We start from the raw sequence: 113,481 nt of genomic DNA on the forward strand, positions 1-113,481 counted from the left end.
TCCCCGCCCTCGAAGCGGACCACGGCCTCCAGCCGGATCCGCTCCCGCGCGGCCCTCTCAGCGTCGGTCAAGCCGCCGCCCTGCGCGTACCTCATACCCCAGGGCTACCGGATCCACAGCCCCACCGTCAGGCGAACAGCCCCGACATCACCCAATCAAGTTCAGTAGCCGCTCCCCCTCCACGGCCCGACGCCCTGGCAGTCGAGAAGTCTCGGCTGCCAGGGCTTTCGCGTTCCCGGAACCGGGGGGGCGATTCACGTGAGTGCATGTACCGCCATGACCGATATGTACGGACGAACCAGAAACGGCCCACCGCAAACCCGCTGAGTGGCAAATATCGAATCACGCCAGACAATGGCCGGAACCCCGACGTTCGTTGAACCTTGCACTTACCGGATATAGGTTCGTACAAGTCGATCGAAAGGAACGACCATGATTTCGTTCCGCACCAAGGCCCTGGCCACCGGCGCAATGGCGGCGGCCCTCCTGCTGGGTTCCGCACCGCTCGCGTCGGCCGACGTGAGCCCGCGCGCTTCGTGCAGCTCCGGGCTCGGCTCCACCGGAAATGACGCCACCTTCTCCGGCTACTCGCAGTATTTCGTGGTCAACAGCAGCACCATCAACAACGTCTCGTACGGCCTCTCCACCACCAGCCAGGGGCAGTATTCCAACACCACCAACCACCAGTTCCAGGCGTATCTACTGGACGGCGGCAGCAACAAGGGCTGGTACGAGGTCAACAACAACGGCTACACCCTGGACGACATCTGGGGTCCGACGCTCGGCTCCGGCGTGCAGACCGCGCGCGGCGGCACCAAGCTCTCGGTCCAGGCCCGATTCCTAGGCACGTTCGCCTGCAAGGGCACCAGCTGGGCCTTCTGAATAACGGTCGAAAACCATCCGGGTGACCTCTCCGAATAATCGGTGGAACAGCCCGGAAATGCCGATTCATCGAGGTGGGGTGGCACCGGACGCCACCCCACCTCCCGCCTCTCGGGAGAATCCGCACATGCGCCGAACCGCGCGCCTGGCCGCCGCACTCGCCCTCGCCGCGCTCGCCGTCGGCTGCACCGGCCAGGGCGCGCCCGCCCCGGCCGAGCCCACCGGACCACGCCCGTATCTGGCCGACGCCGACCTCCACGGATACCTCACCTACGACCCCCGGACACAGGCCCTGACCGGCTACACTCGCGACGGGGCCCGGCAGTGGCGCCGGGAATCCATCGATCCCTACGAGGTGCACTGCGTGCGGACCTGCCCGGACGCCGTCGTCAGCCTCCGGCCGGCGGCCTCCCGACCGACCCCCGCCGGACCGGCCGACCCCGCCGGCGGCGTCCTGTGGATCCTCGGCGGCACGGCGACCAGCGACCCCGCCGGCGACGGCACGAAGATCCACTGGGCGGCGTCCCGCGACGACTGGATCGGTTCCACGGCCACCGCGCTCCTGCTCACGAATCGGGGAAAGCGTCAGGAGACGCCCCTGCGGAACTCCGCCTCGGCGGTGTTCCGGACCTCCCCCGACGGCACCTCCGCCATCGTCTCGACCATGACCGGGGAAACACCCGAGGGCACCTGGTCGGGACAGGCCGTCGATATCGGCGGCGACGGCCCGGCGCTCGGCCGAAGCATCCCCGGTATTCCCGGTCCGGTCGGCTGCTGGAGCAATGACGGAAAGCATCTGGTGACGCTCGGGAAGAAACCGTCGGTCGTGACTGTTGCCGACGGGAGCCTCCGGGCCGGCCTCACCACTGAATTCGCCAGTGAATGCTCCGCCGGTCCGTCCGGAATCGCCGTCGGCGAATACCGTCCGAGCCCCTCGGGAAACACCGGACAGGCCAGTCTGTTCGACGGGTCGTCGTTCCGTCCGGTGAGCACGTCGAAATACCTCTCCAATGCCTCGGGATTCAAGTCGACCGGCCCCTGCGTGTCGTTCGTCCAGAACGGCAGACTCGGCTTCATGAACCCGGGGGACGGCGCGCTGAAAACCACGGAAATCCTGGGCGTCGACACCTGGCCGGCCGGACCGGCCGCTCTCTACGCACTCCACCCGGACGGGCGGGCCGAGCTCGTCCCGGTCACGCCGGAGAACTGCCCGGCGGCCCACTGAGCGCGGCCCGCGACGGACGTCACGGATATCACACGATCCGGGCGGGGGCTTTCCCGGCCATTCTCCGGGTGGTAAAGTCGGCATTCCACCCGATTCTTCCCGCACGCCGAGGCCTCGTGTGATCATGCATGCACCAGCTCGACAGTTTCTGCTGATCGCCCACGGCAGCCGCGACCCCCGCCACGCCGCGACGGTGGCCGCACTGGTCGAGCAGGTCCGGGCCCTGCGCCCCGGGCTGGAGGTCGCCACCGCGTACCTGGACCACTGCGCGCCGCGGATCCCGCAGGTGGCCTCCCGGCTCCGCGCCGCCGTGGCCGTCCCGCTCCTGCTGAACCGGGCCTTCCACGCCAAGCACGACATCCCCGCCGCCCTGCGCGCCGCCGGCGCGGAACTGCCGGTCGCGGACGTCCTGGGGCCGGTGCGGCCGCTCGTCACGAACCCGGCACGAGCGGCCGCACCGCTGCCCGGCTCCTCGCCGCTGCTGCTCGCCGCGCTGGACCGCCGCCTCGCCGCGGCCGGGCTGGCCGTCGCCTCCCCCGCCGTGCGCGCCCGCACCGGCGTCGTGCTGGCCGCCGCGGGCTCCTCCGACCCGGCCGCCGACGCCGCCACCCGCGCGGTGGCCGCCGAGTGGCGCCGGACCCGCGGCTGGGCCGCCGTCGAGGTCGCGTACGCCTCCGCCACCGGCCCGCGCGTCCCCGACGCCGTCGCCGCCCTGCGCTCGGCGGGCGCCGACCGGGTGGCCGTCGCGCCCTATCTGCTCGCCCCCGGTCTGCTCCCCGACCGGATCGCGGACGCCACCGCCGAGGCGGAGGCGGACGTCCTCGCCGGTGTCCTCGGCGCGGCCCCCGAGATCGCCCGCCTCCTGCTGACCCGCTTCGACGCGGCGCCGCTCGCGACGGCGGAGAGGGCCCCTGCCCTCACCGCCTGAGCCTCGGCGCGGTCAGGTCATCAGGCGGGCGCGTGCCAGAGCTGGTTGGCCGTGCCGTTGAAGTCCCAGATCTGCACCAGTGCGCCGTTGGCGGTGTCGTAGCCGCGGACGTCCAGCGCGCGGCCGGACTGCGGGTTGACGATCGCGCCGTCGGCCCGGACCACCCACTTCTGCGAGCCGGTGCCGTTGCAGTCCCAGATCTGCAGCGGCGTGCCGTTTCCGGTGGCGCCGCCCGTGACGTCCAGGCACTTGCCGACGGCGCGGATGGTGCCGTCGGAGGCGATCTGCCAGCTCTGGTTGACGTTGCCGAGGCAGTCCCACATCTGGATCGGGGTGCCGTTGCTGCTGGAACCACCGCGCACGTCCAGGCACTTGTTAACGTAGCCGGTGATCTGACCGGTCGGCCCGGACAGGGGCGCGGGGCCGAACGTGATCCCCGCCTGCGAGATCGTCTCCATGTAGCCGCACCACGCGCGGCCGATGCCGTTGCCGGTCACCCACCCGTTGCTCGCGGGCGCGGTCACGGTGAAGAAGCCGTTGGCGTCAACGCCATAGCACACGGCACTGACCCGCCAGGTCTGCAGCGGGTTGATGCTCGTGCAGGTTCCGGTGGCGTCCCGCAGGTCCTCGGTGAAGGTGCAGCCCGCCGGAACGGCGGCCTGCACGCCGGCGGGCGCGGACGACGCGGGCGCCGCAGTCTCGGCGGCAGCGGCGGCCGGGGCGGTGGTGAGCGCGGCGGCTCCGGCGAGCAGGGCGGTGGCGAACAACGTGGTGGTACGGCGCATTTGGGATGTCCTTAGGGTGAGGGTGATCCGGTCGACGGGACTGCTGGGCGTCACGCGGGCGCGTGCCAGAGCTGGTTGGCCGCGCCGTTGCAGTCCCAGATGCCGAGCTGGTTGCCGTTGGTGGTGGAGAAGCCCAGGTCGTCCAGGCAGCGGCCGGACTGCGGGTTGAGGATCGAGCCGTCGGCCCGGACCTGCCACTTCTGCGCGCCGGTCCCGTTGCAGTCGTAGAGCTGCACCAGGGTGGCGTTGCCGGTGCGGCCGCCCTGGACGTCCATGCACTTGCCGAGGGCCCGGATGGTGCCGTCGACGCCGATCTTCCAGGTCTGGCCGGTGGTGCCGAGGCAGTCCCAGATCTGCACCGGGGTGCCGTTGGCGCGGTTGTTGCCGCGCACGTCCACGCACTTGTTCGCGTAGCCGCTGATCTGGCCGGTCGGGCCGGCCGGGACGGCGGGGCCGAGGGAGATCCACGCCTGCGACAGCATCGACATGGAGCCAAGGCAGCCGGCGGTGCCGGTGCCGTTGCCGGCCACCCACCCGCTGCTCAGGGCCCCGGACCAGGTCTGGCCGTTGGCGTCCCAGCCCGAGCAGAATCCGCCGACCATCCAGGTCTGGTTCGGGTCCATGCTCGTACAGGTGCCGGTGGCACCGTACGCGTTGTAGGTGATGGTGCAGCCCGCCGGATCGGCGGTCCGGGGGGCGACCGTGGTCCCGGCGGCGTCGGCGGCCGGGGCGGTCATGAGCGCGGCGGCGCCGGCGAGCACGGCGGTGGCGAACAGGGCGGCGGTACGACGCATGGGCAGGCTCCTGAGGGGTGAAGGTGGTGCTCCGGGCGGCCCGCCATGTGTCGGCCGTGTGATGACTGTGCGACGGTCGTGCGAGCCAGGTGCGAGCTTCTGGGGGGCCGCGGCGGCCGTCAACCACGCCGGTCGATATCCGCCAACCTCTGCCGCACTCGCTACGACCTGCGCCGATCCCTCATTCCGGCGCCCCGTGGCCCGCGCGGACCAGCCCCGCTCCCCCGTCCGCACCACGCGCGCCCGCCCCGATGAGACCGAAAACTCCCGGGCCGAACGCGCAGTCGCACACGCAGACGGCCCGGCGCCCCTCCGGCTTGTTACCGGGGCGTCGGGCCGTGCTGTGCGATGGGCGAGGAGCCGCCGGGGCGCACGGCGGTGGCCTACCTGGTCTCGGAGGTCCGCGCGGGCGAGCAGGCGCTGATCCACTCGGTGGTCGACGCCCCGGTGCGGCCGGAGTTGCGGCGCGAGCTACTGGAGCTGTCGGACCTGCCGGAGGAGGCGTCGAGGTCGGTGCTGGAGCGCTGGCATCGGCACGACGGCATCCGCCAGGTAGGCCGACGCGGTGGACAGCCCGTGGCCGCCGCCCAGCCTCTCGTCGGCGATCCTGAACATCTCGGTGAGTTGCCGGACGGTGGAAACCTCCTCGGCTCCGGCCCTGCGACCGCCCTTCCCGGTCCGCAGGGTGGCGGCGGCGGCCTGGTGGTCGTAGGTGAGCGGGAACCCGACGGTGGCGGTGGCGAAGCCGGGTTCGGCGCGTTCCGGCGAGCCCATGCGAACGGCCCGGCACCTCTGCGTCGAGAGGTGCCGGGCCGTTGTCGCTCGTGTCTCAGTCGGCCTTGCGGCGCTGGCGACCGGTGCCGTAGTTGCCGCCGGTCTTGGAGCCGGAGCCGGGCTGCGGGCGGCCGGAGGAGCGGCCGATGAAGCCCGCGGCCTGGCGGCTGCCGCCGCCCTGGCCGCCGCCGGCACCGCCGGCACCGCCGAGGCGCTGCTTCGGACGGGGGCGGCGCGGGTTGCCGTTCATGTCGACGTCGGTGGGCAGGCCGGAGCGCTTGCCCGGGCGCCGGCGGGGCGCGCCGGCCTTGACCTCGGCGGCCGGGGCGGCGGCCGGGGCCGGGACGACCACGGCGACGGGCACGCCGCTGGGGGTGCGGGCGCCGGTGATCCGGGTGAGCTCGGCGTCGCCCGGTCGGATCTTCGTCGTGGTCGGGCGGATGCCGGCCACCGTCATCAGCCGGCTGACCTCGCGCCGCTGGTCGGGCAGCACCAGGGTGACGACCGTGCCGGACTCGCCGGCGCGGGCGGTGCGGCCGCCGCGGTGCAGGTAGTCCTTGTGGTCGATCGGCGGATCCACGTTGACGACCAGGTCGAGGCCCTCGATGTGGATGCCGCGGGCGGCGACGTTGGTGGCGATCAGCGCGGTCACCAGGCCGTCGCGGAACTGGTCGAGGACCCGGTTGCGCTGGGGCTGGGACTTGCCGCCGTGCAGGGCCGCCGCCTTCACGCCGTTGGCCAGCAGCTGCTTGGCGAGGCGGTCGGCGCCGTGCTTGGTGTGCACGAACATGATCACGCGTCCGTCGCGGGAGGCGATGTGCGCGGTGGCGGAGGCCTTGTCGGCCGCCTCCAGCTGGAGCACGTGGTGGTCCATGGTGGTCACCGCGCCGGCCGACGGGTCGACCGAGTGGGTCACCGGGTCGGTCAGGAAGCGCTTGACCAGCCGGTCCACGTTGCGGTCCAGGGTGGCGGAGAACAGCATCCGCTGCCCGCCCTCGGCGACCTGCTCCAGCAGCTTGGTGACCTGCGGCAGGAAGCCCATGTCCGCCATCTGGTCGGCCTCGTCGAGGACGGTGATGGCCACGTCGTCCAGCCGGACGTCGCCGCGGTTGATCAGGTCGTCCAGCCGGCCCGGGGTGGCGACCAGGACCTCGGCGCCACGGCGGACGGCGTTGGCCTGCCGGGTGATCGACATACCGCCGACGACGGTGGTGATCCGCAGGTTGACGGCGGTGGCGTACGGGGTGAGCGCGTCGGTGACCTGCTGGGCCAGCTCACGGGTGGGCACCAGGACGAGGGCCAGCGGGTGCCGGGAGTCGGCGCGCTTGCCGGCCGTGCGGGCCAGCAGCGGCAGGCCGAAGGCGAGCGTCTTGCCGGAGCCGGTGCGGCCGCGGCCGAGCACGTCGCGGCCCGCGATGGAGTCCGGCAGGGTGGCGCCCTGGATCGGGAACGGCTCGAGAACGCCCTCGCGGGTCAACGCGCTGAGGATGCCCTTGGGCAGCTCCAGCTCGGCGAAGGTCGCCGCCGGGGGCCGGGGCGGGGTGCCCTGGACGACGGTGAAGTCGGCGGGCGCCTGGGCGGCGCGCGGGGCGCTGTTGCGGGGGGCACCGCCGCGGGAGGCGCGGGGGGCGCCGCCGTTGCGGGCGCCGCCACCGGTGCGGGGCTTGCGCGAGCGGTCGTTGGTGCGGTCGCCGTCACGGGGCGAGCGAGCAGGGGTGGTCACGGATTCTCCATCCGATGGTAGGCACAGCCCGGTCAGGGCTGGTCGGCCGTCGGGAAGGAGTTCGCCGCCCCGGCCGTTCGGCGGCATGCGCGAGGGCCCGCACCGTGCGGTACGGGCCCTCGCTACGCGAGATCGCGAGTCAGCTCGGAAGCTGGACTCAGATGACGCGGATGTTCTCGGCCTGCGGGCCCTTCTGGCCCTGCGTGACGTCGAACTCGACCTTCTGGCCCTCGACGAGCTCACGGAAGCCCTGAGCGCTGATGTTCGAGTAGTGGGCGAACACGTCAGCGCCGCCACCATCCTGCTCGATGAAGCCGAAGCCCTTTTCGCTGTTGAACCACTTCACGGTGCCGGTAGCCATAACCGTCTCCTCAAAAACTGGGGCATCAGAGCCCACACTTCGTGGACCCCAAGTAGCCGCGATCCCCATCCGGAGACTGAAACACCGGACAAAACAAATGCGCCTGTTGGTTGAACCAGCAGGCGCACACAAACGTTCATGGGAACCAAAACTGCAACTGAGTCGACTGTAGCACGGCGACACCCCGATTGACCGGGCGGTTTTTGCCCGGCACGTCACGTTTGCCGGCCCCGGAACGCGGGCACGCGGCGCCCGCCGAAGCGGACGCCGCGTGCCGTGCGGTGCAGCGGGGCGGTCAGCGCCGCCCGGCCGGCTCCGGCACGCCGTGCGACCCGGCCAGCGGGGCCGCGCCGGACTGGTGCTGGTCGTCGGCGCCGTGGCCGGGCCACCAGGCGGCACGGCCGATCAGCGCGGTGAGCGCCGGGGTGAAGAAGAGCGCCATCACGAAGGCCGCCAGGGCTATGCCGAAGGCCATCGCGAAGCCGAACTCCAGCATGAAGACGTTGCCCGCGAGCATGAAGGTCGCGAAGGACGCCGCCAGGATGAACCCGGCCGCCGCGACCGTCGGACCGCCGTGGCGCAGCGCCTCACGGGCCGCCTCACGCGGGTTGCGGCCCGCGCGGGCCTCCTCCCGCAGGCGGGCGATGATCAGGATGTTGTAGTCCGTACCGATCGCCACCACGAAGAGGTAGATGAGGATCGGCAGCATGAACATCAGACCGGTCTCGCTGCCGATCTTCTGGAAGATCAGCGTGGCGGCACCGAGGGTGGCCGTGAAGCCGAGGCCGACCGAGACCATCAGGTACCACGGGGCGACCACACTGCGCAGCTGCAGGCCGAGGATGAGCAGGATCAGCAGACCCGCGACCGGGAAGACCAGCTTGTAGTCGTGGGTCATCGCGAGGTTGATGTCCTTGTAGACGGCGGTCAGACCGCCGACCTTCGCCTCCGTGCCGGCCGGCGCCTGGCCGTGTGCGATCTCCCGCAGGTCGGTGAGCGAGTCGATCGCGGCGTTGCTGGACGGCTCGTTGTTGAGCAGGACGGTGAAGTCGGCGGTCACGCCGTCCTCACTGAGCTGGGGCTTCGCCGCGACCGGGGAGACCCCGGACACCGTGCTGAGCTTGGCCGCGAAGCTCTCGAACGCGGCCGGGTCGAGCTTGGTGCCCGCGGTGCTGGTCAGGTAGACGTGGCTCGGGTCGGCGGCGCCGGCCGAGAAGCCGTTCATCAGCTTGTCCTGGACGACCATCGACTCCTTGTCCTTGGGCATGGAGCTGCCCGCCAGGTCGAAGGTGCCGTTGTAGCCCAGGGCGCCGGCCGACAGCGCCACCAGCACACCGCCGGAGGCCAGGGCGACCAGGGCGGGGCGCTTCTCGACCATCCGGCCGAGCGCGGCGAACCGTGCGTTGCTCGGCTCGTCCTTCCACTTCTTGCCCGGCCAGAACACACCGCGGGCCGGGATGACCGCGAGCACGGCGGGGGCCAGGGTGAGCGAGGCGAACGCGGTGACGACCACCGCGATGGCCAGGGCGGGGCCGAGGGCCTTGAACATGCCGAGGCTGGAGAGGACCAGCACGGCGAAGGCGACGGTGACGGCGCCGGCCGCCGAGGCGATCGCCTCGCCGACCCGGCCGACGGCGTTGGCCACGGCCTCCTTGCGGTCGTCACCGGCCCGCAGCCGCTCGCGGTAGCGGAACGCCAGGAAGAGGAAGTAGTCGGTGCCGACACCGAGCACGACGACGATCAGGATCGCCGACAGCACCGGGGTGCTCTCCAGGTTGAACGCCTTGGTCGCGTACGCGATCACGCCGTTGGCCGTCGGCATGGCGACCATCAGCGAGATCAGGACCGGCAGGATGCCGGCCAGGATGCTGCGGAAGATGATCCCGACGATGAGCGCGACCAGGACGACCGTGGACATCGCGATCAGGGCGTCGGCCGAGCCGGAGGACTCCTTCTGGTCCAGCGCCTGGGCGGCGGCGCCACCGAGCTGGAACTTCAGGTCCGTCCCCGAGGCGAGCGACTTGCCCTCCTCCCGGAGGTGCTTGGCGGCCTCGCCGAAGTCCTCGGACTGCTGCTTCGCCTTGTCGATGGCGATCGGCGCGAGCGCGTACTTGGCGTCCTTGGACGTCGTCTGCTCGCTGACCGGGATGATCTTCTCGACGTCCGCGATCTTCTTGTCCGTAAGACCCTGGACGATCTTGGCCATGGCGGCCTTGTCGGCGTCGTTCATCGCGCCGCCGTCATTGCGCTCGAAGAGCGCCAGTGCGGAGGGCGTGAAGCTGGCCGGGAACGCCTTCTCCTGGAGCGCCGAGGCCTGGATGGACTCGTAGTGCTTGGGGAGGAAGGAAGCCTCGTCGGTCTGGGCGGTGATCGTCGGCGCACCGGCCACGATCGCGATCATCGCGACAACCCATGCCGCGATCACCCACCAGGCGCGACGGACGACGAAGTGTCCTAGTCGGTGGAACATGCTCGTGATGCCTCCTGGGCATGGTTCACCGCAGCCCTTGGGGGACGGGACGTCGGGCGACGGAGGACCGGCAGGGCATGGCGACGAGGCCCGCCCCTAGCCGGTCGGCAGGTAAGTGAGATGAGGACATCATCCTACGAGAACTTGCTTGCCGCCCGGCAAGCAACCCCCGTAAGCCAACCCCCTCGGGGACGCCGAACAGCCGCCCCGCATCATTTTCACCCGTCGACCGGCCCTCCCACCTCGTGCTCCGGGTGGAGACAGCTCCCCCTCAGGGTGGAGTTCGCACCCACCCGGAGGGAGGAGAAGTCAGGGTTCCCCCAGTAGGGATAACCCCACCCCCGGCCCCTGGCAGACCCCCGGGGCGACTCCCCCGCCAGCCGGATACCAGCCCAACAGCCGCTTCCCTACTGTCGATTGTGACGCCGGACACGCAGCCGGCGCCCGATTCGGCGGGCCGACTCTCCGGCCCCGCCCGCCGGCGACGACCGCCGCTCTCCCAGGGGGAACTCCGTGAAGACCGAACTCGGCATGGCCGCCGCGATGGGCGCCTGGAGCGCCCGGCACAGACGGACCGCCATCTTCGGATGGCTGCTGTTCGTCGTCCTCTCCGCGTTCCTCGGCGGACTGCACGGCAGCACGGAGGTCGCCGACTCCGAGGCGATGCCCGGCCAGGTCTCCCGCGCCGCGCGGATCCTCGACGAGGCCGGGCTCAAGGCCCCCGCGAGCGAGACCGTCCTGATCCAGAGTGCCACCGCGACCGCCGACGCCCCGGGCTTTCGCGCCGCCGTCGAGCAGGTGCTCGCCGGGGTGACCGGCACCGGCCGGGCCACCGACGTCCGCTCCCCGTACGACACCGGGGCGGTCTCTGCGGACCGGCACTCCGTCCTCGTCCAACTCGACGTCAAGGGCGGGCGCGAGGAGGCGGCGGAGAACGTCACGGCCGTCCTGGACGCCGTCGCAGCCGTCCAGCGGCAGCACCCGGACCTCACCGTGGCCGAGCTCGGCGACGCCAGCTCCGGCAAGTGGATCAACGAGCAGTTCTCCAACGACTTCACCCGCGCCGAGTGGACGGCCGTCCCGCTCGCGCTGGGCATCCTGCTGGTCGCCTTCGGCGCGCTGGTCGCCGCCGTGCTGCCGGTCGTCCTCGCCGTCACCGCCTTCGTCGCGGCCGGCGGACTGGTCGCGCTCAGCAGCGGCGTCCTGCACACCACCGACAGCGCGAGCTCGGTGATGCTGCTGGTCGGCCTGGCCGTCGGCGTCGACTACTGCCTCTTCTACCTGCGCCGCGAGCGCGAGGAGCGGGCCGCCGGACGGGATCTGGAGACGGCGTTGAAGGTCGCCGCCGCCACCAGCGGCCGGGCCGTCCTGGTCTCCGGTGTCACCGTGGTGGTCGCCATGGCCGGCATGTTCCTCACCGGCATCGCCGAGTTCGAGGCCATGGCCTACGCCACCATCCTGGTCGTCGTCACCGCGGTGCTCGGCTCGCTCACCGTGCTGCCCGCCCTGCTCTCCCTGCTGGGCGACCGCGTCCAGAAGGGCCGTGTCCCGCTGCTCGGCCGGCTGCGCCGCCCCGACGCCGCCGCCACCGGCGGCCGGTTCTGGAACGCCGTCCTCACCCCGGTGCTGCGCCGCCCGCTGGCCGCCACCCTGCTCGCCGCCACCGTACTGCTCGGCCTGGCCGCGCCACTGCTGACCATGCACACCGCCAACCTCACCTTCCGCCAGCAGCTGCCCGAGGGCAACGCGCTGGTCGCCGTCTCGCAGAAGATCGAGGCGGCGTTCCCCGGCAGCCCGGCCCCGGCCTCGGTGGTGATCAAGGCCGCCGACATCGACTCCCCGGCGATGACCGCCGCGATCGCCGACCTCCGGGCGAGGGCGCTGGCCGGCGGGCGGATGCACGGGCCGGTGAGCGTCACCGTGCACCCCGAACAGAACGTCGCCACCGTCGACATCCCGCTCAACGGCAGCGGCAACGACGCCACCAGCATCGCCGCGCTGAAGAGCCTGCGCGAGGAGCTGGTGCCGGCCACCGTGCTCACCGTGCCCGGCACCGACGCGCCGGTCACCGGACGGACGGCCGGGTCGCACGACTTCAACGAGAGGATGACCGGCTCGATGCCGCTGGTCTTCGGCTTCGTGGTCGCCTTCGCCTTCCTGCTGATGCTGACCACGTTCCGCTCGCTGGCCGTCGCCGCCACCGCCGTGGTGCTCAACCTGCTCTCGGTCGCCGCCGCGTACGGGGTGCTGACGCTGGTCTTCCAGCACGGCGTGGGCGCCTCGCTGCTGGGCACCGCCGGGGTCGGCGCGGTCGAGTCCTGGGTGCCGCTCTTCCTCTTCGTGATCCTCTTCGGTCTCTCGATGGACTACCACGTCTTCGTGGTCTCCCGGATCAAGGAGGGCCACGACCTGGGCCTGCCGACCCGGGACGCCGTCGCGCACGGCATCCGCTCCACCGCCGGGGTGGTCACCAGCGCGGCAGTGATCATGGTCGCGGTGTTCGCGGTCTTCGGCACCCTCTCCATGCAGGCGATGAAGCAGATGGGCGTCGGCCTCGCGGTCGCCGTGCTGATCGACGCGACACTGATCCGCGCGGTGCTGCTGCCCGCGGTGATGACCCTGCTCGACGAGCGCAACTGGTACCTGCCCAGCTGGCTGCGATGGCTGCCCGACCTCTCGCACGGCGGGAGCGTCCCGCCGGCCGGCGGGGTGGTCCGGGGTGGCGGAGCCGCCACCGCCCCGGCCGGGTCCGAGGCCCCCCGGCACCGCCGGATCGGCGTCTGACACCCCCGGCGCCCCGGGCGTCCGCCGGCCCTCCCCGGGCGTCCGCCCGCGCTTCCCCACCGGCCACCGGCCGCAGCCGGGCCCCGCATCACGCGGGGCCCGGCTCGCGTGCGTCATGATGATCACCGTCCTGGCGTCCCCGCGGAACGGAGCAGCCCCCATGATCCCCTTCGACGAGGGCCGCGCCCGGCTGCTGCTCACCCGGGCCTGCGCGTCCGCCGGTCTGTCCGACCCCGGCGGCGCCCGGCTGCTCGCCCTCGGCGAGAACGCCGTCTTCGACCTCGGTGACCCGGCCGTGGTGGCCAAGGTGGGCCGCGGCCCCGAGCTGTCCGACCGGGCCGGCCGGGAACTCGCCGTCGCCCACTGGCTGGCCGACCGGGGCATCCCGGTGGTCCGCCCGTACCGCGCCGTCCCGCCCGAGCCACAGGTCGTCGACGGACACCCCGTCACCTTCTGGCACCGGCTCGCGCCGGCCGAGCGGCCCGCCCGGCCGGCGGACCTCGCACCGCTGCTGCGCGCCCTGCACGGGCTGCCGCTGCCGCCCTTCCCGCTCGCCCGGCGCGACCTGCTCGCCCCCGTCGAACGCTGGCTGCTCTCCGCCGAGGGGCACGTCGACCCCGCCGACGTCGCCTTCCTCCGGGACCGCCGCAACGGCTTCGCCGCCGCACTGCCCGAGCTGCCCGCGCAGCTGCCGGCCGGCGTGATCCACGGCGACGCGCTGCCGCGCAACGTCCACATCGGGCCGGACGGGCCCGTGCTGCTCGACCTGGAGTACGCCTCGCACGATCTGCGCGAGCACGACCTGGTGGTGCTCGCGCTCAGCCACGACCGGTACGGCGTCCCGGCCGAGGAGTACCGGGCGTTCACCGAGGCGTACGGCTGGGACGTCCGGGAGTGGTCCGGCTTCGCGGTGCTGCGCGGGGCCCGCGAGACGGCGAGTGCCTCCTGGGTGGCGCAGCGGGTGCCGGGAAACCCGGCCGCGCTGGCGGAGTTCCGCCGGCGGGTCGACTCGCTGCGCGAGGGCGCCACCGAGGTCCGCTGGTACCCGTTCTGAGCCTGCCTCGGGTCTGCTCCGGGTAACTCCCGGCAGGGTCCGGCGCGCAACCGGGGACGGCCCGATCGGCGTCCTCCAGGACAGTCGCCCTGACCGAGGATCGGTACCCGCACCAGTACCTCAGGAGCCGCCGCCATGCCGGAGCACGCCCCCTCGCAGCGTCCCTCGCCCTCCACCACCCGGCACCGCCACCGGCTGCTCGCGGGCTGCGTCGCGGTGGTCGCCTCGCTGGCCCTGGCCGCCTGCGGCACCGCCAACGGCGCGCTGCGGCCCGAACCGAGCGCGACCGCGCCGGGCACCATCGGCCCGGTACCGTCCGCGCCGTCGTCCACGCCGTCCTCCGCACCGCCGTCCTCCGCACCGCCGTCCTCGTCCGCGGCTCCGTCGGGCAGCGCCCCCACCTCCGCCGGACCGAGCGGCACGCCGTCGAAGCCCGTCACCGCCGGACCGGCCACGACCGCGCCGAAGCCCGCGACCCCTCGGCCTTCCACGCCCAAGCCGCCGCCACCGTCCACCGCCCCGGCCACCCGGCCACCCACGGCGGCACCGGCACCGCCCGCTCCGCCCGCTCCGCCCGCGAGCGGCGTGTCCACCACGGTCGTCCGCTCCACCGCCTCCGGTGGGCGGACGGTGGCGCTCACCTTCGACGACGGGCCGGGCCCCGCCACCGGCGAGGTCCTGGACCTCCTCGCCCGGTACGGCGCCAAGGCGACGTTCTGCCAGATCGGCCGGCAGGCCGCCGCCGACCCCGCCGTGGTCAAGCGGATCCGGGCCGCCGGCCACCGGCTCTGCGACCACAGCGTGACCCACCCGCAGCCGTTCGCCTCGCTCCCGCACGACAAGGCCGCGTACGAGATCTCCGCCGCCCGGGACATGATCGTCCAGGCCGGCGGGCCGGGCACCGAGGTCCCCTGGTTCCGTGCCCCCGGCGGCGGCTTCACCGCCGACAACCAGCGCATCGCCGCCGACCACGGCCTGCGCCCGCTCGGCTGGTCGGTCGACCCGCGCGACTGGTCCCGACCGGGCGTCGCCTCGATCGTCTCCACCGTGCAGAGCCAACTCAGGCCCGGCGGCGTGATCCTGCTGCACGACGGGGGCGGTGACCGCAGCCAGACCGTCGCGGCGCTGAAACAGCTGCTCCCCTGGCTGGCCGCCCAGGGCTACCGGTTCGACTTCCCCGCACGCTGAACCCGGCCGGCGCCCACGTCGGTTCAGCCGGCCGTCCGCCGCACCGGCGCCGGTGCCCCGGCGGCCGCTCTCACCGGAGGAGGGCCGGCTCGGCCCCGCCCGGCCGAACGAGGTCGAGCGCCTCAAGTACGCCGGCCCGGCCGACACCCGGCGGCCCCTGCCCGGGTGTTCAGGCGCTCAGGTGCTCAGGCGCTCAGGTGCTCAGGCGCTGAGGTGCTCAGGTGTTCAGGCTTCAGGTGCTCAGCGCAGCGGCCAGCGCGGGTCGATGACGGCCTGCGGGTCCTTGGCGCGGCGGAGCCACGCCTCCAGGCTCTCCGCCCAGGCCCGGTGCCAGTCGACCTGGCGGGCGTGCAGCACGGCGAGCGGGACGTCACCCACCTCGGCGCGGTAGCGCTCGGCGAGGGCGACGGCGACCCGGACGGCGGCGAGGGCGTCACTGCCGGCCTCGTGGGCGTCGGTCAGCTCGACCCCGTACACCTCGCAGACCCGCTGCAGGGTGCGCGATCCCTTGCGGTACTTGTCGACGGCCCGGTCGATGACCAGGGCGTCGAGGACGGGCGCGACCGGACCGCCGAGGCGCTCGGCCAGGGGGGCGAGGCCGTGGCGGCGCAGCTCGGCGTCGAGCAGCGAGAGGTCGAAGGGGGCGTTGAACGCGACCACCGGCCGGCCGGCGGCGAGCCGCTCGCAGAGCGCGGCGGCTATCTCGTCCACCGCCTCCTTGGCCGGGCGGCCCTTGCTGCGGGCGAGGTCGTCGCCGATGCCGTGGATCGCCGCGGCCTCGGCGGGGATCGGGACACCGGGGTCGAGCAACCAGCCGGTGGCGCTCAGCCGGCGGGCTCCGACGGTGTCCACGAGGGCGGCCGTGACGATGCGGTCCACGGCCGGGTCGGTGCCCGTGGTCTCCAGGTCGAAGCCGACCAGTGGCTGCTGCCACCAGCTCATAGGGGTGTGTCCTTCCGTCCTGCTGGTCGAAACAGCCCCTATCATCACCCGCCCCACCGACAACGCCGCCGGTGGGGCGGGCGGGCACCGCGCTCAGGCGCTCGCGAGCAGGCTCCGGCCCAGCCAGTCGGCGGCGTCCCGCACGCCGGGGAGGACGTAGAAGTAGCCGCCCCCGGTGGGGCGCAGGAACCGGCCCAGTGGCTCGTCGGCAAGGCGGGTCTGGACGGCCTCGAACTGGCGGACCACGTCCTGCTGGTAGCAGCAGAAGGCCAGGCCGAGCTCGGGTTCGCCCTGCTCGTCGAGGCCCCGGTCGTAGGTGAAGGCGCGGCGCAGGATGCGCTCGGCGCGGGTGGCGTCGGTGCGTGGGTTGGCGAGCCGGATGTGGGAGTCGAGGGCGATCACGGCGCCGTCCGGGTCGTGGCCGTAGTCGGGGGTGTCGGTCTCGTTGGTGCGGCCGTGCGGGGCGCCGTCGGCCTTGCGACGGCCGATGATCCGCTCCTGCTGCTGGAGCGCGACCTCGTCCCAGGGGCCGACCAGGGTGCGGATGGCGCGGATCACCTGGTAGCTGCCGCCGACGGCCCAGGGCGGTTCTCCGCTGGTCTCGCCGACCCAGACCAGCTCGTCCATCTCGCGGGCCGACGCGGTGTCGGGGTTCTCGATGCCGTCCTTGAAGCCGAGCGGGTTGCGGGCGGCTCCGGTGGGGCGGGCGCGGTTCTGGAATCCGTCGAGCTGCCAGCGCGGGCGCAGCGCGCCCTTCGTGCTGCGCAGCAGGTCGCGCAGGGCGTGCTGGACGGTGTCGCGGCTGGTGGCGCAGATCTGCAGGGAGAGGTCGCCGTGGCACTCGGCGGGGCGCAGGGCGTCGCCGGGGAAGGCGCGCATGGCCGTCAGACGCTCGGGCCTGACGGCGGCGAGGCCGTAGCGCTCGTCGAACAGGGAGGCGCCGACGGCGACGGTGACGGTGAGGTCGTCGGTGGGCAGGGTGGGTCCGAGGGTGCCGCTGTCGGCGGGGGCGGCGGCGGGACCGAGGTCGGGCGGGGTCCCGCCGGCGGTGAGGAAGCGGATCCGGTCGGTGAGGGTGCGCAGCAGCGTCTCCAGCGCCTTGCGGTCGGGGGCCTGGACGGTGAGGGCGGCGAAGGTGCCGTAGCCGGGCGGCGGGTTGGTGATGCCGGCCTGGTGGACGCCGTGGAAGGGGATCTTGCCGGCGGCCGCGCGCGGGGCGGCGGCCGGGCCGGCCTGGGCGGGTCGGGCGGTGCCGAGGGCGAGAGCCCCGGCGGTGCCGGCGCCGAGGGCGGTGCGCACGAAGCTGCGGCGCGAGGCGGCGGCGGGTGCGCCCGGTCCGGTCGTGTACTGACTGGTCAACGGCGGGCCTTCCAGAGTCGTCGGGCGGGGAGGGGCCGGAGCGGAGCCGGACGGCGCCGGGGCGCGGGCGGGCATGCCGAGGGGAGCGTGGACGGCACCTTCGGCGGTGGGGAGATCCCGGTCAGCGACCCCGGACCGGTCCGCTGATCATGAAATCGACGCTAGCAAGGCCAACCCACCCCGCGCCCGCCCGGGCGCCCCGACTGACCGCCCATCGGCCGAATACCCGCCGGTCACCATCCGTCCGGCCTAGGGACCGACGGATCCGACGGATACGACGGATGCGACGTGCGCGGTCAGCCTCCGGGCCTCGGCCCACACCTCGGCGTCGATGTCGGCCTCCGACCGGTCGGTGCAGCCCAGGATGCCGTAGTCGTCATCGAGGAGGGCGAGCGGTTCGGCCGGTTCGAAGTCGTGACCGAAGCACCGGTGGGCGGCCCGGGCCAGCTCCCGGGGCGTCACCTCGCCGGCGAGCAGGCGCCCGGCCAGCGCCCTGAGGAACACCGCCTCCACGCCCTTGCTCCCCGGGGGACGGAAGGTCAGGCCCAGCTCGTCGAGCGCCGGCGGCAGCAGGTCCTCCACGGCGATGTCGGCCTCTCCGTAGGGGCAGGCCGCCAGGGTGGCCAGCGCCGGGCCGTCCAGACCGGCGACCAGCGCCTCGCAGGCCGCCTCCACCACGTCGCGGGCCCGCAGCTCACCGGCGCTCCAGAGCACCACCCGGCTCTGGAGGCGACCGACGGCGGCCGGGCGGAGCAGGCGGACGTCGATCGGGTCCTCGGACTCCGGTATGAAGCCGTGCCGCTCGTAGAGGCGGCGGGCCGGGCTGCCCTGGAGGACGTCGAGCCGGACGGGGTCGCCCACGGCGTCGGCCGCCGCCAGGACGCGGCGCAGCACGGCCGAGCCGAGCCCCCGGCCCTGGTGCTGCGGGGCGAGGTAGAAGTGCTCCAGCAGCCGGCCGCCCCGCTCGGCGGGGCGGACGGTGACGCTGCCGGCGAAGGCGCCGTCGACCAGCACGATGGACGTCCAGCGGGTGGAGAAGGAGTCGCGCAGCCGCCGGCGCACCCGGTGCTCGTCGTAGCGGCCGAGCCGTTCGAGGTCGGGACGCAGCACCACGGCGCGCAGCTCGGCCACGGGTTCGACGTCGGCGGCCTCGGCCGCGCGCATGGTCCAGGCGGGGGCGGTGTTCACCCGGGCAGTCTTCCAGCGGCCCGACCGGCCGGGCCAGTGCGTTTCCGGGAGACCGCCCCGACCGACCCCCGGCCCACCGAGCCCGGCACCCCGGCCCCGACGCTCCCACCCCGACACCCCGGCGTTCAGGAGACCGGCCGGGAGTCCCCCCAGATGCCCTCGAACTCCTCGCGGTAGACCTCCAGCAGCCCGGCGTCGGTGCCGCCCGGCTGCTGGCCCGCGCCGCCGCGCAGCACCAGGGCGGGCGACTCCATGCCGCGGGCCCGGCGCAGGTAGGGCTGGACGACGCCGAGGTCGCGGGTCTGCCGGCGGGGCCCGCCGGTCTGGCCGGCCGGGCGCGGGCCCTCGACCAGGTAGGCGGTGAAGCGCGGGGTCTCGTCGAAGACCCGGATCTCGAAGCCGCCCTGGTCGCGCAGCCTGGCCCGGACCCGGCGCACGTGCATGATGTTCATCTCGATCGAGCGGGCCAGTTCGCCGCGTCCGAGGCCCAGTTCGCGCTCGCGGCGGCGGACGGCGCTGCTCGCCGGGTTGAGGAAGAGCAGCCGGACCCGGCAGCCCTCGGCGGCGAGGCGGACCAGCCGCTTGCCGGTGTAGTTCTGGCACAGCATGCCGAGGCCGATGCCGAGCGCGTCCAGCCGCCGGGCGCCGTCCAGCAGGTCCTCCACCGGCAGGTCGCGCTGGAGCCGGACGCGGTCGGCGTGCACCGCGACCACGTCCGCGTACCGGCCGGCCACCAGGGATTCGACGACGTCGGCGGGGACGCCGCCGGTGCCGCCGTCCAGCAGGGCGAGCAGCCGGGCGGCGGCGCGTTCGGTCTGGGCGAGCACGGTCTGGGTGAGGACGCGGTTGCGGGAGACGACGTGCCGGGCGACCTCCAGCTCGTCCAGCGCCAGCTCGATCTCCCGGCGGTCGGCCAGGTACGGCTCGAAGCAGGGCCAGTGCTGGACCATCAGCTCGCGCAGCTGGGGCAGGGTGAGGAAGACCAGCGGGTCGTCGTCGGCCGGGTCGAGCAGGTAGCCCTTGCGGCGGCTGACCTCGCGGACGGCGCCGGCCCGGTGGGCCCATTCCTCGCCGGCCGGGCCGGCCGCGGCCGTCACCCAGTCCTCGCCGTGGGCGGGCGCGTAGATGGGGTAGAGCACCTCGTCGACGAGGGAGCGCAGCCGCTGCTCGACCAGGTTGAGCCAGACGTACGCCCGCCCGGCCAGCCGGACCCGCTGGTAGGCGTCCTCCCACTCGGCGCCGGACCACGCGAGGGCGGGTATCTCGACCGGGCCGCCCTGGGCGGGCACCACGGCCCGGCCGGTCAGGGTGGGGCGCATGACGACCGTCGGAGCCTCGCTGCGGGCGCCGCCCCGGTCGGGGCCGCCGGGCCCACCGCCACGGCCGCCGGCGGGGTACACCATGCGCCACCTCACCTGATTGCTGCCGGAGCCGGTGCGTCTGCCGGATCGCCTGGTCGGATCTTCGGTCGGGTTCTGTCGGTCGTTCTGCGGCCGCCGCCGCCACGGCTCCTGATGGGCCGCCACGACGCGGGGCGGCCGGACGATCAAGGGTACTGCCCGCCGCGAGGAGCCCGCAGCCGGTTGGCCGACGGGAGTGCTCGCGCACCGGCCGACCCGCGCGCCCCGGCGGCCCCGGGAGCACCCGCCGGACACCCGTTCGGGCGAACACGCGGCGAATGGCCCCGCTGTCGGGGACGGCGTCGGGGAGTATGCGGACTGTGCCGTGCGTCACGGTGCGCGACCGTCGCACATGCCCGGCCGCAAGGCCGGGAAGAGAGCGTCGGGGTCCGGGCTGATAGTCGGACTACCCGCCAGTTTCCCTTGTAGGCAAGGAAGTTGAGGACTCATGCAGGTCTGGCCAGGGAAGCCCTACCCCCTCGGTGCCACCTTCGACGGGGCCGGCACCAACTTCGCGGTGTTCTCCGAGAGCGCCGACCGGATCGAGCTCTGCCTGCTCGACGAGAACGGGTCGGAGACGGCCGTCGAGCTGCGCGAGACGGACGCCTTCGTCCGACACGCCTACCTTCCCGGCGTCCAGCCCGGCCAGCGGTACGGCTTCCGCGTCCACGGACCGTACAACCCGGGGCTCGGACAGCGGCACAACAGCGCCAAACTGCTGCTGGACCCGTACGCCAAGGCGATGAGCGGGAACATCGACTGGGACGAGTCGGTCTACGGCTACCACTTCGGCGCCCCCGAGCGCCGCAACGACCTGGACTCCGCCCCGCACACCATGCACTCGGTGGTCGTCAATCCGTACTTCGACTGGGGCACCGACCGGCCGCCGCGCACCGACTACCACCGCACGGTGGTCTACGAGGCCCATGTGAAGGGCCTCACCAGACTCCACCCGGGCATCCCCGAGGAGATCCGCGGCACCTACGCGGGCCTGGCCCACCCCGCGGTGATCGAGCACCTGGCCAAGCTCGGCGTCACCGCGATCGAGCTGATGCCGGTGCACCAGTTCGTCCGCGACCACCGGCTGCGCGACCTCGGCCTGTCCAACTACTGGGGCTACAACACCGTCGGGTTCTTCGCCCCGCACTCCTCCTACTCCTCCACCGGGGACCGGGGCCAGCAGGTGCAGGAGTTCAAGTCGATGGTGAAGGCGCTGCACGCGGCCGGCATCGAGGTGATCCTGGACGTCGTCTACAACCACACCGCCGAGGGCAACCACCTGGGCCCCACCCTCTCGCTGCGCGGCCTGGACAACGTCTCCTACTACCGGCTCGCCCAGGACCAGCGGTTCTACGAGGACACCACCGGCACCGGCAACAGCCTGCTGATGCGCAGCCCGCACGTGCTCCAACTGATCATGGACTCGCTGCGCTACTGGGTCACCGAGATGCACGTCGACGGCTTCCGCTTCGACCTCGCCGCCACGCTGGCCCGCCAGTTCCACGAGGTGGACCGGCTCTCCTCGTTCTTCGACCTCGTCCAGCAGGACCCGGTGGTCTCCCAGGCCAAGCTGATCGCCGAACCCTGGGACCTCGGCGAGGGCGGCTACCAGGTGGGCAACTTCCCGCCGCTGTGGACGGAGTGGAACGGCATGTACCGGGACACCGTGCGCGACCTGTGGCGCGGCGAGAACGCCACGCTCGCCGAGTTCGGCTCCCGGCTCACCGGCTCCTCCGACCTCTACCAGGACGACGGCCGCCGCCCGATCGCCTCGATCAACTTCGTCACCTGCCACGACGGCTTCACCCTGCGCGACCTGGTCTCCTACAACGACAAGCACAACGCGGCCAACGGCGAGGACAACCGGGACGGCGAGTCCTTCAACCGCTCCTGGAACTGCGGAGCCGAGGGCCCGACCACCGACCCGGCCATCGAGGAGCTGCGCGCCCGCCAGCAGCGCAACCTGATCGCCACCCTGATGCTCTCCCAGGGCGTGCCGATGCTCTCGCACGGCGACGAGCTCGGCCGCACCCAGCTGGGCAACAACAACGCCTACTGCCAGGACAACGAGCTCGCCTGGGTGCACTGGCCCGAGGGGGACGGGCCCGAGGCCCGGCTGCTGGAGTTCACCCAGGGCATGATCTGGCTCCGCCGCGACCACCCCGTCTTCCGCCGGCGCCGCTTCTTCCACGGCCGCCCGGTCTCCGGCCGCCCCGCCGCCAGCAGCCACGAGGACCTCACCGACATCGCCTGGTTCACCCCCGGCGGGGAGGAGATGACCAAGCGCAACTGGGGCGCCAGCTACGCCAAGTCGCTCACCGTCTTCCTCAACGGCTACGCCATCTCGGAGCCGGACCGGCGCGGTGGGCGGATCGTCGACGACTCCTTCCTGCTGATGTTCAACGCCCACTTCGAGCCGCTGGAGTTCACCGTCCCGGCCGACCACGGACAGGAGTGGCAGGTCGTGGTCGACACCGCCCAGCCCCGGCTGCCCGCCCCGGGCACCGGCGCCCGGGTCAAGGCCGGGGACGCCCTCTGGCTCACCGACCGCTCGCTGATGGTGCTCCAGCGGCCGGCCTAGGTGTTCGGTTCCGTCCTCCCCCCGGGGGGTCGGACGACGCCTTCGACGACCGGCCCTGACGCGCCGCGCCCGGCGCGTTCACCTGTTCGGATCAGCAACGGGTCTTGGCCGCGGGCTCGCACGGGTACTCATGGACACATGACCTACGCCGCCGAGCCCGCCCAGCCCCGCCCGGCCGCAGTACCGTCCGCCACCTACCGCCTCCAGCTCCAGCCCGGCTTCACCCTGCGTGACGCCACCGCCGCCGTGCCCTACCTGGCCGCCCTCGGCGTCTCGCACCTGCACCTCTCCCCGCTGCTGGAGGCCGCCCCCGGCTCCACCCACGGCTACGACACCGTCGACCACGGCCGGATCAGCGCCCAGCTCGGCGGCGAGCCGGCGCTGCGCGCGCTGGCCGCCGAGGCCCACCGGCACGACCTGCGGCTGATCGCCGACGTGGTGCCCAACCACATGGCCGTCCCCGTCCCCGAGCGGCTGAACCGGCCGCTCTGGCACGTCCTGCGGGACGGCCCCGACTCGCCGTACGCGCCCTGGTTCGACATCGACTGGGCCGCCCAGCCGGGACCATCGGACGCCCCCGGAAGCGGCCGGGTGCTGCTCCCGCTGCTCGGCGACCGGCTCGGCGCCGTCCTCGGCGACCTCGTCGTCGACGGCGAGGAGCTCCGCTACCACGACCACGCCCTCCCGCTGCGGCCCGGCACCGCCGGGCTCCCCCTGCCCGAGCTGCTCGCCCGGCAGTGGTACCGGCTCGCCTGGTGGCGGCTGGCCCGCACCGAGCTGAACTACCGGCGGTTCTTCACCGTCAACGAGCTGATCGCCGTCCGGGTCGAAGTCCCCGAGGTGTTCGGGGCGACCCACGGCGTGCTGCTGCGGCTGCACCGCGAGGGCGTCCTGGACGGCTTCCGGATCGACCACCCGGACGGCCTGGCCGACCCGCGCGGCTACCTGCGCCGGCTCGCCGACGCCACCGGCGGCGCCTACACGGTGGTGGAGAAGATCCTCACCGGGGAGGAGCGCCTCCCCGAGGACTGGCCGTGCGCCGGCACCACCGGGTACGACGCGCTGCTGCGCATCGACGGCGTGCTCACCGACCACGCCGGCGCCGGCCGGCTGGCGGGCGCCTACGAGCGCGCGGTCCACGGGGCCGGGCCCGGTGGCGCCGGCGAGCCGTGCGCCGACCCGCACCCGGCCGTCGCCGCCGCCCGGCGCGGGCGGGCCGAGATGACCGGTCCGCACGGCGAGCTGGCCGCCGAGGTCGAGCGGCTGGTCCGGCTCGCCGTACGGATCGGCGCCGCCGAGCCCGCGCACGCCGACCACGCGCCCTGGCAGCTGCGGGACGCCCTGCAACGACTGCTCACCGGCTACCCGGCCTACCGCCCGTACGTGCGGCCCGGCGAGCCCGCCCCGGCGGTCTCCGAGGAGCAGGTCCGCGCCGCGCTCGACGGCTCCGAGGACGCCACCGGGCAGTTGGTCGCCGACCTCGCCCTCGGCCGGCTCGGCAGCGGCCCCGACAAGGACGAGTTCTGCGTCCGCTTCGCGCAGACCGCCGCCGCCGTGGCCGCCAAGGGCGTCGAGGACACCGCCTTCTACCGGTGGAACGCGCTGCTCGCCCTGAACGAGGTCGGCGGCGAGCCGGCCCGGCCCGGGCTCGCACCCGCCGCGTTCCACGACTGGTGCCGGTACGTGGAGGCGCACTGGCCGGCCACCATGACCGTGCTCTCCACCCACGACACCAAGCGCAGCGCCGACGCCCGCGCCCGCCTCGCCGTGCTGGCCGAACAGCCGGACGGCTGGGCCGCCGAGGCCGCCGCCTGGTCCACCGCCGCCGGCCCCGGGGGCGACCCGAACAGCGACTGGCTGCTCTGGCAGACCCTGGTCGCGGCCTGGCCGATCACCCCGGAGCGGCTCGTCCCCGCCCTGCTCAAGGCCGCGCGCGAGGCCAAGCGGCAGACCTCCTGGACGGCCCCCGACGCCCGCTTCGAGCAGGCCCTCGCCGACCGCGCCCGGGCCGTCCACGGCAACCCGGGGCTGCTCCCCCGGATCGAGGGCTACGTGCACGCCCTGGCCCCGTACGCCCGGGCCAACACCCTCTCCGCCGCGCTGCTGCACCTGACGGTGCCCGGCGTGCCGGACCTCTACCAGGGCAGCGAGGAACCGCTGTACACCCTGGTCGACCCGGACAACCGGGGCGTGGTGGACCTCGGCGCGCTCGCCGTCCGGCTGACCGACTCGGCCACCCCGCGGGCGGGCGACCTCGCCCGGGAGAAGCTGCACCTGACCGCGACGGCGCTGCACCTGCGCCGTCGCCGGCCACCGGGCGCCTACCGGCCGCTGGCCGCCCGGGGCCGCGGCGCCGACCACCTGCTCGCCTTCGCGCGCGGGGACGACCTGATCACGGCGGTCACCAGGCTGCCGTACGGGCTCGCCCGGGCGGGCGGCTGGCAGGACACCGACCTGGACCTGCCGGCCGGCGGGGCCTGGACGGACGAGCTGACCGGGCGCCGGTTCGCCGCCGGCCCGGTGACGGTGGCGGAGCTGCTGGCGACGCTCCCGGTGGCGCTGCTGACCAGGGAGGGCGGGGCGTGACGACACACGAGGTCCGAACCTACGAGGTGTGGGCCCCGGCCGCCGCGACGCGGGTCGAGGTGGAGGTCGACGGCGCGCGGCACCCGCTGGCCCGGGACGGCCGGCGGGACGGCTGGTGGCACGGCGAGGCGCCGGCCGGGGACTACGCGTTCCGGCTGGACGGCGGCCGCCCGCTCCCGGATCCGCGCTCGCCCCGGCAGCCGCACGGACCGGACGGGCCCAGTCGGCCCGTCGACCACTCCGCGTTCCACTGGTCGCAGACCGGATGGCGCGGCCGCCCGCTGCCCGGCGCCATCCTGTACGAGCTGCACATCGGCACCTTCACCGCCGCCGGCACCTTCGAGGCCGCCGCCGAACACCTCGACCACCTGGTCGAGTTGGGCGTCGACTTCGTCGAGCTGCTGCCGGTCTGCCCGTTCCCGGGCCGGCACGGCTGGGGCTACGACGGAGTCTCGCTCTGGGCCGTGCACGAGCCCTACGGCGGCCCGGACGGGCTGAAGCGCTTCGTGGACGCCGCGCACCGCAAGGGGCTCGGCGTCGTCCTCGACGTGGTGCACAACCACCTGGGGCCGTCCGGCAACTACCTGCCCGCCTTCGGACCGTACTTCACCGACCGGCACCACACGCCGTGGGGCTCCGCGATCAACCTGGACGCCCCCGGCTCGGACGAGGTGCGCCGCTACCTGATCGGCAGCGCGCTGACCTGGCTGCGCGACTACCGGATCGACGGCCTGCGACTGGACGCCGTGCACGCCCTCGCGGACGACCGTGCCGTCCACTTCCTGGAGGAACTCTCCCGCGAGGTGGACAGGTTGGCGACCGCCACCAACCGGCCACTGTTCCTCGTCGCCGAGTCCGACCTCAACTCCCCCCGCACCACCACCCCGCGCGAGGCCGGCGGCCAGGGCCTCACCGCCCAGTGGAGCGACGACTTCCACCACGCGCTGCACACCGCGCTCACCGGCGAATCCCAGGGCTACTACGGCGACTTCGCCCGCGCACCGCTGGCCGCCGTGGCCAAGGCGCTCACCCGGGGCTTCTTCCACGACGGCAGCTGGTCGTCGTTCCGGGGCCGCAGCCACGGCCGCCCCTTCCCGCCCGCCCACGGCCACCGGCTGCTCGGCTACCTGCAGACCCACGACCAGATCGGCAACCGGGCCCTGGGCGACCGGCTCTCGCCCGGCCTCTCCCCCGGCCGACTCGCCTGCGGGGCGGCGCTGGTGCTGGCCTCGCCGTTCACCCCGATGCTGTTCATGGGTGAGGAGTGGGGCGCGACCACCCCCTGGCAGTACTTCACCGACCACACCGACCCGAACCTCGCCGAGGCCGTCCGCCAGGGCCGGCGGCGGGAGTTCGCCGAGCACGGCTGGCGGGCCGATGCGGTACCGGACCCGCAGGAACCGGCGACCGTGCTGCGCTCCGTCCTCGACTGGACCGAGCCGCGGCGCGCCCCGCACGCCGAACTGCTCGCCTGGTACCGGACGTTGATCCGACTGCGACGCACCCGCCCGGAGCTCACCGACCCGGACCTCGCGGCCGTCCGGGTCGAGTACGACGAGGCGGCCCGGTGGCTGGTGCTGCACCGGGGCGCCCACCGGGTGGCCGTCAACCTGGGCGACCGGGCCGCCGCACTACCGCTCGGGGCGTCGGGGCGGGAGGTGGTGGCGTCCTTCGGGGAGTGCTCGCTCGACGGTGCGGCGGTGCGGCTGGGGCCGGACTCCGTCGCGATCGTCGCGCTGTGACCTGCGGCAGGACCCGCCGGGCGGGTCACCGGAGGGCTGGGCATGGGAGGGCGGGGCACCGGAGGACTTGAGCGGGTCACCAGAGGAAGGTGCCGATCCGCTCCCGCAGCGCGGCCGCGTCCAGGCCGTAGGCGGTCAGGTGCTCCGCGATCGAGCCGTAGTGCCGGTGCTCCTCGCGCGGCACCCCGAGGGCGAGCACCCGGTGCGGCCGGTCCACCAGCGCCGCGTGCGCCTCGCCGGCGGACGTCCCGGCCAGGTAGGGCTCGACCAGCACCACGTCCGCGCGCCCGTGGACGGCCGCCCGGAGCCCGGCCGCGTCGAACGGCCGCACGGTGGCCGCGTACAGCACCGACACGTCCAGGCCCTCGGTGGCCGCCAGCACGGCGTCCAGCATCGGGCCGACCGCGAGCACCAGGCCCTTCGAACCCCGGCGCACGACGGTGAACCGGCCCGCCTCGACGGGCACCGCCGCCGTGTTCCGGTGCTCGGAGAGGCGCACGTACACGTTGCGGTCGCCGTCGGCCACCGCGTGCCGCAGCAGTTGCTCCGCCTCGTCCGGGTGGCCCGGCACATGGACCGTCCAGTCCGGCAGGGTGTCCAGCAGCGCGACGTCGCCCGGCGCCATGTGGGTACGGCCGCCGGCGGGCCAGTCGTAGGAGCCGGCGGCGCTCACCAGCACCGCGCCGACGCCCTGGTGCACGAGGTCCAACTTGACCTGCTCGAAGGGCCGTTCGATCAGGAAGCTGGCGAAGGTGTGGGCGATCGGCCGCATCCCGGCGAGCGCCAGACCGCCGGCCGCGCCGATCAGCAGCTGCTCGCGGATGCCCACGTTGACCACCCGGTCGGGGTGGCGCTCGGCCGCCGGGGCGAAGCCGGCGGCGCTGATGTCGGCCAGCACGACGGCCAGCCGGGGGTCGTCGTCGAGCAGCCGGGTGGTCACGTCGAGGAAGCGCTCGCGCATGGTGTCCATGGGTGGTGAAGTCCCTTACTGGTCGGAGGTCCTGGTGGTGGTCGGGGCGGGCACGGCGCTCAGTGCCCCTTGGGCTCCACCCGGGCGACCACCACCCGCGGGCGCCCCGGGTGCTCGGTGGTGAAGGCCGCGTACAGCGCCTCGTGATCGCGCCCGTCCACGGTCTCGGCCGACCAGCCCTCGGCGGCGAAGCGCGCCGCGATGCCGCCCCGCCACCCGTGCGTGGCCGAGGAGTTGTCGATGACGACGGCGTGCAGCCGGTCCAGCCCGTACGCGCCGGCGAAGGCCACCGCCTCGTGGTTCGAGCCCTCGTCGAACTCCGCGTCCCCGAGCAGGACCCAGACCGCCGGGTCGGTGAGCCCCTGGGCCCGCAGCCCGAGCGCGGAGCCGACCGCCAGCGGCAGGCCGTGTCCGAGCGAGCCGGAGCTGATCTCCACTCCGGGGACGAGCGTGCGGTCCGGGTGGTGGCCGAGCGGCGAGTCGTAGGCGCCGAAGCTCGGCAGGAGTTCCGGGTCGATGAAGCCCTTGGCCGCCAGCACCGCGTAGTACGCCATCGGGCCGTGGCCCTTGGAGAGCAGGAAGCGGTCGCGCTCCGGGGCGTCCGCGGTGCCCGGGGTGACGCGCAGGACGCGGTCGTACAGCACCCAGAGGACGTCCAGCGTGGAGGTGGCGGCGGGGCCGTGCTTCTCGGCGCCGGCCATCAGGCCCATCAGGCCCGTGAGCTCCCCGAAGGACGTGGCGGTGCGGGTGTTCGTCGTCATACCCACGATGCTGCAACTTGAAGTTGACTTGAAGTCAAGCAGCTACAGTGTGCGTCATGACCGCTCCCGCATCCGCCCGCGGCGAGGCCCCCGGCGCCGCCACCGACACCTCCGCCGGCGCCTCCACCGGCGCCTCCAGCGGACCGAGCCGGCACGACCTGCTCACCATCGGCCAGCTCTCCGAGCGCAGCGGCCTCGCCACCTCCGCGCTGCGCTACTACGAGAAGCTCGACCTGATCCACGCCACCCGCACCGCCGGCGGCCAGCGCCGCTACATCCGCGCCACGCTGCGCCGGGTCGCCTTCATCCGCGCCGCCCAGCGCGTCGGCCTCTCCCTCGACGAGGCCAAGGTCGCCCTGGACCGCCTCCCCGAGCACCGCGCCCCCACCGGCGCCGAGTGGGACGGCGTCGCCCTGTCCTGGCAGAGCCGGATCGACGAGCAGATCGCCGAGCTGGAGCGACTCAAGGCCAAGCTCACCGGCTGCATCGGCTGCGGCTGCCTCTCGCTCTCCCGCTGCGCCCTGTACAACGCCGCCGACCGCGCGGCCGCCGCCGGCCCCGGCGCCCGTTACCTGCTCACCCGCGACCCGGCCACCGGCCCCGAACCCGCCCCCGACGAACCGCGGACCGCCGGCCCCTGACCGCCGACCGTCCCGGGAGCGCCGCCGGGGCGGCACTCGGCGTGCGAGCAGGCGGTCGAGGTCGGCGCGGCACCGCGCCGCGGGCACCGGGCCCGGTGACGTCGAGCGCCGGCCAGCTGCGGCGGCCCACCGGCGCGCCGTGGTTCGTACGCGCCATCGCGTGCAATTGCGCACCATCGCAAGACTCTTGTGATCACAGAGGGAGGTGGCAGACTGTGACTCGACGTCAACCGAGAGGCAGCCATCAGAGTGGACAGTCCGACTGTGCTGCGGCGCAGGCTCGGCTCCGAGCTGCGACGACTGCGAGAGCGCACCGGGCTCCGGGCGAAGTCCGCCGCCGACACCCTGCAGTTCAGCGCGACGAAGATCTCGCGGATCGAGTCCGGTCAGACCACGCTGAAGGAGTCGGACGTTCGCGCCATGCTCGAACTGTACGGCGTCACGGACGAAGCGGAACTGCGCCAGTTCGTCTCGCTCACCCGCCGGAGCACTCAGCGAGGCTGGTGGCACGACTACGGGGACGCCCTCCCCGAGTGGTTCCAGACGTACGTCGGCATGGAAGCCGACGTCTCACGCATCCGTGCCTACGAGACCGAGTTGATCCCCGGCCTGCTGCAGACGCCGGACTACGCCCGCGCCATGTTCCAGATCTCGCCGTCGGAACAGGGGCAAGGAGAGATCGAACGTCGCGTCAAGCTCCGGATCCAGCGTCAAGAGGTCTTTCAACGCCCCGATCCACCGATCGTCCGGGCGGTTCTCAACGAGTCCGTCCTGCGCCGACCGGTCGGTGGGGCGGAGGTCATGGGCGCGCAGGTGCTGCACCTCATCGAGTTGGCGCAGAAGTCCGGCGTCACGGTTCAGGTGCTTCCGTTCAGCGCCGGCACACACCCCTCCATGAGCATGGCCTTCCACATCCTCTCCTTCGCCGACGCACCCGGCGACATCGTCTACGTCGAGGCCCTGACGAGCAGCCTGTACATGGAGAAGGAGTCGGACATCGCCCGCCATGAACTCGTGTTCGACCAGCTCGCGGCGACCGCGTTGAACGCTGAGGATTCCCTGTCCTGGATGCACAGGCTGGCTACCGAGGGGTACGGACATGACGAGTGACCTGACATGGCGCAAGAGCAGCTTCAGCGGCAGTGAGGGCGGGAACTGCGTCGAGGTCGCGGACGGCGTGCCCGACACGGTGCCGGTCCGGGACAGCAAGGATCCGCACGGCCCCTCCCTCGCCTTCACCGCCGACGCCTGGCGGTCCTTCGTCGCCGCCCTGCACACCGGCGAACTCCCGCACCACTCCTGACAGTCGGCGCGGGGCGGGTGCGGACGCCCGCTGTGATCTACTGCCGGTCATGCCGCTGCTGATGCTGGATCTCGACAACACCCTGATCGACCGCGACGCCGCCTTCCTGGCCTCCGCCCGGGCGTTCCTGGCCGAGCACCGCCTGCCCGCCGCAGACCTCGGCTGGATCGCGGAGCTCGACGCCGGCGGGTACACGCCGGACGACCGGATGGCCGCGGCCATCGCCGACCGGTACGGGAGTTCGGCGCCCACGAGCGCCGTCGACGCCCTGCTCCACAACGGCGGCGCCGATCTCGTGGTGCTGGCCGAATCCACCCGCCGGGCCCTGGCCCGGGCGCGGGCCGACGGGTGGACGTGCGTCATCGTCACCAACGGCGCCACCGTGCAGCAGGAGGCGAAGATCCGCCGCACCGGGCTCGACCGGATCGTCCAGGGCTGGGTGGTCTCCGAGGCCATCGGCCACAAGAAGCCCGGGCCGGAGATCTTCCGCGCCGCGGCCGAGGCGGTCGGGCACCCGCTGTCCGGCGCCTGGATGGTCGGCGACTCGGCGCACGCCGACATCGCGGGCGCGCACGCGCTCGGCCTGCGCAGCGTCTGGGTGTCGGCCGGCCGGCCGTGGGCACAGGACGCGTACCGGCCCACCCTGGTCGCCGAGGACGTCGCCACCGCGATCGGCCACGCCGTCGGCGGCGCGACCGCACAACGGTGACGGTCCGGAAAGCTTTACCTTCCGCTGAAGAACGCGACCCCCTGCCGCCCCCCGGAACGCCCCCTCGGAAGCCTCCGAAGGCACTGCCGCCGGGCGGACGCACCGGGGCGCGAGGGGTGGGTCCGGGGGCCGCACGACGGGGTGCGGACACCGCCCTCGCGGGCTTTCGACCCACCCCCGATCGACCCGTCAAGTAGCTTCTGACCAGCCACTTCCCCCTCCATGGCGACTAGAATTCAGGGGAGCGGACGGCACGGCGTCCGCCCGTGGAAGGGAAGCAATGCACCGCGACATCCGCACCACCGAAGACGTCCTGCGCATGCTGGACCAGCTCTTCCTCCCCGATGCCGACCGGTGGACGGAGCGCGCCTCCGACTGGTGGGACCAGTTCTACGCGGACCGTTCCTCGCAGCGCCCGTTCTTCGTCCCCAAGCCCGACGAGAACCTGGTCTCCTATCTGGACCGCGGACTGCTCGCCCCCGGCCGCGCCCTGGACCTCGGCGCCGGCCCCGGACGCAACGCCATCCACCTCGCCTCGCGCGGCTTCGAAGTGGACGCCGTCGACCTCTCCCCCACCGCCGTCGCGTGGGCCGAGGAGCGGGCCCGCGAGGCCGGAGTCGACGTCCGCTTCCACTGCGGCAACATCTTCGACGCCGAACTCCCGCTCCGGCAGTACGACGTGGTGTACGACTCCGGCTGCCTGCACCACCTCCCGCCGCACCGCCGGATCAGCTACCTCGCCCTCCTGGACCGCGTGTTGAAGCCCGGCGGGCACCTCGTCGTCAACGCCTTCGCGGCCGGTGCCATGGGCTCCGAACTCCCCGACGAGGAGCTCTACCGCAACGGCCGGCTTGACGGCGGCCTCGCCTACACGCCCGACGAACTACGGCATGTCTTCTCCGAGTTCACCGAGATCGAGATCCGCCCGATGGAGCCCCAGGGCCCCGACTCGCCACTCTTCGGCATACCGGTACTGCTGACCGCGCTGTTCCGGCGCCCGGCCCCGTAGGCGAGGCGCATCGAACGCCGGGCAGGTTCGGGGTGTCCGCTCCTCGCGAGGAGCACGCCGGGACCACCGCCCCCGCCGGTAGCGCCAGGCGCCCCGGTCCGGTCGATCCCGTGCATCCGGCACGGGATCGACCGGACCGCCCTACCGCCCAGGGCGCGGTGGTCGGGGCCTCACCCCCGCGCCGCTACCTCGCTACGTCGCGCCGCCGCTACGCCACGAAGGCGAGCGGCATCACGCGCCCACCGTCGGTCAGCAGCGTCGCCACCGCGCTCACCGCGCCGGTGGTGAGGTCGACCTTCAGGACGAGTACCCGGCTGCCCTGGTTCTCCGAGCCGTGCTGGACCGTGGTGTACGCCGCGTTGCCGGCACGGTCCACCACGAACGCCTCCTCCTGGACGGCGGGCCCCCACAGCTGCTCGGGAATCGTGGCGAGCGGCTTGAGCGCGATGCGCGGGTGGGCCGGGTCGGCGTTGTCCACCGTGGCGAGCGCGAGCTCCCGCCCGTCGGCACTGAGGACCTGGCGGTCACCCACCAGCGCCTTGGGGCTGATCGCTCCGCCGCTCACCTCCGCGACCGGGTTGGCGGCGAGCGTGGCCACCGGGCCGACGCGGACGGTCCGCTGCTCGTCCGCGGCGACGGTCAGCGAACCGTCGGCGTTGGCCACCGCCCGCTTCGCCACCTGCGCGGAGACCACCCGGCCGCCGAGGAAGGCGAGTGCCTCGGGGGCCCGTACACCGATCCCCTCCACCGGGTGCTCGCCGGTGCCGTCCGGGCGGACGGCCCGCAGGCGCCCGTCGGCCGCCGGACCGCTCGACTCGGACCAGTGCACGACCTCGCCGCTGACCGGGTCGACGACCGGCGCGCTCTGGCGGGCGCCCGCACCGGCCGCCGGCGGACCGGAGATGTCCTTGAGGTCGGTGGGGCCGCCCTGGCCGAGCACGGAGACGTGCGGCTCACCGGGGTGGGCCACGTCCTGGAACCCGTACTGCGCGGTGCCGACCATGCCGGCGAAGCCGGCGGTGAAGCCGGCCGGGGCCGCACAGCCGCGGAAGTTGGTCGGCGGCTTGGCGAGCCCGTTGTCGACGGCGAAGCTGCGCACCTTCGTCGCCGCGCCGTCCGCGCCGACGGCGACCAGGACGCAGCGCTCGTCCGGCGTGCCCGCGCGCGTGCTCACCGAGAGCACCAGTCCCTTGGCCTCGGTGGCGGCGGGCAGCGCGTCGAGGAGCACCTTCTCCGGGAACCGCACCCCGGTCGTCGGCGCCCCGGTGGCCGCCGTGGCACTGGCGGTGGCCTCCCCGGTGCCCCCGCCGGCGCTCTGGCACGCCGTCGACGCCAGCAGCGGCGCGGCGACCGCCGCCAGGACAGCCCTGCGCAAGGGCGTCATGCCCCCCACCTCCACCCGTTCGGTTTCGGGCCCAGGGTAGCCGGACCCGAAACCGGGGCACGCGGCGGCAGCCGCAGTCAGCCCAGTGGTGGTAGGGAGCGAGGGGCGCCGCAATGCGCTTGCTGACGGTGTCGGAGTCCCCCGGGGGCGTCGCCCTCCCTGGTCGTGGTGACGGCGATGGCGATCCGGTCGACCGGCAGGTAGGCCGGGACGGCGGCGTAGCCGGCGAAGGCTGGGTGCTGCACCACCCAGCCGTTCGCCACGGTGACGCCGAGCCCGAAGTGCCGCGCCTCACTGTTGAAGCCCGGCAGGCAGACGGTCTCCGGACAGGTCCGGGCGGGCCCGGGGTGCCCCGTCCGTCCGCCGCGACGGCCGTGCCGCTCCCGCGGGCCGGCCTCGGTCGCCGATGGCCTACGGTGGGCACCGAAGGAGTGAGACATGACCGATGATCAGATGATGAACTTGGCTTCGGCACAGGCGCATTCACAGCTGCGCGCCGCCGGGAAACCATTCGCCGACCGGGTCGGCGACCTGGTCCGGGCCTGGAAGGCCGACGGCCGCAACCCGGACCGGCTGGTGACCGGCAGACCGTTCTTCGCCCTGTACTGCTGGCACCTGCAGACCACCCGCGACGGCCGGGCACCCGATGCGGCCACCGCGGCGTACGTGGCGAGCGCCCACCGGGCGAATGGCGGGGAGTCCGGCTGGAACACCGTCCTGAGCGACCGGGCGCACTGCTCCTGCCACGGCGACCGCTGGCGGCTGGAGAACCTCTCGATCTGCCTCGGCTGCCTGGAGTACGTCTGCTACGAGTTCAACGGGCCGTGCTGCGCCGGCGCGCCGATCGTCGGCTGAACCGGGGCGTCGGCTGAACCGGGGCGCCCGGGGAGACCACCGACCGAGCACCCGACCGAGCACCCGACCGGGCGCCCCACCGGCCGTCAGCCGCCCAGCAGCCGGGCCAGCAGCGCCGCCGGACCCTCCGGCAGGCTGCCGTGCACCAGTTCCGTCCGGTGGACCAGCCGCGGCTCCCGGACCGGAACGGCGACCACGCCCGGCGCACCTTCCGCCACCGCCGCGGGCAGCACCGCCAGCCCGTGCCCTGCCGCGACCAGCGCGAGCAGCCCCCGCACGTCGGTGCCCAGATAACGGACGGCGGGCCGGAAGCCGTCGACGGCGGTGGCGGCACGCAGCCGGGCGGCGGAGGGCGCGAGGTCGGGGGCCTCCAGCCAGCGGGCGGCGGAGAGGTCCGCCAGCACCAGGCCCCGGTGGCCGGCCAGCGGGTGGCCGGTGGGGAGTGCGACGGCCACCGGCTGCTCGTCCACCGCGACCGTGCTCAGCGGGCCGACGTCGGGCAGCGGCAGCGGGTCGCTGGGGGCGGCGAGACCGTCGATCAGGGCGAGGTCCACCTCGCCGGTGGCGATCAGCGCGGGCAGGGCCTGCTGCGCCACCGCCCGGACCACGAGGTCGACCCGGGGGTGGGCCCGGCGCACGTCGCCCAGCGCGCGCCCGAGCGCCGCGCCGACCGCCAGCGGGGTGGCACCGACCGTCAGGCGGGCGCTGGGGGCGCCGGCCAGGCGGGCGACGTCCGCGCGCGCCGCGTCCAGCCGGACGAGCAGCGGCCCGGCGTGCTCCAGCAGCCGCACGCCGGCCTCGGTCGGGCCGACCGGGCGGCGGAGCAGCAGGCCGGTGCCGAGGTCCGCCTCCAGGGCCGCGATCTGCTGCGAGACGGCCGACTGGGTGTAGCCGAGGTCGCGGGCCGCTTCGGAGAAGGATCCGAGGCGGACCACGGTGACGAAGGTACGCAGCTGCTGCGGATCCACGAGTATCAGATCCTCTGATCGAAGGGTCAGAAATCATCGTTGGCGCTGATGCCCAACGCGGGGTCAGGATAGCCGCATGACCTACCCGACCCCGCGCATCGCCCTCGTCGGCGACCGCTCCCCCGCCGTCCGCTCGCACGCCCGCATCCCCGGCCTGCTCGACGCCCTCGCCACCCGCGACCAGCTCGTGCTGGACGCCTACTGGATCCCCACCGAGGACGCCGAGGCACCCGGCGCCCTCGACGGCTTCGACGCGATCTGGCTGCTCCCGGGCAGCCCCTACCGCAGCGAGGCGGGCGCCGTGGCCGCCGTCCGCACCGCCCGCGAGCGCGGCATCCCCTTCCTCGGCACCTGCGCCGGCTTCCAGCACGCGGTGCTGGAGTACGCCCGCAACGTCTGCGGGATCGGCGGCGCCGCGCACGGCGAGAGCCACCCGGCGGAGGACGACCTGGTCATCGTGCCGCTCAGCTGCTCACTGGTCGGGCACGAGGGTCAGGTGGAGATCACGCCGGGCTCGCTCGCCGAGCGCGTCCTCGGGACGACCCGCACGCTGGAGCGGTACCACTGCGCGTACGGGCTGAACTCCGCCTACCTGGACCGGCTGCGCGCGGGCGGGCTGCGGTTCAGCGGGGTGGACGACGACGGCGACCTCCGGGTGCTCGAACTCCCCGGGCACCCGTTCTTCCTCGCCTCGCTGTTCCAGCCCGAGCTGGCCGGCGACGGCACCCTCGCCCACCCCGTCCTCCGCGCCCTCGCCGCCGCCGCGGTCTCGCACGCGAACGCCCGGGACACCACCGCTGAAGGAGCACGCGCATGACCACCGAGATCGCCGGGGTGAGGATCCCCGACAGCAGCCTCGCCGCCGAGGCCACCGAGCTCGTCCGGGACACCTCCACCGAACTGCTCTACCACCACTCGCGCAGGGTCTACCTCTTCGGCGCCCTCCAGGGGCAGCGCCGCGGCCTCGCCTTCGACACCGAACTGCTCTACCTGGCCGCGATGTTCCACGACCTCGGCCTCGCCCCCGAACACCGGACCTCCGGGCGGCGGTTCGAGATCGACGGCGCCGAGGCCGCCGCCGCGTTCCTCCGCGCCCACCAGGTGCCGGAGCAGCGGATCCGCCTGGTCTGGGAGGCCATCGCCCTGCACACGACGCCCGGCATCCCGGAGCACCTGGAGCCGGAGATCGCCCTCACCACGGCCGGCGTGGAGCTGGACGTGCTCGGCATCGGCTACCACGACGTCACCGACGAGGCCCGGGACGCGGTGGCCGCCGCCCACCCCCGGCCGGGCTTCAAACGCGCCATCCTGCGCGCCTTCCACGAGGGCATCGCGCCCAAGCCGGAGAGCGCCTTCGGCAACGTCAAGGCGGACGTCCTGGCCAGGTTCGACCCGGAGTTCGAGCGGACCGACTTCGTCGACGTGATCGAGAACTCCGCCTGGCCGGAGTGACCGCCGCCCGACTCACATCGGGAGCGAGCGCAGCCGCACCGGCCCTTCGGGCCAGGCGGCATCCTCGTGCAGCGGCGTCCACATCGTCCGCAGCGGCATGACCACCACCCGCCCCTCGGGCTGCTCCACGTGCACGTCCCCGGCCAGCTCCCGGAAGCCGAGCCGCCGGTAGAGCGCGACCAGCGGCGGACGGCAGAACAGCAGCGCGTACCGCGGGCCCAGTGTCCGCGCGTGGTCCAGGGCCGCGCCGACCACCGTACGCGCCAGGCCCCGGCCCCGGGCATCGGCGGCGACGGCCACCCCGCCGACGCCCATCACCTCCAGGTCGACACCACCCACCGTGAACGGCAGCCGCCGGAGGCCGGTGTGGGCGAGCAGCCGGCCGTCCTCCCCGTGGACACCGAAGTGGATCTCCTTGGGCAGGAAGGTCAGCCCGGTGTGCGCGACACCGTACGGATCGGGGCCGTCGCCGAGGATCTCGGCCTGCTCGGCCCGGCCGTACTCGGCGAGGCGGACGACTGCGGGAGTCAGGTGATCAGCCATTGCCCCATGATCGCCGGTGCACGGGTGATCTGGCCAGATCAGGCCTGACGGGACTTCAGCTCGGCCCAGACCCCGTCGACCCGGGGGGCGAGCGCCTCCAGCGGGCCGCTGTTGTCGATCACGAGGTCCGCGACGGCCAGCCGGTCGGCCCGGGTGGCCTGGGCGGCCATCCGGGCCCGGGCCTCCTGCTCGGTCATCCCGCGCAGCCTGACCAGCCGGTCGATCCGCACCTCGTCCTCGGCGTCGACCACCAGCACCAGGTCGTACAGCGGGGCGAGACCGTTCTCCGCCAGCAGCGGGACATCGTGCACCACTACCGCGTCCGGGGCCGCGGCCGCCTCCAGCTCGGCGGAGCGGGCCCGGACCAGCGGGTGGACGATCGCGTTCAGCGCCCGCAGCCGCTCGGGGTCGGCGAAGACCACGGCACCGAGCGCGGGCCGGTCCAGCGAACCGTCCGGCCGCAGCACGCCCTCGCCGAACTCGGCCACCACGGCCTTGAGCCCTTCCGTACCGGGGGCGACCACCTCGCGGGCGATCACGTCCGAGTCCACGATCACGGCGCCGTGGGCGGCGAGCAGCCGCGACACCTCGCTCTTGCCCGCGCCGATGCCGCCCGTCAGTCCGATCTTCAGCATGGCGTCAGGCTACCGGCGCGGCCCGGTCGCGGTCAGCCCCGCCCTGCTCCGACCGGGCTCAGCCCAGGTCGAGGCTCTCGCCCTCGCCGAGGGTCCGCAGCTCGGCGCCCGTCCCCGGGCCACCGGGGCCGACCAGGCGGGTGTGCACCGCCAGGCCCGCCGGGCTGAGCACCGCGTCGTGGATCGGCAGCGCCTGTCGGGGGCCCGCCTCCCGGACGTAGTCGATCAGCTCGGACACCTTGGTCCACGGCGCGGCGATCGGCAGCAGCAGCGTCTCCACCACGTGCGGCGGCACGGTGAGGGCGTCACCGGGGTGGAAGAGCCGGCCGTCGAAGAGGAAGCCGATGTTCTTCACCAGCGGGATCTCCGGGTGGATCACCGCATGCCACTCGCCGTGCACGGAGACATCGATCCCGCCGATCTCGAAGGCGTCGCCCTCGCCGACCACCGCCACCCGCTGCGCGACGCCGTCCAGTTGCGCGGCGACCGCGGCGTTGGTCCAGACCCGCAGGGCCGGGTCGGCCGCCAGCGCGGCGCGCAGCCGGGCCTCCTCGAAGTGGTCGACGTGCTCGTGGGTGATCAGCACCGCGTCCGCGCCGGTGAAGGCGGCGGGGTCGGTGAACATCCCGGGGTCGACGACGACGGTGGTGTCGCCGTGCTCCAGGCGAACGCAGGCATGTCCGAACTTGGTGATTCGCATGGGGAAACAGTACAGCAAGACTGCGCAGTTCAGCTGTACACCATGACGATAGGCTTCTCCCATGACCAGCGACACCACCGACCCCAGTGACACCACCAACACCACCAACAACAGCGACACCACCGACACCGGCCCCGCACCGCACCCGGAGACCCTCGAACTCGCCGCCGACCTCCGCGCCGCCGTCGGCGACCTGGTCCGCGCGATCCGGCCCGGCGACACCCTCCCCCAGAACCAGGCCGGCGTCCTCGGCCTGCTGATCCGCGACGGGCGCGCCCTCACCGTCAGCGAACTGGCCACCCGCCAGCGCGTCCGCCACCAGTCGATGGCCCGCACCGTCGCCCTGCTCACCGAAGCCGGCCTGGTCACCCAGGAGCCGCATGCCACGGACGGCCGCAAACTGCTGATCACCCCCACCGAGGCCGGCCGCGCCGCCCTGGCCGAGCAGCGCGCCCGCCGCGAGGCCCGGATCGCCACAGCCATCGAGGCCCGCCTCACCCCCGAGGAACAGGAGACCCTCCGCCGCGCCGTCGCCCTGCTGCGCCGCCTGCCCTGAGGAACGCGGACCGGCCGGTCGAACAACCGCCCCGGACCGCACCGGACAACTCCACCGGCCCGGACCGATTCTGACGCCCTGCTAGGGTCCCGACCCGTGACGGACAGGGCGCAGAAACAGTACGAGGCCATGCGCGGCCACTTCCACCGGACCGCCGAGCAGCGCGGATTCACACTCGACCCCGCGCAGGAGCCGCCCGTCGAGCGGCTCAGCCGGCTCGCGGGCGAGCTGGCCCACCCGGCCTGGCGACCGCGGCGGCCACCGCGCCACCTCTACCTCTGGGGTCCGGTCGGCCGCGGCAAGAGCTGGCTGGTGGACACCTTCCTCGACGGCCTGCCCACCCCCCGCAAACGGCGGCTGCACTTCCACGACTTCTTCCGCCGGCTGCACGAGGGCGTCGCGCAGGAGTCGCCCGCCCACCGGGAGGGCTCGGCTGTGGACCGGGCCGTCGACGAGCTGCTCGGCGACTGCCGGCTCCTCGTCTTCGACGAGTTCCACGCCCACGACGCGGGTGACGCCATGCTGGTCGCCCGGCTCTTCACCACCCTGCTGAACCGCCGGATCACCCTGGTCACCACCTCCAACTACCCGCCCGCCGGGCTGATGCCCAACCCGCTCTACCACCACCTCTTCGAGCCGACGATCAGGCTGATCGAGGAGCGGATGGACGTCCTGGACGTCTCCGGGGCGGTGGACTTCCGGCGGCAGCCGCGATCGGACGACGCGCGACGGCGCTTCACCCTGGGGGCCCGGCTGGCCGCCGGGACGGAGGAGGCCGCGGGCCTCACCCCGCCCCGGCCCGAGGAGGCCGGCCCGGTGGCGGCGCACCACCGCGAGCTGCCGGCCCGGGCGGTCCGCGACGCTCTGGTCTGGTTCGGCTTCGACGAGCTCTGCGAGGGCCGCACCGCCGTACCGGACTACCTGGTGCTCGCCGAGCGATTCCCCACCCTCGTCCTGGACGGGGTGCCGCCGCTGGCCGACGCCTCCCCCGACGCCCGGCAGCGCTTCGCCAACCTGGTCGACGTCTGCTGCGACCGCGACACCCGCCTGGTGCTGATCGGGGCCGACCCGCTGGCCGGGCTGCCCGCCGACTCCGGTCTGCTGCGCGACCTCGACCGCACCGCCAGCCGGCTCGCCCTGCTCCGGCAGCCCGGCTGAGCCGGACCGGCGGCCACCGACCCGGCCGGTCGCAGCGGTCGAAGCCGCCGGGCCGGCCGGGGCCTCAGCCGCGCGCGCCCGCTCCGGCGCCCGCCAGGTCGTGCACCGGTGTCCGCTGCGCCGGCAGCACGGCCGGCTCGATGGTCGGAAGTTCGACGTGCTCGCTCAGGCCGAACCGGCGGTGCAGCCGGCGCAGCGGGGCCGGGGCCCACCAGTTGAACTCGCCGAAGAGGCTCATCGCGGCGGGGACGAGCAGACAGCGGACCAGGGTGGCGTCCACCGCCACGGCGACGGCCAGCGCGATGCCCATCTGCTTGACCATCAACATGTCCCCGAGCGCGAATCCGGCGAACACGATCACCATCAGCAGGGCCGCCGAGGTGATGATCTTCCCGCTGCGCTGGACGCCCAGTTCGACGGCGCGGGTACAGCTGTGCCCCTTGTCCCGCAGCTCCTTGATCCGGGCGAGCAGGAACACTTCGTAGTCCATCGACAGCCCGAACGCGAAGGCGAAGACCAGGACCGGTATGAACGTCTCCAGCCCGCCGGTGGAGCTGAAGCCGAGCAGGCCGCTGAACCAGCCGTCCTGGAAGACCAGGGTGAGCGCGCCCAGCGAGGCGCCCAGGGAGAGCAGGTTCATCAGCAGGGCCTTGACCGGCATCACCACCGAGCCGGTCATCAGGAAGAGCAGCACCAGCGTGCCGAGCGCCACCAGGCCGAGCGCGATCGGCCCCCGGGTGAGCAGTTCGTGCTGGAAGTCGACCACCGAGGCGGCCCCGCCGGTCACGTAGGTGGTGAGCCCGCCCCGGTCGGCGCGCAGTTCCTTGACCACCTGCTTGGCCTCGCCGCCCTGGGGGTCGCCGTGCACCAGCACGTCGATGGTGGAGAGCTCGTCGGTGACCGGCGTCACCGCCCGGACGCCGTCGACACCGGGCAGCTGGGCGACCACGCCGTCCGCGTACGCCTGGGCCGCCGGTGCGCCGCCCTCGACGACCACGGTGATCGGCGCCTGCGAGGCCTGCGGGAAGCGCTGGTCGACGGTCTCGGCCACCTGCCGGCCGGCCGAGGAGGCGGGCAGCACGGCGGCGCCGGAGGTGCGCATGTCGGCGTGCAGGAACGGTGCCCCGGCGGCCATCAGCAACGCGGTACAGGCGAGCGCGACGGGGACGGCGCGCTTGCGCACCCGGCGGACGGTGCGGCTGAAGAAGCCCTCGTCGGGAACGGGCGCGGCGGGCGCCTTGATCCGGCTCCCGGCGAAGCCGAGCAGCGCGGGGATCAGGGTCAGTGCGGCGGCGACCGCGATCACCACCACGCTCACCCCGGCGGCGGCGACCGCGCCGAGCACCGGGCTGGTGAAGACGAAGAGGCCGGAGAGCGCCACGGCGACGGTCAGTCCGGAGAAGGCGACGGTCCGGCCGGCGGTGGCGGCGGTCCGTTCGACGGCGGCGGCGATGTCCGCTCCGTGGCCGCGTTCCTCGCGGAAACGATTCACCATGAGCAGGGCGTAGTCGATCGAGAGGCCCAGCCCCAGCACGGTGGCGATCGGCAGCACGCTGGTGTCGATGTCCATGATCTTGCTGAACCCGAACATGGCCAGCAGCGCACCTCCCACCGAGGCGACCGCGCCGATCACCGGCAGGCTGGCGGCGGCCAGACCGCCGAAGACCAGCACCATGACGACCAGGGTGAGCGGCAGGGTGACGATCTCGCCGAACCGGGTGTCCTTCTCGGTCTGCTTCTTGACCTCCTGCTCCAGCACGAGGTCGCCGCCCACGGTGACATGGGCCCCGTCGGCCCGGATCCCGGCGAGGCGCTGGGTGACGGCGTCGGTCTGCGCACCGGTGCTGTCGTCGGCCATCCGGACCGAGACCAGGCCGGCGTTGCCGTCGGCGGAGCGCAGCGCGGCGCCCGCCGGGCCGGGGCCGTAGGCGTCGGTGACCGAGGAGACCCCGGGCAGTGCGGCGATCTCGGCGGTCGCGCGGGTGACGGCGTCCCGGACGCCCTGGTCGTCGACGGGCCTGCCGTCGACCACCGCGGCCACGGTGCCTCGGGCGGGATCGGCCGCGGTGACCACCGCGCCGCCGCGGTCGGCCTCGGAACTGGCCGAGGAGGCACCGGCCACGGATCCCTCGAAGACCCGGCCACCGATCAGGACCCCGACCACCAGGACGACGGCCCAGAGGCCGAGAACCCAGCGCCGGTACCGGAAGCAGAACCGGCCGAGGGCGGCGAGCCGCCCGTCGACCTTTCGGCCGCTGGACGTGGTGGCAGGGGGTGTCACTGCGGTGCTACGGCGCATGTGCGGGGGGTGCCTAGCGTGTGGGGCCGGGTGAGCGACCCGTCGGGCAACTCATCCCAAGGTAGGGCCTTGGTCCTGAATCACCCATAGCCGCCCGATGAGCCCCTTATCACAAAAATTCAGCGGATAAGGAATGAATAAGAGCCGGCCGGAGGCTCTGCGCGAATGCCCAGAACAGCGGATGCCCAAAACGATGAGCCCCACCCGGAGTACCGGGTGGGGCTCATCGATCAAGCGGCTATGCGCAGGGCACTAGCAAGGGGCGAGAGCTCAGCTCTGGCCGCCCGCCAGCTTCTCGCGCAGGGCAGCCAGGGCCTCGTCCGAAGCGAGAGCGCCGGAGCCCTCGTCGCTGCTGGAGGAGTACGAGCCACCGGCGGCGGCGGCAACCGCGTCGCCACCCTCGGCAGCGGCCTCGGCGTCGGCCTCGCGGCTCTTGATGACCTGGGCCTGGTGCTGCTCGAAGCGGGACTGCGCCTCGGCGTACTGGCGCTCCCACTCCTCACGCTGCTTCTCGAAGCCGGGCAGCCAGTCGTTCGCCTCGGGGTCGAAGCCCTCCGGGTAGATGTAGTTGCCCTGGTCGTCGTACGAAGCGGCCATGCCGTACAGGGTCGGGTCGAACTCGACCTCGGCCGGGTTGGCACCGAGGGCCTCGTTGGCCTGCTTCAGCGAGAGGCTGATGCGACGACGCTCGAGGTCGATGTCGATGACCTTGACGAAGATCTCGTCGCCGACCTGGACGACCTGCTCCGGGATCTCGACGTGGCGCTCGGCCAGCTCGGAGATGTGGACCAGACCCTCGATGCCCTCGTCCACGCGGACGAACGCACCGAACGGAACCAGCTTGGTGACCTTACCCGGAACGACCTGGCCGATCTGGTGGGTACGGGCGAACTGCTGCCACGGGTCCTCCTGGGTCGCCTTCAGCGACAGGGAGACGCGCTCGCGGTCCATGTCAACGTCGAGAACCTCGACGGTGACCTCCTGGCCGACCTCGACAACCTCGGACGGGTGGTCGATGTGCTTCCAGGACAGCTCGGAGACGTGGACCAGACCGTCGACGCCGCCGAGGTCCACGAACGCACCGAAGTTGACGATCGAGGAAACGACGCCGGAGCGCACCTGGCCCTTCTGCAGGGTGGTGAGGAAGGTCTGGCGGACCTCGCTCTGGGTCTGCTCCAGCCAGGCACGGCGGGACAGGACCACGTTGTTGCGGTTCTTGTCCAGCTCGATGATCTTGGCCTCGAGCTCCTTGCCCACGTAGGGCTGGAGGTCGCGGACGCGGCGCATCTCGACGAGCGAGGCCGGCAGGAAGCCACGGAGGCCGATGTCGAGGATGAGACCACCCTTGACGACCTCGATGACGGTACCGGTGACGATGCCGTCCTCTTCCTTGATCTTCTCGATCGTGCCCCAGGCACGCTCGTACTGAGCGCGCTTCTTGGACAGGATGAGACGACCCTCCTTGTCCTCCTTCTGGAGAACCAGGGCCTCGATGTTGTCCCCGACGGAGACGACCTCGTGCGGGTCGACGTCGTGCTTGATCGAGAGCTCACGGGACGGGATGACGCCCTCGGTCTTGTAACCGATGTCGAGGAGCACCTCGTCACGGTCGACCTTCACGATGACGCCCTCGACGATGTCGCCATCGTTGAAGTACTTGATGGTCTCGTCGATCGCGGCGAGGAACGCCTCAGCGTCGCCGATGTCGTTGACCGCGACCTGCGGGGTGGTGCTGAGGGAGGAGTCGGTGGGGCTCGTCATTAGGAAAAGGGCTCCGGTACGGACATGAAGTCGTAGGTAATGCCACGCGGAGGGCCCGTATCGCTCCCACCGAAAGCCGGACAGCCAAGAACACGGAGCACCTGGGAATCCCGCACAGCGAGAAATCCGGTGTCCGTCTTGCGACCGTGGGGTCTTCGACAGATGCGAGCGCGACCTGCTCCGTCCGAGGCGCGCAGGCCCGCAGCGCAACTTGTAGCATACGGGGACGGCCAGGCACGGTCAACGCCAAGGGCGTCAAGACGGTGGAGGCCGGTATGGATCAGGCCATATCCTCCGATTGCGCACCTCATGGTGGCGGCCGCAGGAAGCCCTTCCCCGGATGCCACCGCCTGGATCCGGGCCCTGACGGGCCGGGTCGCGGCAGCGGCGCTTCCGCAGACCACACCCTACGCGATGGGCTCTATCACCGTGGCCACCACCCCCCTGCCCGACCCGCATGATCTTGACGACGACGGCGACGACGCGCTAAGGCGCGAGGCCGAGGCCGACGAGAGCAGCCGGGCCAGCCGCCACTGGTGGGACCGCAACGCCGACGAGTACCAGGACGAGCACGGCGAGTTCCTCGGCGACGACCGCTTCACCTGGTGCCCGGAGGGCCTGGACGAGGCGGACGCCCGACTGCTCGGGGAGGTCGCCGGCCGCAGCGTCCTGGAGATCGGCGCCGGCGCCGCCCAGGGCTCGCGCTGGCTGGCCGCTCGGGGCGCCCGGCCGGTCGCCCTGGACATCTCCCACCGCCAGCTCCAGCACTCCCGGCGGATCGACCTGGCCCGCGGCGGCGCGCCCGTCCCGGTGGTCCAGGCCGACGCGGCGGTGCTGCCGTTCGCCGACGGCGCCTTCGACCTGGCCTGCTCGGCGTACGGGGCGGTGCCGTTCAGCGCCGACACCGCCGCACTCATGCGCGAGGTGCACCGGGTGCTGCGGCCCGGCGGGCGCTGGGTGTTCTCGGTGACCCACCCGATTCGCTGGGCGTTCCCCGACGAGCCCGGTGTCGAGGGGCTGACCGCCACCTCCTCGTACTTCGACCGCACCCCCTACGTCGAGCAGGACGAGCAGGGCCGGGCCACCTACGTCGAGCACCACCGCACCATCGGGGACCGGGTGCGCGAGCTGGTCGGCGCCGGGTTCCGGCTGCTGGACGTGGTCGAGCCGCAGTGGCCGGCCGGGCTCGACCAGGAGTGGGGCGGCTGGTCGCCACTGCGCGGGCGGCTGATCCCGGGCACGGCGATCTTCGTCTCCGAACGGGACTGAGCCGAGCGGCCGGGCCATCCGCCGGGCCGCCGCTGCGCCGACGCACCCGGCCCCCGGACGGGGCCGCCGTGATCGGGGAGACTGTGCGGGTGAACCCCGCCTGGCGCGAACTGCCCGTCCGTACCGCCCTGCCGGCCCTGCACCACGCGCTCGACGAGCGCGGGGTCGCCGTGCTGGCCGCCCCGCCCGGCACCGGCAAGACCACGCTGGTGCCGCTGGCCCTGGCCGGGCTGCTCACCGAGGACGGCGCACGCCCGGTCCGCCGGGTGCTGGTCGCCGAACCGCGCCGGCTGGCCGTGCGGGCGGCGGCCCGGCGGATGGCCTGGCTGCTCGGCTCGGCGGTGGGGGCCGAGGTCGGCCACACCGTGCGCGGCGAGCGCCGGGTCGGACCGCGGACGGTGGTCGAGGTGGTGACCACCGGTGTGCTGCTCCAGCGCCTCCAGCGTGACCAGGAACTGCCCGGCGTCGACGTGGTGGTGCTGGACGAGTGCCACGAACGGCACCTGGACGCCGACACCGCGCTCGCCTTCCTGCTGGACGTCCGGTCGGCGCTGCGGCCGGAGCTGCGGATCGTCTGCGCCTCGGCGACCTCCGACACGGCGGCCTGGGCGGAACTGCTCGGCGACGCGGACGGCCCGGCGCCCGTCGTCGAGGCGCACGGCGTCTCGCACCCGGTCGAGGTGGTGTGGGCGCCGCCGCCCAGGGCCGTCCGTCCGGCGCACGGCACCCGGGTCGACCCGGCGCTGCTGGAACACGTCGCCGCCACCGTCCGGCGGGCGCTGACCGAGCGCCAGGGCGACGTGCTCTGCTTCCTGCCCGGTGTCGGCGAGATCGCCCGGGTCGCCGGGCTGCTCGCGGACGCCCCGGCCCAGGTCCTGCAACTGCACGGCCGGGCCCCGCAGCCGGTGCAGGACGCGGCGCTCTCGGCGGGCGACGGCCGCCGGGTGGTGCTGGCCACCGCCGTCGCCGAGTCCTCGCTGACCGTGCCGGGTGTCCGGGTGGTGGTGGACGCCGGACTGGCCCGCGAGCCGCGCACCGACCACGCGCGCGGCCTGGCCGGCCTGGTGACCGTCCGGGCCTCGCTGGCCGCCGCCCGGCAGCGGGCCGGGCGGGCCGGGCGCGAGGCACCGGGCGCCGTCTACCGCTGCTGGGCGGAGGCCGAGGACGCCCTCGCCGCCCGCTACCCGACCCCCGAGATCGCACTCGCCGACCTGACGCCGTTCGCGCTGCAGGCCTCCTGCTGGGGCGACCCGGACGCCACCGGGCTCGCCCTGCCCGACCGGCCGCCGGCCGGCGCGATGGCCGCCGCCCGGCAGACCCTGCGGGCGCTCGGCGCGGTGGACGCCGACGGCCGGGCGACTCCGCGCGGTACCCGGCTCGCCCGTACCGGCCTGCACCCGCGCCTCGCCCGCGCCCTGGTGGACGGCGCGCCGGCGGTTGGCGCGCGCCGGGCCGCCGAGGTGGTCGCGCTGCTGTCCGAGGAGCCCCCGCGCGCCCTCGGGGACGACCTGGGCGCGGTGTGGCGCACCGTCCGGGACTCCCGTGCCCCCTACGCCGCCCGCTGGCGCGAGGAGGTCCGGCGGCTGCTGCGCGGCGCCGGCGACGCCCCCGCCACCGCGCTGCCCGACGCCGCGGCCGTCGGCCTCGTCGTGGCCCTGGCCTTCCCCGAGCGGATCGCCCGGGCCCGGGTGGAGAAGCCCGCGCCCGGCGAGCGCAGCCCGTACCTGATGGCCTCCGGCACCGCCGCCGAACTCGCGCCCGGCACCGCGCTGGGCGCCCTCCCGTGGCTGGCCGTCGCCGTCGCCGACCGCCCCGCGGGCTCGCCCTCCGCGCGGGTGCTGCACGCCGCCGCGCTCGACGAGGACACCGCCCGCCTCGCCGGCGCGCCCCTGCTCACCAACCGCGCCGAAGTCCACTGGGACACCCGACGCGGCGAAGTCGTCTCCCGCCGGGTCGACTCCCTCGGCGCCGTCGAACTCACCGAGAAGCCACTCGCCCGCCCCGACCCGACACTGGTCCGGAACGCCTTGCTGGAAGGTCTGTCCCGCGAGGGCATCAGCACCCTCCTGTCCTGGCCCACCCCCGGCCTACGCGAACGCCTCGCCTTCCTCCACTCCGCGATCGGCGCCCCCTGGCCCGACGTCAGCGACGAGGCCCTGCTCAACCGCGCCGACGAGTGGCTGGAACCCGAACTCTCCCGCGCCCGCCGCCGCTCCGACCTCGCCAGGATCGACACCACCGCCGCCCTCCAGCGCCTCCTCCCCTGGTCCACCGGCGAGGCAGGCCGGCTGGACGAACTCGCCCCCGAGCGCGTCACCGTGCCGTCGGGCTCGAAGATCCGAGTCGACTACACCACCGGACGCCCACTGCTGGCGGTCAAGTTGCAGGAGCTCTTCGGCTGGACGTCGGCCCCCGCCCTGGCCGGAGGACGCGTCCCCCTCACCGTCCACCTGCTCTCCCCCGCCGGCCGCACGGCCGCGGTGACCGGCGACCTCGCCTCGTTCTGGCGCGAGGGCTACCGGGCCGTCCGGGCCGAGCTGCGCGGCCGCTACCCCCGCCACCCGTGGCCGGAGGACCCCACCTCGGCCGAGCCGACGAAGCGCACCAACGCGCGGCGCTGACCGGCCGGGTGGCCGTCCGCGGGGGTCGGCCCCCGCGGACGGCCGGGACCGTGCCGGTCAGAACTGCTCGACGAAGTACGGCTCGACGGTCATCCAGCCGTTGCCGCGGGCCCCGTTGAGGCGGCCCGAGCTGGTGCGGGCGAGGGTGTACCAGGAGTCCACGTAGTCCGGGTCGTCGACCCACCAGGAGGTGGGCAGCGCCGCCAGGACGGCGTTGACCAGCGGGATGTAGGCGCCCTGGTCGGCGACGGTGAGCAGGACGGCGGCCACGGCCTGGGCGAGCGCCAGGTAGTTGGTGTCGCCGTCGTCCTCCATCAGGACGACGTCCGCCAGGTTGTACTTGTAGTTCGACCAGTTCACCAGGATCTGGTTCGGGTGGTACACCGTGCCGTCGTACTGGAGGTACGGCATGGCGACCGAGTCGACCCGGACCTTGCCGTCCTGACCGAAGCCGGTCACCAGGCCGAACATCTCGGCGGCGCCCTTGAACCAGGGCTCCTCGTCGTCGGCGACCTCGATGCCGCTGATCTTGGTGGCCCACCAGCCGCCGGCGGCCTGCGCCGCGTTCGGGCCCTTGCCGGCGGAGGCCGGCACGGCCAGGCCGGTGGCGTCGAGGCCGAGGGCGCCGAACTCCCGCTGGAGGACGGCCGTTCCGGCGGCCAGCGTCCTGGCCGTGTCGATGTCGACCAGGTAGACCGGCTGCCCGGGCACCGCCTTGGCGTCGAGCGCGTGGGCCCGGCCGGCGGTGTCGTAGGCGCGGACGGTGCGGGCGTCGTCGTCGGCGACGGCGGTGGCCACCAGCGGCGGCGCGCCCGCGTCCAGGGCGGCCCGCATCGACGGGTCGGCCAACTGGACGCGTAGCAGCGGGCCGAGGTCGGCGCCGAGGCCCTTGGCGGCGGCGATCCTGCGGTCCGCCTGCGCGGTGGTGGCCGCGAGCCCGCGGGCGGCGGGACCCTGGGCGGCGGCGGCCAGCGGGCCGAGGTCGGCGGCGCCGGACGCCGCGCCGGCGGTCGCGGACCGCAGCCGGTCGCGCAGCGCGGAGTCGGTGAGGGAGGTGGCCAGGGCACGGGCGACCTCGTCCTCGATCGCGGACACCTGGGTGGTGGACACCCGGGCGGCGGGAGCGGCCGGGGCGGGTGCCGGGGCCGGGGCGGCCACGGCCTGGCCGGCGCCGAGCGCGAGCAGCGACAGGGCCGCGAGCGCCACGACGGCGCGCCGCGGAGGGGACACGGACATGAGGGATCTCCAGACTCGTCGGGTGAGGCGTCGGAGCAGGTGGAGCGTCGGAGCGGGTGGAGCGGGTGGAGCAGGTCAGGCGTCGGAGCAGGTGCGCGAGCGGCGGAGCGGTCGAACGGCGCCGCACCACGATCAAGGACGTCGGCGCCATGACAAGTGAAGAGGCTCCCTGACGCCGGATCAACCCCCGGGAGCCGTCCCCTCCGTGAAGACGGGGCTTCGATGGCCGGCGGACGGCACCGCCCGACCGGTGCCGGACTGGCCCGCGAAAAAGGTGTGGGTGCGACCCGACCCGGGCCGCACCCACACCTCTTCGATCCGCGTCAGTGCGCGGCGGCCTCCCAGTCGGCGCCGACGCCGACCGAGACGTCGAGCGGGGCGCGCAGCGGGTAGGCGCCGGCCATCTGCTCGCGGACGATCACCTCGACCTGCTCGCGCTCGCCGGGGGCCAGCTCCAGCACGATTTCGTCGTGCACCTGGAGCAGCATCCGGGAGCTGAGGCCGGCGGTGGTCAGTGCCTCGTCCACCCGCAGCATGGCGATCTTGACGATGTCGGCGGCCGAGCCCTGGATCGGGGCGTTGAGGGCCATCCGCTCGGCCATCTCGCGGCGCTGACGGTTGTCGCTGTTGAGGTCCGGCAGGTAGCGGCGGCGGCCGAGCAGGGTCTCGGTGTAGCCGGTGGCGCGGGCCTCGTCGACGACCCGGCGCAGGTAGTCACGGACGCCGCCGAACCGCTCGAAGTAGGTGTCCATCAGGCCCTGGGCCTCGGCGGGCTTGATGCCGAGCTGCTGGGAGAGCCCGTACGCGGAGAGGCCGTACGCCAGACCGTAGGACATCGCCTTGATCTTGCGGCGCATCTCGGCGTCGACCGCGTCGCCGGGGACCTCGAAGACCTGGGAGGCGACGGTGGTATGCAGGTCCTCGCCGGTGGCGAAGGCCTCGATCAGGGCCTCGTCCTCGGAGAGGTGGGCCATGATGCGCAGCTCGATCTGCGAGTAGTCGGCGGTGAGCAGCGCCTCGTAGCCCGCGCCGACGACGAAGGCGCGGCGGATCATCCGGCCCTCCTCGGTGCGGACCGGGATGTTCTGCAGGTTCGGGTCCTGCGAGGAGAGCCGGCCGGTGGCGGCGACCATCTGGTTGAAGGTGGTGTGGATCCGCCCGGCCGGCGAGACCGTCTTGAGCAGGCCCTCGACCGTGGTGCGCAGCTTGGCCTGGTCGCGGTGGCGGAGCAGGATGACCGGCAGCTCGTTGTCGGTCTGGGTGGCCAGCCAGGTGAGCGCGTCGGCGTCGGTGGTGTAGCCGGTCTTGATCTTCTTGGTCTTGGGCAGGGCCAGCTCGCCGAAGAGGATCTCCTGGAGCTGCTTGGGCGAGCCCAGGTTGAACTCGTGCCCGGCGGCGGCGTGCGCCTCCTCCACCACGCGCTGGATCTCGGCGGCGAACTGGGCCTCCAGGCCGGTGAGCCAGGCGCGGTCGGCGGCGATGCCGGTGCGCTCCATCCGGGCCAGCAGGGCGGCGATCGGCAGCTCCATGTCGCGCAGCAGCTCGGTGGCGCCGACCTCGGCGAGGCGGGTGTCGAAGAGCGCGGCGAGGTCGAGCACGGCGCGGGCCTGCAGCATCAGCGCCTGGGCGCGGGCGGCGGTGGCGTCGACGCCGTCGCCCTCCTCCGGGGTGTCGAAGGCGAGCTGGCCGCTCTCGGCGACCGGGGCCGGGGCGAGCGAGCGGGCCAGGTACTCCTCGGCGAGCACCTCCAGGGTGAAGGTGCGGCGGCCGGGCTTCTCCAGGTAGGCGGCGAGGGCGGTGTCGGCGACGACGCCCTCGATCGTCCAGCCGCGCTCGGCGAAGGCGCGCATCACCTGCTTGGCGATGTGCAGGGCCTTGGGGGCGGCCGGGTCGGCGAGCCAGGCGGCGAAGGCGCGCTCGTCCTCCTCGGTGAGCAGCGCCGGGTCGAACCAGGCGGCGGACTCGCCGACGGCCAAGGCGATCTCGGTGACCTCGCCGGCGCCCAGCGCCCACTGGTAGACGGCGGCCAGGGCGACCGGGGCCTTGTCGTCGGCGTGCCGGCGCAGCCACTCGGCCAGCGTGCCCGGGTCGGTGAGCAGTTCGCCGTCCACCTCGACGCCGGGGGCGAGTTCGGCGGCGGCCTCGGGCTCGACGGCGGCCGGGTCGATGCCGAAGACCCGGTCGCGGAAGTTGGCGTTGCGGAACTCCAGCGACTCCATCAGGGCGGCGACGGCCTCACGGTCGAACGCGGCGCGGCCCAGCTCGGCGACGCCGAGCGGGAGTTGGACGTCGCGGACCAGCTCGGTGAGGACGCGGTTGCGCTTCACCGAGTCCAGGTTGTCCCGCAGCTTCTCGCCGATCTTGCCCTTCACCTCGTCGGCGCGGGCGACGAGTTCGTCGAAGGAGCCGAACTGGTTGACCCACTTGGCGGCCGTCTTCTCACCGACGCCCGGGATGCCGGGCAGGTTGTCGGACGGGTCGCCGCGCAGGGCCGCGAGGTCGGGGTACTGGCGGGGGGTGACGCCGTACTTCTCGGCGACCTTCTCCGGGGTGTAGCGGGTGAGCTCGGAGACGCCCTTGGTCGGGTAGAGGACGGTGATGTGCTCGGTGACCAGTTGGAGCGCGTCCCGGTCGCCGGTGACGATGTCGACGTCGAAGCCGGCCGCCTCGGCGGCGGTGGCCAGGGTGGCGATGATGTCGTCGGCCTCGAAGCCCTCGACCGTCATCCGCGGCACCCGCATGGCGTCCAGGAGTTCGCCGATCAGGCCGACCTGGCTGCGGAACTCGTCGGGCGTCTTGGCCCGGTTGGCCTTGTAGTCGGGGAACTCGACGGAACGGAAGGTCTGCCGGGAGAGGTCGAAGGCCACCGCGAGGTGGGTGGGCCGCTCGTCCCGGACGGTGTTGGCGAGCATCGAGGCGAAGCCGTACACCGCGTTGGTGGGCTGGCCGGTGGAGGTGTTGAAGTTCTCCACGGGCAGCGCGTAGAACGCCCGGTAGGCCATCGAGTGCCCGTCGAGCAGCATCAGCCGGGGCCGCGCCCCGCCGCCACCCGCCGCGCCCTTGTCCGTACTCTGCGTAGCCACGTCAACGTCCGTTCCTGCCGATTCCACTACCGGCCACCGATCCTATGGCCCGGCACCGACAAAAGGGGCGCCGCGCAACCCCGGGCCCGGAGGCGCGCGCGGACGCCCGTGCCCGCGGGCCGAACACGGGGCGGGGGCACGACGGACCCGCCACGCCAACCCCCCGACGCGATCACTACCGCCGAGTAGGGCGGTCGTACGATCACAGGCAGCACGACGACGTGACCCCGAGCGGCAGGAGCTCCCCCATGACCGAAGCGGCCCCCGAGGCGACCACCACCGACGCGGCTCCCGCCCTGAACATCCCGCAGGAGGTGCTGGACCACTTCGCCAAGCTCGGCGTCGACCCGGCCACCTTCTCCGGCGGCCGCCTCGGCGACAAGCTCGGCATCCGGGTCGTCGAGGCCTCCGGCGACCGGGTGGTCGGCACCATGCCCGTCGAGGGCAACCAGCAGCCGTACGGACTGCTGCACGGCGGCGCCTCGGCCGCGCTGGCCGAGACCCTCGGCTCGGTCGGCGCGATGCTGCACGCCGGCCCCGGCCGGTACGCGGTGGGCGTGGACCTGAACGCCACCCACCACCGCTCGGCCACCTCCGGCCTGATCACCGGGGTCGCCACCGCCGTGTTCAAGGGGCGCACCGCCGCCACGTACGAGATCGCGATCACCGACGACACCGGCAAGCGGATCACCAGCTGCCGCCTGACCTGCATGCTCCGCGACCTCTGACGCCCCGTCGCCCCGGCCGGCCCGCCAATGGCGCGTCAGCCGGGCCGACCGGTCATCAATTCCCTTGTCCGCCCCCTTGTTTGACCTTCGACTGCCCTGGGCAGGCGTTGATCCGAACAAGGGGGCGGCCGCGTTTTCGCACACTTTCAAGGATGTAACACTGCGTAACAAGCAGGAAATCCGAGCTTTCGACCGCCTCCGGGGCCGCATCGACCCGGAAACTCGTGACCACCCGCTCGATTGTCCGATATTCGGACGCACACGCCCGACACCTGTACTGCGGACAGTCGTGTCCGATTATCGGTGAAGCCAGGAGTCACCTGCATTTCTGGCCCTTACATCAACCTACCGGCGAGTAGATGCCCAACGGTGCGGGATCGATCGAACCGGAACGACCACATGGTGAGACGGTCGCTCCGTGTGCTCATAACAAGAGAATCACAGCCTCGCCACACCACTGCCCGAGCCGCCCAGGGGCATCTAGAGTCACGGCCAGTCACCGCGCCACCGGAGTGGGCCAGCCCCACCGCGCATCCCGGCTCCCGCCACTCAGGCGCGGCGCCCTCCTGAACCGAAGGGGACCCCTGTGCGTCACCGTTCAGCAGTTGTCGTGAGCATTGCCGTGATCGGCGCCCTCAGCATCAGCGCCTGCGGATCCCGCGGCGAGAAGAAGTCCGGGGACGGCAACGCCGGGGCCACCACCGTCACCATCGGCGTCGACGCCCCCCTCACCGGCGACCTCTCCGCCCTCGGCCTCGGCATCCGCAACTCCGTCGAGCTCGCCGTCAAGCAGGCCAACGAGAAGAACGAGGTCCCGGGCGTCAAGTTCGAGATCAAGGCCCTGGACGACACCGCCAAGCCCGCCCCGGGCCAGCAGAACGCCACCCAGCTGGTCGCCGACAAGAGCGTCATCGGCGTCGTCGGCCCGCTGAACTCCAGCGTCGCCCAGTCCATGCAGCAGATCTTCAACGACGCCAACCTCGTCCAGATCTCGCCCGCCAACACCGGCGTCGCCCTCAGCCAGGGCGAGAAGTGGGCCAGCGGCACCAAGGCCCGCCCCTTCAAGTCCTACTTCCGCACCGCCACCACCGACGCCGTGCAGGGCCCCTTCGCGGCCCAGTTCCTGGCCAAGGACGCCAAGAAGACCAAGGTCTTCCTCATCGACGACCAGAAGACCTACGGCGCCGGCCTCGCCGCCACCTTCAAGGGCGAGTTCACCAAGCAGGGCGGCGCCATCGTCGGCGAGGAGCACGTCAACCCCGACGACCGCGACTTCGCCGCCGTCGTCACCAAGGTCAAGAACTCCGGCGCCGAGGCCGTCTACTACGGCGGCGAGTACCCCGCCGCCGGCCCGCTCTCCCTCCAGCTCAAGGACGCCGGCGTCAACATCCCGCTGATGGGCGGCGACGGCATCCAGAGCGGTGACTTCATCAAGCTCAACCCCAAGAGCCAGGGCGACTACGCCACCGCCGTCGGCCTGCCCGTCGAGGCGCTCCCCACCGCCGCCAAGTTCATCGCCGACTACAAGACGGCCGGCTACAAGGACGCCTACGAGACCTACGGCGGCTACTCCTACGACAGCGCCTGGGCCATCATCGAGGGCGTCAAGGCCGTCGTGGCCGCCAACAGCGGCAAGCTCCCCGACAGCCCCCGCGCCAAGGTCGTCGAGGCCGTCCAGAAGATCTCCTTCGACGGCGTGACCGGCAAGGTCTCCTTCGACGAGTTCGGCGACACCACCAACAAGCAGCTCACCGTCTACACCGTCAAGGACGGCAAGTGGGCCGTGGAGAAGTCCGGCACCTTCAGCGGCTGACCCGACCGCGCGGCGGCCCGGCCGAACGGCCGAGCCGCCCGCACGTCGGCACGTCGAACGGCTGACCCGACCGCACGTCGGCACAGCCGCAGCACGTCGGAACAAAGCGCGCGGGGGCGCCACGAGTGCCCCCGCGCGCCCCCACATCCACCACCCACGCGGACCCACCACACGCACAACGGAGGCCCAGCGGTGCACGACCTACCGCAGCAGCTGGCCAACGGCCTGATCCTCGGCGCCCTCTACGGGCTCGTCGCGATCGGCTACACGATGGTCTACGGCATCGTCCAGCTCATCAACTTCGCCCACGGCGAGATCGTCATGGTCGGCGGCTTCGGCGCCCTGACCGCCTACCTCGCCCTCCCCGGCGGCACCACACTCTGGCTGGCCCTACCGCTGATGCTGATCGCCGGCATCCTGGTCTCCACCCTCACCGCCGTCGCCGCCGAGCGCTTCGCCTACCGGCCGCTGCGCAGCGCCCCCCGGCTCGCCCCGCTGATCACCGCGATCGGCCTGTCGATCGTCCTCCAGCAGCTGGTCTTCTCGTTCTACCCCGACGCGAAGAAGGCCCGGGTCTTCCCCAAGATCCCCGGTGACCCCTTCGAACTCGGCTCCGTCACCATCCAGCGCAGCGACATCTTCCTGATCATCGCCGCCCCGCTCTGCATGCTCGCCCTCGGCTGGTTCGTCACCCGCACCCGCTCCGGCCGCGCCATGCAGGCCACCAGCCAGGACCCCGACACCGCCAAGCTCATGGGCATCGACACCGACCGGATCATCGTCATGGCCTTCGCCATCGGTGCCGCCTTCGCCGCCGTCGCCGCCGTCGCCTACGGCCTGCGCAGCGGCCAGGTCGACTTCCGGATGGGCTTCATCCTCGGCCTCAAGGCCTTCACCGCCGCCGTCCTCGGCGGCATCGGCAACATCTACGGCGCCATGCTCGGCGGCGTCGCCCTCGGCCTCGCCGAAGCCCTCGCCACCGGCTACATCCAGCACCTGCCCGGCATGCACCTCTTCGGAGGCGGCGCCTGGAAGGACGTCTGGGCCTTCGTACTCCTCATCCTCGTCCTGCTCGTCCGACCTCAGGGCCTGCTCGGCGAACGCGTCGCGGACAGGGCGTGAGCACCATGACCACCACCTCGACCACCGAGACCACCCCGGTCGTCCCGCTGCCGGCCCGCGCCGCCGCCCTCCTCACCGGCCTGGGCGCCGTCGCCACCGCCGCCTCCGCCCTGATGTCCTGGACCTGGACCGACGAGTTCCCCGGCGACCTCACCTACTACGGCTCCCCCGCCGGCCTCCAATGGCTCGCCCTCACCGCCGGCCTGCTCACCCTCGCCGTGCTGCTCGCCACCCAGGGCGTCCCCGGCCTGCGCTGGATCGCGCCCGCCCGCAGCAACAACGCCGTCCTGCTCGCCGCCGCCGGCGCCTTCGCCGTCAGCTGGTTCTCCGTCATCGCCATCTCGGTCGACCTCGGCGGCCTCGCCAACCTCGAACCGGGCGGCTGGGTCGCCGCCCTCGGCTCCCTGCTCGCCCTCGCCGGCACCCTCGGCCTCCCGCTCGACCGGCGCACCCACGTGCCGCTGCGGATCCTCGACCGGCGGCTCTTCCTGCTCGTCCCCGCCGCCCCGATCGCCTGGTTCGCCACCCACGCCATCCCCGAGGACAAGCCCGTCGCCCCGGTGCTGACCGCCCTGGCCGGCGCCCTCGTGATCGCCACCGGCGCCGTCCTGCTGCTCCAGCTGGGCCACCTCGCCAACAGCGGGCTCCGGCTCGGCACCGTCGAGCGCCCGCTGCCCGCCGCCCGCGAACTGCCCTCCTGGGTGGAGGTCCTGCTCATCGTCGCGGCCTTCGCCGTCGGCCTGTTCGCGATCACCTTCGGCATCGACACCGAGTACGGCGAGCTCTTCATCGCCTACCTGCTGCTGGCCGCCGCCGTGATCTCCGCACTCGGCAAGGCCGGCCTGCTGGCCCGGCTGCGCGCGCTGACCGTCAAGCACCGCCCGGTCACCACCGGCGCCGCCTTCGCCGCCGCCGCGGGCTTCCCGTTCACCCAGACCAGCGACCAGTACACCTCGGTCGCCGCCAACATCCTGATCTTCGCCACCGTCGCCCTCGGCCTCAACATCGTCGTCGGCCTGGCCGGTCTGCTCGACCTCGGGTACGTCGCCTTCCTCGGCGTCGGCGCCTACGCCGCCGCCCTGGTCTCCGGCTCCCCCGCCTCGCCGATCCACGTCCAGTTCCCGTTCTGGGCCGCGATGCTGACCGGCGCCGTGGTCTCGATGATCTTCGGCGTCCTGATCGGCGCCCCCACCCTGCGGCTGCGCGGCGACTACCTCGCCATCGTCACCCTCGGGTTCGGCGAGATCTTCCGCATCACCATGCTCAACCTCAACGGCACCACCGGCCCCAAGATCACCAACGGCTCCAACGGCATCCCGCGGATCCCCGACCTCCAGATCCTCGGCTTCGACCTCGGCAAGCCGCACACCGTCCTCGGCGTCGAACTCGGCCGGTTCTCCAACTACTACCTGCTGATGCTCCTGGTCACCGCCCTGGTCGTGCTCGTCTTCGCCCGGGTCGGCAATTCCCGCATCGGCCGCGCCTGGGTCGCCATCCGCGAGGACGAGACCGCCGCCGAAGCCATGGGCATCAACGGCTTCCGGCTCAAGCTCCTCGCCTTCGCCCTCGGCGCCTGCCTCGCCGGCCTCGCCGGCACCGTCCAGGCCCACGTCAGCTACACCGTCACCCCCGACCAGTACACCTTCGCCGAGGCCCTGCCGCCCAACTCCGCCTTCCTGCTCGCCGCCGTCATCCTCGGCGGCATGGGCACCATCAGCGGCCCGCTGGCCGGCGCCACCCTCCTCTTCCTCGTCCCGAAGAAGCTCGAATTCCTCTCCAACTACCAGCTGCTCGCCTTCGGCATCGCCCTCATCGTGCTGATGCGCGTCCGCCCCGAGGGGCTCATCCCCAACCGGCGCCGCCAGCTGGAGTTCCACGAGGCCGCGATCCCCACGCAGCTCACCGGCGACACCGTCGCCCTCACCAAGGCAGGGGCGTGACCAGCCAGATGACCACCACCGACGCCCCCGCATCGGTCTCCGACCGCCCCGCCCCCGCCAAGCCCCTGCTCGAAGTCTCCGGCGTCACCATGCGGTTCGGCGGCCTCACCGCCGTCAACGACGTCTCCCTCACCGTCGGCGAGGGCGAGATCATCGGCCTGATCGGCCCCAACGGCGCCGGCAAGACCACCTTCTTCAACTGCCTCACCGGCCTCTACGTGCCCACCGAAGGACGCGTCTCCTACCGCGGCACCGTCCTGCCCCCCAAGCCCCACCTCGTCACCCAGGCCGGCATCGCCCGCACCTTCCAGAACATCCGGCTCTTCGCCAACATGACCGTCCTGGAGAACGTCCTCGTCGGCCGGCACAGCCGCACCAAGGAAGGCATCTTCTCCGCCATCCTGCGCGGCCCCGGCTACCACCGTGCCGAGGCCGAGAGCCGCGCCCGCGCCATGGACCTCCTCCAGTTCACCGGACTCGCCGACAAGGCCGAGCACCTCGCCCGCAACCTCCCCTACGGCGAACAGCGCAAGCTGGAGATCGCCCGGGCCCTCGCCTCCGAGCCCGGCCTGCTGCTCCTCGACGAGCCCACCGCCGGCATGAACCCGCAGGAGACCCGGGCCGCCGAGGAACTGGTCTTCGCCATCCGTGACAAGGGCGTCTCCATCCTCGTCATCGAGCACGACATGCGGTTCATCTTCAACCTGTGCGACCGCACCGCCGTCCTGGTCCAGGGCCAGAAGATCGTCGAAGGCGACCGCGAGACCGTCCAGAGCGACGAACGCGTCATCACCGCCTACCTCGGCGCACCGCTCGAAGGCACCGCCCCCGCAGCAACGGAGACCGACCAGTGACCGCACTCCTCGAGGTCAAGGACCTCCGCGTCGCCTACGGCAAGATCGAAGCCGTCAAGGGCATCAGCTTCACCGTCAACCAGGGCGAGGTCACCACCCTGATCGGCACCAACGGCGCCGGCAAGACCACCACCCTGCGCACCCTGTCCGGCCTGCTCAAGCCCACCGGTGGCACGGTCACCTTCGACGGCCAACCCCTCACCACCGTCCCCGCCCACAAGATCGTCGCGCTCGGGCTCGCCCACTCCCCCGAGGGCCGGCACATCTTCCCGCGCATGACCATCGAGGAGAACCTGCTGCTCGGCGCGTTCCTGCGCAGCGACACCGCAGGCATCGCGGCCGACGTGGAACGCGCCTACGGCCTGTTCCCCATCCTCGGCGAACGGCGCAAGCAGGCCGCCGGCACCCTCTCCGGCGGCGAGCAGCAGATGCTCGCGATGGGCCGCGCGCTGATGTCCCAGCCGAAGCTGCTGATGCTCGACGAGCCGTCGATGGGCCTCTCCCCGCTGATGATGCAGAAGATCATGGCGACCATCGTGGAACTCAAGGCCGGCGGGACGACCATCCTGCTGGTCGAGCAGAACGCCCAGGCCGCGCTCTCGCTCTCCGACCACGGCTACGTGATGGAGACCGGCCGCATCGTCCTCAAGGGCACCGGCGCCGACCTGCTGCACGACGAGTCCGTCCGCAAGGCCTACCTCGGCGAGGACTGACCCGCCCGTACGACCAACCAGGGGCCCCGTCCGAACGGACGGGGCCCCTGCCGTGCTTCTCGGGCTTCTCAGGGCGCCTCAGGCCTCCGGCTTGCCCTCGTCGGCCTTCTTCTTGTCCTGCGCCTCGCCCTCCTCGATCACGGCCTCCGCGACCGCGGCCATCGTCATCCGACGGTCCATCGAGGTCTTCTGGATCCACCGGAACGCGGCCGGCTCGTTCAGACCGAACTTGGTCTGGAGCACGCTCTTCGCCCGGTCCACCAGCTTGCGGGTCTCCAGCCGCTGGGTGAGATCCGCGATCTCCTCCTCCAGCGTCCGCATCTCGGTGTAGCGGGAGACCGCCATCTCGATCGCGGGCACCAGGTCGCTCTTGGAGAACGGCTTCACGATGTAGGCCATCGCGCCCGCGTCCCGGGCCCGGTCCACCAGCTCGCGCTGCGAGAACGCGGTCAGCATCAGGACGGGCGCCAGGTGCGCCTCGTGGATCTGCTCGGCGGCGGAGAGGCCGTCCAGCACGGGCATCTTCACGTCCAGGATCGCCAGGTCGGGCCGCAGCTCCTGGACCAGCCTCACCGCCGTCGCCCCGTCACCGGCCTCGCCGACGACGGTGTACCCCTCCTCTTCGAGCATCTCCTTCAGGTCGAGGCGGATCAACGCCTCGTCCTCGGCGATCACAATTCGGGTGATCTGGGGCATATCGGTCTCAAGCGGCTCTGCCTGCTCGTCGGCGGTGCTCACGGGGCTCCTCGTTCCGGCGGGGTACTGCATGCACGAGGGTACCTAGACACGGTATGTTTGAGACCAAGCAGGGTCGGGGGCAACCTTCGATTCAGCGGTTGCCCCGGTAGCCCAGCGGAAGAGGCAATGGTCTCAAACACCATACAGCGTGGGTTCGAATCCCACCCGGGGTACTTTTCCTTCAATTCCAAGGTCGCCTAAACCGCAGGACGGTTGGCGATCTTCATTATTTCGAATGAAGATTCGCACGACTTTCGGCCTGTCGTGCCATCGCGCGCCGCAGACTCGCCCGCATGTACGACACGGCGGCGAGCAGTCGACCTCCACGCATCCGGGCTGACCTCACGCCAGGTCAGCCGCGCCACCGGTGCCGTCAACGTCTCCGTCGCCCTTGCAAGGACTCCGTCGCCCTCGTGGACGCCCACATCGGGGCCGAGTACTGACTCCGGTGCGGTTCCGCCCGGGGCGGAACCGCACCGGCGCCGGTCAGTTGTCCAGCGTCCCCACGTGGTGGACGCGGACGAGGTTGGTGGAGCCGGCGAGGCCGGGTGGGGAGCCGGCGGTGATGACGACGATGTCGCCCTTCTGACAGCGGCCGAGGGAGAGCAGCGCGGCGTCGACCTGTTCGACCATCTCGTCCGTGGTGGGGGCGAAGGGGCCGAGGAAGGTCTCCACGCCCCAGGTGAGGGCGAGTTGGCTGCGGACGGCGGGCTCGTAGGTGAAGGCGAGCACGGGGATGGGCGAGCGGGAGCGGGTGAGGCGGCGGGCGGTGTCGCCGGACTGGGTGAAGGCGATCAGGTACTTGGCGCCCAGGAAGTCGCCGATTTCGGCGGCCGCGCGGGCGACGGCGCCGCCCTGCGTGCGCGGCTTGGTGCCGGTGGTGAGGGGCGGGAGGCCGGCGGCGAGGATGTCCTGTTCGGCGGCCTCGATGATGCGGCCCATGGTCCGGACGGTCTCGACGGGGTACTTGCCGACGGAGGTCTCGCCGGAGAGCATCACGGCGTCGCTGCCGTCGAGGACGGCGTTGGCCACGTCGGAGGCCTCGGCGCGGGTGGGGCGGGAGGCGTTGATCATCGAGTCGAGCATCTGGGTGGCGACGATGACCGGCTTGGCGTTGCGCTTGGCCAGCTTGACGGCGCGCTTCTGGACCATCGGGACCTGTTCGAGGGGCATCTCCACGCCCAGGTCGCCGCGGGCCACCATGACGCCGTCGAAGGCGTCGACGATGGATTCCAGGTGGTCGACCGCCTGCGGCTTCTCCACCTTGGCGATGACGGGGACGAAGCGCCCCTCCTCCGCCATCACGCGGTGGACGTCCTCGATGTCGCGGCCGCTGCGGACGAAGGAGAGCGCGATCAGGTCGGCGCCGGTCCGCAGGGCCCAGCGCAGGTCGGCGACGTCCTTGTCGCTGAGGGCGGGGACGGAGACGGCGACGCCGGGGAGGTTGAGGCCCTTGTGGTCGGAGACGAGGCCGCCCTCGACGACGGTGCAGCGGACCAGCGGGCCGTCGACCTCGACGACCTCCAGGGCGACCCGGCCGTCGTCGACGAGGATCCGCTCGCCGCTCGTGACGTCCGCGGCGAGGCCCGGGTAGGTGGTGCCGCAGATGTTCTGGTCTCCCACGACGCCCTTGTCGGTGGAGATCGTGAACTCGTCGCCGCGTTCGAGAAGTACCGGACCTTCGGCGAAGGTCTCCAGGCGGATCTTCGGACCTTGAAGGTCGGCGAGCACACCGACGCTGCGGCCGGTCTCGTCGGCGGCCTTGCGGACCCGGCGGTAGCGCTCCTCGTGCTCGACGTGGGAGCCGTGGCTCAGATTGAAGCGGGCGATGTCCATCCCGGCGTCGACCAGGGCCTTGATCTGGTCGTACGAGTCGGTGGCTGGCCCGAGGGTACAGACGATTTTTGCTCGGCGCATACTGCTGAGGGTAGGCATTACCGGCGCGTAACATCGACCTCCGTCCGGCCCCCGGGATGACCTTTGCAGGAAGGCGAGTTGAACAATCTGACACATCGTCGCCCATACCCTCCCGAGCGGGCGACGGAGGGCCCGGCCGGTTGACGCGGCGGGCCGGCGGGGCGCTCCCGGGACGGCTGCGGCGGCCGGACCCGCCCGGGTCCGTCGATGCGATTCCGTGAAGGGGTGTTCACCCCTGGTTCACCGCGCCGTCGGCCGTCGCTCGCGGCCCGGCGGGACGCTCGTCACCCGGGTGGGAGCCCGGACAGCGTTCCGACGAGGGGGAATCGTCCGGCATGAAGCGTGCGTTCGGAGTGATCGCGGCCCTGGTGCTGCTCGGCGGGGTGGCGTTCGCGCTGCTCAAAACGCCCGGCGACGATCCGGGGCCCAAGGTTGTCAGCATCACCGGCGTGATCGGATCCGAGAAGCGCGACTTCTTCAAGGACCCGGACGTGACGGCGGCGCTGGCCGAGCAGGGTCTCAAGGTGGATGTGCAGACCACCGGTTCGTGGCTGATGAACGAGAGCAAGCTCGACCAGCTCGACTTCGCCTTCCCGGCCAGCCTGTCGCCGGCCGAGGCGATCCGCGGGCAGCTGCAGCTCAAGGACGCGCCGATCCGTCCGTTCTACTCCCCGCTGGTGGTGCTGGCGCACCAGTCCACGGCCAAGGTGCTGGCGCGGAACGGGCTGGCCTCCCAGGACCAGAACTCCCGGGTGTGGACGTTCAAGATGGACGAGTACCTCAACCTGGTCAAGGCCGGCCGGAAGTGGGAGGAGCTCGACGGGGCCAAGGAGGAGCCGGACCTCAGCGGGTCGATCTACATGACCACCACCGACCCGTCCGAGTCCTCCTCCGGCGCCCTGTACATCGCGCTCGTCTCGTTCCTGCTGAACAACCACCAGGTGGTCTCGACCGACGCCGAGGTCCAGCAGGTGAAGAGCCTCCTGCTCGCGCTGACCTCCAGGCAGGGCATCCAGAAGAGCAGCAGTGACGAGCCGTTCCGGGACTTCCTCTCGAACGTCGGCAATCCGCTGGTGCTCGCCTACGAGTCGCAGGCGGCCCAACTGGCGGTGGAGGGCAAGAACACCGGCGACATGGTGGTGCTGTACCCGGACACCACCATCTCCTCCGACCACACCGTCGTCGGGCGCACCGCGGCCGGGCAGAAGCTGGCCAACCTGCTGCGCGACAACGACAAGCTGCGCAAGCTGGAGGCCAGGTACGGCTTCCGGCCGCAGTCGGACCCGGCCGCCTTCGGCTTGCAGACCGCCGGCCGGGAGAACCCCGCGTTCGCGGCGGACCTGAGGCCGGCCGGGGTGAAGCAGGCCGCGGTGCCGGATCCCAAGATGCTCGCCAAGCTGGTCGACGCGGCCAAGGGGAAGTGACCGGCCGATGGCGACCAGGAAGAGCGGCTCGGCGGTCAGTACGGGACACGGCACGGCACTCGGCGGGCTCGACGGCAGGACAGGCGGCACGGTGATGAGGACGACCAGGGCGGGGGCCGCGATGCGGCGCGGCGGGCGGGTACTGGCCGCGGGGGTGGCCCTGCTGGTGGCGGCGACGGCGTGCACGTCCTCGCCGGCGCCGGCGCCCCGGCCGAGCGACGCGCCCGCGCCGACCGCGCAGGCGGGCGTGCTGCGCGTGCTGGCCGGCAGTGAACTCCAGGACATGGCACCGGTGTTGGAGGAGGCGCAGAAGGCGACCGGGGTGACCGTCCAGTTCTCCTGGACCGGGTCGCTGGACGGCGCGGACGCGGTCGCCTTGGGCCGGGCCGACGGCAGGTACGACGCGGTGTGGTTCCCGTCCAACCACTACCTGCGGCTGGACGACACGGGGAGGTCCAAGCTGCTGTCCGAGACGCCGGTGATGGTGTCGCCGGTGGCGGTGGGCGTGCGCTCCGCCTCGCTCGGCGAGCTGGGCTGGGGGGACGGTTCGAAGGTGAGCTGGGCGCAGCTGGCGGACGCGGCCTCGACGGGCCGGCTGGCCTACGGGATGGCCGATCCGTCGCGGTCCAACTCCGGCTTCTCGGCGCTGGTGGCGGTGGCGTCGGCGTTCTCGGGGGCGGACTCGGCGCTGACGGACGCGGATGTGCAGAGGGCGACGCCGTCGTTGAAGCAGTTCTTCACGGGGCAGAAGTTGACGTCGGGTTCGTCCGGCTGGCTGGCGCAGGCGTATGCGCGGGCGGAGCAGGGGCGGGTCGGGGCGCTGGTGAACTACGAGTCGGTGCTGCTGTCGCTGAACAAGACGCTGGCGGCGGACCAGCAGCTGACGGTGGTGCGCCCGATCGACGGCGTGGTGTCGGCGAACTATCCGTTGACGCTGCTGGGTTCGTCGGCGCAGCGGGAGCGGGACTCCTTCCAGCGGCTGACGTCGTACCTGCTGAAGGAGGACGTGCAGAAGCGGATCTCGGAGCTGACGCTGCGCCGTCCGGTGGCGGCCGGGGTGGCGCCGGCGGCGTCGCTGCCGACCGACCGGCGGCGTGAGCTGCCGTTCCCGGGCAGCAAGGCGGTCGCGGACGGGTTGCTGGCCTCGTACCAGGACGAGCTGCGCCGGCCGTCGCGGACGGTGTACGTGCTGGACACCTCGGGGTCGATGGCGGGGGCCCGGTTGGCGGCGCTGAAGTCGGCGATGGGCCGACTGACGGGGGCGGACGACACGCGCGGGGTGCGGCGGTTCCGCAACCGGGAGGAGGTGACGCTGCTGTCGTTCGCGTCCAAGGTGAAGTCGACGAAGACGCACACGGTGCCGGCGGCCGGTGCGCAGCAGGAGCTGGCGTCGATCAACGCGGATGTGCAGGCGTTGTCGGCGGACGGCGGGACGGCGGTGTACAGCTCGCTGCAGGAGGCGTACAAGGTCCTCGACCGGCAGCAGGCGGCGACCGGGGACGACCGGTTCACGTCGATCGTGGTGATGACGGACGGCGAGAGCAACGAGGGCGCGTCGGACAAGGACTTCCGGAACTTCTACAACGGGTTGTCGGCGGCGCAGAAGGCGGTGCCGGTGTTCCCGATCCTGTTCGGGGACGCGGCGAAGAACCAGTTGCAGGGGATCGCCGAGCTGACCGGCGGCAAGCTGTTCGACGGGACGGCTTCGCTGGACGGCGCGTTCGAGGAGATCCGTGGCTACCAGTAGCGGCGACGGCCCGGGCGGAGGGCCGGGCGGGCGGCGGCTGATGGGCTACCTGGGGTCGACCCGCAATCTGGTCGGGTGCGGCTCGGGGGCGGTCGGGCTCGGGCTGCACTTCATGGGGCTCGGTGGTGTGTGGTGGCCGGGGATCGTGGCGGCCCTGTACGGGGTCGGTGCGCTGCTGACCCCGGGGCCGCCCCCGCTGCCGGTGCCGCCGTCCCGGTCGGTGCCGGATCCGGCGCCCGCGCCGCCGCCGTGGGCGGAGCTGGAGGAGTTGGCCGGCTACCTGGGGACGGTGGCGTTGCCGTCGGCCGTGGAGGTGGACGCGCTGGTGGAGCGGTTGCGGGCGGTCGGGCGGGGGCCGGCGGCCGAGCGGATCGTCCTGCGGCGGCTGCCGGTGGCGGTGGACGGCTACCTGCGGGCCCGGACCTGGCAGCGCTGGTCGCCGAACGGGGCCGATCCGGGGGTGGCGCTCGCCCGTGAGGTGGAGCTGATGGCGGCGGCGCTGGCGGCCTGAGCGGGCCGGGCGGGCGTGGTCCGGCCGGCCCGCTCGGGGCCGGTCAGGCTCCCAGTGCCCCGGCCAGTTCGGCCCGTCGCCGGACGCCGAGCTTGCGGAAGCTGTTGGTGAGGTGGGTCTCCACCGTTCGCACGGCCAGGTGCAGCATCGCGGCGATCTCGGCGTTGGAGTGTCCGGCCGTGGCCAGACGGCAGATCCGCAGTTCGCTGTCGGTGAGTGCCTCCGCCCCGGCGTGTTCGCCCCGGCCGCGCCGGGCGCCGCTGGCGCGGAGCGACTCCACCGCGACGGCGCGCAGCCGTACCGCGCCGAGCCGTTCGGCCCGGCCGGCGGCCTCGCGCAGGGCGCGGCGGGCGGCGCCGCGCCGGCCGCCGTCGGCGAGCAGGCGGCCGTAGGTGATCAGCGCGGGGATGAGTTCGGTCTCCACTTCGGCGGTGCGCAGGAGTTCGACCGATTCGGCGGCGAGGTCGAGTCCGTGCCGGCCGCCGGTGGCGGCGGCGAGCGCGCGCAGGGCGCGGCCGACGGTGCGCGGGGTGCCCCAGATCCGGGCGAGCCGCAGTTCCTCCTCGGCGAGGGCGACGGCGGGGCCGGGTTCGCCGAGCGCGGTGTGGCAGTCGGCGGCGGCGGACCGCCAGGGGGTGACGATGGGGCTGTGGACCTGCCGTTCGCGCTGTCGGCGTCCGCACTCCATCAGGTCCGTGAGGGCCTCGGCGGGCTCGCCGGTGGCCAGTCGGAGCAGGCCGCGGGCGTACAGGTACTCGTTCCACTCCCAGGAGCCCTGGGCGCGGTCGGCGGCGACGGCGCGGGCGAGGCCGTGGGCCTGCCAGTAGCGGCCGGTCTCGGTGAGGGCGATGACGGCCTGGGCGACCAGGTGGGCGTTCTGCTGTCCGAGCAGGCCCGCGTAGTGGGCGGGCACCGCCTCGACGGCGGTGGTGTCGGGGGCGCCTTCGTCGGTTCCGGTGCTCCCGGACCCGTCCCAGGCTCTGGCACAGGCTCCGGCTCCGGCTCCGGCTCCGTCCCAGGCTCCGGCACAGGCTCCCGAACAGGCACAGGCACAGGCACCGGCACCGGCTCCGACCCCGGCTGCCGCGAACCCGGCACACGGGCCGGGGGCCGCGGCGCTCCCGGAGCGGGCCGTGCCCGGCCCCGGGCACGCCTGATCCCCGGCGGCCGTACCGCCGTGGCAGGGGGTTCCCGGTCCGGCGTCCGCCGCTGAACCGCACCACCAGGACCAGACGGACCGCACGGGCTGGGCGGCGGGCGCCGCCCCGGCCGCGCACGAGGCGGGCAGGGTCTCCGGAGCGGGCGCCGGGGGCACCGCGGGAACCGACGGCGCGGCGGGCACCGCGGGCACCGACGGCGCGGCGGGCGCGGGCGAGGCGGGCCCGCCGGTCGGCACGGTGAGGGCGAGGTCGTCCAGCAGTTCCTGGTACTCGCCGCGCATCACCTGGGTCTCGGCCCGGACGCTCAGCAGGCACTGGTACCCGGGGTCGAGCGACGGCCCCCGGTACGCGTCCAGGCCGCGGGCCACCAGTCGGTCCGCCTCGGGCAGCAGGTCGGCCCACTGGGCGAGGGTGGCTGCGGAGACCAGCACGTAGGAGCGGCAGAGCGGGTCGACCGGGGCGTCGAGCAGTTCCCTGACCCGCCCGGCCACCTCGGCGGCGGAGAGCACGCCGCTGGTCGAGTCGAACTCGGTGAGCAGCGCGTAGGCGGGCGGCGCGAGCCGGTGCTGGGTACGGGCGGCGAACCGCTGCACGCCCTCGACCACCTGGAGCCAACTGCGGCCGTCGTGGGCGGCGATCAGCGCGGCGGCGGCCTGCACGGCGTGCACGAGGTCGTCGCGGTCGGCGAAGCGTTCGGCCAGTTCCTCCATCAGCTCCAGCGCGGCGGGGGCGTCGCCGCGGGCGGCCAGCACGGCGCCGAGCGTGTTGGCGGTCTGGAAGACGCCCTCGTCGGACTGCTGGAGGTGAACGGCCTCGGCGAGGTGGCGGACGCCGGCGGTGCGCTCGGCCGGGCCCAGGGTGACCTCCAGGCCGCCGAGCTCGGTGAGCAGCAGGCCGCGTCGGCGGTCGCTGAGCGGCTCGGTGAGGACGCGGCGCAGCAGGGTGACGGCATCCTCGGGGCGGTCGGCCTCGGCGGCCTTGCGGGCGGCGCGGCGCAGGGCTTCGGCGGCCCAGCGCGGGGCGGGGGCGGGGGTGAACAGGAGGTGCCCGGCGACGCGTTCGTCGGGTGCCCCGCTGCGGTGCAGGAACTCGGCGGCGCGGCGGTGGACGTGGGCGCGGTGGCCGGGTGCGTGGCCGGCCAGGACGGCGTCGGCGAGCAGCGGGTGGGCGAAGCGGGGCCAGCGGCCGGGCCCGGGGTCGTCGAGCAGGTGCTGGGAGGTGAGCTCGGCGAGCCAGCCGGCGATCTGGTCGGGGTCGGCGCCGGAGAGTTCGGCGAGCATCGGGACGGGGTCGTGGTCGCCGGCGCCGGGCAGTGGTGCGCTGCGGGCGGCCGGGTGCTCCTGCATGCGGGCGAGCACCCGGGCGGTGGCGAGGGCGCGCTCGCCGCCGCCGCGCAGCCACTGCTCGACGGCTTCGGAGAAGGCGCCGCCGGGCAGCCGGGCGCATGTGTCGGGCAGGACCGGCAGGGCGGCGAGGGCGCGGGGTGCCGGCAGGGCCGGGAGGGCGACGAGGGCGGGCGGCGCGGGCAGGGCGGTGAAAGCGATGGGGCCGGGCCCCTCGGGGTGGTCGCGCAGGTCGGTGAGGAGTGCGGTGAGCAGCAGCGGGTTGCCGCCGGTGGCGTGGACGCAGTCGGCGGCGAGCGCGGGCGGGGCGCCGAGGCCGAGGTGGAGCTCGGCCAGCCGGATGGCGGCGGTGGTGTCGAGGGGGCCGAGCCGGGTGGTGTCGGTGAGTCCGGGGGGCAGGCCGCGGCCGAAACGGGCGGGCGGTGCGCCGAGGGTGGACTGGCGGCGTTCGGTGGCCAGTAGGAGCACGGGCAGCCGGTCGATCCGGCGGGCGAGCCGGAGCAGCCAGTCCTGGGAGGGCCGGTCGGCGAGGTGGATGTCGTCGACGGCGAGCAGGACGGGGCGGTGGGCGGCGTGCAGGCGCAGCAGGGCCCAGAGCTCGGTGTCGGTGTCCGGTGTGCCGGGGGTGCGGCCGGTGCCGGCGGGTGGCGTGCCGTGGCCGGGGACGGTCTCGAACAGCTGGCGGGCGGCGGCGTAGGGGGTGGTGGCTTCGTCGGCGGAGCAGCGGGCCCACAGGACGGTGCTGCCGTGGGCGGCCTCGCGGCGGGCGGCTTCGGCGAGGAGGGCGCTGCGGCCGGTGCCGGCGGGGCCGGTGAGGAGCAGGACGCCGCCGGTGCCGGCGCGGGCGCGGGCGGCGAGTGCGGCGATCCGGCGCAGCTGGGAGTCGCGGGCCGCGAGGTGCGGTGGTGCGGCGACGATCCGGTCCTGGTGGTGTCCGCGCGTCCTGACGGTGCTCATCTGCTTCCCTCCCGCGACGCCCGCCGGATGACCGGACGGGCACTCTTCCCCGTTATGCGGGGAAACGGCTTGACGCCGTGTCAGCGGCTCGGCTAGAGCTGTGATTCTCGTCGCACCCCTTCCGGAGCCGCACAGCATCCCCCACCCGACCCGCCCGGCACCCCTCCCGCCGGGCCCCGTACCGCCCCCCGCCCGGGCCCGTGCGGCGCGCCCCGTCCGCGGGTCCGCGTGGCGCTGCGCTGCTCCGATGCCGTCGGGTGGCCGATCTCGTGGTGGACCACGATGGTCATGGCCGCCCGTGGCGGGGACCATGGAGCCTACCGGGGGGCCGTCGTCGTCCCCGCATCGCACGCCGCACGGCCGCCGCACGCCGGGTTCATGCAACGCCCCTCAGCGCGCATACCGGTCGTCCGGTGGCGGGCCGGGACGCTTCCAGGAGGGGGCCAGATTGACTGTCCTGCACACCGACCACGAACGCCGCGCCATACCCAGGCACGCTCCCGCGTCGACCGGTCAGCGCATGGTGCCGCCGCAACGCCCGATGTCCGTCCGCCACGTCGCCCCGTCTGCCGCTCCCCCGTCCAGCGGTGGCCGGACCAGTGTCGTCGTGCAGGCCGCGGACCCGATCTCGCGGGCCGGTGCGGAGGCGCAGCTGCGCCGTCACCCGGGCCTGGAGCTGGCGGACCCCGCCCCGGGCGCGCCGACCACGCCGGGGGCGGTGACCGTTCTGCTGGCCGAGTCCGCGGATGCCGCGGTCATGGCGAACCTGCGGCGGCTGATCCGCGGTGCCGACCAGCGGGTGGTGCTGGTGGTCGAGCGGATGCGCGAGGCCGAGCTACTGGAGGCGGTGGAGTGCGGGGTGGCCGCGATCCTCTGGCGGCGGGAGGCGACCGCCGAGCGGCTGGGCCGGGCGGTGCTCGCCGCGGCCCGGGGCGACGGTGACCTGCCGGCGGATCTGCTGGGGCGGCTGATCAGCCAGGTGGGCCGGTTGCAGCGCAGTGTCCAGGGGATGCCGGGCCATGCGCCGGCGGGGCTGACCGAGCGGGAGTCGGACGTCCTGCGGCTGGTCGCCGAGGGCTGGGACACGGGTGAGATCGCGGCCCGGCTGTCGTACTCCGAGCGCACGGTCAAGAACGTGCTGCACGGGCTGACCACCCGGCTGCAGTTGCGCAATCGGGCACATGCCGTCGCCCACGCGGTCCGCGAGGGCTACATCTAGGCCCCGGACCTGCCCGTAGCCACCCGTCCCGCCGCGCTCCGTCCCGCGGCGTGGCAGGTGGCTCGTCGTCGTGCGGGCCCGTGGCGGCCGGGCGGGTGCGCGGCGGGACGGGTGGCCGTCACGAACGAGTCGCCAAGATCTCACCTGCTGGAAACACTCCGGGGCTATCCATCGGCCGGGGTCGCGCGGCACACTTCTACGCGCGTACCTCTACGCGCGTCACCACCATCGTTGACGATTCGTTCGCCGTCCCCACCGGGAGAGCCGTCCATGCCTCTGAACCGCCGTGACTTCGTCACCCGGTCCGCCGTCACCGCCGCCGGCGCAGCCCTCGTGGGCGGCGCCGGCCTCACCGCAGCCTCCCCCGCCGCGGCGGCCGCCCCGGACGACACCCGTGCCAAGGGCCGGGGAAAGAAGCAGGCCTTCACCGTCATGGGCACCACCGACCTGCACGGCCGGGTGCTCAACTGGGACTACTTCACCGACGCGGCCTACGCCGACAAGGCGCACAACGAGGTCGGCCTCGCCAAGATCTCCAGCCTGGCCAAGCAGGTCCGCGAGGAGAAGGGCTGGGACCGCTGCCTGCTCATCGACGCCGGTGACATCATCCAGGGCACCCAGCTGACCTACTACTTCGCCCGGGTGGAGCCGATCGCCACCGACGCGGACACCGCCCCCGAGCACCCGATGGCGCTCGCCATGAACCTCATGGAGTACGACGCCGCGGCGCTGGGCAACCACGAGTTCAACTACGGCATCCCCACCCTGCGGGCCTTCGAGGAGCAGCTGGACTTCCCGCTGCTGGGCGCCAACGCCCTGCACGCCAAGGACGAGAAGCCGGCCTTCAAGCCGTTCGTCATCAAGGAGCTGCACCTGGGCGGCGGCCGGCCGCTGAAGGTCGGCATCCTCGGGCTGACCAACCCCGGCATCGCGATCTGGGACAAGGCCAACGTCGCCGGCAAGATGGTGTTCCCCGGCATCGTCGAGATGGCGAGGAAGTACGTGCCCCGGATGAAGGCGGCGGGCGCCGACATCATCGTAGTGTCGGCCCACTCCGGCATCGACGAGCCGACCACGTACGGCGACCAGCTGCCCTGGCCGGAGGACGCCTCGGGCGAGATGGCCGAGACCGTGCCGGACATCGACGCGGTGCTGGTGGGCCACACCCACAAGGAGGTGGCCCAGCGGCTGATCGTCAACAAGCAGACCGGCAAGACGGTGGTGCTCTCCGAGCCGCTCTGCTGGGGCCAGCGGCTGACCTGCTTCGACTTCGAGGTGGAGTTCGACAAGGGCGCCTGGAAGCTGGTGTCGCTCTCCTCCCGGGTGCTGAACTCCAACACGGTGCCGGAGGACCCGGAGATCGCGAACGCGCTGGCGGACCAGCACAAGAAGGTCGTCGCGTACGTCAACCAGCCGATCGGCACCTGCAAGGCCGAGCTGTCGATCGCCGAGTCCCGGTTCAAGGACACCCCGATCATCGACCTGATCGGCCGGGTCCAGGCCGACGTCGTGCGGGAGGCGCTGGCCGGCGGCCAGTACGCCAAGCTGCCGGTGCTGGCGCAGGCCGCGCCGTTCAACCGCACCGCCCTGATCCCGGCCGGACAGGTCAAGCTGCGGGACGCCGCCGGGCTGTACATCTACGAGAACACCCTGGAGGCCCGGATCCTGACGGGCGCCCAGATCAAGGACTACCTGGAGTACTCGGCGAAGTACTACGCCCAGGTCGCCCCCGGTGCGCCGATCGACAAGGACACCCTGACCAACGCGCAGACCACCCCGGACTACAACTACGACGCGGTGTACGGCCTGAGCTACGACATCGACATCGCCCAGCCGGTCGGCTCGCGGATCGTCAACCTCTCCTTCGAGGGCAAGCCGGTCGACCCCGCCGCCCAGTTCGTCCTCGCGGTCAACAACTACCGCGCCAACGGCGGCGGCAACTTCCCGCACGTCGCGGCCGCCCAGAAGGTGTGGGCCAACTCGGACGAGATCCGCAACGCGATGATCTCCTGGGTGAAGGCCAAGGGTGTCATCGACCCGGCCGACTTCGCCGGCGAGTCCTGGCGCCTGGTCCGCGCCGGCCAGCCGGTGTTCTGAGCCTGCCGGTGTTCTGAGCCGACCAGTGCTCTGAGCCTTCCGGACTGCCGAACGCGAGCGCCCCGCCACCACTTCCCCGGTGGCGGGGCGCTCGCGTCCGGGCGTCCGACCCCGGGCGGCCGGTCGGACAAACCGCCCGATTAGAGTCTGATCATGAAGTTCTTCAGGTCCAAGGCCGACCCTCGACACGACCCCCATCTGCCCGCCCTGACGGTCGAACAGGCCGACTACCTGCGCGGACTGGTACGCCAGCATCACGCCGGCAGCCCGGGGATCACCGTCGTCGGCGACACCCTGCACGCACCGCAGGGCACCAACTCGCTGTACAACCTCGCCGAGCTGTGCCGGCGCGCCGACCCTCGCGAGTGGCCCCGACTGGTCGAGCGCCACTTCCGCGTCGTCTCCGGCGCCGAGGCGGCCACGCCGCAGGGCTCCGACGACGTCCTCCGCTCGGCCTACCTGCGCCTGATCCCCGACGACGCCTTCTCGCCGGAGACGGCGCCCTCCTTCAGCTACGTCCGGCCCGTCGCGGCCGGCCTGCAGGAGGCGATCTCGCTGGACCTCCCCGAGGCGGTCCGCACCCTCGACGACCGCTTCGTCGCCGAGGTGGGCCTGGACGCGCTGCGCACCGCCGGGCGCGCCAACCTGGTCCGCGAGCCGGTCGGGTACGACGTCGCCCACGGCCAGGGCGGTGCGGCGATGCACATCGCCAACGGCGAGTCGATGTTCGTCGCCAGCAAGGCCCTCGTCCTGGACGACCTGGCCCGCGCCGTCACCGGGCGCGAACTGCCCGCCGAGGGAGCCCTGTTCACCGTACCGAGCCGGCACTACCTGGTCTTCCACCCACTGGCGGACCAGCACGCGGTGGAGGCGATCAACGACCTGGCGGCCTTCGGCCTCGGCGCCTACCAGGACAACCCGGGCCCGCTGTCGCCCCGGCTCTACTGGTGGCACCGGGGCGCCGTGACGTCCCTGACCCACATCGACGACGCCACCCGCTCGTTCTCCATCGCCCCGCCCGAGGAGCTGATGACCGTCCTGCGCCGCCTGCGGGACGGCGCCTGACACCCGGCGCCCGACACCGGATCGCGGCCGCCGCGGGGGCGGCCCGCGCCGACGACGGGCGGGCCTGCTACCCGGGCCCGCCCGCCCACCGGTGGGAGGATGGCGGCATGACCGAGTCCCATGTCCCCGAACGACATGCCCGGCTCCTGGCGTACGCGCAGAGCCTGACCCCGCCGGCGGGGTGGAAGATCGAGGTCTCCGGCGACGAGATCATCATGATGGCGGGCCCGTCGGTGACCCACCAGCGCAACCTGCTGATCGTCCGGGAGCAGTTCGACGCGCATCGGCCCGTCGATCTGATGCCCAGCGAGAACACCGACCTCGCCTCCCCGAACGTCGGCAAGCTGCGCAATCCGGACCTGACCTACATCCCGGTCTCAGTGGTCGAGCTCGGCGGCAACGAAGTCCCGGCCGAGCTGGCAGCGATCGCCGTCGAGATCGTCTCGCCGTCGAATCCGGAGAACGACCTGGTCGGCAAGGTTCGTGACTACCCGCTGATGCACATCCCGCTGTACCTGGTGATCGACCCCCGCGACGGCATGCTCACCCTGTACTCCGAGCCCGGCAACGGCGGGTACCACCGGCAGTGGAGCGGCAGGTTCGGCGACCGGGTGCCGGTCCCGAAGCCGTTCGCCTTCGAGCTGGCCACCACCGAGCTGATCCGCTACCCCGCCTGAGCTCCCGCTGTCCGCTCGCCGATACCGCGCCCCGCCCAGCGGAGCCCCCGCCCCGGCCCGCGAGGGGGCAGGGTCGGGGCTCCGGTCGGCCGTACGGAGTGACCGGTCAGAACGGGAAGCGGCTGCGCCCGTGCTGGATGGAGATCCACTTCACGGTGGTGAAGGCGTCCACGGTGTACTCGCCGTTGAGCCGGCCCACACCCGAGTTCTTCTCGCCGCCGAAGGGCACCACCGGCTCGTCGGCGATGGTGCCGTCGTTGACGTGGATCATGCCGGTCTCGATCCGCTGCGCGACCCGCACACCGCGCTCCACGTCCGCCGTGTGCACGGCGCCGCTGAGCCCGAACGGGGTGTCGTTGGCGAGCCGGACCGCCTCGTCCTCGCCGTCGAACGGCACCACCAGCACGACCGGGCCGAAGAGTTCGCGCTGCAGGATCGGCGCACCGGCAGGCAGGCCGCCGAGCACGACCGGGTCCATCAGGCTGCCGTTGGTCTCACCGCGCAGCAGCGCGGTGGCGCCGCCGGCGATCGCCTGGTCGACCTGGGCGGTGATGGCGTCGGCCTGCACCGGGTTTATCAACGGGCCGATCTGGGTGGCCGGGTCCTTCGGGTCGCCGACCCGCAGCGAGGCGACCTTGCGGACGAACCGCTCGGTGAACTCCGCCTCGACGCTGCGGTCGACCAGCACCCGGTTGGCGGCCATGCAGACCTGGCCCTGGTGGGCGAAGCGGCTGAACACGGCGGCGTCGACCGCGTAGTCGAGGTCCGCGTCGTCGAGCACGATCAGCGCGCTGTTGCCGCCGAGCTCCAGCACCGTCCGCTTGAAGTGCGAGGCGGCGACGGTGGCGACGTGCCGGCCGACCTTGTCCGAGCCGGTGAAGGAGATCACCTTGGGGACGGGGTGCTCGATGAAGGAGTCCCCGATCTCGGCGATGTCGGTGACCACGACGTTGAGCAGACCGGGCGGCAAGCCCGCCTCCTCGAAGATCTTGGCGATCAGGGTGCCGCCGACCACCGGGGTCTCCTGGTGCGGCTTGAGCACCACGCCGTTGCCGAGCGCGAGGGCGGGCGCGACCGCCTTAAGCGACAGGAACAGCGGGAAGTTGAACGGGCTGATCACACCGACCACACCGACCGGCAGGCGGTACAGACGGTTCTCCTTGCCGTCCACCGGGGAGGGCAGCAGCCGGCCCTCGGCGCGCAGCGAGAGCTGCATCGACTCGCGCAGCATGTCCCTGGTGAGGGAGAGTTCGAAGCCGGCCTTGAGGGCGGTGCCGCCCAGCTCGGCCATGATCGCCTCGGTGATCTCCTGCTCGCGGTCCTCGACGATGCGCAGCGCGCGCTCGAAGACCAGCCGGCGCGTGTACGGGCTGGTGGCGGCCCACTCCTTCTGCGCCCGCTCGGCCGCGCGGTACGCCCGGTCGACCTCCTCGACGGTGGCGACGGTGATGGTGGCGAGCTTGTCACCGGTGAAGGGGTCGACGTCGACGATGTCCCAGGAGCCGCTGCCGGCCCGCCACTCGCCGTCGATGTACTGCAGCGCCAACTCGGAAAGGTACGACATCTGGTCCCTCTCGTGCTGATTCGGGAAAGCCGCGGGAAAGCCCGCGGGCCTTCCTCGATCAGATCTGATCACGACTCATCGTACTTATCCTTCAAAGCTCTTGGCGTACGGAGCGAAGAAGTTCCCGTGTCAGTTCGGGGGAGAGACTGTCGGCCACCAGACCGTCCACCGCGCCGGAGTACTCGGCCACCTCGGCGGGCTTGTCGAGGTACAGCGCGGTGGTGAACTGCTCCAGGTAGACCACGTCCGCGAGGTCGGGCTCGGCGAAGCTCAGCACCGAGAAGGCGCCGCCCTCCGCGCGCAGCCCGCCGAAGCCCAGCGGCATCACCTGGAGGACGACGTTGGGCAGTTCGGTCAGCTCCAGCAGCCGGTCGATCTGCGCCCGCATCAACTCGGGCCCGCCCCAGGGGCGGCGCAGCGCGGCCTCGTCCAGGACGGCGAGCAGCCGCGGCGCCCGGTCTGCGGTGAGCACCCGCTGGCGTTTCAGCCGGACCTCGACCCGCCGCTCGACCTCGTCCGCCTCGGTGACGTGGCCGCCGTGGGTGATCACCGCCCGCGCGTAGTCGGGGGTCTGCAGCAGCCCGTGGACGAACTGGACCTCGTAGCTGCGGATCTCGGTGGCGGACTCCTCCAGGCCGAGGTAGGTCTGGAACCAGCCCGGCAGCACGTCGCCGTAAGCGTGCCACCAGGACGTCGCGTTGGCCTCGCGGAGCAGGCCGAGCACGGAGGCCCGCTCCTGTTCGGCCTCGACCCCGTACAGGGTGAGCAGGTCGGCGACGTCGCGCTCCTTGAAGCCGACCCGGCCGAGCTCCATCCGGCTGATCTTCGACTCGGACGCCCGGATCGAATAACCGGCCTCCTCCCGGCTGACGCCTCTGGCCTCCCGCAGCCTTCGCAGCTGGGAACCCAGCAGCAGGCGCCGCACCGTGGCACCTCCGCCTGCCTGAGTCATGCTCATCGCCGTCACCCTCCGCACGTCGCGCAGCCCCCCGGCCGTCGGCCGCAGTCTGCCATCTGACACGGACAAACAACAGTCCGTCAGCGGTCGCGTTCCAGGCGTAGCAACCCGGGCACCGCGGCCAGGCTCAGGACCAGCAGGAACAGCCAGGGCCAGGCGGCGCCCCGGCCGAGCAGCAGGGTGAGCAGGGCGGGAGCGACGGCCTGGCCGACGTTCCAGGACAGCTGGTAGACGGCGAGGTAGCGGCCGCGCAGCGCGGGGTCGGCGAGCGAGACGCTGAGCTCCTCCCGGAAGGGCGTGGCCATGGTCTCGGCGATGTTGTAGAGGAACATCGCGGCGTAGAGCCCGGCCAGGACGGCCCAGCCGGGGGCGGCGGCCACGAGGGCGAAGGCGCCGAAGGCGAGGGCGTTGAGGAGCGAGGCGGCGGCGAGCACCCTGGTCGGCCGGAACCGCTCCAGCCGCCCGGCCACGACGTTCCCGGTGAGGACGACCTGGACGCCGTTGAGCACCAGCAGCGAACCGGCCACCCAGGCCTCGCGGTGCAGGCCCTCGGTGAGGTACACGGCGAGCAGCATGCTCAGGATCATCGAGCCGAAGACGAAGGTGAGGTTGACGGCGACCAGCAGCAGGTACCGGCGGTCGCGCAGCACCGCGCGGTAGCCGCCCGCCTCCTCCGTCACCCGCGCCTCGGCCCGCACCGGGGCGGGTGCGGGCCGCCAGGCGGCCAGCAGGACGGTCGCGACGACGTAGCTGACCGCGTTGAGCACCACCAGCACCCGCAGGCCCCCGGTGCCGCCGCCGGCCACCAGGACGGCGCCCAGCGCCCCGCCCAGGCCCAGGCCGGTGTTGCGCAGCGTCTGCACCAGCGCGAACCAGCGGGTGCGCTCCCCCTCGGCGGCGGCGAGCACCACCAGGCCGGTACTGGAGGTCCAGTACGCGACGTGGCCGATCTGGGCGAGCAGGCAGACCAGCACGATCTGCCACAGCTGCTGGGCGAGCAGGTAACCGCCGAACGCGAGCGCGGAGAGCGCGTTGCCGCCGGCGGCCACCACCCTGGCGCCGTAGCGGTCGATCAGCGGGCCGACGCCGATCGCGGTGGGCAGGGCGAGCAGCCGGGCGGCGGTGACGGCGGCGCCGATGGCGGTGACGGTCAGGCCGGTGGTGCGGGCGAAGTAGACGAGGGTGAAGGCGAGGATCAGCCCGGTGCCGAGGCTGTCGATGAGGTGGGCGCCGACCAGCCCGGTCCGGCCGGAGGTGTCCGGCAGGCCCAGTCGGTCGCGCAGCGGGGTGAGCGTCGCGGTGGTCATGGCACCAGGCTCTCGGGCATGATCACCCCTGCCCAGAGATTCCATCCTGATCGAATCCTCGTCGGAGGCCACCATGCTCGTCTGGGAGTTCTCGGCCCAGGACCTCGCCCGGACGCGCTTCGCCTGCTCACCGCTGTCCGAGGTCGCCACCAGCGTCGAGGTGCTGAAGGAGCCGGGCCGGCACGCCGTCCACCTGCCCTGGGTGCGGCAGGCCCGCCGGCTGCTGGCCGGTGTCGGCTGGGAGCTGCTGTCCGAGCTGATCCGGCTGCCCACGGTGTACGTGCCGGACTTCCTGACCCCGGTGCCGACCCACTCCACGCTCACCATCGAGCAGTCGGTGGCCGCGCTGGCCGCCACCGACCCGGCCGTCGTGCGCCGCGACCTCGCCCGCCTCGGCGGGGAACTCCCGCCGCTGGTCGCCGAGTTGCGGGCCGATCCGGAGGCGGGCCTGGCCCGGCTGGCGGCCGAGGTCCAGGCGTACTGGAAGGCGGCGATCGCCCCCTTCTGGCCGCGCATCCAGCGCCTCACCGAGGGCGAGGTCCTGCGGCGGGCCCGCCAGATGTCGGCCGGCGGCCCGGCCGCGCTCTTCGCCGACCTGCACCCCCAGGTCAGCTGGGAGCGCGACACGCTGCGGATCCACCACCGCCTGGTGGACGTGCAGCGGCGGCTGGACGGCGAGCGGGGCCTGGTCCTGGCCCCCACCGTCTTCGCCTGGCCGGGCGTCTACTCCCAGCAGAACCCTCCCTGGCAGCCCGGTCTGGTCTATCCGCCGCGCGGGGTGGCCACGCTCTGGGAGACCTCCGGCGCGGCCGTCCCCGACGGTCTGGCCAGGGTGATCGGCCGCACCCGGGCCCGGCTGCTCGCCGAACTCGACGCGCCCGCCTCGACCACCGAGCTCGCCGCCCGTACCGGCCTGTCCGCCGCCAACGTGTCGCACCACCTCACCGCCCTGCGCGAGGCGGGCCTGACCGCCCGCCACCGCGCCGGCCGCACCGTCCTCTACCTCCGGACCGAGGCCGCCGAACTCCTGGTGAGCGGCTGAGCCCGGACCCGCACCGGCCGCGCCCCGACCTGCCCCCGGACAGCAGAATGCGGCACCTGCCCTCAACTTGGTCGGGGAGAGGGCAGGCGCCGTGGGACCGCGTTTGGCCCGGCGACACTGGCGGGAGGAGCGGCTCAAACTCCCGGCAATGCGGTGCCGGGCGCTCTAGGGGTGGACGGGACCCGTCGGCGGGAGTGGCCGCCGACCGGTCCGACCGTGCGTCAGACCACCAGCGGGCGGTCCGTGGGGCGGATCGGGGCGGGCAGCGGAGTCTTGCCGCCCAGGTACTTGTCCACCGCGGCGGCGGCCGAACGGCCCTCCGCGATGGCCCAGACGATCAGCGACTGACCACGACCGGCGTCACCGCAGACGTAGACGCCATCGACATTGGTGGCGAACTTCCCGTCCCGGGCCACATTACCCCGCGCGTCCAGGTCGACGCCAAGCTGCTCGACCAGGCCGTTCTTCACGTCCGTGCCGGTGAAGCCCATGGCCAGGGTGACCAGCTGGGCCGGGATCGCCCGCTCGGTGCCGGGCACCGGCTCGAAGCGGCCGTCCTTGAACTCCACCTCGACCAGGTGCAGCTCCTGGACGTTGCCGTCCTCGTCGCCGGTGAAGTGGGTGGTGTTGACCGCGTAGATCCGGTCACCGCCCTCCTCGTGGGCCGAGGTGACCTTGTAGGTCATCGGCATGGTCGGCCACGGCTGGTGGCCGGGGCGCTCGTCGCTCGGCCGCGGCATGATCTCCAGCTGGGTGACCGAGGCCGCCCCCTGGCGCAGCGCGGTGCCGAGGCAGTCCGCGCCGGTGTCACCGCCGCCGATGACGATGACGTGCTTGCCCTTGGCGGTGATGGGGGGCTCCACGAAGTCGCCCTCCTGCACCTTGTTGGCCAGCGGCAGGTACTCCATCGCCTGGTGGATGCCCTTGAGCTCACGGCCGGGCACCGGCAGGTCGCGGGCTGTCGTCGCACCGGCGGCCACGACCACCGCGTCGAAGCGCTCGCGCAGCTGCTGGCCGGTGATGTCCTCGCCGACGTGGACGCCGGTGCGGAACCGGGTGCCCTCCGCGCGCATCTGCTCGATGCGGCGGTTGATGTGGCGCTTCTCCATCTTGAACTCGGGGATGCCGTAGCGCAGCAGGCCGCCGATGCGGTCGGCGCGCTCGTACACCACCACGGTGTGCCCGGCCCGGGTGAGCTGCTGGGCGACGGCCAGGCCGGCCGGGCCGGAGCCCACCACGGCGACGGTCTTGCCGGAGAGCCGCTCGGGGACCTGCGGCGTGACGCCGCCCCGGTCCCAGGCCTTGTCGATGATGGTGACCTCGACGTTCTTGATGGTCACCGCGTCCTGGTTGATGCCCAGCACGCACGCGGACTCGCAGGGAGCCGGGCAGAGCCGCCCGGTGAACTCCGGGAAGTTGTTCGTCGCGTGCAGCCGCTCGATCGCGCCGACGAAGTCGTCCCGGTAGGCCAGGTCGTTCCACTCGGGGATGAGGTTCCCGAGCGGGCAGCCGTTGTGGCAGAACGGGATGCCGCAGTCCATGCAGCGGCCGGCCTGCTTGGTGATGATCGGCAGGAGGCTGCGTTCGACGTAGACCTCGTTCCAGTCCCGCAGACGCACGTCCACGGGCCGGCGCTCGGCCAGCTGCTTTCCGGTGGTCAGGAAGCCCTTGGGGTCAGCCACGTGCCGCCTCCATCATCTTGCGAGTGGTCTCGGACTCGGAGAGTCCATCGCGCTCAGCGGCGTCCTTGGCGGCGAGCACTGCCTTGTAGTCGGTCGGCATGATCGTGGAGAAGCGGGAGACCCCGCTGCCCCAGTCGGCCAGGAGCTCGGCGGCGACGGTGGAGCCGGTCTCCTCGTAGTGCTGCTGCACGGTCTCGCGCAGCCAGTCGCGGTCGGCGGCACTCGGGGCCTCGATGCCCACCATGCCGTCGTTGACGTTCGCGGGGCGCAGGTCCAGCACGTAGGCGACACCGCCGGACATGCCCGCCGCCAGGTTACGCCCGGTCTCGCCGAGGATGACGACCCGGCCGCCGGTCATGTACTCCAGGCCGTGGTCGCCCACGCCCTCGACCACCAGGGTGGCACCCGAGTTGCGGACGGCGAAACGCTCGCCGGCCTTGCCGCGCAGGTGCACGCGGCCGCCGGTGGCGCCGTAGCCGATGGTGTTGCCGGCGATCACGTGGTGCTGCGCGTCGGCGCCGATCGCGGCGGCCTCGCGCGCCGGGCGGACGATCACCACACCGCCGGAGAGGCCCTTGCCGACGTAGTCGTTCGCGTCGCCCTCCAGGCGCAGCGTGATGCCCTTCGGCAGGAAGGCGCCGAACGACTGGCCGGCCGAGCCGGTGAAGGTGACGTCGATGGTCCCCTCCGGCAGGCCCTCGCCGCGGTAGCGCTTGGTCACCTCGTGGCCGAGCATGGTGCCGACCGTGCGGTTGACGTTGCGGATCGGCAGCTGGATGCGGACGGCGTCGCCGCGCTCCAGGGCGTCCTGGGCGAGGTCGATCAGCTGGTTGTCCAGGGCCTTGTCGAGCCCGTGGTCCTGCGTGGTGGTGCGGTGCAGGGCCGCGCCCTCGGGCAGCTCGGGGACGTGGAACAGCGGCGCCAGGTCGAGCCCGGCGGCCTTCCAGTGCTCGATCGCGGCCCGGGCGTTGATGTGCTCGGCGTGGCCGACGGCCTCCTCGATCGAGCGGAAGCCCAGCTCGGCCAGGATCTCGCGGACCTCCTCGGCGATGAACTCGAAGAAGTTGACGACGAACTCGGGCTTGCCGGAGAAGCGCTCGCGCAGCACCGGGTTCTGGGTGGCGACGCCGACCGGGCAGGTGTCCAGGTGGCAGACGCGCATCATGATGCAGCCGGAGACGACCAGCGGCGCGGTGGCGAAGCCGAACTCCTCGGCGCCCAGCAGCGCGGCGATGACCACGTCGCGGCCGGTCTTCAGCTGGCCGTCGGTCTGCACCACGATGCGGTCGCGCAGGCCGTTGAGCAGCAGGGTCTGCTGGGTCTCGGCGAGGCCGAGCTCCCAGGGGCCGCCCGCGTGCTTGAGCGAGGTGAGCGGGGAGGCGCCGGTGCCGCCGTCGTGGCCGGAGACCAGCACGACGTCCGCGTGCGCCTTGGAGACGCCGGCCGCGACCGTGCCGACGCCGACCTCGGAGACCAGCTTCACGTGGATGCGGGCCGCCGGGTTGGCGTTCTTGAGGTCGTGGATCAGCTGGGCGAGGTCCTCGATGGAGTAGATGTCGTGGTGCGGCGGCGGGGAGATCAGGCCGACACCCGGGGTGGAGTGCCGGGTCTTGGCGACCCACGGGTAGACCTTGTGGCCGGGCAGCTGACCGCCCTCGCCGGGCTTGGCGCCCTGGGCCATCTTGATCTGGATGTCGTCCGCGTTGACCAGGTACTCGGAGGTGACGCCGAACCGGCCGGAGGCGACCTGCTTGATCGCCGAGCGGCGCTCCGGGTCGTGGAGGCGGTCCGGGTCCTCGCCGCCCTCACCGGTGTTGGACTTGCCGCCGAGGCGGTTCATCGCGATGGCCAGGGTCTCGTGCGCCTCGCGGGAGATCGAGCCGTACGACATGGCGCCGGTGGAGAAGCGCTTGACGATCTCGGAGACCGGCTCGACCTCGTCGACGGAGATCGGGGTGCGGCCGAGGCCGTCCAGCTGGAACAGGCCGCGCAGCGTCATCAGGCGCTCGGACTGCTCGTTCACCCGGTCCGTGTACTGCTTGAAGATGTCGTACCGGCGGTTGCGGGTGGAGTGCTGCAGCCGGAAGACGGTGTCCGGGTCGAACAGGTGCGGCTCGCCCTCGCGGCGCCACTGGTACTCGCCGCCGATCTCCAGCGCGCGGTGCGCGGCGGGGATGCCGGAGGCGGGGTACGCCTTGGCGTGGCGGGCGGCCACCTCCTTGGCGATCTCGTCCAGGCCGATCCCGCCGAGCTTGGTGGTGGTGCCCGCGAAGTAGGCGTCGACCAGCTCCCGGGAGAGGCCGATCGCCTCGAAGACCTGGGCACCGCGGTAGGAGGCGACGGTGGAGATGCCCATCTTGGACATGACCTTCAGCACGCCCTTGCCGAGCGCCTTGATCAGGTTCTTGATGGCCTTCTCGGGCTCGACGGCCTCGATGCCGCCACCGTTCATGAACGTGCCCTGGGCGACGAGGTCCTCGACGGACTCCATGGCCAGGTACGGGTTGACGGCGCCGGCGCCGTAGCCGATCAGCAGCGCGACGTGGTGCACCTCGCGGACGTCACCGGCCTCGACCAGCAGCGACACCTGGGTGCGCTGCTTGGTGCGGATGAGGTGGTGGTGGATCGCGGAAGTGAGCAGCAGCGAGGGGATCGGCGCGTGCTCGGCGTCCGAGTGCCGGTCGGAGAGCACGACGATCCGGGCGCCGTCGGCGATCGCGGCGTCGGCCTCGGCGGCTATCTCGGCCAGGCGCGCGGCCAGGCCCTCGCCACCGGTGGCGACCTTGTAGAGGCCGGACAGGGTGACGGCCTTGAGGCCGGGCTGGTCCCCGTCGTGGTTGATGTGGACGAGCTTGGCCAGCTCGTCGTTGTCGATCACCGGGAAGGTGATGCCGACCGAGCGGCAGGACGCGGCCTCGGCGGCCAGCAGGTTGCCCTCGGGGCCGAGGTTGCTCAGCAGCGAGGTGACGAGCTCCTCGCGGATGGCGTCCAGCGGCGGGTTGGTGACCTGTGCGAAGAGCTGCACGAAGTAGTCGAACAGCAGGCGCGGCTTCTCGGAGAGCGCGGCGATCGGGCTGTCGGTGCCCATCGAGCCGAGCGCCTCACCACCGGTCCGGGCCATCGGCGCGAGGATGACCCGCAGCTCCTCCTCGGTGTACCCGAAGGTCTGCTGACGGCGCGTCACCGACGCGTGGGTGTGCGCGATGTGCTCGCGCTCGGGCAGCTTGGCGAGCTGGATCTGGCCGCCCGCGACCCACTCCGCGTAGGGGTGCTCGGACGCCAGCGCGGACTTGATCTCCTCGTCCTCGACGATGCGGTGCTCCGCGGTGTCGATGAGGAACATCTTGCCGGGCTGCAGGCGGCCCTTCCGGGCGACCTTCTCCTGCTCGATGTCGAGCACGCCGACCTCGGAGGAGAGGACGACCAGGCCGTCCTCGGTGATCCAGTAGCGGGCCGGACGCAGGCCGTTGCGGTCCAGCACGGCGCCGATCTGGGTGCCGTCGGTGAAGGTGACGCAGGCCGGGCCGTCCCAGGGCTCCATCAGGTTGGAGTGGTACTGGTAGAACGCGCGGCGGGCCGGCTCCATGGTGGCGTGGTTCTCCCACGCCTCCGGGATCATCATCAGCACCGAGTGCGGCAGCGAGCGGCCGCCGAGGTGGAGCAGCTCCAGGACCTCGTCGAAGGAGGCCGAGTCGGAGTGGTCCGGGGTGCAGATCGGGAAGATCCGCTCCAGGCCCTGCCCGTTCCGGTTGGCCGGGATGAGGTCGGTGGCGAGCTGCGACTCGCGGGCGGTCATCCAGTTCCGGTTGCCCTTGACCGTGTTGATCTCGCCGTTGTGCGCGACGAAGCGGTACGGGTGGGCGAGCGGCCAGCTCGGGAAGGTGTTGGTGGAGAAGCGCGAGTGCACCAGACCGAGCGCGGAGGCGTAGAGCCGGTCCGACAGGTCGGGGAAGAAGGGCTCCAGCTGGCCGGTGGTCAGCATGCCCTTGTAGACGATGGTGCGCGCGGAGAGCGACGGGAAGTAGACACCGGCCTCGCGCTCGGAGCGCTTGCGGACGACGAAGGCGCGCCGGTCCAGGGCGATGCCGCTGGTCTCGCCCTGGGACAGGAAGACCTGGCGGAAGCGCGGCATCACGCTGCGGGCGGTGGCGCCGAGCAGGTCCGGGGTGACCGGGACGTCGCGCCAGCCGAGGACGGTCAGGTCCTCCTCGGCGGCGATGGCCTCGACCTGCGCGACGGCCGCGGCGGCGGCCGCGTCCTCGTCGGGCAGGAAGGCGATGCCGACCGCGTAGGAGCCGGCGGCGGGCAGCTCGAAGGAGACCTTGGCGCGCAGGAAGGCGTCGGGGATCTGGGTCAGGATGCCCGCGCCGTCACCGGAGTCCGGCTCGGCGCCGGTGGCACCCCGGTGCTCCAGGTTGCGCAGGACGGTCAGCGCCTGCTCGACGATCTTGTGGTCGGCGATGCCGGTCAGCGTGGCGACGAAGCCGACGCCACAGGCGTCGTGCTCGTTCCGCGGGTCGTACAGGCCCTGAGCAGCAGGTCGCGCATCCGGAACGAGCGCGTACGGCGGGCGGGCTGCGCCGGCCTGGGGCTCGTTTGCGGAGTGCATGGATGCAGACAGCATCGGCTCTCCCGTCGTCGTCTTGAGCAATGAGCTTCGTGCAATAGGGACGACGTTGGCCCTCTGCGATTTCGTGCAGGTTACATGATGCCGGAGATCCCGAGAAGTGGAACGTCTCGTCCATATGGCGGACATGACCCCAGGTCAGGGGCTATTACCGGCGAGTAATGCGAGCGGGAGGAGTCGGCTCTCCGACTGCGCGCTCCCTCCAGTGTGCCCGTGCCGCGGGGGGCCGAAACGGGACCGAAATCCCCCGTCGACAAGATCGCCACGAGCGTGCCTGCGATTCGATCCCCCGGGGCCGATCGGACCGGGGAAATCCTCGGACCGGGCGGGCCTGCGGCCGATACTAGGACGACCGGGCTGCCGGGCCCATGTGCGGAACGTCACGCGCTGCACAGCATAACCATGCAGCCTGCTGTAGCAATCCACGAAAGCCCGCCGCGCGGGTCCGGGCCGTCACGCCGGGTCACCGCAGACCCGGCCGCCGACCCCGCCCGGCCGCCCGGCCGCCCGGGATCAGCCGACGTGTCCGCCGATGAGCACGCCCAGCAGGTACGTCACCGCGGCCGCCGCCCCGCCCAGCACCAGCTGCCGCAGTCCGCTGTACCACCAGGTGCGCGCCGTCACCCGGGCGACCACCGCGCCGCAGAGGAAGAGCCCGGCCATCGAGAGCAGCAGCGCCGGCAGCAGCGAGGTCGCGCCCAGCAGGTACGGCAGCAGCGGGAGCAGCGCGCCGACGGCGAAGCAGACGAACGAGGAGCCGGCCGCGACCCACGGCGAGGGCAGGTCGTTGGGGTCCACCCCCAGCTCCTCCCGCGCGTGGACCTCCAGCGTCCGGTCCGGATCCGCCGAGAGCTGGCGGGCCACCTCGTGCGCCAGCGCCGGATCGACCCCGCGCGAGGCGTACAGCTGGGCCAGCTCGGCCAGCTCGCCCTGCGGGTTGCGGCGCAGCTCCAGTCGCTCGACCTCGATCTCCGCCTGGACCAGCTCGCGCTGCGAGGCCACCGAGGTGTACTCCCCCGCCGCCATCGAGCAGGCGCCGGCCGCCAGACCGGCGAGGCCGGTGAGCACCACCGTGCTGTTGGAGACCGCACCGCCGACCACACCGGTCATCAGCGCGACGTTGGAGACCAGCCCGTCCATCGCGCCGAACACCGCCGGCCGCAGCCAGCCGCCGTTCACATCGCGGTGGTGCCCGGCAGCGGGCACGCGGGGGTGGTGTCCGGCCTCGGGTTCAAGGGTGGTCACGCTCACGGTCTCGGGCCTCCGTCCGATCGTCCGACCAATCGAACGTATCCCTCCCGGCCTGCGGACTTCCAGCAAAGTAAGGCTGTCCGAACACACCACCGGCCGCTCTCCGGGAACGTCGGGAGAGCGGCCGGTGGCAACGGAAATCGCTGGTCAGGTGAGGTTCTTGGCGTCCTTGTCGGCGCTTTCCGCGACGGTCTCGGACGGTTCGGCGTCCACCTTTTTGCCCGAGGGGCGAGACGCCGCAGCGCTCCGGCCCGAGGGGTCCTTCGCGGAGTCCGCGGTCTCGGGGTCGTCGGAGGAGCCGGTCGCGGTCGGGTCGATGCTCGCCGGGTCCTCCCGGCCGGGCCGCTTCTTCCCGACGATCACGAAGGAGACGACGGCGGCGAGGAACACCGCGATCGCCACCCAGTCGTTGAGCCGCAGACCCAGGATCACGTGCGCGTCGTCGATCCGCAGCCACTCGGTCCAGAACCGGCCAACGGTGTACGCGGCCACGTACAGCGCGAAGACCCGGCCGTGACCGAGGGTGAACCGGCGGTCCGCCCAGATCACCAGCGCCGCGACGCCCACGCACCAGAGCGACTCGTAGAGGAAGGTCGGGTGGTAGATCCCCGTGACCACCTCGCCGTTCGGCAGCGTCTTGTCGATCTCCAGGCCCCACGGCAGCGCGGTCTCCCGGCCGTACAGCTCCTGGTTGAACCAGTTGCCCCAGCGGCCGAGCGCCTGGGCCAGCGCGATGCCCGGCGCGATCGCGTCGGCGTACGCGGGCAGCGGCACGCCCCGGCGGCGGGCGCCGATCCAGGCGCCGACCGCACCGAACGCGATCGCGCCCCAGATCCCGAGGCCGCCCTCCCAGATCTTGAAGGCGTTCCAGGGGTTCTTCCCCTCGCCGAAGTAGAGCTGGTTGTCGGTGATCACGTGGTAGAGCCGGCCGCCGACCAGGCCGAACGGGACAGCCCAGACGGCGATGTCGCCGACCGTGTGCTTGCCACCCCCCCGGGCGACCCAGCGCTTGCTGCCGAGCCAGACGGCGACGACGACACCGAGGATGATGCAGAAGGCGTAGGCGCGCAGCGGGATCGGTCCGAGGTAGAGGACGCCCCGCGACGGGCTGGGAATGTAGGCGATATCCATGGCAGCTCCGACGCTACAGGGTCGGCGGCCCGCCCCGGGCACCCCGCGGGTCACAGATCCCGAACAACAGGGGCAGGCCCGGCCGACGGCCGGCCGGGCGCCGACCGCGCCGCCGCCCGCTCCGGACGGGGAGGGGCGGCGGCCGACCGGCCGGCGCCCGCCTCAGCCGGCGTTCGGTGACGGGTTGTTGCTCTCCGAGGCGGTGCCGCTCGGCGCCGGGGACTGCCCGTGCGAGCCCGGTGTTCCCAGCTTCTTGCCCTGGTTGGCGGCGTCCACCCACTTCACCAGGTTCTGCAGGGTGATCTCCTCGGTGCCGTTCTTCGGGTAGATCGGCTGGCCGTTGAGCAGCACCGTCGGCGTCGACTTGTAGCCGGACTTGTCGAAGTCCTGCTGCACCGCGGACACCCAGCCGCCGAAGGTGTTGTCGTTGACGCAGGCCTCGAAGGCGGGCGTCGCCAGGCCGGGGACCTGCTTGGCCAGGTTGATCAGGGTGGCCTTGTCGCCGAAGGCGTCGTTGGTCTCGTCCGGCTGGTTGCGGTAGAGCACGTCGTGGTAGTCGCGGAAGTGCCCGGCCTGCTGGGCGCAGCCCAGCGCGTTGGCACCGTACTTGGAGCCCTTGCCGGGTACGGCCCGGTCGATGAACGAGACGACGTGGTAGTTGCTGTAGATCTTGCCCGCGTCTTCCAACTGGTCGATGGTCGAGGCGAATTCTCGCTCGAAGGTGCCGCAGGCGGGGCAGCGCGGGTCCTCGTAGACGGTGAGGACGGACGGGGCGTCGGCCGCGCCGACCGGGACGACCAGGTTCTTGTCCCCGATCGTGCCGGCCGGCGCGGCGGTCGGGGTCTCCGGCTTGGAGCGCTCGTTCTGCACCACGACACCGGTGACCACGGCGACGGCGATCACCGCCAGCACCACACCGCCGATCACCAGCTTCTTCTTACGCCGGCCGCGCGCCTCGTCGGCCGCCCGCTCCGCCTGCATCCGCTCGCGGGCGGTGCGCTTGCCTTCTCGGTTCTTCTCGCTCATTGCCTTGACATCCACCATCGGGAAAAGGGGTGTGGGGGTGGGTGGTGGCGGCCGCTCAGGCCGCCAGCCAGCCGTCCACCGAGAACTTGGTGCGGGGGCGCCAGATCAGCCAGCCGGCCAGGACCAGGAACCCGGTGTCGCGCAGGATCTCCTGCAGGTACTCGGTCTGCGAGGAGTCCACCGCCCCGCCGCCGCCGAAGCAGCCGCAGTCGATCGAGATGCCGCGCGCCCAGGCCGAGGCGATCCCGGCGATGAAGGCGAGCAGCAGCAGCGCCGAGACGCCCGCGACCAGCCGGACGCCGAGACCGATCAGCAGCAGCAGCGCGAGCGCCAGCTCCAGGAAGGGCAGGGCGTAACCGACCGGCTTGACCAGCGATTCGGGCAGGATCTCGTACGCGCGCACCGCCTGGGCCGCCTCGGCCGGGTCGGCGATCTTGGCCAGGCCGGCCCAGCCCCAGACCACGGCGAGACCCAGCCGGGCGGCGGTACCGATCCATTCCGTCCAGGCCGGCCACGGGCGCCGGGCCACCGGCTCGGTCTCGCTGAGGTGCGCTGCCGGGCCGGCCATCGGGAAACCCCCCTCGGGAAACACGTTCACTTCCTGATGAACCGTAAGGGATGAAGGACGGTTCCTCCATATTCAGGAATTAAGCCGGACGGGTGACATCTAATGGCGGTCTGCCCGAATATGTTCTAGTGCCCGTTCGGGTCGCAGCCCGGCGGGCGCCCCGGGTCGTGGAGGTCCGGCCGGCCACCGGGCCCCGAGCGCGTCGCCCGCGCCACCGCGTCCACCCGGGCCGCCTCGGCGCAGACGTACGCGTCCCGCTCGGCCCGCTCCGCGCCCCGCCTGGCCAGCGCCTGTCCGATCGCGGTGTCCGCCCCGACGGCCGCGGTCAGCGCCAGCACGGCCGCCGCCGCCCGCAGCAGGACGGCTCGCTGCAGACCCGGCACCGGCGGACCCCTTCCGTTCGCTCCACGCCCGTACACGTGGTTCGTGCACTCGTCCCTCCACTCAACGCCGGTCAACCCCACCTGATGCGTCGGAGCCCCACTGTTCACTCGTTCGGGTCCCGTCCCCCGGGAACGCCGACGGCCCGCCACCCCACCGGAGGGGCGACGGGCCGTCGGCGTTCCCGGGGAGCAGGACCTACCGGCGACGGACCCCCTGGGCCAGCTCGCCGGCCAGGGTGCGCACGGCCGCCAGCGCGGCGGGCTCGTCCCCGTCGGCGTCCAGGATCCGCTGGACGAAGGCCGAGCCGACGATCACGCCGTCGGCGAAGCCGGCCACCTCGGCGGCCTGGGCCGCGGTCGAGACGCCGAGGCCGACGCAGACCGGCAGGTCGGTGGCGGCCCTGGTCCGGGCGACCAGGTCCTCGGCGAGGTTGCCGACCTTGGCCCGGGTGCCGGTCACACCCATCACGGCGGCCGCGTAGACGAAGCCGGAGCCCGCCGCGGTGACCTCGGCGAGGCGCTTGTCCTTGCTGCTGGGAGCGACCACGAAGACGGTGTCGAGACCGTGCTCGCCCGCCGCCTTGCGCCACTCCTCGGACTCCTCGACCGGCAGGTCCGGCAGGATGCAGCCGGCGCCGCCGGCGGCGGCCAGGTCGGCGGCGAAGCGTGCGGTGCCGTAGCGCTCGACCGGGTTCCAGTAGGTCATCACCAGCACGGCCGCCCCGGGGTGCGCGGCGGCCACCTCCTGGACGGTGCGCAGCACGTCCTTGATCTTCACGCCGCCCCGTAGCGCGATGTCGTCGGCGGTCTGGATGGTCGGGCCGTCCAGGACCGGGTCGGAGTGCGGCAGGCCGACCTCGACGATGTCGCAGCCGCCCTCGATCAGCGCGTTGATCGCGCGCACGCCGCCGTCCACGCTCGGGAAGCCGGCCGGCAGGTAGCCGATCAGCGCGGCGCGGTCCTCCGCCTTGGCCGCGGCCAGGACGTCACTGAGCTTCGAAGCCATGGTCACTTACCCCCGTTGCCGGCGCCGTCGCCCGCGCCGTTGTCCCCGGCCGCGTTGCCGCCGGCGTCGTCGTACAGGCCGAAGTACTCGGCCGCGGTGTGCATGTCCTTGTCGCCGCGCCCGGAGAGCGAGACCAGGATGGTGGCCTCGGGCCCGAGTTCGCGGCCCAGCTCCAGGGCGCCGGCCAGCGCGTGGGCGCTCTCGATAGCCGGGATGATGCCCTCGGTGCGGGACAGCAGTCGCAGCGCCTGCATGGCGGCGTCGTCGGTGACCGGGCGGTACTCGGCCCGGCCGGTGTCCTTCAGCCAGGCGTGCTCCGGGCCGACGCCCGGGTAGTCCAGCCCGGCCGAGATGGAGTGCGACTCGATGGTCTGGCCGTCCTCGTCCTGCAGGACGTAGGTGCGCGAGCCGTGCAGCACGCCCGGGTCGCCCTTGGTGAGGGTGGCGGCGTGCTTCGGGGTCTCGGCGCCCTCGCCGGCCGCCTCGCAGCCGATCAGGCGCACCCCGGCGTCCGGGATGAACTCGTGGAAGATGCCCATCGCGTTGGAGCCGCCGCCCACGCAGGCGACGACGGCGTCCGGCAGCCGCCCGGTCCGGTCCAGGACCTGCTGGCGGGCCTCGATGCCGATGACCCGGTGGAAGTCGCGGACCATCATCGGGAACGGGTGCGGGCCGGCCACGGTGCCGAACAGGTAGTGGGTGGAGTCCACGTTGGCGACCCAGTCGCGGAACGCCTCGTTGATGGCGTCCTTGAGGGTGCGGCTGCCGGACTTGACGGCCACCACCTCGGCGCCGAGCATCCGCATCCGGGCCACGTTCAGCGCCTGGCGCCGGGTGTCGACCTCGCCCATGTAGATGGTGCAGTCGAAGCCGAACAGCGCGCAGGCGGTGGCGGTGGCCACGCCGTGCTGGCCGGCGCCGGTCTCCGCGATGATCCGGGTCTTGCCCATCCGCCGGGTCAGCAGGGCCTGGCCCAGCACGTTGTTGATCTTGTGCGAGCCGGTGTGGTTCAGGTCCTCGCGCTTGAGCAGGATGCGCGCGCCGCCCGCCTCGGCGGAGAAGCGGTGCACATCGGTCAGCGGGCTGGGGCGGCCGGTGTAGTCCTTGAGCAGCCCGTCCAGCTCGGCCGCGAAGGCCGGGTCGGACTTGGCCTTCTCGTACTCCTCGGCGACCTGCTCGACGGCGGCGACCAGCGCCTCCGGGATGAAGCGGCCCCCGTAGGCGCCGAAATAGCCGCGGGCGTCCGGCACCTCGGCGCCGGGCAGGTAGTCCTTCTCGGACATGGTGGATTCCTTCGTGCAGATGACGGCAGTGACGTCGGAACGGCTCTTCAGCCGTGCGTCCCGCGCCATCGCCGGCCCTGCACCTGCCCGGGCTCGCAGCCGATGACGTAGCGCACCCGCCTGCCCAGCACCCGGCGTGCGGGCGCGCGGCAACCGCGCGGGCGGCAGCCGGGAGCGAGACGGGAGGCGAGCTTCATGGCGGCGGGGTCAGTCCTTGTGTCGCAGCGCGGGGTGGGCGCCGGCCGCGACCAGGTCGGCCACCGCGGCGCGCGGGTCCCGGCCGGTCACCAGGGACTCGCCGACCAGCACCGCGTCGGCACCGAGGTTGGCGTAGGAGATGACGTCCAGCGGGCCGCGCACCCCGGACTCGGCGATCTTGACGACACCGTCCGGGATCGCGTGGACGATGTTGCCGAAGGTGTTGCGGTCCACCTCAAGGGTCCTGAGGTTGCGGGCGTTGACACCGATGATCTTCGCTCCGGCGTCCACCGCGCGGGCGATCTCCTCCTCGTCGTGCACCTCGACCAGCGGGGTGAGGCCGATCGACTCGGCACGCTCGATCAGCGACACCAGGGCCGGCTGGTCGAGGGCGGCGACGATCAGCAGCGCGAGGTCGGCACCGTGCGCGCGGGCCTCCCACAGCTGGTAGGCGGTGACGATGAAGTCCTTGCGCAGCAGCGGGGTGTCCACCGCGGCGCGGACGGCGTCCAGGTCGGCGAGCGAACCGCCGAAGCGGCGCTGCTCGGTCAGCACGCTGATCGCGGCGGCACCGCCGGCCGCGTAGTCGGTCGCCAGGGCGGCCGGATCGGCGATCGCGGCCAGTGCGCCCTTGGACGGGCTGGAGCGCTTGACCTCGCAGATCACCCGCACACCGTCGCCCTTGAGGGCGGCGACGCCGTCCTTGGCGTCGGGGGCCTTGGCGGCGAGCTCCTTGAGCTGGTCCAGGGAGACCCGGGCCTGCCGCTCGGCGAGGTCCTCGCGGACCCCTTCGATGATCGTGTCGAGCACACTCACGCGAGCGCCCCCATCGTTTCTGCTAGTTCTGCTAGCGAGGAGCCGGACGGCCAGTGGGCCCGCCGGCCCTTCGATGGTATCGGCACCGGGGAGCGCTAGGCGCATCCACCCGGCGCGCGTCTCGCGGTACGGACGCCCCCCGGTACGCCTCCCAACTGCGGCTTCACCGCGCCCACACCGCCCGGTAACTCAGATCAGGGGCGGCGCCAGGCCCGCGCCGACGGGTAGGTTGCGCACCACCGTGAACACCAGGAACAGCAGTCCGATCAACGCCCAGCGGCGGGCGCCGAGCGCGAGCCGGGGCACCGGGCCGCCGGTCACCGCGGCCCATACCCAGCGCGCCCAGAGCACCGCCAGCACCACGAAGAGCAGCACCGCGGGCGCGTTGTCGTGCAGCGCGCCGCTGAAGTCGCCGTGGGTGAGCGCGTGGACGCAACGCAGGCCGCCGCAGCCCGGGCACCACCAGCCGGTGGCCGTCAGGAACGGGCAGGCCGGGTAGTGGCCGGGGGCGTTCGGATCCACCACCGCGAGGTACAGGGTGGGGGCGGTCGCCGCGGCCAGGGCGGCCAGCGGCGGACCGAGCCGGCGCAGGACGGGGGGCCGGGCGGAAACGGTGGGAGCGGCGTTCACGCCCCCGATTGTGCCGGTCCGGCGCGCCCGGCGGGTGAAACGAAACGGCCGCAGCGGCGGAGCGATGCGGCCGGAGTGACGAAACGGCGGGCCTGCGCCCGCCGTTCGCTGGTGCGACGGAGCGCGTCAGGCGGTGACGGCGGCGGCCGCGGCGCGGTCCTCGCGGGTCTCGACGTGCGGGCTGGGCTGCTTGCCCATGCCGGCCATCGACATGGCCTTGCCGACCACGCCACCGATCACGACGACCGCCAGGCCGGCCCAGACCAGGGGCACCGACGGGAGGATCATCGCCACGCCCGCGATCGCGAAACCGACGAAGGAGATGGTCACGCCGGTCCAGGCGGCGGGGTTGTGGCCGTGTGCTGCTGCCGACATCTGCGGTGCTCCTTGGTTCTCCGGGGCCCGGCCGGGCCCCGGCGGGCCCCTGGCGGGTTGACGTGTTCCATTGTGCCGGGCCACACACCGCCGTCCCAAAGGGGGTGCTCGTCTATCCGGTCACACCGGCCGTCGGGCCGCACGGCCGCGCGATCGGCCCGGATCAGACCGCGGTCGGGTCCTCGCCGCGGTCCAGCGCCTTCCAGAGGTCCGCCGGCGTCTCGGCGGCCTTCGCCGGCGCCGTCCGGGTGGGCGCGTCGTAGCGGCTGCCCATCGCCGGCCAGCCCCGCCCGTACCGGACCACGAGCAGCCCGGCCACGGCCAGCAGCAGCCCGCCGACCATCGCCACCCAGGGCCAGCCACTGTGGCCGATCTCCGTGGCGGTGGTGCCGGAGAGCGCGAGCTTGCGGGCCGCCTCGCTGTCCAGCGCGGCGCTGTCGCCCGCCCCCGCGGCCGCGGTCGCGGCGGCCCCGAGTCCGGCCAACAGGGTGAGCCCGCCGACCACGATCCGCCCGACGCCGCGCACCGCGAACACCGCCAGCGCCGCCGCCAGCGCCACCAGCGCCAGCCCGCCGGGCAGTTCGGAGATCCGGCTGCCGGTGACGGACACCTCCAGCGTCCCGGCGGCCGAGTCGGCCACCCGGCCGTCGGCCCAGACCCGGCCGACGGCGGTCAGCACCAGCACCGCGCCCAGCAGGGTCGACAGCAGCATCAGGCCGAACGTCCGCCGCCCGGCCTTGGCGGGGGCGGCGGGTACGGCTTCGGCACGGGGCTGGGTAGGAACGCTCACCCGTCCACTATCCCCCGGCCGCCGCCCGGCTCCGCACCCGGGGTCGGCGACTCGACCGGGAAGTCGTCGGTCCGCAGCACCAGGGTCCGCTCCGCCAGCGGCAGGAAGACGTCGTTGCCGAACGGCACCCGCTCCGCCTCCCGGTACGTCCCGGCCGGCTGCGGCGCGCTGTACACCGTGCAGACCGCCTCCGCCGGGTCCACCAGCACGTACAGCGGGATACCGCACTCCGCGTAGAAGCGGTGCTTCCGGACGAAGTCGTCGTCCTGCTGGGAGCGCGGGACGGCCTCCAGCACCGCCTCCAGGTCGCGCCAGCCGAACCGGCCCCGGGCGCCGGGCCGCGCACCCGGGGCGACCAGGGCCACGTCCGGCGCGTAGCCGTACCGCGCGGACGGGAAGTCCACGACGGCCTCCGCGAGCACCGTGCCGTGCCCGGCCGACTGCTCCCCGGCCTGCGCGGCGACCGCCCGCACGATCGCCGCCGACGCGGCCGTGCGCGGCGTCATGGTGACCTTCCCGGCGGTGATCTCCACCCGGTAACCGGGCGGGAACCGCACGCCCGCCAGGACGTCCCAGGCCGACCCGGTGGACTGCTGCTCGTCCGGCATCGTGGCCTCCCAGCCCCTAGAGCGTCGGCGTGCGCAGGGTGTTGGCGGTGGCCACGGCGCGCAGGACGGCGGCGGCCTTGTTGCGGCACTCGGTGTCCTCGCCGTGCGGGTCCGAGTCGGCGACCACACCCGCACCCGCCTGGACGTAGGCGGTGCCGTCGCGCAGCACGGCGGTCCGGATGGCGATCGCGGTGTCGGAGTCCCCGGCGAAGTCCAGGTACCCGACGCAGCCGCCGTACAGACCCCGGCGGGTGGGCTCCAACTCCTCGATGATGCGCATCGCACGAGGCTTCGGCGCGCCGGAGAGGGTCCCGGCCGGGAAGCAGGCGGTCAGCACGTCGAACGCGCTCCGGCCGGGCGCCACCCTGCCGGTGACCGTCGAGACGATGTGCATGACGTGGCTGTACCGCTCGATCTGCATGAAGTCGACCACCTCGACGCTGCCCGGCTCACAGACCCGCCCGAGGTCGTTGCGGCCCAGGTCGACCAGCATCAGGTGCTCGGCCCGCTCCTTGGGGTCGGCGAGCAGCTCGGCGGCCAGCTCGGCGTCCTCGTGCGGAGTGGCACCGCGGTGCCGGGTGCCGGCGATCGGGTGCAGCATCGCCTCGCCCTCGGTGACCTTCACCAGGGCCTCCGGGCTGGAGCCGACCACGTCGAAGCCGCCCTCGGCGGCGCCGTCCGGGCCGGGGAAGCGGAACAGGTACATGTACGGGCTCGGGTTGGTGGTGCGCAGCACCCGGTAGACGTCCAGCGCGGAGGCCGGGCAAGGCGCCTCGAACCGCTGCGAGGGCACCACCTGAAAGGCCTCGCCGGCCCGGATCCGCTCCTTGATGTCCTCCACGGCCGCCCGGTACGGCTCCCCGCCGAACGGCGAGCGGACCTCTCCGGGACCGGCCGGGGTGAAGGTGGCGAGGCCCGGGTCGACCGGCTTGAGGAGGTCGGCCTCCATCGCGTCGAGGCGGGCCACCGCGTCCGCGTACGCCTCGTCGACGCCGCTGGCGAGGTCGTTGTGGTTGACCGCGTTGGCGATCAGCAGCACCGTGCCGTCGGCGTGGTCGAGCACGGCGAGGTCGGTGGCGAGCAGCATGGTCAGCTCGGGCAGGCGCAGGTCGTCCGGATTGAGGTCGGGCAGCTTCTCCAGCCGGCGGACGATGTCGTAGCCGAGGTAACCGACCAGGCCGCCGGTCAGCGGGGGCAGGCCGTCGTCGGTGCGGCGCGGGGTGTGCAGCGCCTCCAGCGCGGCGCGCAGCACCTGGAGCGGGTCGCCGGTGGTGGGGATGCCGACCGGCGGCGCCCCGAGCCAGCGGGCGTTGCCGTCGGGGTCGGCGGTCAGGGTGGCGGCGCTGCGCACGCCCACGAACGAGTAGCGGGACCAGCTGCGGCCCTGTTCCGCGGACTCCAGCAGGAAGGTGCCGGGGCGCTCGTCGGCGAGGCTGCGGTAGAGGCCGATCGGGGTGAGACCGTCCGCGAGGAGCCTGCGGGTGACGGGGATGACCCGGGTGTCGACGGCGAGCTTGCGGAAGGCTTCGAGGTCCATGGCGAGCGGCACCTTCTGGTCGTGGTGAGCTGTGGGGGTCAGGCGAGCGGGAGCACGTCGGCGTCGAAGCAGGTGCGGTCGCCGGTGTGGCAGGCGGCGCCGCTCTGGTCGACCTTGACGAGCAGGGTGTCGCCGTCGCAGTCCAGCGCGACCGAGACGACCCGCTGGACGTGGCCCGAGGTGTCGCCCTTGACCCAGTACTCCCGGCGGCTGCGGCTCCAGTAGGTGCAGCGACCGGTGGTGAGGGTGCGGTGCAGCGCCTCGTCGTCCATCCAGCCCAGCATCAGCACCTCGCCGGTGTCGTACTGCTGCGCGACGGCCGGGAGCAGGCCGTCGTCGGTGCGCTTCAGCCGCGCGGCGATCTCGGGAGCCAGGGCGGTGGAGCCGGGGACGGCGGGTGTGGTGGACATGGGGCCATTGTGTCAGCCCGCCCCGGCCGCCGAGCCGCCGTCCGGATCGCGGCCCCGCACCGGACCGGCCCGCCGGTGCCCGTCATCCCCGCTCGCAGCCCTGTGGCCAGATCCGGTGGACGAACAGTCCGGCCCGCCGGGCCAGTTCGGCGACCCGGGCCGGCTCGCTGCCGGGCTCGCCGTCCCAGACCGCGATCACCTCGTCGACCATGCCGACCAGGGCGAGCCCGGTGTCGTCACCGAGTCCGCCGTGCTCGACGGCGGCGAGCCGGTGGACGGCGCTGGCCTCGTTCATCAGCCGCAGCCGGGTGCCCCGGTGCCGGTCGTCGGCGCGGCCCACCAGCGGCGCCCCGGTGGGGACGATGACCTCCAGCTTTCCGCCGTGGTCCAGGACGGACCGGGCGAACCAGCTCTCCGGGCCCTCGTCGGCGCAGGTGACGCCGACCAGCTCGTAGGAGCCGAAGGTGGTGACCAGCTTCCAGAGGTCCCCGCGGACCAGCATCTCGGTGATGCCACCCGACAGGCCCCGGTGACCGGTGATTCCGACGCGCATCCGAAACTCCTGGGATCGTGTCGTGCCGGGGCGAGCCTAACCGACGCCCGTAAGCCGGCCCCGCGCCCGGCCCGCCTCCACCGCCCCACCCCCAGCGCCCCACCGCCCCTCCGCCCGAACCGGTCTGCTCGTACGAGTTGTGCCAACCGGCTGCCGTCGGGCCCCGGAGTGGGCCATTCTCGTGGCCATGACCTCCGAGCAGCCGCCCGAAGCCGCCTCCCGTCCGTCGCGGGGCCTGGTCCTCGCCGTCTCGGCCGTGCTGGCCGTGCTGCTCGCGGTGGTGGCCACCGTGCTGCTCTGGCCGGAGAAGAAGCCCGCCGCGCTGCCGCCGCCGCCCGCTCCCACCAGGAGCGCCCCGACACCCACGCCCACCCCGACACCCACGCCGTCCCCGACGCCGAGCAGGGTGGTGCCGTACACCTTCTTCCCGGTGGGCTCCTGCTTCGACCACCCGCAGCTGAACAAGGCGGTGACCAAGCCGGAGGTGCGCCCCTGCGAGGCCGAGCACGACGGCGAGGCGATCGCCGACCTGCTGCTCCCTGAGGGGCTGACCGGCGACAGCCAGATCAGCAAGGCGATGCGGGAGGGCTGCCAGGCGGCGCAGGCCGCGGCCGAGGCCCGTCAGGGCGGCGGCGGCCCGTACTACGGCTACCCGTTCGGCCCGTCGGTGACCTACTACCAGCAGGGTTGGCGGGACTTCACCTGCACCCTGACGGCGAGCAACCGCCCGGGCGGCGTCCGACTCTCCGGACACCTGCGCTGACCACCCGGCCCCTGGACGGGTCGGGCCCCGTCGGCCGGTCCGGCCCCTAGGCTGTCCCGCATGTCGAACCATGCCCTCGCCGAGCGCCACCGGCTGGCCGAACTCCTCGCCGCCGCCGGACCGGACGCACCCACCCTCTGCACCGGATGGACCACCCGGGACCTCGCCGCCCACCTGGTGCTGCGTGAGCACCGCCCGGACGCCGCGGCCGGCATCCGGGTCGGCGCCCTGGCCGGCTGGACCCAGCGGGTGCAGGCCGGATACGCCGAGCGCCCGTACGAGGAGCTGCTGCGGTCGTTCCGCTCCGGGCCGCCGCTGCTCTCGCCGTTCGCCCTGCCCGGGGCCGACGAGGCGGCGAACACCGTGGAGTACTTCGTGCATGCCGAGGACGTCCTCCGGGCGGGCGAATCGTGGCGGGCTCAGCCGGTGCCACCCGGGCGGGCCGAGGCGCTCTGGCGCCGTCTGCCGCTGATCGCCCGGCTGGAGGCGGGCCGGCGCTCCCCCGCCCGGCTGGAGCTGCGCCGCCCGGACGGGCAGAGCCTGACGGTCGGCCCCGCCGGGGCGCCGACGGTGCGGATCACCGGCGAGCCGGGCGAGCTGCTGCTGTTCGTCCACGGGCGGGGCGCCCGCACCGAGCTGTCGGTGGAGGGCCCGCCGGACGCCGTCGCCGCCTTGCACCACGTGCTCCCGCTGCCGCCGGTCCACCCGTAGGGACGGCGGCGGGAGCGACGGCGGGAGTGGTGACGGCGGCAACGGCCGCGGGATCCGGCCCGCGGCCGCCCCGGCTGCGGATGTCGGTGGTGGGGTGCAGACTCGCAACGGGCCGGGAAGAGGCGCGGACGCGCCCTCGGAAAGCCGCCCGGCCGTCTTTCCCGTCGAAGGAGCACCACCTCATGCTCACCACCGACTTTCCCACCGGCTCGCCCTGCTGGATCGACCTCGGCAGCCCGGATCCGGCGGCCGCCGCCACCTTCTACGGCGCGGTGTTCGGCTGGACGTTCCAGGAGCTCGGCCCGGAGGCGGGTGGCTACGGCTTCCTCCAGGCCGACGGCAAGACCGTGGGCGCGATCGGACCGCTCACCGAGGAGGGCGCGAAGTCCGCCTGGACGACGTACTTCAAGACCCCGGACGCGGACGCCACCACCCGGGCCGTCGAGCAGGCCGGCGGCGCCGTCCGGGCCGCGCCGTTCGACGTGATGGACGCCGGGCGGATGGCCCAGCTCACCGACCCGCAGGGCGCGCAGTTCGCGATCTGGCAGGCCGGTACGACCGTCGGCCTGGACGCGGTGTCCACCGACAACGCGCTGGTCTGGACCGAGCTGCACACCACCGACCAGGAGGCCGGCTTCGGCTTCTACCGGGCGGTGTTCGGCTGGCGCTCGGAGAAGTTCCCGGCCCCGGGGATGACCTACCTGGTGCTCTCCACCGCCGACGGCGACCAGCGGGCCACCAGCTTCGGCGGCGTCGCGCCGGTCATGGGCGAGGGCCAACCGCCGTCCTGGACGCCGTACTTCGCCACCGAGCAGGTGGACGAGCTGGTCCGGCGCGCCGAGGCGGCCGGCGGCAGGGTGCTGATGCCCGCCGAGGACGTCCCGGAGGTCGGCCGGATCGCCTGGCTGGCGGATCCGTTCGGCGCGCCGTTCGCGCTGATCAAGGGTGAGCCGCGACAGGAGTCCTGAGCGCGGCCGCCCGTGCCGTCCGCGCCTGCGGGCGTGGACGGCACGGCCGGGGGACCAGCGGGCGGGGGTTCGGGCCGCAGCGGGTCAGCGGACCGGGTGCCCGGCCTCCCGCAGCGCCTCCTTGACCTCGCCGATCCGCAGGTCCCCGAAGTGGAAGACGCTGGCGGCCAGCACGGCGTCGGCGCCGGCCTCCACGGCGGGGGCGAAGTCGGCGAGCTTGCCGGCGCCGCCGGAGGCGATGACCGGGACGGCGACGCTCTTGCGGACGGCCCGGATCAGCTCCAGGTCGTAGCCGTCCTTGGTGCCGTCCGCGTCCATGGAGTTGAGCAGGATCTCGCCCGCGCCCAGCTCCGCCGCGCGGCCCGCCCACTCGACGGCGTCCAGGCCGGTGCCGCGGCGCCCGCCGTGGGTCGTGACCTCGAAGCCCGAGGCGGTCTCGGTACCCTCCGGGCAGCGCCGGGCGTCCACGGAGAGCACCAGTACCTGGCGGCCGAAGCGCTGCGCGATCTCCCGGACCAGCTCCGGGCGGGCGATCGCCGCGGTGTTGACCCCCACCTTGTCGGCGCCGGCCCGCAGCAGCTTGTCGACGTCGTCGACCGCCCGGATGCCGCCGCCGACGGTGAGCGGGATGAAGACCTGCTCGGCGGTGCGGCGGACCACGTCGTAGGTGGTCTCGCGGTCGCCGGAGGAGGCGGTGATGTCGAGGAAGGTCAGTTCGTCGGCACCCTCGGCGTCGTAGAGCTTGGCCATCTCGACCGGGTCGCCGGCGTCGCGCAGGTTCTGGAAGTTGACGCCCTTCACCACCCGGCCGGCGTCGACGTCCAGGCAGGGGATGACACGTACGGCGAGGGTCACGGCTGTTTGCCTTCCAGAGTGCGTGCGAGCCCGGCGCGGTAGGCGTCGAGTTCGACCTCGACCATCATCCGGGAGTCGATCAGGCCGTCGACCACCACCATGGTGGCCGCCGGGCGGACGACGTCGAAGAGGGTGCGATGGGCGCGGCCCACCTCGTCGGCGTCGCGGGCGTGGGTGATGTACATCCGGGTACGGACCACGTCGTCCGTCGTCAGACCGTACGCGGCCAGGGCCTTGAGGCCGACGCCGAACGCGGCGAGGGTCTGCAGGTACGGGTCGCCCTCGTGCTCGATCTTCCCGTCCACCCAGGCGGTGGAGCCGGACACGTGCACGTGGTCTCCCGCGGCGACCGCTCGCGAGTAGCCGAAATCGTCCTCCCAGGGGGAGAATCCGGCCACCCGACCGCGCACGATCTGACGTTCCGTCATCCTGAAACCGCCTCCAGGGCCTCTTCGAGGGTGAACTTCTGCTCGTAGAGTGCCTTGCCCACGATGGCACCCTCGACACCCTCGCCGACGAGAGTCGCGATGGCGCGCAGGTCGTCCAGCGAGGAGACGCCGCCGGAGGCGACCACCGGCTTGTCGGTGGCGGCGCAGACGTCGCGCAGCAGCTGCAGGTTGGGGCCGGTCAGGGTGCCGTCCCGGTTGACGTCGGTGACGACGTAACGGGCGCAGCCCTCGGCGTCGAGACGGGCCAGCACGTCGAAGAGCTGGCCGCCGTCGCGGGTCCAGCCGCGGCCGCGCAGGGTGGTGCCGACCACGTCCAGGCCGACGGCGATCTTGTCACCGTGCTCGGCGATGACCTTGGCGACCCACTCGGGGCTCTCCAGGGCCGCGGTGCCGAGGTTGACCCGGGTGCAGCCGGTGGCGAGGGCCGCGGCCAGCGACTCGTCGTCGCGGATGCCGCCGGACAGCTCGACCTTGATGTCCAGCGCGGCGGTGACCTCGCGGAGCAGGTCGCGGTTGCTGCCGGTGCCGAACGCGGCGTCCAGGTCGACCAGGTGGAGCCACTCGGCGCCGGCGTTCTGCCAGGCGAGGGCGGCGGCGAGCGGCTCGCCGAAGGAGGTCTCGGTGCCGGAGGCGCCCTTGACCAGGCGGACGGCCTGGCCGTCCCGGACGTCGACGGCGGGGAGCAGTTCGAGGCGGCTCATGATGGTGACAACTCTCAGATCGTCAGAGGGTGTTGACCCAGTTGGTCAGCAGGGCGGCGCCGGCGTCGCCGGACTTCTCGGGGTGGAACTGGGTGGCCCAGAGCGGGCCGTTCTCGACGGCCGCGACGAACGGCTGCCCGTGCGTGGCCCAGGTGACCAGCGGGGCGTTGATCCGCGCGCTGTGCACCTCCAGCTCCCAGTGGCGCACCCCGTAGGAGTGCACGAAGTAGAAGCGGGTGTCGGCGTCGAGGCCGGCGAACATCCGGCTCTGCGCGGGGGCGTCCACGGTGTTCCAGCCCATGTGCGGGACGACCGGCGCCTCCAGCGGCTCGACGCTGCCCGGCCACTCGTCGCAGCCGGCCGTCTCCACGCCGTGCTCGACGCCCTTCTCGAAGAGGATCTGCATGCCGACGCAGATGCCCATGACCGGGCGGCCGCCGGCGAGCCGGCGGCCGATGATCCAGTCCCCGCGGACGGCCTTCAGCCCGCGCATGCAGGCCTCGAAGGCCCCGACGCCGGGGACGAGCAGGCCGTCCGCGTCCATCGCGGCCTGGAAGTCCGACGTGACGGTGACGGTCGCGCCGGTGCGCTCGACGGCGCGCTGGGCCGAGCGGAGGTTGCCCGACCCGTAGTCGAGTACGACGACGTTCTTGCCCATGTTCAGGTGTCCAAGTCTCTCGGCTGTTCCGTGGCGGCTCTGTACGGCGCTGTCTGCACGGCGGCGCTAGAGGCGCATGAGGCCGGAGGCCAGGCAGAGCACCGAGCCTATGGCGAGCACGGCGATGACGCCCTTCGGGATCTTCTGCTTCCAGAACGAGATCACACCGCCGGCCAGGAAGAGCCCGACGAAGAGGAGGACGATCGTGGACTTGCTCACAGCGCACCCTTGGTCGAGGGGAGGATGCCGGCCGCGCGCGGGTCGCGCTCGGCGGCGTAGCGCAGGGCCCGGGCCAGCGCCTTGAACTGGCACTCCACGATGTGGTGCGCGTTGCGTCCGTACGGCACGTGGACGTGCAGGGCGACCTGCGCCTGGGCCACGAAGGACTCCAGGATGTGCCGGGTCATGGTGGTGTCGTAGCTGCCGATCATCGGCGCCATGTTCTCCGGCTCGGTGTGCACCAGGTAGGGGCGGCCGGAGAGGTCCACGGTGACCTGGGCGAGCGACTCGTCCAGCGGCACCGTGCAGTTGCCGAAGCGGTAGATGCCGACCTTGTCGCCGAGTGCCTGCTTGAAGGCGGCGCCCAGGGCGAGGGCGGTGTCCTCGATGGTGTGGTGGGTGTCGATGTGCAGGTCGCCGTCGGTCTTCACGGTGAGGTCGAAGAGGCCGTGGCGGCCGAGCTGGTCGAGCATGTGGTCGTAGAACCCGACGCCCGTGGAGATGTCGGTCCGGCCGGTGCCGTCGAGATCGATCTCGACCAGGACCGAGGTCTCCTTGGTGGTGCGTTCAACGCGTCCGATACGGGACATACGGGATTACAGCTCCTTGATCACTGAGGAGACGGCGTCCAGGAAGGCGTCGTTCTCGGCAGGGGTGCCGGCGGTGACGCGCAGCCATCCGGGGACGCCGTTGTCGCGGACCAGGACGCCCTGGTCGAGGATGGCCTGCCAGACGGCGTGGGTGTCCGCGAAGCGGCCGAACTGGACGAAGTTGGCGTCCGAGTCGGTCACCTCCAGGCCCAGCCCGCGCAGCGCGTCGACCAGCCGGTCGCGCTCGGCCTTGAGCCGGCCGACGTACCCGAGCAGGGTGTCGGTGTGCTCCAGGCAGGCCAGCGCGGTGGCCTGGGTGACGGCCGACAGGTGGTAGGGCAGCCGGACCAGCTGGACGGCGTCCACCACGGCGGCGTCGGCCGTCAGGTAGCCCAGGCGCAGACCGGCCGCGCCGAAGGCCTTCGACATGGTGCGGGTGACCACCAGGTTGGGCCGGCCGGCCAGCAGCGACAGCAGCGAGGCGCGGTGCGAGAACTCGACGTACGCCTCGTCGACGACCACCACGCTGGGCCCGGCGGCCTGCGCGGCCTCGTACAGCCGCAGCACCACGTCGGCGGGGACGGCGGTGCCGGTCGGGTTGTTCGGCGAGCAGACGAACACGACGTTCGGCCGGTGCTCGGCGATGGCCTCGCAGGCGGCGGCCACGTCGACGGTGAAGTCCTCGTCGCGCGGCCCGGAGATCCAGCCGGTGCCGGTGCCCCGGGAGATCAGGGCGTGCATCGAGTAGGAGGGCTCGAAGCCGAGCGCGGTGCGGCCGGGGCCGCCGAAGGTCTGGAGCAGCTGCTGAAGGATCTCGTTGGAGCCGTTGGCGGCCCAGACCTGCGCGCGGGTGCGCTCGACGCCGGTGGTCCGGGTCAGGTACGCGGCCAGGCCCTCGCGCAGCTCGACCGCGTCCCGGTCGGGGTAGCGGTTGAGGCCGCGGGCGGCCTCTGCGACGCGCTCGGCGATCCGGGCCACCAGCTCCGGGGGCAGCGGGTACGGGTTCTCGTTGGTGTTCAGCTGGACGGGGACGTCCAGCTGCGGTGCGCCGTAGGGGGACTGGCCGCGCAGCTCGTCGCGGATGGGGAGGTCGTCGATCTTCACGCGCCGGGAACCGTCCACTCGAAGCGGGCCTTGATGGCGTCGCCGTGACCGGGGAGGTCCTCGGCGTCGGCGAGGTTGACGACGTGCGCGGCGATGCCGGCCAGCGCCTCCCGGTCGTACTCGACGACCTGGACGCCGCGCAGGAAGGTCTGCACCGAGAGCCCGGCCGAGTGGCAGGCGCAGCCGCCGGTCGGCAGCACGTGGTTGGAGCCGGCCGCGTAGTCGCCGAGCGAGACCGGGGTCCAGCGGCCGATGAAGATCGCGCCCGCGTTGCGGACCTTGGCGGCGACCGCGTGGGCGTCCCGGGTCTGGATCTCCAGGTGCTCGGCGGCGTAGGCGTTCACCACCGCCAGGCCCTGCGTCAGGTCGTCGACCAGGATGATGCCGGACTGCCGGCCGCCCAGCGCCTCGGCCACCCGCTCGCTGTGCTTCGTCCGGGCGACCTGCGTCTTCAGCTCGGCCTCGACGGCCTCGGCCAGCTCGGGCGAGTCGGTGACCAGCACCGAGCCCGAGGTCGGGCCGTGCTCGGCCTGGCTGATCAGGTCGGCGGCGACGTCCACCGGGTCGGCGCTGTCGTCGGCGAGGACGGCGATCTCGGTCGGACCGGCCTCGGAGTCGATGCCGATCCGGCCGGCGAAGTAGCGCTTGGCCGCGGCCACGTAGATGTTGCCGGGACCGGTGACCATGTTCACCGGCTCGCACTCCTCGGTGCCGAGCGCGAACATGGCGACCGCCTGGGCGCCGCCGACGGCGTACACCTCGGTGACGCCGAGCAGCGCGCAGGCCGCCAGGATCGTCGGGTGCACCCGGCCGCCGAAGGCCTTCTGCGGCGGCGAGGTCACCGCGATGCCGGTCACCCCGGCCTCCTGCGCGGGCACCACGTTCATCACGACGGAGGACGGGTAGACGGCGAGGCCCCCCGGCACGTACAGGCCGACCCGGTCCACCGGCACCCAGCGCTGGGTGACCGTACCGCCCGGCACCACCTGGGTGGTGTGCCCGGTCCGGCGCTGGTCGGCGTGGACGAGGCGGGCGCGGCGGATCGACTCCTCCAGTGCGGCGCGGACCTTCGGGTCCAGCGTCGCGAGGGCCTCGGTGAGCTGCTCGGCGGGCACCCGGGTGGACTCCAGGCGCACGCCGTCGAAACGCTCCGTGATGTCGATCACCGCCGCGACCCCGCGATGGTGCACGTCCTCGGCGATCGGACGCACCTTCTCCAGGGCGGCCGCGACGTCGAAGTCGGCACGGGGCAGCAGGTCACGCGGGTCGTCGAGCGAGCCGCGCAGGTCGATTCGAGAGATCACGCCACCCAGTGTAAGGAGTGGCCGGAACCGGCGGCCCCGTATTTCAGTCCGTGATACGAAGGGTGAGACGACCGGGGGAGACGGGGGAACGATGGCGGAGCGTGCGCCGGACGGCTGGACGCGGACCGAGCAGGGGCTCTGGGAGGCGTTCCGCCAGGGCGAGGTGTACGACCTGGGGACCGGCGGGGGGCCGCGGAACGGCCCCTCCGGCACCCGGCCCGACCCGGCCCGGCCCGGCGGCGCGCCCGACCCGCTGGACGACACCTTCGGCGACGAGCCGTGGGGCCCCGAGCGCACGATCCGCGCCGAGGTCCTGGCCCACCTGCTGCTGGACGGCCCGCCGGCCGCCCCCGGCCGGGTCGCCGCCCTCAAGGTGACCGGCGCCCGGATCACCGGCCCACTCGTGCTGGCCGGCGGCACCATCGGCCACTACGTCGAGGTTCGCGACTGCCGCTTCGAGCGGAAGCTGCTCATCTCCGAAGCCGACGCCGGCACCCTGCGCTTCGTCAGCTGCCTGATACCCCGGCTGGAGGCCTCCCGCCTCACCACCTCCGGCGACCTGCATCTGGCCCGCTGCCGGATACCGCAGGGCATCCGGCTCACCGACTCCCGGATCGGCACCGACCTGCTGCTCAATCAGGCCGTCCTCGGCGGCGACCGGTTCGGCCGGGCGCTCTCCGCCGACGGCCTGGCGGTCAGCCAGGACTTCGAGGCCGACCGGCTGGAGTCCCACGGCGAGGTCAGTCTGCGCACCGCCCGGATCGGCGGACGGCTCTCGCTGCGCGGCGCCCAGCTGCACGCCGTCCCGGAGAACAAGGTCGCCCTCAACGCCGTGCGCATCACCGTCGGCCACACCCTGTACCTCAGCGGCTCGGCGGACGGCGGCTGGTCCTCCTCCGGGTCGTACTACGGCTCCGGCTACGGCCAGGTCGTCCCGGCCGGCTCCGCCAGTACGCCGTTTCGCGCGCACGGCGCCGTCCGGCTCTCCGACAGCCGCTTCGACAGCGCCTGCCTGATCGCCGACGCCGAGTTCCACCTCGGCCCGGACGACGAGCTGGCGCTGCGCCGCATCCACACCCCCGAGCTGCGCTTCACCTGCCGCATCCCGCCCACCGGCAAGGTCTCGCTGTCGCGCGCGAGGGTCGGCAACCTGGTCGACGCCCCCGACTCCTGGCCGCTCGGCAAGCACCTCGGCCTCACCGGCTTCACCTACGAGTGCCTGCGTCCGGCCGCCCCCTTCACCGTCCAGCAGCGGATCGCCTGGCTGGAGGGCACCTCGGTGGAGTTCCAGCCCGAGTCCTACGAGCAGCTGGCCGCCGCCCTGCGCCGCGACGGCGCCGACGACGACGCCCGCGAGGTGCTGTACGCCAAGCAGCGCCGCCGCCGGCACACCCTGCCGCTGCCCGCCCGGCTCTGGGGCCGGGTCCAGGACGTCACCGTCGGCTACGGCTTCCGCCCCGGCCGGGCCGCGCTCTGGCTGCTGCTCGCCTGGGCCCTGGGCAGCATCTACTTCGCCACCCACCGGCTCCAGCCGCTCAAGGCCGACGAGAGCCCGCACTGGAACCCGGTGCTGTACGCGCTGGGCCAGCTGCTGCCGGTCGTCGACCTCGGCCAGCAGGGCTGGAACCCCGGCGGCGCCGCCCAGTGGGTCAGCTCCGGCCTGGTGATCGTCGGCTGGGTACTGGCCACCACCGTCGCCGCCGGAGCCAGCCGGATGCTCCAGCGGGGATAACCTCCGGGCGTATCCGCCGCTCGGGGAACTACGCTGTGCGCCGTGACAGAACGGCTGCCGCTCTTCCCGCTGAACTCCGTGCTCTACCCGGGCCTGGTGATGCCCCTCAACATCTTCGAGGAGCGTTACCGCCGTCTGGTCGCCGACCTGCTCGCCCTCCCCGAGGACCAGCCCCGGCGGTTCGGCGTGCTCGCCATCAAGGACGGCCGCGAGGTCGCGCCGGTCCGGCCCGAGGCGGGCCCGGCCGGGCCGCTGGACGGTCTGGGCATCGTGACCGGGGACCCTCTGGAGGCGCTCTACCACGTCGGCTGCGTGGCCGACGTCGCCTCCGCGCAGGAGCAGCCGGACGGCCGGTACGAGCTGCTGGTCACCGGCACCACCCGGTTCCGGCTGCGTTCGGTGGACACCGGCGGTCCGTACCTGAGCGGCGAGATCGAGCCGATCGAGGAGCTGCCGGGCGAGGGCGCCGGGGCCCTGGCCGCCGGCGTGGAGCGGGCCTTCCGGGCCTACCAGAAGCGGCTGGCCGGCGCCCGCGAGGCCAGCACCGTCGGCCGCCAGGAGCTGCCGGACGACCCGCAGGTGCTCTCCTACCTGGTGGCCGCCGCCTCGGTCTTCGGGACGCCGGTCAAGCAGGAGCTGCTGGCCTGCCCCGACACCGCCCGGCGGCTGACCGCCGAGCTGGAGCTGCTGCGCCGCGAGACGGCGGTGCTCAGCTGGCTGCCGTCGCTCCCCGCGGTCGAGCTGACCCGCCAGTCCTTCAGCCCCAACTGACCACGCCCGCCGACGCGTCCGGAGAGGTCCCGATGGCCAGGAAGCCGAAGAAGGGCGGCGGGGGCACGCCCGCCACCGTCGCCCTGGAGAACGCCGCGGTGGCGTTCACCATGCACTCCTACGAGCACGATCCGGCCGCCGCCTCGTACGGCGGCGAGGCCGCCGAGGTGCTCGGCGTGGCGCCCGAGCGGGTCTTCAAGACGCTGGTCGCCGACGTCGACGGCGTGCTCACCGTGGGCGTCGTCCCGGTCGCCGGCCGGCTCGATCTGAAGGCGCTCGCCGCCGCCGTCGGCGGCAAGCGCGCCGCGATGGCGGACCCGGCGGCCGCCGAGCGCAGCAGCGGCTACGTCCTCGGCGGCATCTCCCCGCTCGGCCAGCGCCGGCCGCTGCGCACCGTGGTGGACGACAGCGCGCTCGCCCACGCCACGGTGTACGTCTCGGCCGGCCGGCGGGGGCTGGAGGTCGAGCTGGCCCCGGCCGACCTGGTCGGAGTCACCGGCGCGCTGACCGCCCCGATCGGCCGCTGACGGCCGGGTCACCGAGTCACCGGGTCACCGGGCCGGCGCCCCGGCCCGGTGCGCCGTCAGGGCGTGCGGTCCTGCGGCGGCCGGTCGCCCGGGTGCTCCCCCGCCGGGCCCGGGTGGGGCCCGCCGGGCACCGGTCCGGCACCGCCCGGCTGCCCGTCCACGGGCCGCTGCACGCCGTACGGGCCCGCCCAGTACGGAGGCGGGTCCTCCTCGCGCTTGCCGAAGGCGGCCGAGAGCGCCAGCAGCACCACCATCGCGGCCATCGGCCAGGCCAGCAGCGCGCCGTAGGCCCCGAGGTCGATGTCGGCGTCGAAGTGGCCGCCGTTGCCGACCCGCCGGGCCTCGGCGACGAGGTCGCTCGCCGGGCCGAGCCGCCGGCCCAGGCCCCAGGCGCCCACCGAGGCCAGCAGACCGCCGGTCGCGAGGGCGACCGCCACCGCGATCCCGCCGCCGCGCCGCCGGGTGAACAGGAACGCGCCGAGCGCGGTCACGATGCCCATGCCCAGCCCGATCAGCACGAAGACGCTGTCGGCCCCGGCCCGCTGCTCGCCCTCCGGGTCGCCGTAGAGGATCTTGTTGCCGTCGACCACCAGCGGCACCTTCGGCGCCAGCCAGGCCCAGAGCACCGCCATCACCAGGCCCAGCGCCAGGCAGGCCAGCACCGTGACCGCGCCGACCTTCAGTTCGGGCAGCAGCCGCTCCAGCGGCGCCCGCCGGTCCGCGGCGCGCAGGACGGCCTGGTCCACGGGCGGCGGCGCGTACGGGTTCGGGCCGGCGGCCGGACCAGGAGCGGCGGTGTCCGCGTCGGCGCCCGCGGCGGCGCGCAGGGGATCCGGAGGTGTGTTCGGTACGGTCACGGGCCCATCGTTTCACGATCGCCGCCCGGACGGACCCGCCACCCGTGCGGACCCGTCACCCGGGCGGCCGGGCCGGGCGAGGGGGTCGGGACCGGGCCGGGCCGGCGACCGGGCCGGCGCGGCTCCTAGCGGGTGGTGGCCCGCCGGTACGCCCAGGTGGCCACCGCCAGCGACGCCACGCCCACCCCCGCGCAGACCGCCAGGTCGCCCGCCACCGCCGCCCAGTCCGGGTCGGCCGCGAAGGTCCGGGCGAAGGCCTCCACGCCGTAGGTGGAGGGCAGCAGGTCGCGCAGCCAGAGCACCGGCTGCGGCAGGTGGTCCACCGGGAGCACGCCCAGCAGCAGCGCCGCCGACATGCCGAGCTGCCCCAGCATGGTGGCGATCTCCTGCTTGGGTGCCAGCAGCCCGCAGGCCGCGCCGAGCCCGGACAGCGCCGCCCCGGCCAGCGGCACCACCGCGAGCAGCACCCAGAGCTGCCCCATCGGGAGCCCGAACATCCACGCCCCGGCGACGGCCGTCACCAGGGTGCCCGGCAGCGTGAACGACGCGTACGCGGCGGCCGCGCCGAGGACCACCGAGGCCGCCGGGACGGGCAGCGTCGCGTAGTGGTCGAGGCCGCCGGTGGCCCGCAGCCGACCGAAGTACTGGGCCAGCAGGTTGAGCGCCACGAAGGCCACCACCAGCACACTGGAGCCGGCCACCACCGAACGCGCGGCCGAGGTCTGCCCCGGGTCGACGACGCCGCGCATCATCACCAGGATGCCGAGCGACTGGAAGGTCGCCACGAACAGCAGCGGGATGCGGGCCACCTTGGCCCGGGCCAGCTGCGCCCGGTAGACGGCGGCCAGCGCGGGCAGCAGCCGGGCGGCGGGGGCCAGCGGGGCGGGCCCGCCGTCCGCGACCCCGGCGGTCTGCGGCGGCACCGAGAGCAGCGTCACTTGGCCAGTCCTCCATGGCGGCCGCCCAGCTTGAGGTAGGCGTCCTCAAGGCTCGGGGTGGCCAGGGTGAAGTCGTCCAGCGCGGCGAAGGCCGGGCCGGTGGTGACGGCGGCGACCAGTTCGCGGGCCCGTTCGGGGGTGGTGCGCACCGTCCAGCGCCGGCCGGTGCGCTCGGCCCGCTCGGCGAGCGCGGCGACGGCGGGCACCGTCATCGGCGCCTCGTCCCGCCAGACCAGGTCCAGCCGGACGTCGCCGTCCACCAGTGCCTTGAGCCCGCCGGGCGTGTCGCAGGCGATCACCCGGCCCTCGTCCACCACCGCGACCCGGTCCAGCACGGTCTCGGCCTCGATCACGTTGTGGGTGACCAGCAGCACCGTGGTCCGCTGCTCCGCCCGGCGGCGGTCGACGGCGCTCCAGACCGCGCGGCGGGCGACCGGGTCCATGCCGCTGGTCGGCTCGTCCAGCACCAGCAGCGGCCGCTCCCCCACCAGCGCGGCGGCGAAGCAGGCCAGGCGGCGCTGGCCACCGGAGAGCTTGGCGAGCGGCCGGTGGGCGAGCGGTTCCAGGGCGAGTTCGGTGAGCACGTCGGCGGCCTCGGCCCGGGCCCGGGCCCGGCTGAGGCCGCGCAGCCGCCCGGTGGTCTCGGCGGCGAGGGCGACCGTCAGCTCGTCCAGCGCGGTGGACTCCTGGCCGAGGTAGCCCAGCAGCCGGGCGGCCCGCTCGGGGTGGCGGACCACGTCGTGGCCGAGCAGCTCGATGGAGCCGGAGTCGGGTCGCAGCAGACCGGTGAGCTGGCGGACCAGCGTGGACTTGCCGGCCCCGTTGGGCCCCAGCAGCCCGAAGATCTCGCCCTGCCGGACGGTCAGGCTGATGCCGTCGTTGGCCCGGATCCCGGTGGCACCGGCTCCGCGCCCGGAACGGTAGGTCTTGACCAGGTCGCGTACGGCACAGCACGGCGAGGCCTCCCGGGGTGCCCGCCCGGCCGTCTCGCTCATCCGCCCGCCTCGCTCCACTGAGCGGTCGCTTCGCGGATCGCGTCCCTGTCGACGCTCCGCTCGTTGCCCTCGCTCACGAGCGAAGACTCTACGCGGTGGACACCGGTAACCGGACAAGGGGGCCTGATCCCCCGAAACGGGCCGGACAGGGCCTGGGTCCGTCGTCGAACTCCCACCTGCGGGAGTTCGACGACGGACCCCGGGGCGACGCGGCCCGGTCAGTCGTCGACGACGAGGTCCCCGCCGGGGACGCGGCCGGCCAGCTCCTTCCAGAAACCCGCCCGGATGGCGTACCGGTCGTGCTCGTCGATCTGGTCGTCCTTGTGCGCGAGCAGGCCGAACCGGGCGGCGTAGCGGAGCAGCTCGCCGTCGACCCGGTGCGGGATGCGCGGGTAGTCGGGCCAGAGCACGGTGAGCCGTTCGACGTCGCCGAGCCGCTCCGTCCAGCGGCGGGCGAACACCTGGCCGACCTCGTGCGCGTCGCCGCCGATGGTGGTGATGTCCTCCTCGCGGTCGGCCCAGCGCTGCTCGGCGGTGGTCAGCTGGGCGAGGGTCGGCAGGCCGTCCCCGGCGGTGACGGCGGGCTCGGCGGCGGGCCGCTCGACCCAGCCCCGGTCGGAGGACCAGCGCAGTACCGGCCCGGAGGGCTGCGCCGCCGTCGCGGGCTGCGGGGCGACGGCGCGCCCGGCGAGGTCCTTCGGCGTCGGGACGACCTTGAGCGCGGTGGCCGTGCCGGCGGAGCGCCCGTTCGCCACCGGCACCTCGGCGGACGCGGGCACGGCGGCGGGCCGGACCGCGGACGCCACGGCCGCGGGCGGGGCGGCCAGGATCTTGGCGATCTCGTGGCGGGGCCCGGGGGCGGGGAAGGCGGTGGCGGTGTCGCGCAGGGT

General features: G+C 73.2%; 98 protein-coding genes and 1 tRNA gene (1 of these 99 only partly in view). 42 read left to right on the forward strand and 57 right to left on the reverse strand.

The features are described from left to right. Nucleotides 1-432: 432 nt before the first annotated feature. The 3 genes from AB0J08_RS15670 (at nt 433) to AB0J08_RS15680 (ending at nt 3,035) form a co-directional block, all read left to right on the forward strand. Nucleotides 433-882, forward strand: coding sequence for a hypothetical protein (locus AB0J08_RS15670; protein WP_360633066.1), 450 nt, complete (start codon nt 433-435; stop codon nt 880-882). Between the two features lie 127 nt (nt 883-1,009). Next, nucleotides 1,010-2,107 (forward strand): hypothetical protein, encoded by a 1,098-nt coding sequence (locus tag AB0J08_RS15675; protein ID WP_360633069.1) that lies wholly within the window; start codon nt 1,010-1,012, stop codon nt 2,105-2,107. 124 nt (nt 2,108-2,231) lie between these two features. Further along, nucleotides 2,232-3,035 (forward strand): CbiX/SirB N-terminal domain-containing protein, encoded by an 804-nt coding sequence (locus tag AB0J08_RS15680; protein WP_360633072.1) that lies wholly within the window; start codon nt 2,232-2,234, stop codon nt 3,033-3,035. Between the two features lie 20 nt (nt 3,036-3,055). Here the strand turns inward: AB0J08_RS15680 and AB0J08_RS15685 are convergent, their stop codons facing one another. The 6 genes from AB0J08_RS15685 to AB0J08_RS15710 form a co-directional block, all read right to left on the reverse strand. Beyond that, the gene (locus AB0J08_RS15685; protein ID WP_360633075.1) at nt 3,056-3,820 is read right to left on the reverse strand and encodes an RICIN domain-containing protein; all 765 of its coding nucleotides are present in this window, start codon (nt 3,818-3,820) and stop codon (nt 3,056-3,058) included. A gap of 50 nt (nt 3,821-3,870) precedes the next feature. Next, nucleotides 3,871-4,614 (reverse strand): ricin-type beta-trefoil lectin domain protein, encoded by a 744-nt coding sequence (locus tag AB0J08_RS15690; RefSeq protein WP_360633078.1) that lies wholly within the window; start codon nt 4,612-4,614, stop codon nt 3,871-3,873. Nucleotides 4,615-5,085: 471 nt separating this feature from the next. Further along, complete coding sequence (locus tag AB0J08_RS15695) at nt 5,086-5,388, reverse strand: hypothetical protein (protein WP_360633081.1); 303 nt, start codon at nt 5,386-5,388, stop codon at nt 5,086-5,088. A gap of 55 nt (nt 5,389-5,443) precedes the next feature. After that, nucleotides 5,444-7,111, reverse strand: a complete 1,668-nt coding sequence (locus AB0J08_RS15700) for a DEAD/DEAH box helicase (protein ID WP_360633084.1) — start codon at nt 7,109-7,111, stop codon at nt 5,444-5,446. 157 nt (nt 7,112-7,268) lie between these two features. Next, a complete protein-coding gene (locus tag AB0J08_RS15705; protein ID WP_329487154.1) occupies nt 7,269-7,472 on the reverse strand; it encodes a cold-shock protein in 204 nt (67 codons plus the stop codon). Between the two features lie 295 nt (nt 7,473-7,767). Beyond that, nucleotides 7,768-9,942 carry an MMPL family transporter gene (locus tag AB0J08_RS15710; RefSeq protein ID WP_360633087.1) on the reverse strand — a complete coding sequence of 725 codons (2,175 nt, stop codon included), beginning with the start codon at nt 9,940-9,942 and terminating at the stop codon, nt 7,768-7,770. Nucleotides 9,943-10,473: 531 nt separating this feature from the next. On the opposite strand from AB0J08_RS15710, the gene AB0J08_RS15715 reads away from it, so the two are divergent. From AB0J08_RS15715 to AB0J08_RS15725, 3 genes are all read left to right on the forward strand, one after another. Beyond that, nucleotides 10,474-12,726, forward strand: coding sequence for an MMPL family transporter (locus AB0J08_RS15715; RefSeq protein ID WP_360633341.1), 2,253 nt, complete (start codon nt 10,474-10,476; stop codon nt 12,724-12,726). Between the two features lie 160 nt (nt 12,727-12,886). Continuing rightward, nucleotides 12,887-13,780 carry an aminoglycoside phosphotransferase family protein gene (locus tag AB0J08_RS15720; RefSeq protein WP_360633090.1) on the forward strand — a complete coding sequence of 298 codons (894 nt, stop codon included), beginning with the start codon at nt 12,887-12,889 and terminating at the stop codon, nt 13,778-13,780. Nucleotides 13,781-13,915: 135 nt separating this feature from the next. Then, nucleotides 13,916-14,968, forward strand: coding sequence for a polysaccharide deacetylase family protein (locus tag AB0J08_RS15725; protein WP_360633093.1), 1,053 nt, complete (start codon nt 13,916-13,918; stop codon nt 14,966-14,968). 240 nt (nt 14,969-15,208) lie between these two features. Here AB0J08_RS15725 and AB0J08_RS15730 read toward each other — a convergent pair whose 3' ends face one another. The 4 genes from AB0J08_RS15730 to AB0J08_RS15745 all read right to left on the reverse strand — a co-directional run bounded on the left by AB0J08_RS15730 (nt 15,209) and on the right by AB0J08_RS15745 (nt 19,776). Beyond that, nucleotides 15,209-15,910 (reverse strand): exonuclease domain-containing protein, encoded by a 702-nt coding sequence (locus AB0J08_RS15730; RefSeq protein WP_360633096.1) that lies wholly within the window; start codon nt 15,908-15,910, stop codon nt 15,209-15,211. A 93-nt stretch (nt 15,911-16,003) separates the two neighbouring features. Then, nucleotides 16,004-17,269, reverse strand: a complete 1,266-nt coding sequence (locus tag AB0J08_RS15735; protein WP_360633099.1) for a Dyp-type peroxidase — start codon at nt 17,267-17,269, stop codon at nt 16,004-16,006. 249 nt (nt 17,270-17,518) lie between these two features. After that, the gene (locus tag AB0J08_RS15740; RefSeq protein ID WP_360633102.1) at nt 17,519-18,457 is read right to left on the reverse strand and encodes a GNAT family N-acetyltransferase; all 939 of its coding nucleotides are present in this window, start codon (nt 18,455-18,457) and stop codon (nt 17,519-17,521) included. 125 nt (nt 18,458-18,582) lie between these two features. Then, nucleotides 18,583-19,776 (reverse strand): SAV2148 family HEPN domain-containing protein, encoded by a 1,194-nt coding sequence (locus AB0J08_RS15745; protein WP_360633344.1) that lies wholly within the window; start codon nt 19,774-19,776, stop codon nt 18,583-18,585. A gap of 529 nt (nt 19,777-20,305) precedes the next feature. Here AB0J08_RS15745 and glgX point away from each other — a divergent pair. The 3 genes from glgX to treZ all read left to right on the forward strand — a co-directional run bounded on the left by glgX (nt 20,306) and on the right by treZ (nt 26,766). Next, entirely contained in the window at nt 20,306-22,438 is a 2,133-nt protein-coding gene (glgX, locus tag AB0J08_RS15750; RefSeq protein WP_360633105.1) for a glycogen debranching protein GlgX, read from the forward strand. Nucleotides 22,439-22,576: 138 nt separating this feature from the next. Then, nucleotides 22,577-25,024: a malto-oligosyltrehalose synthase gene (treY, locus tag AB0J08_RS15755; RefSeq protein WP_360633108.1), complete on the forward strand. Its 2,448-nt coding sequence runs from the start codon at nt 22,577-22,579 to the stop codon at nt 25,022-25,024. Continuing rightward, nucleotides 25,021-26,766 carry a malto-oligosyltrehalose trehalohydrolase gene (gene treZ, locus AB0J08_RS15760; RefSeq protein WP_360633111.1) on the forward strand — a complete coding sequence of 582 codons (1,746 nt, stop codon included), beginning with the start codon at nt 25,021-25,023 and terminating at the stop codon, nt 26,764-26,766. The genes treY and treZ overlap by 4 nt, the downstream gene beginning before the upstream one ends. 76 nt (nt 26,767-26,842) lie before the next feature. On the opposite strand, the gene AB0J08_RS15765 is transcribed toward treZ, so the two are convergent. Together AB0J08_RS15765 and AB0J08_RS15770 are read right to left on the reverse strand one after the other, a co-directional pair. Beyond that, nucleotides 26,843-27,736 (reverse strand): transketolase C-terminal domain-containing protein, encoded by an 894-nt coding sequence (locus AB0J08_RS15765; RefSeq protein ID WP_360633114.1) that lies wholly within the window; start codon nt 27,734-27,736, stop codon nt 26,843-26,845. Between the two features lie 59 nt (nt 27,737-27,795). Further along, the gene (locus AB0J08_RS15770; protein ID WP_360633117.1) at nt 27,796-28,497 is read right to left on the reverse strand and encodes a transketolase; all 702 of its coding nucleotides are present in this window, start codon (nt 28,495-28,497) and stop codon (nt 27,796-27,798) included. A gap of 56 nt (nt 28,498-28,553) precedes the next feature. On the opposite strand from AB0J08_RS15770, the gene soxR reads away from it, so the two are divergent. The 5 genes from soxR to AB0J08_RS15795 all read left to right on the forward strand — a co-directional run bounded on the left by soxR (nt 28,554) and on the right by AB0J08_RS15795 (nt 32,159). Further along, nucleotides 28,554-29,138 carry a redox-sensitive transcriptional activator SoxR gene (gene soxR, locus AB0J08_RS15775; protein WP_360633120.1) on the forward strand — a complete coding sequence of 195 codons (585 nt, stop codon included), beginning with the start codon at nt 28,554-28,556 and terminating at the stop codon, nt 29,136-29,138. Nucleotides 29,139-29,387: 249 nt separating this feature from the next. Further along, a complete protein-coding gene (locus tag AB0J08_RS15780) occupies nt 29,388-30,248 on the forward strand; it encodes a helix-turn-helix transcriptional regulator (RefSeq protein ID WP_360633123.1) in 861 nt (286 codons plus the stop codon). Continuing rightward, nucleotides 30,238-30,441, forward strand: a complete 204-nt coding sequence (locus tag AB0J08_RS15785; RefSeq protein WP_360633126.1) for a DUF397 domain-containing protein — start codon at nt 30,238-30,240, stop codon at nt 30,439-30,441. Before AB0J08_RS15780 ends, AB0J08_RS15785 begins: the two co-directional genes overlap by 11 nt. A 49-nt stretch (nt 30,442-30,490) precedes the next feature. Next, nucleotides 30,491-31,150, forward strand: coding sequence for an HAD family hydrolase (locus AB0J08_RS15790; protein ID WP_360633129.1), 660 nt, complete (start codon nt 30,491-30,493; stop codon nt 31,148-31,150). Nucleotides 31,151-31,430: 280 nt separating this feature from the next. Next, nucleotides 31,431-32,159, forward strand: coding sequence for a class I SAM-dependent methyltransferase (locus AB0J08_RS15795; RefSeq protein WP_360633132.1), 729 nt, complete (start codon nt 31,431-31,433; stop codon nt 32,157-32,159). Nucleotides 32,160-32,367: 208 nt separating this feature from the next. Here the strand turns inward: AB0J08_RS15795 and AB0J08_RS15800 are convergent, their stop codons facing one another. After that, the gene (locus AB0J08_RS15800; RefSeq protein WP_360633135.1) at nt 32,368-33,543 is read right to left on the reverse strand and encodes a hypothetical protein; all 1,176 of its coding nucleotides are present in this window, start codon (nt 33,541-33,543) and stop codon (nt 32,368-32,370) included. A 77-nt stretch (nt 33,544-33,620) separates the two neighbouring features. Then, nucleotides 33,621-33,983 (reverse strand): hypothetical protein, encoded by a 363-nt coding sequence (locus AB0J08_RS15805; protein WP_360633138.1) that lies wholly within the window; start codon nt 33,981-33,983, stop codon nt 33,621-33,623. Here AB0J08_RS15805 and AB0J08_RS15810 point away from each other — a divergent pair. Beyond that, on the forward strand, nt 33,982-34,398 hold the full coding sequence (locus tag AB0J08_RS15810) for a hypothetical protein (protein WP_360633141.1): 417 nt from the start codon (nt 33,982-33,984) through the stop codon (nt 34,396-34,398). The two genes, AB0J08_RS15805 and AB0J08_RS15810, sit on opposite strands and share 2 nt — an antisense overlap. A gap of 86 nt (nt 34,399-34,484) precedes the next feature. Here the strand turns inward: AB0J08_RS15810 and AB0J08_RS15815 are convergent, their stop codons facing one another. Further along, nucleotides 34,485-35,366, reverse strand: coding sequence for a LysR family transcriptional regulator (locus tag AB0J08_RS15815; RefSeq protein ID WP_360633144.1), 882 nt, complete (start codon nt 35,364-35,366; stop codon nt 34,485-34,487). Nucleotides 35,367-35,442: 76 nt separating this feature from the next. Here AB0J08_RS15815 and AB0J08_RS15820 point away from each other — a divergent pair, with 76 nt between their 5' ends. After that, entirely contained in the window at nt 35,443-36,183 is a 741-nt protein-coding gene (locus AB0J08_RS15820) for a hypothetical protein (protein ID WP_360633147.1), read from the forward strand. Further along, nucleotides 36,180-36,818, forward strand: a complete 639-nt coding sequence (locus AB0J08_RS15825) for an HD domain-containing protein (RefSeq protein WP_360633150.1) — start codon at nt 36,180-36,182, stop codon at nt 36,816-36,818. Before AB0J08_RS15820 ends, AB0J08_RS15825 begins: the two co-directional genes overlap by 4 nt. Before the next feature lie 12 nt (nt 36,819-36,830). Here AB0J08_RS15825 and AB0J08_RS15830 read toward each other — a convergent pair whose 3' ends face one another. Genes AB0J08_RS15830 through AB0J08_RS15840 form a run of 3 tightly spaced genes read right to left on the reverse strand, consistent with a single transcriptional unit; the run spans nt 36,831 to nt 38,696 of the window. After that, nucleotides 36,831-37,361, reverse strand: coding sequence for a GNAT family N-acetyltransferase (locus AB0J08_RS15830; protein WP_360633153.1), 531 nt, complete (start codon nt 37,359-37,361; stop codon nt 36,831-36,833). A 38-nt stretch (nt 37,362-37,399) separates the two neighbouring features. Next, a complete protein-coding gene (coaE, locus tag AB0J08_RS15835; protein ID WP_360633156.1) occupies nt 37,400-37,996 on the reverse strand; it encodes a dephospho-CoA kinase in 597 nt (198 codons plus the stop codon). 58 nt (nt 37,997-38,054) lie between these two features. After that, nucleotides 38,055-38,696: an MBL fold metallo-hydrolase gene (locus AB0J08_RS15840; protein WP_360633159.1), complete on the reverse strand. Its 642-nt coding sequence runs from the start codon at nt 38,694-38,696 to the stop codon at nt 38,055-38,057. A 61-nt stretch (nt 38,697-38,757) separates the two neighbouring features. Between AB0J08_RS15840 and AB0J08_RS15845 the strand changes: the two genes are divergently transcribed. Both AB0J08_RS15845 and zapE read left to right on the forward strand, forming a co-directional pair. Further along, entirely contained in the window at nt 38,758-39,252 is a 495-nt protein-coding gene (locus tag AB0J08_RS15845; RefSeq protein ID WP_360633162.1) for a MarR family transcriptional regulator, read from the forward strand. 96 nt (nt 39,253-39,348) lie between these two features. Continuing rightward, nucleotides 39,349-40,410 (forward strand): cell division protein ZapE, encoded by a 1,062-nt coding sequence (gene zapE / locus AB0J08_RS15850; protein ID WP_360633165.1) that lies wholly within the window; start codon nt 39,349-39,351, stop codon nt 40,408-40,410. 64 nt (nt 40,411-40,474) lie between these two features. Here zapE and AB0J08_RS15855 read toward each other — a convergent pair whose 3' ends face one another. Further along, nucleotides 40,475-42,709 carry an MMPL family transporter gene (locus AB0J08_RS15855; RefSeq protein ID WP_360633168.1) on the reverse strand — a complete coding sequence of 745 codons (2,235 nt, stop codon included), beginning with the start codon at nt 42,707-42,709 and terminating at the stop codon, nt 40,475-40,477. Between the two features lie 270 nt (nt 42,710-42,979). After that, nucleotides 42,980-44,470 (reverse strand): 30S ribosomal protein S1, encoded by a 1,491-nt coding sequence (gene rpsA, locus AB0J08_RS15860; RefSeq protein ID WP_329487183.1) that lies wholly within the window; start codon nt 44,468-44,470, stop codon nt 42,980-42,982. 414 nt (nt 44,471-44,884) lie between these two features. On the opposite strand from rpsA, the gene AB0J08_RS15865 reads away from it, so the two are divergent. Together AB0J08_RS15865 and hrpB are read left to right on the forward strand one after the other, a co-directional pair. Further along, entirely contained in the window at nt 44,885-45,739 is an 855-nt protein-coding gene (locus AB0J08_RS15865) for a class I SAM-dependent methyltransferase (protein WP_360633171.1), read from the forward strand. Nucleotides 45,740-45,828: 89 nt separating this feature from the next. Next, the gene (hrpB, locus tag AB0J08_RS15870) at nt 45,829-48,360 is read left to right on the forward strand and encodes an ATP-dependent helicase HrpB (protein ID WP_360633174.1); all 2,532 of its coding nucleotides are present in this window, start codon (nt 45,829-45,831) and stop codon (nt 48,358-48,360) included. A 57-nt stretch (nt 48,361-48,417) separates the two neighbouring features. Here hrpB and AB0J08_RS15875 read toward each other — a convergent pair whose 3' ends face one another. Together AB0J08_RS15875 and polA are read right to left on the reverse strand one after the other, a co-directional pair. Next, nucleotides 48,418-49,596: a DUF3103 family protein gene (locus AB0J08_RS15875; protein WP_360633177.1), complete on the reverse strand. Its 1,179-nt coding sequence runs from the start codon at nt 49,594-49,596 to the stop codon at nt 48,418-48,420. A 323-nt stretch (nt 49,597-49,919) separates the two neighbouring features. After that, on the reverse strand, nt 49,920-52,619 hold the full coding sequence (gene polA, locus AB0J08_RS15880; RefSeq protein ID WP_360633347.1) for a DNA polymerase I: 2,700 nt from the start codon (nt 52,617-52,619) through the stop codon (nt 49,920-49,922). Nucleotides 52,620-52,927: 308 nt separating this feature from the next. On the opposite strand from polA, the gene AB0J08_RS15885 reads away from it, so the two are divergent. The 6 genes from AB0J08_RS15885 to AB0J08_RS15910 all read left to right on the forward strand — a co-directional run bounded on the left by AB0J08_RS15885 (nt 52,928) and on the right by AB0J08_RS15910 (nt 59,849). Then, nucleotides 52,928-53,407 carry a hotdog fold thioesterase gene (locus AB0J08_RS15885; RefSeq protein WP_360633180.1) on the forward strand — a complete coding sequence of 160 codons (480 nt, stop codon included), beginning with the start codon at nt 52,928-52,930 and terminating at the stop codon, nt 53,405-53,407. 586 nt (nt 53,408-53,993) lie between these two features. After that, entirely contained in the window at nt 53,994-55,220 is a 1,227-nt protein-coding gene (locus tag AB0J08_RS15890) for a branched-chain amino acid ABC transporter substrate-binding protein (RefSeq protein ID WP_360633183.1), read from the forward strand. 192 nt (nt 55,221-55,412) lie between these two features. Then, complete coding sequence (locus tag AB0J08_RS15895) at nt 55,413-56,342, forward strand: branched-chain amino acid ABC transporter permease (protein ID WP_360633186.1); 930 nt, start codon at nt 55,413-55,415, stop codon at nt 56,340-56,342. A 5-nt stretch (nt 56,343-56,347) separates the two neighbouring features. Next, nucleotides 56,348-58,282, forward strand: coding sequence for a branched-chain amino acid ABC transporter permease (locus tag AB0J08_RS15900; RefSeq protein ID WP_360633350.1), 1,935 nt, complete (start codon nt 56,348-56,350; stop codon nt 58,280-58,282). Between the two features lie 8 nt (nt 58,283-58,290). Continuing rightward, nucleotides 58,291-59,136, forward strand: a complete 846-nt coding sequence (locus tag AB0J08_RS15905; RefSeq protein WP_360633353.1) for an ABC transporter ATP-binding protein — start codon at nt 58,291-58,293, stop codon at nt 59,134-59,136. Beyond that, nucleotides 59,133-59,849: an ABC transporter ATP-binding protein gene (locus tag AB0J08_RS15910; RefSeq protein ID WP_360633189.1), complete on the forward strand. Its 717-nt coding sequence runs from the start codon at nt 59,133-59,135 to the stop codon at nt 59,847-59,849. The genes AB0J08_RS15905 and AB0J08_RS15910 overlap by 4 nt, the downstream gene beginning before the upstream one ends. 78 nt (nt 59,850-59,927) lie before the next feature. Here AB0J08_RS15910 and AB0J08_RS15915 read toward each other — a convergent pair whose 3' ends face one another. Continuing rightward, on the reverse strand, nt 59,928-60,545 hold the full coding sequence (locus AB0J08_RS15915; RefSeq protein WP_360633356.1) for a response regulator: 618 nt from the start codon (nt 60,543-60,545) through the stop codon (nt 59,928-59,930). Nucleotides 60,546-60,687: 142 nt separating this feature from the next. Between AB0J08_RS15915 and AB0J08_RS15920 the strand changes: the two genes are divergently transcribed. Beyond that, nucleotides 60,688-60,760: transfer RNA gene (locus AB0J08_RS15920), tRNA-Leu, on the forward strand. Nucleotides 60,761-61,073: 313 nt separating this feature from the next. Here AB0J08_RS15920 and pyk read toward each other — a convergent pair. Continuing rightward, on the reverse strand, nt 61,074-62,504 hold the full coding sequence (gene pyk, locus AB0J08_RS15925) for a pyruvate kinase (RefSeq protein WP_360633192.1): 1,431 nt from the start codon (nt 62,502-62,504) through the stop codon (nt 61,074-61,076). A gap of 335 nt (nt 62,505-62,839) precedes the next feature. Here pyk and AB0J08_RS15930 point away from each other — a divergent pair, with 335 nt between their 5' ends. The 3 genes from AB0J08_RS15930 (at nt 62,840) to AB0J08_RS15940 (ending at nt 66,186) form a co-directional block, all read left to right on the forward strand. After that, complete coding sequence (locus AB0J08_RS15930) at nt 62,840-63,928, forward strand: hypothetical protein (RefSeq protein ID WP_360633195.1); 1,089 nt, start codon at nt 62,840-62,842, stop codon at nt 63,926-63,928. Nucleotides 63,929-64,022: 94 nt separating this feature from the next. Then, nucleotides 64,023-65,675 (forward strand): VWA domain-containing protein, encoded by a 1,653-nt coding sequence (locus tag AB0J08_RS15935; RefSeq protein ID WP_360633359.1) that lies wholly within the window; start codon nt 64,023-64,025, stop codon nt 65,673-65,675. Then, entirely contained in the window at nt 65,662-66,186 is a 525-nt protein-coding gene (locus tag AB0J08_RS15940) for a hypothetical protein (RefSeq protein WP_360633198.1), read from the forward strand. Before AB0J08_RS15935 ends, AB0J08_RS15940 begins: the two co-directional genes overlap by 14 nt. Nucleotides 66,187-66,229: 43 nt before the next feature. On the opposite strand, the gene AB0J08_RS15945 is transcribed toward AB0J08_RS15940, so the two are convergent. After that, nucleotides 66,230-69,646 carry a LuxR family transcriptional regulator gene (locus tag AB0J08_RS15945; protein ID WP_360633201.1) on the reverse strand — a complete coding sequence of 1,139 codons (3,417 nt, stop codon included), beginning with the start codon at nt 69,644-69,646 and terminating at the stop codon, nt 66,230-66,232. Nucleotides 69,647-70,187: 541 nt separating this feature from the next. Here AB0J08_RS15945 and AB0J08_RS15950 point away from each other — a divergent pair. From AB0J08_RS15950 to AB0J08_RS15965, 4 genes are all read left to right on the forward strand, one after another. After that, a complete protein-coding gene (locus AB0J08_RS15950) occupies nt 70,188-70,865 on the forward strand; it encodes a response regulator transcription factor (protein ID WP_360633362.1) in 678 nt (225 codons plus the stop codon). Between the two features lie 270 nt (nt 70,866-71,135). Continuing rightward, nucleotides 71,136-72,962: a 5'-nucleotidase C-terminal domain-containing protein gene (locus tag AB0J08_RS15955; protein WP_360633204.1), complete on the forward strand. Its 1,827-nt coding sequence runs from the start codon at nt 71,136-71,138 to the stop codon at nt 72,960-72,962. A gap of 153 nt (nt 72,963-73,115) precedes the next feature. After that, nucleotides 73,116-74,027, forward strand: coding sequence for a hypothetical protein (locus tag AB0J08_RS15960; RefSeq protein ID WP_360633207.1), 912 nt, complete (start codon nt 73,116-73,118; stop codon nt 74,025-74,027). A gap of 107 nt (nt 74,028-74,134) precedes the next feature. Then, nucleotides 74,135-74,704, forward strand: a complete 570-nt coding sequence (locus tag AB0J08_RS15965; protein WP_360633211.1) for a Uma2 family endonuclease — start codon at nt 74,135-74,137, stop codon at nt 74,702-74,704. Between the two features lie 106 nt (nt 74,705-74,810). On the opposite strand, the gene AB0J08_RS15970 is transcribed toward AB0J08_RS15965, so the two are convergent. The 3 genes from AB0J08_RS15970 to AB0J08_RS15980 all read right to left on the reverse strand — a co-directional run bounded on the left by AB0J08_RS15970 (nt 74,811) and on the right by AB0J08_RS15980 (nt 78,533). After that, nucleotides 74,811-76,268 carry an aldehyde dehydrogenase family protein gene (locus AB0J08_RS15970; RefSeq protein WP_360633214.1) on the reverse strand — a complete coding sequence of 486 codons (1,458 nt, stop codon included), beginning with the start codon at nt 76,266-76,268 and terminating at the stop codon, nt 74,811-74,813. A gap of 91 nt (nt 76,269-76,359) precedes the next feature. Next, a complete protein-coding gene (locus AB0J08_RS15975; RefSeq protein WP_360633217.1) occupies nt 76,360-77,226 on the reverse strand; it encodes a helix-turn-helix transcriptional regulator in 867 nt (288 codons plus the stop codon). A gap of 80 nt (nt 77,227-77,306) precedes the next feature. Beyond that, nucleotides 77,307-78,533 carry an MFS transporter gene (locus AB0J08_RS15980; protein WP_360633220.1) on the reverse strand — a complete coding sequence of 409 codons (1,227 nt, stop codon included), beginning with the start codon at nt 78,531-78,533 and terminating at the stop codon, nt 77,307-77,309. 73 nt (nt 78,534-78,606) lie between these two features. On the opposite strand from AB0J08_RS15980, the gene AB0J08_RS15985 reads away from it, so the two are divergent. Beyond that, the gene (locus AB0J08_RS15985; protein ID WP_360633223.1) at nt 78,607-79,575 is read left to right on the forward strand and encodes a DUF5937 family protein; all 969 of its coding nucleotides are present in this window, start codon (nt 78,607-78,609) and stop codon (nt 79,573-79,575) included. 221 nt (nt 79,576-79,796) lie between these two features. On the opposite strand, the gene AB0J08_RS15990 is transcribed toward AB0J08_RS15985, so the two are convergent. The 17 genes from AB0J08_RS15990 to AB0J08_RS16070 all read right to left on the reverse strand — a co-directional run bounded on the left by AB0J08_RS15990 (nt 79,797) and on the right by AB0J08_RS16070 (nt 98,449). Further along, nucleotides 79,797-81,257, reverse strand: a complete 1,461-nt coding sequence (locus tag AB0J08_RS15990) for a glutamate synthase subunit beta (protein ID WP_360633226.1) — start codon at nt 81,255-81,257, stop codon at nt 79,797-79,799. Further along, nucleotides 81,250-85,866, reverse strand: a complete 4,617-nt coding sequence (gene gltB / locus AB0J08_RS15995; protein WP_360633229.1) for a glutamate synthase large subunit — start codon at nt 85,864-85,866, stop codon at nt 81,250-81,252. The genes AB0J08_RS15990 and gltB overlap by 8 nt, the downstream gene beginning before the upstream one ends. A 531-nt stretch (nt 85,867-86,397) precedes the next feature. Further along, complete coding sequence (locus tag AB0J08_RS16000; protein ID WP_360633232.1) at nt 86,398-87,129, reverse strand: VIT1/CCC1 transporter family protein; 732 nt, start codon at nt 87,127-87,129, stop codon at nt 86,398-86,400. Between the two features lie 153 nt (nt 87,130-87,282). Continuing rightward, the gene (gene lgt, locus AB0J08_RS16005) at nt 87,283-88,266 is read right to left on the reverse strand and encodes a prolipoprotein diacylglyceryl transferase (protein WP_360633235.1); all 984 of its coding nucleotides are present in this window, start codon (nt 88,264-88,266) and stop codon (nt 87,283-87,285) included. 162 nt (nt 88,267-88,428) lie between these two features. Further along, nucleotides 88,429-89,292, reverse strand: coding sequence for a thioredoxin domain-containing protein (locus tag AB0J08_RS16010; RefSeq protein WP_360633238.1), 864 nt, complete (start codon nt 89,290-89,292; stop codon nt 88,429-88,431). A 55-nt stretch (nt 89,293-89,347) separates the two neighbouring features. Further along, entirely contained in the window at nt 89,348-89,860 is a 513-nt protein-coding gene (locus AB0J08_RS16015) for a MauE/DoxX family redox-associated membrane protein (protein ID WP_360633241.1), read from the reverse strand. A gap of 125 nt (nt 89,861-89,985) precedes the next feature. Then, nucleotides 89,986-90,243, reverse strand: coding sequence for a hypothetical protein (locus tag AB0J08_RS16020; RefSeq protein ID WP_360633244.1), 258 nt, complete (start codon nt 90,241-90,243; stop codon nt 89,986-89,988). 196 nt (nt 90,244-90,439) lie between these two features. Further along, nucleotides 90,440-91,249, reverse strand: a complete 810-nt coding sequence (gene trpA / locus AB0J08_RS16025; RefSeq protein WP_360633247.1) for a tryptophan synthase subunit alpha — start codon at nt 91,247-91,249, stop codon at nt 90,440-90,442. A gap of 2 nt (nt 91,250-91,251) precedes the next feature. Beyond that, nucleotides 91,252-92,532, reverse strand: a complete 1,281-nt coding sequence (trpB, locus tag AB0J08_RS16030) for a tryptophan synthase subunit beta (protein WP_360633250.1) — start codon at nt 92,530-92,532, stop codon at nt 91,252-91,254. Nucleotides 92,533-92,739: 207 nt separating this feature from the next. Next, the gene (gene trpC / locus AB0J08_RS16035) at nt 92,740-93,546 is read right to left on the reverse strand and encodes an indole-3-glycerol phosphate synthase TrpC (RefSeq protein ID WP_360633253.1); all 807 of its coding nucleotides are present in this window, start codon (nt 93,544-93,546) and stop codon (nt 92,740-92,742) included. 189 nt (nt 93,547-93,735) lie between these two features. Next, nucleotides 93,736-94,176, reverse strand: a complete 441-nt coding sequence (locus tag AB0J08_RS16040; RefSeq protein WP_360633256.1) for a DUF2752 domain-containing protein — start codon at nt 94,174-94,176, stop codon at nt 93,736-93,738. Between the two features lie 126 nt (nt 94,177-94,302). Further along, nucleotides 94,303-94,551, reverse strand: coding sequence for an HGxxPAAW family protein (locus AB0J08_RS16045; protein ID WP_360633259.1), 249 nt, complete (start codon nt 94,549-94,551; stop codon nt 94,303-94,305). A gap of 163 nt (nt 94,552-94,714) precedes the next feature. Beyond that, nucleotides 94,715-95,341: a TIGR02234 family membrane protein gene (locus AB0J08_RS16050; protein WP_360633262.1), complete on the reverse strand. Its 627-nt coding sequence runs from the start codon at nt 95,339-95,341 to the stop codon at nt 94,715-94,717. After that, nucleotides 95,338-95,949, reverse strand: coding sequence for a Uma2 family endonuclease (locus AB0J08_RS16055; RefSeq protein WP_360633265.1), 612 nt, complete (start codon nt 95,947-95,949; stop codon nt 95,338-95,340). The genes AB0J08_RS16050 and AB0J08_RS16055 overlap by 4 nt, the downstream gene beginning before the upstream one ends. Before the next feature lie 16 nt (nt 95,950-95,965). Further along, nucleotides 95,966-97,486: an anthranilate synthase component I gene (locus AB0J08_RS16060; RefSeq protein WP_360633268.1), complete on the reverse strand. Its 1,521-nt coding sequence runs from the start codon at nt 97,484-97,486 to the stop codon at nt 95,966-95,968. A 38-nt stretch (nt 97,487-97,524) separates the two neighbouring features. Further along, nucleotides 97,525-97,896 carry a phosphoribosyl-AMP cyclohydrolase gene (gene hisI / locus AB0J08_RS16065; protein WP_360633271.1) on the reverse strand — a complete coding sequence of 124 codons (372 nt, stop codon included), beginning with the start codon at nt 97,894-97,896 and terminating at the stop codon, nt 97,525-97,527. A gap of 82 nt (nt 97,897-97,978) precedes the next feature. Then, a complete protein-coding gene (locus tag AB0J08_RS16070) occupies nt 97,979-98,449 on the reverse strand; it encodes a hypothetical protein (protein WP_360633274.1) in 471 nt (156 codons plus the stop codon). 187 nt (nt 98,450-98,636) lie between these two features. On the opposite strand from AB0J08_RS16070, the gene AB0J08_RS16075 reads away from it, so the two are divergent. The 3 genes from AB0J08_RS16075 (at nt 98,637) to AB0J08_RS16085 (ending at nt 100,891) form a co-directional block, all read left to right on the forward strand. Then, nucleotides 98,637-99,212 carry a hypothetical protein gene (locus AB0J08_RS16075; protein ID WP_360633277.1) on the forward strand — a complete coding sequence of 192 codons (576 nt, stop codon included), beginning with the start codon at nt 98,637-98,639 and terminating at the stop codon, nt 99,210-99,212. Between the two features lie 60 nt (nt 99,213-99,272). Further along, nucleotides 99,273-99,923: a TIGR03085 family metal-binding protein gene (locus AB0J08_RS16080; RefSeq protein WP_360633280.1), complete on the forward strand. Its 651-nt coding sequence runs from the start codon at nt 99,273-99,275 to the stop codon at nt 99,921-99,923. A 182-nt stretch (nt 99,924-100,105) separates the two neighbouring features. After that, on the forward strand, nt 100,106-100,891 hold the full coding sequence (locus tag AB0J08_RS16085) for a VOC family protein (RefSeq protein ID WP_360633283.1): 786 nt from the start codon (nt 100,106-100,108) through the stop codon (nt 100,889-100,891). Nucleotides 100,892-100,975: 84 nt separating this feature from the next. On the opposite strand, the gene hisF is transcribed toward AB0J08_RS16085, so the two are convergent. The 8 genes from hisF to hisD form a co-directional block, all read right to left on the reverse strand. After that, nucleotides 100,976-101,746 (reverse strand): imidazole glycerol phosphate synthase subunit HisF, encoded by a 771-nt coding sequence (gene hisF, locus AB0J08_RS16090; RefSeq protein WP_360633286.1) that lies wholly within the window; start codon nt 101,744-101,746, stop codon nt 100,976-100,978. Then, nucleotides 101,743-102,174, reverse strand: coding sequence for a RidA family protein (locus AB0J08_RS16095; protein ID WP_360633289.1), 432 nt, complete (start codon nt 102,172-102,174; stop codon nt 101,743-101,745). The genes hisF and AB0J08_RS16095 overlap by 4 nt, the downstream gene beginning before the upstream one ends. Beyond that, nucleotides 102,171-102,896, reverse strand: coding sequence for a bifunctional 1-(5-phosphoribosyl)-5-((5-phosphoribosylamino)methylideneamino)imidazole-4-carboxamide isomerase/phosphoribosylanthranilate isomerase PriA (priA, locus tag AB0J08_RS16100; RefSeq protein ID WP_360633292.1), 726 nt, complete (start codon nt 102,894-102,896; stop codon nt 102,171-102,173). The genes AB0J08_RS16095 and priA overlap by 4 nt, the downstream gene beginning before the upstream one ends. 22 nt (nt 102,897-102,918) lie before the next feature. Then, nucleotides 102,919-103,554, reverse strand: a complete 636-nt coding sequence (gene hisH, locus AB0J08_RS16105; RefSeq protein ID WP_360633295.1) for an imidazole glycerol phosphate synthase subunit HisH — start codon at nt 103,552-103,554, stop codon at nt 102,919-102,921. A gap of 66 nt (nt 103,555-103,620) precedes the next feature. Next, nucleotides 103,621-103,773, reverse strand: a complete 153-nt coding sequence (locus AB0J08_RS16110; RefSeq protein ID WP_360633298.1) for a hypothetical protein — start codon at nt 103,771-103,773, stop codon at nt 103,621-103,623. Continuing rightward, on the reverse strand, nt 103,770-104,363 hold the full coding sequence (gene hisB / locus AB0J08_RS16115; RefSeq protein ID WP_360633300.1) for an imidazoleglycerol-phosphate dehydratase HisB: 594 nt from the start codon (nt 104,361-104,363) through the stop codon (nt 103,770-103,772). Before hisB ends, AB0J08_RS16110 begins: the two co-directional genes overlap by 4 nt. Before the next feature lie 6 nt (nt 104,364-104,369). After that, nucleotides 104,370-105,467, reverse strand: coding sequence for a histidinol-phosphate transaminase (locus tag AB0J08_RS16120; protein WP_360633303.1), 1,098 nt, complete (start codon nt 105,465-105,467; stop codon nt 104,370-104,372). Then, nucleotides 105,464-106,771 (reverse strand): histidinol dehydrogenase, encoded by a 1,308-nt coding sequence (hisD, locus tag AB0J08_RS16125; RefSeq protein ID WP_360633306.1) that lies wholly within the window; start codon nt 106,769-106,771, stop codon nt 105,464-105,466. The genes AB0J08_RS16120 and hisD overlap by 4 nt, the downstream gene beginning before the upstream one ends. Before the next feature lie 91 nt (nt 106,772-106,862). Between hisD and AB0J08_RS16130 the strand changes: the two genes are divergently transcribed. From AB0J08_RS16130 to ybaK, 3 genes are read left to right on the forward strand one after another with little or no spacing between them, the layout of a single operon-like run. Next, on the forward strand, nt 106,863-108,503 hold the full coding sequence (locus tag AB0J08_RS16130) for an oxidoreductase (RefSeq protein ID WP_360633309.1): 1,641 nt from the start codon (nt 106,863-106,865) through the stop codon (nt 108,501-108,503). A gap of 42 nt (nt 108,504-108,545) precedes the next feature. Next, nucleotides 108,546-109,274, forward strand: a complete 729-nt coding sequence (locus tag AB0J08_RS16135; RefSeq protein ID WP_360633312.1) for an LON peptidase substrate-binding domain-containing protein — start codon at nt 108,546-108,548, stop codon at nt 109,272-109,274. Between the two features lie 32 nt (nt 109,275-109,306). Further along, nucleotides 109,307-109,801 carry a Cys-tRNA(Pro) deacylase gene (gene ybaK, locus AB0J08_RS16140; protein WP_360633315.1) on the forward strand — a complete coding sequence of 165 codons (495 nt, stop codon included), beginning with the start codon at nt 109,307-109,309 and terminating at the stop codon, nt 109,799-109,801. Between the two features lie 56 nt (nt 109,802-109,857). Here ybaK and AB0J08_RS16145 read toward each other — a convergent pair whose 3' ends face one another. From AB0J08_RS16145 to AB0J08_RS16160, 4 genes are all read right to left on the reverse strand, one after another. Next, entirely contained in the window at nt 109,858-110,658 is an 801-nt protein-coding gene (locus AB0J08_RS16145) for an ABC transporter permease (RefSeq protein ID WP_360633318.1), read from the reverse strand. 125 nt (nt 110,659-110,783) lie between these two features. Then, a complete protein-coding gene (locus AB0J08_RS16150; protein ID WP_360633364.1) occupies nt 110,784-111,590 on the reverse strand; it encodes an ABC transporter permease in 807 nt (268 codons plus the stop codon). A gap of 2 nt (nt 111,591-111,592) precedes the next feature. Beyond that, nucleotides 111,593-112,591 carry an ABC transporter ATP-binding protein gene (locus AB0J08_RS16155; protein ID WP_360633320.1) on the reverse strand — a complete coding sequence of 333 codons (999 nt, stop codon included), beginning with the start codon at nt 112,589-112,591 and terminating at the stop codon, nt 111,593-111,595. Nucleotides 112,592-112,809: 218 nt separating this feature from the next. Beyond that, on the reverse strand, nt 112,810-113,481 hold the 3' portion of the coding sequence (locus tag AB0J08_RS16160; RefSeq protein WP_360633323.1) for an NYN domain-containing protein. 537 nt of this gene lie beyond the right edge of the window; 672 of the gene's 1,209 nt are visible here — the last part of the coding sequence; the start codon falls outside the window, past its right edge; it ends in the stop codon at nt 112,810-112,812.

The organism is Kitasatospora sp. NPDC050463, assembly GCF_040655255.1.
Taxonomy (GTDB): Bacteria; Actinomycetota; Actinomycetes; order Streptomycetales; family Streptomycetaceae; genus Kitasatospora.

Excerpts from the sequence above, each read along its gene's own strand:
- AB0J08_RS15670 (WP_360633066.1), top strand. The coding sequence starts at position 433 with ATGATTTCGTTCCGCACCAAGGCCCTGGCCACCGGCGCAATGGCGGCG.
- AB0J08_RS15675 (WP_360633069.1), top strand. The coding sequence starts at position 1,010 with ATGCGCCGAACCGCGCGCCTGGCCGCCGCACTCGCCCTCGCCGCGCTC.
- AB0J08_RS15680 (WP_360633072.1), top strand. The coding sequence starts at position 2,232 with ATGCATGCACCAGCTCGACAGTTTCTGCTGATCGCCCACGGCAGCCGC.
- AB0J08_RS15685 (WP_360633075.1), bottom strand. The coding sequence starts at position 3,820 with ATGCGCCGTACCACCACGTTGTTCGCCACCGCCCTGCTCGCCGGAGCC.
- AB0J08_RS15690 (WP_360633078.1), bottom strand. The coding sequence starts at position 4,614 with ATGCGTCGTACCGCCGCCCTGTTCGCCACCGCCGTGCTCGCCGGCGCC.
- AB0J08_RS15695 (WP_360633081.1), bottom strand. The coding sequence starts at position 5,388 with ATGGGCTCGCCGGAACGCGCCGAACCCGGCTTCGCCACCGCCACCGTC.
- AB0J08_RS15705 (WP_329487154.1), bottom strand. The coding sequence starts at position 7,472 with ATGGCTACCGGCACCGTGAAGTGGTTCAACAGCGAAAAGGGCTTCGGC.
- AB0J08_RS15710 (WP_360633087.1), bottom strand. The coding sequence starts at position 9,942 with ATGTTCCACCGACTAGGACACTTCGTCGTCCGTCGCGCCTGGTGGGTG.
- AB0J08_RS15715 (WP_360633341.1), top strand. The coding sequence starts at position 10,474 with ATGGCCGCCGCGATGGGCGCCTGGAGCGCCCGGCACAGACGGACCGCC.
- AB0J08_RS15720 (WP_360633090.1), top strand. The coding sequence starts at position 12,887 with ATGATCCCCTTCGACGAGGGCCGCGCCCGGCTGCTGCTCACCCGGGCC.
- AB0J08_RS15725 (WP_360633093.1), top strand. The coding sequence starts at position 13,916 with ATGCCGGAGCACGCCCCCTCGCAGCGTCCCTCGCCCTCCACCACCCGG.
- AB0J08_RS15730 (WP_360633096.1), bottom strand. The coding sequence starts at position 15,910 with ATGAGCTGGTGGCAGCAGCCACTGGTCGGCTTCGACCTGGAGACCACG.
- AB0J08_RS15745 (WP_360633344.1), bottom strand. The coding sequence starts at position 19,776 with ATGCGCCCCACCCTGACCGGCCGGGCCGTGGTGCCCGCCCAGGGCGGC.
- glgX (WP_360633105.1), top strand. The coding sequence starts at position 20,306 with ATGCAGGTCTGGCCAGGGAAGCCCTACCCCCTCGGTGCCACCTTCGAC.
- treY (WP_360633108.1), top strand. The coding sequence starts at position 22,577 with ATGACCTACGCCGCCGAGCCCGCCCAGCCCCGCCCGGCCGCAGTACCG.
- AB0J08_RS15765 (WP_360633114.1), bottom strand. The coding sequence starts at position 27,736 with ATGGACACCATGCGCGAGCGCTTCCTCGACGTGACCACCCGGCTGCTC.
- AB0J08_RS15770 (WP_360633117.1), bottom strand. The coding sequence starts at position 28,497 with ATGACGACGAACACCCGCACCGCCACGTCCTTCGGGGAGCTCACGGGC.
- soxR (WP_360633120.1), top strand. The coding sequence starts at position 28,554 with ATGACCGCTCCCGCATCCGCCCGCGGCGAGGCCCCCGGCGCCGCCACC.
- AB0J08_RS15785 (WP_360633126.1), top strand. The coding sequence starts at position 30,238 with ATGACGAGTGACCTGACATGGCGCAAGAGCAGCTTCAGCGGCAGTGAG.
- AB0J08_RS15790 (WP_360633129.1), top strand. The coding sequence starts at position 30,491 with ATGCCGCTGCTGATGCTGGATCTCGACAACACCCTGATCGACCGCGAC.
- AB0J08_RS15795 (WP_360633132.1), top strand. The coding sequence starts at position 31,431 with ATGCACCGCGACATCCGCACCACCGAAGACGTCCTGCGCATGCTGGAC.
- AB0J08_RS15800 (WP_360633135.1), bottom strand. The coding sequence starts at position 33,543 with ATGACGCCCTTGCGCAGGGCTGTCCTGGCGGCGGTCGCCGCGCCGCTG.
- AB0J08_RS15810 (WP_360633141.1), top strand. The coding sequence starts at position 33,982 with ATGACCGATGATCAGATGATGAACTTGGCTTCGGCACAGGCGCATTCA.
- AB0J08_RS15805 (WP_360633138.1), bottom strand. The coding sequence starts at position 33,983 with ATGTCTCACTCCTTCGGTGCCCACCGTAGGCCATCGGCGACCGAGGCC.
- AB0J08_RS15820 (WP_360633147.1), top strand. The coding sequence starts at position 35,443 with ATGACCTACCCGACCCCGCGCATCGCCCTCGTCGGCGACCGCTCCCCC.
- AB0J08_RS15825 (WP_360633150.1), top strand. The coding sequence starts at position 36,180 with ATGACCACCGAGATCGCCGGGGTGAGGATCCCCGACAGCAGCCTCGCC.
- AB0J08_RS15830 (WP_360633153.1), bottom strand. The coding sequence starts at position 37,361 with ATGGCTGATCACCTGACTCCCGCAGTCGTCCGCCTCGCCGAGTACGGC.
- coaE (WP_360633156.1), bottom strand. The coding sequence starts at position 37,996 with ATGCTGAAGATCGGACTGACGGGCGGCATCGGCGCGGGCAAGAGCGAG.
- AB0J08_RS15840 (WP_360633159.1), bottom strand. The coding sequence starts at position 38,696 with ATGCGAATCACCAAGTTCGGACATGCCTGCGTTCGCCTGGAGCACGGC.
- AB0J08_RS15845 (WP_360633162.1), top strand. The coding sequence starts at position 38,758 with ATGACCAGCGACACCACCGACCCCAGTGACACCACCAACACCACCAAC.
- AB0J08_RS15855 (WP_360633168.1), bottom strand. The coding sequence starts at position 42,709 with ATGCGCCGTAGCACCGCAGTGACACCCCCTGCCACCACGTCCAGCGGC.
- rpsA (WP_329487183.1), bottom strand. The coding sequence starts at position 44,470 with ATGACGAGCCCCACCGACTCCTCCCTCAGCACCACCCCGCAGGTCGCG.
- AB0J08_RS15865 (WP_360633171.1), top strand. The coding sequence starts at position 44,885 with ATGGGCTCTATCACCGTGGCCACCACCCCCCTGCCCGACCCGCATGAT.
- AB0J08_RS15875 (WP_360633177.1), bottom strand. The coding sequence starts at position 49,596 with ATGTCCGTGTCCCCTCCGCGGCGCGCCGTCGTGGCGCTCGCGGCCCTG.
- polA (WP_360633347.1), bottom strand. The coding sequence starts at position 52,619 with ATGCTGCTCGACGGGCACTCGATGGCCTACCGGGCGTTCTACGCGCTG.
- AB0J08_RS15885 (WP_360633180.1), top strand. The coding sequence starts at position 52,928 with ATGACCGAAGCGGCCCCCGAGGCGACCACCACCGACGCGGCTCCCGCC.
- AB0J08_RS15900 (WP_360633350.1), top strand. The coding sequence starts at position 56,348 with ATGACCACCACCTCGACCACCGAGACCACCCCGGTCGTCCCGCTGCCG.
- AB0J08_RS15905 (WP_360633353.1), top strand. The coding sequence starts at position 58,291 with ATGACCACCACCGACGCCCCCGCATCGGTCTCCGACCGCCCCGCCCCC.
- AB0J08_RS15915 (WP_360633356.1), bottom strand. The coding sequence starts at position 60,545 with ATGCCCCAGATCACCCGAATTGTGATCGCCGAGGACGAGGCGTTGATC.
- pyk (WP_360633192.1), bottom strand. The coding sequence starts at position 62,504 with ATGCGCCGAGCAAAAATCGTCTGTACCCTCGGGCCAGCCACCGACTCG.
- AB0J08_RS15930 (WP_360633195.1), top strand. The coding sequence starts at position 62,840 with ATGAAGCGTGCGTTCGGAGTGATCGCGGCCCTGGTGCTGCTCGGCGGG.
- AB0J08_RS15935 (WP_360633359.1), top strand. The coding sequence starts at position 64,023 with ATGAGGACGACCAGGGCGGGGGCCGCGATGCGGCGCGGCGGGCGGGTA.
- AB0J08_RS15945 (WP_360633201.1), bottom strand. The coding sequence starts at position 69,646 with ATGAGCACCGTCAGGACGCGCGGACACCACCAGGACCGGATCGTCGCC.
- AB0J08_RS15950 (WP_360633362.1), top strand. The coding sequence starts at position 70,188 with ATGTCCGTCCGCCACGTCGCCCCGTCTGCCGCTCCCCCGTCCAGCGGT.
- AB0J08_RS15955 (WP_360633204.1), top strand. The coding sequence starts at position 71,136 with ATGCCTCTGAACCGCCGTGACTTCGTCACCCGGTCCGCCGTCACCGCC.
- AB0J08_RS15960 (WP_360633207.1), top strand. The coding sequence starts at position 73,116 with ATGAAGTTCTTCAGGTCCAAGGCCGACCCTCGACACGACCCCCATCTG.
- AB0J08_RS15965 (WP_360633211.1), top strand. The coding sequence starts at position 74,135 with ATGACCGAGTCCCATGTCCCCGAACGACATGCCCGGCTCCTGGCGTAC.
- AB0J08_RS15970 (WP_360633214.1), bottom strand. The coding sequence starts at position 76,268 with ATGTCGTACCTTTCCGAGTTGGCGCTGCAGTACATCGACGGCGAGTGG.
- AB0J08_RS15975 (WP_360633217.1), bottom strand. The coding sequence starts at position 77,226 with ATGAGCATGACTCAGGCAGGCGGAGGTGCCACGGTGCGGCGCCTGCTG.
- AB0J08_RS15980 (WP_360633220.1), bottom strand. The coding sequence starts at position 78,533 with ATGACCACCGCGACGCTCACCCCGCTGCGCGACCGACTGGGCCTGCCG.
- AB0J08_RS15985 (WP_360633223.1), top strand. The coding sequence starts at position 78,607 with ATGCTCGTCTGGGAGTTCTCGGCCCAGGACCTCGCCCGGACGCGCTTC.
- gltB (WP_360633229.1), bottom strand. The coding sequence starts at position 85,866 with ATGCACTCCGCAAACGAGCCCCAGGCCGGCGCAGCCCGCCCGCCGTAC.
- lgt (WP_360633235.1), bottom strand. The coding sequence starts at position 88,266 with ATGGATATCGCCTACATTCCCAGCCCGTCGCGGGGCGTCCTCTACCTC.
- AB0J08_RS16010 (WP_360633238.1), bottom strand. The coding sequence starts at position 89,292 with ATGAGCGAGAAGAACCGAGAAGGCAAGCGCACCGCCCGCGAGCGGATG.
- AB0J08_RS16015 (WP_360633241.1), bottom strand. The coding sequence starts at position 89,860 with ATGGCCGGCCCGGCAGCGCACCTCAGCGAGACCGAGCCGGTGGCCCGG.
- trpA (WP_360633247.1), bottom strand. The coding sequence starts at position 91,249 with ATGGCTTCGAAGCTCAGTGACGTCCTGGCCGCGGCCAAGGCGGAGGAC.
- trpB (WP_360633250.1), bottom strand. The coding sequence starts at position 92,532 with ATGTCCGAGAAGGACTACCTGCCCGGCGCCGAGGTGCCGGACGCCCGC.
- AB0J08_RS16045 (WP_360633259.1), bottom strand. The coding sequence starts at position 94,551 with ATGTCGGCAGCAGCACACGGCCACAACCCCGCCGCCTGGACCGGCGTG.
- AB0J08_RS16055 (WP_360633265.1), bottom strand. The coding sequence starts at position 95,949 with ATGCCGGACGAGCAGCAGTCCACCGGGTCGGCCTGGGACGTCCTGGCG.
- AB0J08_RS16060 (WP_360633268.1), bottom strand. The coding sequence starts at position 97,486 with ATGGACCTCGAAGCCTTCCGCAAGCTCGCCGTCGACACCCGGGTCATC.
- hisI (WP_360633271.1), bottom strand. The coding sequence starts at position 97,896 with ATGTCCACCACACCCGCCGTCCCCGGCTCCACCGCCCTGGCTCCCGAG.
- AB0J08_RS16070 (WP_360633274.1), bottom strand. The coding sequence starts at position 98,449 with ATGCGCGTCGGAATCACCGGTCACCGGGGCCTGTCGGGTGGCATCACC.
- AB0J08_RS16075 (WP_360633277.1), top strand. The coding sequence starts at position 98,637 with ATGACCTCCGAGCAGCCGCCCGAAGCCGCCTCCCGTCCGTCGCGGGGC.
- AB0J08_RS16080 (WP_360633280.1), top strand. The coding sequence starts at position 99,273 with ATGTCGAACCATGCCCTCGCCGAGCGCCACCGGCTGGCCGAACTCCTC.
- AB0J08_RS16085 (WP_360633283.1), top strand. The coding sequence starts at position 100,106 with ATGCTCACCACCGACTTTCCCACCGGCTCGCCCTGCTGGATCGACCTC.
- AB0J08_RS16095 (WP_360633289.1), bottom strand. The coding sequence starts at position 102,174 with ATGACGGAACGTCAGATCGTGCGCGGTCGGGTGGCCGGATTCTCCCCC.
- priA (WP_360633292.1), bottom strand. The coding sequence starts at position 102,896 with ATGAGCCGCCTCGAACTGCTCCCCGCCGTCGACGTCCGGGACGGCCAG.
- hisH (WP_360633295.1), bottom strand. The coding sequence starts at position 103,554 with ATGGGCAAGAACGTCGTCGTACTCGACTACGGGTCGGGCAACCTCCGC.
- hisB (WP_360633300.1), bottom strand. The coding sequence starts at position 104,363 with ATGTCCCGTATCGGACGCGTTGAACGCACCACCAAGGAGACCTCGGTC.
- AB0J08_RS16130 (WP_360633309.1), top strand. The coding sequence starts at position 106,863 with ATGGCGGAGCGTGCGCCGGACGGCTGGACGCGGACCGAGCAGGGGCTC.
- ybaK (WP_360633315.1), top strand. The coding sequence starts at position 109,307 with ATGGCCAGGAAGCCGAAGAAGGGCGGCGGGGGCACGCCCGCCACCGTC.
- AB0J08_RS16155 (WP_360633320.1), bottom strand. The coding sequence starts at position 112,591 with ATGAGCGAGACGGCCGGGCGGGCACCCCGGGAGGCCTCGCCGTGCTGT.